The sequence below is a fragment of the Haloechinothrix sp. LS1_15 genome, from assembly GCF_033042135.1.
Classification (GTDB): domain Bacteria; phylum Actinomycetota; class Actinomycetes; order Mycobacteriales; family Pseudonocardiaceae; genus Haloechinothrix.
Genome location: NZ_WBXM01000004.1, coordinates 168,894 through 284,236, shown reverse-complemented (window position 1 = coordinate 284,236; position 115,343 = coordinate 168,894). Strand labels below are relative to the sequence as shown.

Sequence of the window (115,343 nt, the reverse complement as noted above, 5' to 3'; positions counted from 1 at the left end):
CTGAGCGAGCTCAACCGCATGCTTGGCTGGCACGGGGCAGGGATCGACGAAGGCCTCGGCGTCGACGTGCGGGAGCGCGGTCTCCTGGCAGCACACGGTGCCGCCGCCCCGGCCCTCGACCGGGCGCGTGAGGTGCTCCGCGCCGCCACCAAGATCGACGACCAGTACCTACCCATGATGCCGCTCACCAGCACAGCAGCCACCGCAGAACCGGGTACGTACCTCCTCCCCCGTGACGGGCACAGCGACCTGCCCCGGCTCCTCGACCTGATCGACTCCCTGCCGCTCGATGCGGCGTCGCGGCTGGCCCTCATGCTCGGCCTGGCCCCTGCAAGCCGCGACACCTTGCCGATGCTCGTCGATCGCCTCCGGCGCTTCGTCGGGGACCATGGCCTGCCCAGCTCCTTGCTCGATACGGCGGCGGCCCAGCTGGTCGAAGCGATACTCGCCGCCATCGGCCGCAATGGCACCGTCACGCGCGGGGAGGCAACGATCGTCGACACGGTCGCCGACGCCTTCCACGTACCTTTCGACAGGTCCCGGCTGGTCACGGATGCCGCGCAGATCACGCCCACCCCCGGCATGCGGGTCTGCTTCACCGGCTCGCCACCATCCGGCGCGGAACACGCACACCTGTCGAAGGAGCACCTCCGACGAGCCGCGGAAGCCGCCGGCCTGCGCGAGACCGCGAACGTCAGCAAGACCAAGTGCGATCTGGTCGTCGCCAACGACCCGTCGTCGATGTCCGGCAAGGCGCGGAAGGCACGCGAGCTCGGCAAGCCGATACTCGCCGCAGCGGAGTTCCTCAGCATGCTCGAAGAACCGGGCGAACCTACCCAGCTAAGCGACGGCCCCGTGGCGCAACACCATCAAGCCGGCTGAACGGGCCCCAAGCGGCGGGTAGTGGCCTGACCGGCGGGGCATCCCGTTGGTCGGCACCAAGTGCATTCGAACCGGACACCTCCGCGGTGATCATTGGTGGATCGACCTCGCCCCGTCGACGACGGTTCTCGATGCCGATCAACGTACGTCTCCGGCGGGCTACTCGTCCGTAACCACCGCATCCAGCAGGCTCTCCTGCCATTGGCCGTACGTCATCCTGCTGTCGGCCACCTTCCATTCCGACCGCCCATTGGCTGGCCGGCCAAGGACGCAGGCCGCAGCGGCACTAGGGCTGGCGAACGCCTGATCACGAGTGAACTCCATTCCCGTGCCCTCAGGCAGCGGCCGAAGGGTTCCGTCCTGTTCCAGCTGGAATCGCAGCTTCTCGTAACTGTGACGATCGTCAGCGGACCACACGCTGCGCACCAGGGAACCCTCCCGAACGACGAACTCGCCGTCCACCTCCTGTGCAGTCGCGTCGACCCCGGTTTTCTTGCTGGCCAAGATGAACATCGGCGAGGCTGCCCCTGCCGCTACGTCGTCCTGGTCCGTCACCGAGGCGGGTTTGGTGAGGCGGAGGAGGTTGACGCCGAGAACAGGCAAGACGATCCTGGCCTGATCGATAAAGTACTCCATGTCCGACCGATCAGCCTCCGGTAACGGAGCGAGCCGAGGCGCTTTCCCGTTCAACAACCGGGCTCGTCCCGCCTCGGTTGCGAGAGCGAAAAACCGGGACTCCAGATACCGAGCATGCGCTTTGGTCAGGTTCGTGTCCTTGCTGACCAGAACCACAGCCCGGTCCCAGAAGTCCCCGAGGCGACTGTTATCCGACCGTGCATGAGCCCGCAAGCGCTCGTAGACGCTGCCACCCTCGCCGATGTAGGCCAGCGTGCTACCAGGACTGTCGGGATCATCGCCAAGCAACACGTAGATGCCGGTCTTATCGACCTCACGTCGCTGCAGCAGGGTAGCCAGTTCGGAACGGGGCACCGCGATGACATGCCCCGTCCAATTCATGATCTCGGCCGTGATCAGACCACCGGGTGTCCCATCCACAAGGAAGAGACGGACCGACTTTCCCCTCGCCATCGACTCACCTGCCCGCGCACCCGACAATGATCCGCCAACGTCACCGTGAAAGCCAACGCTCAGGGAGCTATCGAACCCCACCGTTCGGTGCCCCGCAAGACAGCGGCATCGCCCTCCGTCAACTGCGACGCTGAAGCTACACGCCGTCCATCCCCGCAGCATCGCGGACAGCGGAGGCGAGGGGAGGGGGTCGGAACGATTTCAGCCAGCCCGGCTGCCGAAAGCGGCGCCGATTCGGCTCAACCGGACATGAGACCACCGAAACGAAGATCCCTCCGACCGGAGGACCGATCGGAGGGATTTTCGCAGGTCGGGAGGGTGGCCAGGGACGGATTCGAACCGTCGACCTTCCGCTTTTCAGGCGGACGCTCGTACCAACTGAGCTACCTGGCCGGGCCTACGCCCGAGCACGGTACTCCGCCGCGCATTTCGCAGTAAACATGGCGACCCTGACGGGACTCGAACCCGCGACCTCCGCCGTGACAGGGCGGCGCGCTAACCAACTGCGCCACAGGGCCAGATATTCTGTTGCGTGCTCCCAACGGGATTCGAACCCGCGTTGCCGCCTTGAAAGGGCGGAGTCCTAGGCCGCTGGACGATGGGAGCCCGGTTCGTCCGGCTAACCGGCTAACCGTGTTCCCAGAGCCGCCGGTCCTCGTCCCTGGGAGCCGTTAGACAGCATACGACACCTCGCACAGGCCACCACAAGCGGGTACCCCTACTGGCAGCTTACCCGCCATGACCTGCACACTTCCACTGTAGACGTGACCTCACCGCTGCACCGGAGGAACGCCGTCCTCGCCCTCGATCAGACCGAGCATCTCGAGCAGCTGCGCGCAGTCCTCGGCGTCGGACGCCCCGCTGGCCACCGCGCGGCGAGCCCGACGAACTTGATCATCCGAGACCCGCAGCCCGTCAGCGCCGGATGTCCGCTGCGAGGGCACACCAGTACCGGAACCCATCGATCGCGCCTCGTCATAGTGCATGAGGAACTGGCGGACTTCCAATGAACCACTCATGGTTCCTCCTCCCGTTCGGGCGAGGCGTTCCTGGCAGTTAGCCGCGAGGCTAGCGACTGTGGCGCTACCGTCACAGCCCCCCGCAGGGTGAACCATCAGGCACGCTCGGTTGTTCCGCGACAGGCGGGCGGGGCGCTCACGCCCCCTCGGCGGCCCCGGCGGGTGACCGAACTGCCCGCCTTACCCGAGATTTTTCCACTGTTCTCTCGCGGTAAACTCGAAATTCATGTAACAATCGGGGTGCTGACACACCCCCGGTCAGCGCCTGTGGAGATCCCCTCCAGCCCCCGCGTTCCTCCCCCTGGCGCGGGGGCTCTTCACTGCCCCGGCGGCAGGCGCAGCGGACTTGCCCGCGCGTACCGCCTCCGTCGGGAGACCGAGTCGTTATCCTGCAGCGGTGCCTTTTCCGTCATTGGGCCGCTCTCGCGGCCGCAAGCGAAACAGTCCCGAATCCGACACCACCGCATCCGGTGAACGGGTATCCGATCATGAGCTGGACAGCTACCTGAAGGCACTGTCCAGCGACGATGGCGGGAAGCCGCTGGTCCCTGCCGTCGAGAACACCGCAGAAGCCGAGACCGATCCCGGCCTCACCCCCCGGCGCGACGCGCTCGAGCTGCGACTGCAGCTCAACCCCGTGGCCGGGGCGCAGCTCCACGCGCTGGCCGCCCGGCACGGCATGCCGGTGGAGTCCCTGGCGCAGGCATGGCTACTGGAACGGCTGACCCAGGAGGGTTATTCATAAGCCTGTCGGCGGGGGCCGCGCTGTCGCGTGGCTCGCGCCGACAGACTGCGGGCGGGGGTACCGCCCGTATGGTGACCCAACGAGTCAGCTCCCGGCGGGAACGTCCCGCCGGGAGCTGTGAGCTCATGCGTGCTGGTCTCTCAGATCGCGCGCACCTTCTGGGCCTGCGGGCCCTTCTGGGTCTGGCCTACTTCGAACTCAACCCGCTGATTCTCTTCCAGGGTGCGAAACCCCCGACCCTCGATCTCCGAATAGTGAACGAAGACGTCACCATCCGCGCCGTCCTGCGCGATAAAGCCGAAGCCCTTCTCGGCGTTGAACCACTTCACAGTGCCTTGCGCCACCGCTGTACTCCTCGTCATACATCCGCTTCAGGCACCCGGGGACGGGCGCCTGGGCCGTCCCGGACGGTTCCAACGAGTCGAGCAAGTGCACGGTGCGCACACAGCCCGCGTCAGAAGTTCCGCGAGTGTGAAGCCACGAACACGCAAAACGACGGCCCGCCGCCAGCCTACCCCGAAACCAACGCGGGGAAACCCCGAGCCGCCGAATCACCCCAACTCAGCTAACTGTGATCTATGTCACTAGTGTGAAACATCTGGTGGTGCCGCAAGCCACCTCTGGTGCCTCTCCCGACTCACCCGCGATTAGCGTGGACACCGTGCGTAACACGGTAGACCAGTGGCCGCCCGTGGCCACCGAACCACCCCCGATCCATCCCGATGCCCCTGACGAGGGCAGCCAGCTGCACTCCCACTTCAGCGAGTGTTTCGGCTGCGGTGAGGACCAGCCGGGAGGGCTGCACATGTCCTCGGCGGTCGATACCGGGCACGTGATCCGTTCGTCGTTCACCGTCTCGGCCGAGCATCAGGGCGCGCCCGGACTCGCCCACGGTGGCCTCCTGGCGTGTGCCTTCGACGAGGCACTCGGCACCGCCGTCGGGCAGCTACTCCGCAAGCCCGCGGTCACCGGCAAGCTGGAGACGGACTTCCGCAGGCCCGTTCCGGTCGGCTCCACCCTGCACATCACGGCCTGGCTGGAAGGGGTATCCGGACGCAAGGTCTACGCCACCGCACGGGGCCACCTCGACGCCCCGGACGGCACAGTCGCGCTCGATGCCAGGGCGTTGTTCGTCATGGTGAACATGGAGCACTTCACCGAGCACGGGGATCCGGGCGCACTGGCCAAGCTGCGGGACGGCTGGCGGGAGCAACATCCGGACGAACGTTGGGGGATCAATCCCTGAAGCCGATGTCCCACATCATGTCAGAGTGCGCGGTCGGACGGCGTTCGCGCGATCTACGAGGGTGATGCGTTCGTCGGCGGTGCCTGCCAGGCGAGCGAGGGTGCGATAGCAGCGTTCCAACCCGAAACGGACGTCCCGCTCGGTGAGGGGACAGCCGAGCACCGTTCCCGGTCGCGCACCCATTCGGGACACCACGGCGGGATTGCGTTGCCACTCGTCGAGCCACGCGTGCGCCACCTCGAGCAACTCGGCGGACTCCCTGGCGCGGCGTTCGGCGTCAAGCGGCAACCGTTCCAGCCGCGCGCCAGCCTCCACCAGGTCGCGTTCGGTGACCACGACGGCACCGCGGTCGGGTGGTGGCACGGTCGCCTTGATGCGAGCGGCGTTGACCTGAGCGTCGGTGTGGTGGGTCGAGGAGCGCGGCACCGCATCCAGTGTCTCGATGGCACTGTCCCTACCGCCCTGCGCCAGGTACGTCCTGGCCAGGCCGAAGGCGGCGCTGACGTAGCTGCGGTCGGTCCGCCACACCTGCTCGTAGAAGCGGGCGGCCGAGAAGTAGTCTCCGAGCAGCTCCGCACTCGCGGCCACGCCGAGCTTCGGCGCGATCTCACCGGGTAGGTCGTCATAGGCAGCGTTGAACGCCGCCCAGGCGAGCCTGTTTCTGCCCGCCGCCAGCTCGATCAGCGCGCGGTACCACTCGATGCGCCAGTCGTGCGGGACCCCGTCCTTCACGGCGAGGTACTGCGCAGCCTGCAACTGCCTCCGGGCCTCGACCAGCTCGTTCAGCTCGATACGAGCGCGAACCACCCGCAGTCGTACCTCGATTGAGTCCCGTGGGGCCTTGGCCAAGGCCTCGATCACGTCCCGGGCCTCCCAGCCGGTCATCGATGCCAGCAGGCTCGCCGCCACGTCGTCGGTGTGCACCAGCGGCAACGGCAGCCCGGCGATCACGTCCCAGACATCCGGAGCGGGCACCCGTACGCCCTGGCTGCCTGCGGCGGCCGCCCCGGAGATCACCGAATGCACACCGAACGTCCTGCTCTCGGCGCTGAATACGGTGGACGGCCCGGGATGCGGCTCCCCCGTGCCGAGCGCCATCACCTCCCGAAGCACGCCGGTAAGCTGGTCGGCCATCTCCGCGGCCGACGAGAACCGGCGGTCCGGATCCGCGTGCGTGGCGCGGCACAGGAAGCGGTAGTACGAGTCGAACAGTTGGAAGAGCGGGACCTCGTCCTTGGGTGGCAACGTCGTCTTGTACCGGCTCGTGTAGCCGCTGAACTCGAAAGACAGCACGGCCAGCGTGCGGCCGACCGTGAACAGGTCGGACTGCACCGAGGCGCCCCGAGTGGGCAGCTCGGGGGCGCTGTATCCGGACGTGAAGAACAACGGGCTGGAGTAATCGTCCATCCGCCGGACCGCACCGAGGTCGATCAGCTTGAGGTGCTCATCCGTCTGGATCACGTTATCGGGCTTCAGGTCACAGAACAACAACCCTCTACTATGGAGATACCCGAGCGCCGGGAGAATCTCGAGCCCGTAAGCGATCACCTGGCCGACCGGGAGGCTCTCCGGCCTACCCGCCGCGCGATGGCGTTCCAGCGCGAGCTGACGAAGCGATTGCCCACCGACATACTCCATCACAATGTAACCGACGGAGTGCCCGGTACGCGGGTCCTCGTGCTCCACGAAATTGTAGATCTTGACGATGTTGGGGTGTTCCACCTCAGCGAGGAACCGCGTCTCATTGACCGCAGCCGCCGTGGCCGTAGGATCGCCGGTATCGATCAGTCCTTTCAGGACTACCCACCGGTCGTTGACGTTGCGGTCCTGCGCCAGGTAGATCCAGCCGAGACCACCGTAGGCCAGCGCACCGAGCACCTCGTACTGTCCCCCCACGACCTCGCCCGGTTGCAGCCGCGGGGAGAACGAGTACGGCGTACCGCAGTTCTCGCACGTCCCTTCGGCTGCACCTGGTGCTCCCCCGGTACCGCGACCGACCTTGGCGTCGCAGTTCGTGCAGTACCGCTTGTGCTCGGCGACCACCGGCTTGTCCAGCACGGCCTCGCGGGGATCCCGGTACGGCACCGGTGGAACTTCGACGAGGCCAGCTCCCAGACCTCCCCTTCCAGTGCTTCCAGTGTCCCGCGAGGACGTACGGCGGGAACGACGCGGGAACGCCTCGGATCCGGTGCCTTCGCTCCCCCGCGAGTCCGAACGTGACCCTGAACCGGAGGACGGGCGGGAGTCCGAGTCGGACCTGGAGCCGGATCCGGGTTCCGGCTCAGGGCCGGAGTCCTGGCCACCTTCCCCCTCCTGGTCTGCGAGCACCCCGTCCGGCTCGGGCTCGGGGAGGTCCTGCGACCGGGCTCGCTCGCCCGAGGGCCGCACCACGCGTGTTTCCGGGACCTCGGTGAACAGCGCGCTGGTCAGTTCGTTCTCGTCCGGCGTACTCATCGGTACTCCCGCAACCGTTCTCCGACCCCGACCGTGATACCGAGGGCGGCGATCACGCCGAGTCCCGCGAGTCCCTGAGGCAGCCCGTGCAGCGCGTTCGCCCCATTGGTGGTGCTGCTCGCGAACTGCCTGCTCGCCTCCTCCGTGGCAAGCCGCAAGCTGTCGTCGAACGTGCGGAACGCAGGCCCGGCACCGCCATCGCCATCCACATCGATCGCATGCCGCACGGCGGCCTCGTGCTCGCCCCTGTCCACCAACACTCTCACCTCGGCACTGGCGCGCAACCAGTCCTCGACCTGCTCGCTCGCCGCCTGGACATGCGCGGCGACCGGCCCATCCGGCGCGTTGTCGGCGACCTCGGCCAGCATCCCACCCCCACCATCGGTGCCAGCCAGCTCAACCGCCAGCTGCATGAACTCCTCGCCGTGTCCCTCGCCGTCGCCGCTCTCGACGAGGTTCAACGTCTCCTCAGCTCTGCCATGCAGTGCCACGATCCTGGCTTCGGACAGCGCCTGCACCTGTTCCGTCCCGTCACGCTGCCCGGCGTGCACGTGGACGCTCTGCACCACCAGCGCGACGGTGGTCCACACCATACCGATCAGGACAGCGACCGTGGCCGCGACGAGCCCTCGGTTGAGCACCCGGTTTGTCTTGCGGCGCAGGTACACCTGCGTCCCCAACAGGGCGCCGAGCAGAACCACCGCGAGTACGGTACTCACCACCGGGAACGAGCTCGCCTCCCGTTGCTCGGCGAGCAACCGCTCACCTTCGAGCTCCTGCAGCTCACGTGCCGCGGGCAGCAGCGTGCCGCGCATCAGATCGGACGCTTCCCGCAGCGCGGCAGCCCCGTCCTCGGGATCCTGTGTCGTACTGGCGCGCGCGGTCTCCACCAGACCGGTGTAGGTGGGTAGCTCACTGCTGATGAGGTAAACCGGCTCGGCGGCCGCGGGCAGCTCCCGCATGTCGGCGGCCACTGCGGCCAGCGCCCGGCCCGCTTGCTCGACGCTGCCCTCGTAGCGTTCCGGCGTGCCGTCCAACTCCGTCGCCGTGGCGAGGTAGGCGCTCGTCGCCTCCGCATCAGCGGCCGAGAGCTCGCGGTAGAGCTGCTGCGCCGCCGCGGCCACCGGCTCCCGATGCTCAAGCAGGCCATCCACGGTGTCCTTCTTGCCCTGCGCCATCGCGGTACCGACCGCGCAGGCGAGCAGGCTCAGCGCCACGAGCCCAGTAGCGATCATCGACAACCTGCCCGGCGTGCGCCTCGCGGCGGCCGCGGTTCGCCTGAGGACCTGCTGGACCAGGTCGACGAGACCGCCGAGCCACGCGCGGTACGCCCCCTCCGACGTGCTCGACTGGCGGTCGTCACCGCCGCTCGCGCTGTCCTCAGCGGATGTCATCGGCCCCTTACCTTCGTGCCTTCCCTCAGTATGCGCGGCACAGCCAGGCACGCGTGCCCGCCACGCCTGTCGAACCTACCAGCGGTTGGTCCGCCCGCCTTCCGGCAGACGGGGCCTGATAAGGGGTCGCGGCTGCCGGGACACCACCCCGGCGGGCGGACCAGAGCACCCAGAAGACACAGCGGTTGGTCCGCCCGCAGGTTGGTCCGCCCGCACCCACACAATGCGGGACTTCGCGCCCGCAGCCGATACAGCCGGTGCGCCGCGTCGTTCGCTAAGACCGGACGAGGCGGGCGATGGCGTCGCTGGCCTCCTTCACCTTCTCGTCGGCGGTGTCACCGCCGTCCGCGACGGCCTGCGTCACACAGTGCCTGAGATGCTCGTCGAGCAGTTCGAGCGAGACGGACTGCAACGCCTTCGTCGCCGCGGACACTTGAGTGAGGACGTCGATGCAGTACTCGTCATTCTCGATCATGCGAGCCAGGCCGCGTACCTGCCCCTCTATCCGACGCAGCCGCTTGATGTGTCGATCCTTGTCCTGCGCGTATCCCTGCATCAGCGCCCTCCCGCAAGCTACCGGTTGTGCACGGGCCATCTTTGCCAGGATACCGGGGAGGGGTATTGCTGTACAGTGCGTCGCCGAGCACACCCTGCCAGCACCCGCCGGCAGCGCGTCATCGCAGGACTGCCACTCCCGTCGGGCTACTGACCGCGGCTCTCGGCGACGACCCAGGACAGGTACTCGGCGCTGCCACCCGTGATCGGGGTCGCGACGATCTCGGGCACGTCATAGCTGTGCCGCTCGCTCAGGTGCTCGGCTAACGCGCTCACCCTGTCTGCTGCCGTCTTGATGTCCACGCGCCACTCGGTGTCGTGACACACCTTCCCTTCCCAGCGGTACACGCTGGTGATCGGGCCGACAACCTGAGCGCAGGCGCCGAGCTTGGCGTCGATGGCGTCAGCTGCCAACCGCTTGGCCTCACCCTCCGAGTCGGTCGTCGACGACACGATGACATGTTCGGCGTGCTGCGCGGCGTGCTGTTCCGACGTCATGCCCCCACTCTAAACAGGACCGGCGACTATGCGCCGCGCGAGCCGTCGGTCTCGCGGTCGGCCGCGGGTGCGCTGCCCGCGATCCGCTGCTCGTAAGCCGCTCGTTCCCGCGCCCCCGCCGCCTCGGCCATCAACCGGTCCACCCCGATGGTGCGAACCAGCCAGTCGCCGAACCGGCGCGGCATCAGCGCTGAGAGCCTGCTCGTCGGCCCGATGGAGCGGGGCACGAACACGTCGAACCGGGGGCGCTGCAACGCGTCGACGATGGCCGCCGCGACATCCTCCGGCTGCACCGGCTTGAACCCCGCGGTGTCCCGCAACCCCGAAGCCAGCTCGGTGCGCACGATGCCGGGCATTACGCAGGAGATGTCGATCCCGCTACCGGCCAGCTCCAGTCGGAGCGACTCCGAGAAGCCGACCACCCCGAACTTGGTCGCCGAGTAGGTCGCCGCGCTCGGCACCGGCGTCTTTCCCGCAGCCGAGGCGATGTTGACGATGTGTCCGGCACCGCGCCGAGTCATGCGGCGCACGGCCTCCTTGCTGCCGTGGATCACGGCGTGCAGGTTGATCGCGAGCTGGTGGGATGTGGTCTGATCGGTTTCCTCGGTGATCGGGCCGATCGGCATGATGCCCGCATTGTTGATCAGCACGTCGATGGGGCCCAGCTCGGATTCCACCCGGTCGAGGAACGCGGTGAAAGCCTGCCGGTCGGTAACGTCCAGCTCCAGCCCAAGCGCAGGTTGCCGCAGTTGCCCTGCGACCTCGGCGGCGAGATCCACGTCGAGGTCCCCGATGGCCACTCTGGCACCCTGCCGGTCAAGCGCCACCGCGGTTGCCGCGCCGATCCCCCTGGCGCCGCCGGTGATCGCGACCGTTCGTCCCACGAGGGATCGGGGCTGACGTGCCATGGCCATCTCTCCTGTCCACGAACTACTAGAACTCGTTCTAGAGTAAGGGCTGGGGAGGCCCGGCACAACCAGGGCGCTACGACACGGCCCGCTATACCGGGGTGTGCCCCAGAGCGTCGGTGACCAGCGGGAGAGCGCGTTCCCGATCGCCCGTCGACAGCCCGATACGGGTACGCCGGTCCAGCAAGTCTCCCTCGTCCAACGCCCCTTCGTGGTGCAGCCCGAACAGCAGTTCCGCGTGCGAAGTCGGGACCCCGTCGGCGATCGGCCCGAGCAGCGCCCGGTCCCCGCCCGCCTCGGCAAGCACCGCACTCGCCTCGTTGCCGTAACGCCGGACGAGCCGGTCGGGCGGACGTGGCACGTCCTCTGCCACGGCCCCACCGAGCTCGGCCGGGTGCCCGGCACCGACCAGCGGCAGCCGCTTCGTCCGGCACCGGCCCGCGGTCACTCCACCCGCGGCCAATGCCGCGTCGAGCGCGTCCTGCGCCATACGCCGGTAGGTGGTCAGCTTGCCGCCGACCACGGTGACCAGCCCATCCGGTGCCGTGATCACCGCGTGCTTGCGGGAGACATCGGCGGTGCGGCCGTCCGCGGTGTCCAGCAGCGGGCGCAGGCCCGAGAACGTGCCGAGCACATCCTCTCGCGTCAGCGGGGTGTGCAGCACCCTGCTGATGTTCTCCAGCAGGAACTCGACCTCTTCCGACGAGGCTCGCGGGATGTCGGCCACCTCCCCGTTGGTGTCCTCATCGGTCAAGCCGACGTAGACCCGATGGTCCGGTGCGGGCAGCGCGAAGACGAAGCGATTGCGTTCACCGGGCACGGGTGTCATCAACCCGGCGGCGAGGTCTCCGAACGGCTCGCGCGGCAGCACCAGGTGTGTCCCTCTGCTTGGCCGCATCGCCACATCCGGCGCCAACTGCCCCGCCCAGACCCCCGTAGCGTTGATCACCATCCGCGCCTCCACCGGCGTCACCTCCCCGCTCAGCGTGTCCCGCAGGACAGCGCCGCTGCCGGTGACCCGCTCGGCCTCGCACCGGGTCAGCACCCGCGCGCCGTGAGCTGCCGCGGTACGAGCCAGCCCCACGACGAGCCGGACGTCGTCGGTCAGCTGGCCATCCCATCCCAGGATGCCGCCGCGCAACCCGGCCGAGCGCACGGTCGGAGCCAGCCGCCGTACCTCGGCGCGGGTCACCCTGCGCGAGCGCGGCAGGGTCTGGTGCGAGGTCCAGGCGGTAGCCCGCAACACGTCGCCCGCGAGGAACCCGGCTCGCACCAGCGCGGCCTGCCGCCTGCTCACCGTCGGCAGCAGCGGGACCAGCTGCGGCAACGGCCGCACCAGGTGCGGGGCAGTCCGGTCGATGAGGATGCCGCGTTCCACAGCACTCTCGTGGGCAATCCCCACCGCACCCGATGCCAGGTAACGTAATCCCCCGTGCACCAGCTTCGAGCTCCACCGGCTGGTGCCGAATGCCAGGTCGTGCTTCTCGGCGAGCACCACGGACAACCCGCGGGTCGCGGCGTCCAGCGCAACCCCTGCTCCGGTGACGCCGCCACCGATCACCAGCACGTCAACCGGCTGGTTCCGCGGTAGCTCGCTCAGCTCCCGCGCGCGACGGGTAGCGTTCAGCGAGGAGTCGTTCGTCTTCATCATGGTTTCAAGTACCTCGCCAGTAGTTCCCGCAATTCACCGTCGAGCTCGTCGAGCCGCTCGCTCTCGCTGGTCGGCGCGTTGTCCACGAAGGCAGGGCCGGTCAGCGCGAATGACCACGCGGTAAGCAGCAGCGACTTCGCCTGCATGGCCACATCGGTGTGGCGGATCGAGCCGTCCGCGATCCCGGCACGCAACCCCTGCTCGATGAGGTCCAGCTGCTGCTCGGCCGTCCTACCCCTGCGCTGCAGCAGGTAAGGCAGCAGGAAGTCGGGGTCGAGCTCCACGATCTTGCGCATCACCGGGTGCGTCCGTGTGGCGCGCACGATCCGGACGATGCCCTCGACGAGCCGGTCCCGGCCGGTGGCGGCCTGCTCCTGGAACACCTGCGAGACCAGCGTGCTCCACTCGCGCGTCATCAGCGCGGCGACGACCTCCCGCACGCTCTTCCACCGCCGGTACAGCGTCGCGCGCGACACCCCGGCGGCGCGCGCGATCTCGGCCATCGTCATGCGCCGCATCCCGATGGCCAGCAGTAGCTCGTAGGTCGCATCCAGGATGTGTTCCTCGTCGATGGCGTTCGCCGGTCTGAGCCCGTTCTCCTGCGTCGAGGGCGTCGACCCCACCGCGATTTCACCTGACGACGCGTCACCTCGGGTGCTGCTATGCTGAGACATCACATGTAAAAGTGTATCAGCGACACCATGCCCCCGACACCCGTGAGGCAGCCATGACCGAGCCGGCGACCGAATCCGACCTGCCCGTCGTCGACATGCATCCCTACCGCTGGGGGAACCCCCAGCGGCACACCGAGCTCCCGGAAGCGGCGCTGACCGCACTGGGCCAACTCGGCGTGAGCGCACCGCAGGCGGGTCCCGCGGAGCTCGACGACATCACCCTGCCGCCAGCAGGCCTGCCCGACAGGGTCATGCAGGAGCTGGCTGACGTGGTCGGTGCCGAACACCTACGCACCGACCGCGACACCCGGTTGCGACACACCCGTGGCTGGTCCACCCCCGATCTGTTGAAGTTGCGATCCGGCGACGCCGCCGACGCACCGGACGCTGTCGCCTTCCCCGCCGATCACGAACAGGTGCTGTTCCTGCTCCGGGTGTGCACCACCCACCGGATCGCGATAGTGCCGTTCAGCGGGGGCACCTCGGTCGTCGGCGGGCTCGCCCCGGAGGGCGGCCGGTTCAACGGGACGATCACGCTCGATCTGAGCCGGCTGGACGAGCTGGTCACCATCGACCCCGTCTCCCGCACCGCGACGCTGCAAGCCGGTGTGCGCGGGCCCCGCGCCGAGCAGCTCCTCCGCGCACACGGCTTCACCCTCGGCCACTTCCCGCAGTCCTACGAAGGCGCCAGCATCGGCGGCTACGCTGCCACCCGTTCGGCGGGACAGGCCTCCGCCGGGTACGGGCGGTTCGACGAGATGGTCACCGGCATCACCATGGCCACCCCGTCCGGCACCGTCGAACTCGGCAGCGCACCGTCCTCGGCAGCGGGCCCCGACCTGCGCCAGCTCGTCCTCGGTTCGGAAGGCACCCTCGGCGTGATCACCTCGGTCACGGTCCGGGTACGGCCTGCGCCTGCCGAGCGGCACTACGAGGGGTGGCGCTTCGCCTCGTTCGCCGAGGGTGCCGACGCGCTGCGCAGGCTCGCCCAGGACGGGCCGCTGCCCACCGTGCTGCGGCTGTCGGACGAGGTCGAGACCAGCATCAACCTCGCCGACCCCGCCAGTGGCCTCGGCAACGGCTCCGGCGGGTGCCTGGCCATCACAGGCTACGAAGGCACAGCCGGGGACGTGGCAGAACGCCGCGCCGCGGCCAGTGCCGTGCTCCGCGAGGCAGGTGGCACCGAGCTCGGCTCCGAACCGGGCGAGGCATGGCGGCGCGGCCGGTACCACGCCCCTTACCTGCGTGACCCGCTACTCGGTGCGGGCGCCCTGGTGGAAACCCTGGAGACAGCCACGTTCTGGTCCAACCTCCACCCCCTGCGGCAGGCGGTGACCGGCGCGCTGCAGCGATCACTGGAGGCCGCGGGGACGCCCCCGCTGGTGCTGTGCCACATCTCGCACGTCTACGAAACCGGCGCCTCGCTGTACTTCACCGTGGTATGCGCGCAGGCCACCGACCCCGTCGAGCAGTGGTCCGGGGCCAAGGACACCGCCAACGAGGCCATCCGCGCCGCAGGCGGCACCATCACCCATCATCACGGCGTGGGAATCGACCACAGGGAAGGCTATGTCGACGAGGTCGGCGAGCTCGCCGCGGAAGCGCTGCGCGCGGTGAAGCGCACCGTGGATCCCGCCGGGATCCTCAACCCAGGCGTGCTGATCGCGCCGTAGAGTGTCCCCCCGGCCGGCGTGCCCATCAGGATGCGGCGCGCAGCGCCTCCGGCACCGGCATCAGGAGCAACCCGAGGAGCAGGAACCGTCATGCGCAGGTACACGGCGCTGGTCAACCCGATCGCGGGCGACGGCGACGCCGAGAGGCGGCTGCGGTCGGTCGCCGAGCTGCTGGAACAGGACGGCGCGCGGGTGACCGTGGAGGAAACCCGCAGCCGGGAGCACGCCATCGGCCTCGCCGAGAACGCCGCGTCCCGTGGCGACGTCGTGATCGCCGTGGGCGGTGACGGATTGATCCGTGACGTGGCAGGCGGTGTGGTCACCACGGGGGGCACGCTGGGCATCGTGCCCGCTGGCCGGGGCAACGACCTTGCGCGCGTGTTGGAGCTGCCGCACGAGCCTGCCGAGCTGGCCCGGCTGCTCCGCGAGGCACCGGCGCGGTCGATCGACGTGCTCGAGGCGGGCGGCGTCATCGTGCCCGGCAACGTGTACGCGGGTATCGACGCCGTAGCGACCTCGATCATCAACCGCAGCCGGTGGATGCCGGCCGCCCTGCTGTACCGGCTTGCCCCCGTCCGGGCGATCGTGACCTGGCGTGCCCGCCGGTACACCGTCACAGCCGACGGCGACACGCGCACGGTGACGGCACACACCGTGGTGATCGGCAACTCCGGTGCCTACGGCCACGGCCTCGCCATCGTGCCGCAAGCCCGGCTCGACGACGGTGTCGGTAACCTGCTCATCGTCGGCGACGGACCCCGCAGGCAGATCGTTTCGTTCCTCCGCCAGGCAGCCACCGGAGCGCACGTGCATCGCGACGATGTCACTCACGAGACGGTCAGGGAAGTCCTGCTCGACGCCGAGCGCCCGGTCCCGCTGTGCGCCGACGGCGACGAGATCGGCAGCCTGCCCGTCCGGGTGCGACTGCTGCCGGGCGCCCTCGACGTCATCGCCCCGGCACCGGGTCGGTCCGGGACCTGAACACGACAGCGCGCGCCGCGCCGGGACCGGCGACCCCGTGTCACGTTCAGCCCGCGAAACGCGACACCGGGACCGCGTTTAGCCCGCTAAACGTGGTCCGCCTGGCACGTTTCGCGGGCTGAACGTCGGTGGTGACCACGCCCGGCGCGGGCTGGGCGTGGTCAGTACGGTGAGTGTTGATGAGCACGGCAAGCAGCAGCGCGCGTAGCACGAGCGGACGTACGCAGGGGTCGATCGCAGATCTGGCGGGGCGCCTGAGCAGGCTGGACGGCAAGGGTTACGGGCAGTACCGCTCCCTGGAAGGGGCGTGGCAGGCCGACGGCTACACCGTGAAGCTGCTCAAGGCCCAGACCGACCCGTTCGCACCGCCGAGCCGGGTCGAGGTCCGCGTGCCCGCAGACACCGCAGGGTTCCCCGAGCGGTTGTGGAGCAACCGGGTGCGCGCGCGGGCGCTAGCCGACTACATCCTGCGCACCGTGGGCCGCCTGCTGCGCGATACCGGATTGAGCATCGATGTCGGCGGGCAGGAAGTGCTCGACCGCAGCGCGCTGCGGGTACGCGACGGTGAGGTGGTCGTGCGGTTGGGCCTGAACCTACCCGGGCCGCGCAGGCGTATCGACGGTGCAGGGGCGCGCAAGGCGTTGTGCGAGCAGTTGCCGCGAGCCATCGAGCGAGGCACCCGCTTCCAGGCGCTGGATGCCGCCGACGTCGAAGCGTTCGTGGATTCGGTGGAGGACACCGATGCGCTGCGCCGGATGCTTCCGTCGCTCGGGCTCGTCGCGTTCGTCGCCGACGGCGCGATGCTGGCTCGGCGCAGCGGAACCGACGACCGCCCGCTGTCCGAAGGTGTGCCGTTCCACTCGCCAGAGTCGCTGCGCGTGCCCGTGGAGCTACCCAACCGGGGCCAGGTAACCGGCATGGGTATCGGCGAGGGCATCACGCTGATCGTCGGTGGTGGCTTCCACGGCAAGTCCACCCTGCTGCGGGCGCTGGAGCGCGGCGTCTATGATCACGTCCCCGGCGACGGCCGCGAGCTGGTGGTCAGCAGGGACAGCACCGTCAAGATCCGTGCCGAGGACGGCCGCAGCGTGCAGCGGGTGGATGTCAGCGCCTTCGTGGGTACGCTGCCCAACGGGGCCGACACCAGCGACTTCTCCACATCCAACGCCTCGGGGTCCACATCCCAGGCAGCCACCACCGTGGAGGCAATCGAGGCGGGCTCGCGGGTGCTGCTGATCGACGAGGACACCACGGCGACCAACATGATGATCCGCGACGCGCGGATGCAGGCGCTGGTCGCCAAGGGCAACGAGCCCCTCACCCCGTTCATCGACCTGGCCCGACCGCTGTCGGCCGAGCACGGCGTGTCCACGGTGCTCGCGATGGGAGGCTCCGGGGATTACCTGGACGTGGCCGACCGGGTGATCATGATGACGGCCTACGAGCCACACGACGTCACCGCCGAGGCGATGCGGCTGCGTTCCGGCGAGGCCGAGCGACACACCGAGGCCGACGGCTTCCCCGGCGTGCGCCACCGGGTGTGCATCCCGGACGCGCTGGCCCGTGACAGCAAGGGCAAGCGGCGCATCAAGCAGCGCGGAACCGACATCTTGGTGCTCGGCAACGACGAGATCGACCTGCGTGCGGTAGAGCAGATCGTCGACCGCAGCCAGGTCATGGGGATCGGGTTGGCGTTGCAGTACGGCGTGGAGAAGGGCCTCCTCGACGGCAAACGCACCATCGCAGATTTCCTCGACCTGCTGGATCGGGAACTCGCCGAGCGCGGCGCCGACGCCATCCAGCACGGCTTCCTCGGCGACTTCGCGGTCCCGCGCCGGTACGAGGTCGCGGCCGCGCTGTCCCGGCTGCGGTCGCTACGAGTGGCCGACATCACCGACGGCCGGTGACGTACCCGAGGGTGGCAGACGGGTGGTGCGCGCTGCGCCACAACACTCGTTAGCAACCGGCCAACTGCTGCTACCGTGCTGCCATGAGCACGCTGGATCCCAGAACACCGGTGCTGGTCGGGGCGGGACAGACCGCCGTGGACGGTGCGGACGCCTCCGCCGGGCCCGTGTCGATGCCGGGATTGATGGCGGAGGCGGCTCGCGCCGCGATCGCCGACACCGGGATCGGTGCCGACCAGTTCCGCGAGCCGATCGGCCTGGTCGGGGTAGCAGACTGCCTCACGTGGCGCCCCAGTGATCCCGGCAGAGCGCTGGGCGCGATGCTCGGCGTCGACCCCGCCGAGACGGTGGCCACCTACACCAGCGGCACGAGCCCGCTCGACCTGCTCGCCGATGCCTGCCAGCGCATCCAGCACGGCGCGGTGGACACCGCGCTTCTCGCGGGTGGCGAGGCGGTGCGGGCTCTACAGCGCGGGACCCTCGACAACGGCGACCTCGACGAGGATGGCCCGGCACCCACCCGGATGCTCGGCACCGACCGGCACCCGCACCACCCGGCCGAGGAAGCCGCCGACATCCGCGCTCCGATCCAGTTCTACCCGCTGTTCGAGAACGCCCTGCGCGCGTCATCCAGCAGGAACATCGACGATCACCTGGCCTGGATCGCACGGTTGTGGGCGCGGTTCGCCGAGGTCGCCAAAACCAACCCGCACGCGTGGAACACCGCCGCCCCCTCGGCCGAGGTGATCGCGAGTGACGCGGGCGGCAACCGGATGGTCGCCTTCCCGTACCGGAAACTCACCACCGCCAACATCTCGGTGAACCAAGCCGCCGCGGTGCTGCTGTGCTCGGCGGGCGCCGCAGAGCGAGCGGGGATCCCGCGCGAGAACTGGGTGTTCGTGCACGGCACCGCCGCGGGTAACGACCACTGGTTCGTTGGCCAACGTCACGAGCTGCACCGCTCCCCGGCGATCAACGCCATCGGGCGAGCACTGCTGGGGCACGCGGGGATCGGCGTCGCGGAGATCGCCTACCGCGACCTGTACTCGTGCTTCCCCTCGGCGGTGCAGATCACGGCAGCCGAGCTCGGCATCGACCTGGATGATCCGCACCGGCCGCCGACGGTGACCGGCGGACTGACCTTCGCGGGCGGTCCCGGCAGCAACTACGTGATGCACTCGCTGGCCACGCTGCTGCACCGGCTCCGCGAGGACCCGGCCGCCACCGGTCTCGCGACAGCGACCGGCTGGTACCTGACCAAGCACGCCGCCACACTGCTGTCGGCCACCGCGCCGTCGAACGGCTACCGGCACCAGGACGTGCAGGACACGGTGGATGCGCTGCCCGCGCGGGAGATCGCCGAGGACTACGAGGGCACCGGAACCGTCGAGTCGTACACCGTCACCTACGACCGTTCCGGCGAACCGGCCACCGGGCACCTGTCCTGCCTGCTCGACGACGGCAGGCGTGCCCTCGGCAAGACCGAGGATCCTGCCACGATCGCGCAGCTACTCGAAAGGGACCCGGTCGGGGCCACCGTCGAGCTACCGTCGTGTACGTTCGCCGCATCGACGGTTTCTGGCTCGAGGAGCTGATGATGAGAACCGTGCTCTGGACACTACAGATCGCGCTAGCGGTCCTGTTCACTGGCGCCGGTGTGATGAAGCTGGTGCAGTCCCACGCCGAGTACGCCGCGGACGTAGCGTGGGCGGAGCACTTCACGCCGGTGACGCTGAACCTCCTCGGAGCCGCCGAGGTGCTCGGGGCGATCGGGCTGATCGTGCCCGCCGCCACGCGCATCCTGCCCATACTGACCCCGATCGCCGCGTCAGCACTCGCGGCGATCATGGCTGGTGCCGTCATCATCCACATCGGGCTCGGCACGTTGGCCGAGATCCCCGCCTCCGCTGTGGTGCTGCTGGGCTGCGCGTTCGTCGCCTTGACACGTTTCGGCCCCTACGCGGTACCGGCTCGTGCTCCGTCACCGGGCCGAGGGGCACCGGAGGTTACCTCGGCCGACTAGGGAATCAGCGTCGCGCTGGTTCCCAGCGCGGGTAGCAACGGCGCGTCCTCGGTGCGGCCTATGGCTCCGGACTGAACATTCGGCTGTCGATCCCACTGCTCTTCGAGGTAGGCGCGGAACAACACCAGCAGCCCGGACGTGCCGCCGGAGACGTCGAAGGTGGCGTACCCGTAGGCCATCTCGCTGCCACGGTAGGCTGGCGTGTCGATGGTGACATCGGTGAACCAGTCGACGAAGTGTTGCCACGCGCGGCGTTCACCCGGCTCGACCGACGGCGAGAGGATGTCCACAGCATCCGGACGGTTACGCATCATCCACCGGTAGAGCTCGGAGAAATAGTAGAAGCGCTGCTCGGCGCGGCTGGGTTCCACACCGTGCACGTCCACGGCGAGGTACGCGCCATGCTCGGTAGCGGCCTGCTCAGCCACGCTCCACGCCTCGTCATGAGCCGCTCTGCCTGCCAGATCACCCGCCGCGAGTGCCCTGAGGTACTCGGCCCACAGTGGCGATCCGGGGTTCCCGAAGTCGTCGTTGCCCTTACCGGAGGCGATGGCGATTCCTCGCTGGATGCCCTCCAGGATCCCCGCATCCACATAGGATATCCACGACCCCGGCTTGCCGAGCTCATTGTCGTGGAAGAAAGTGATGACGCCTTCGATGTTGCGCCAGCGCGGCTGGTATCCGGGGAGGATCTCCTCGGCGGGCCCGGCTGACATGGCACGGAGGAAGTCCAGGCGGTCCGTCATGGACATCTGGTTAATCTCCTCTGCCGTGCAGCTCAAGCTGGCCGCGCATCCTACTGGGTCGCGAGAATGCTCCCCGGCGAGCGCGGCAGGCGCCGACAGCGCCAGCAGCAGCGTGGACGCCAGCACGGCGCCGAGTATCCGTCTCGACATAGCCTGCTCCGGTGACCTCTCGGCGGAACCCGCCTCGGCGACGGAGAGCACAGGCTAGCGTATTGGCACTATGCCAGCAACTGCCGCAGCTACTTCTTTGCCGCCGCCTTCTGCGCCCGTTTGAACTCCCGCACCTCATGCAGGGTGTCGGTGTCCACGACGTCGGCCACCGAACGGCGGGCACCCTCCTCGCCGTAGGCGCCCGCGGCCTCGCGCCACCCCTCGGGTCGCACCCCAAGCTGCTTGCCGAGCAGGGCAAGGAAGATCCGTGCCTTCTGATCCCCGAACCCGGGGAGATCCTTGAGCCTGCGCAGCACTTCCTTACCACCTGGCTCGCCACGCAGCCAGACCTGGGTGACGTCGCCGTCGTAGTGCTCCACCAGGTACTGGCACAACGTCTGGATACGCTTGGCCATCGAGCCGGGGAAGCGATGCACCGCGGGCTTCTGGGCGCACGCGGCCGCGAACTCCTCCGGGTCGGCGCCCGCGATCGATTCCGCGTCGAAACGGCCGATCCGGTCGGCGATCTTCTTCGGCCCCGCGAACGCCACCTCCATGGCGACTTGCTGGTCGAGCAGCATGCCGGTGAGCACGGCCAGCGGGTTCGCAGCGAGCAGCGCGTCGGCTTCCGGGTCCTGCGCAAGGCACAACGTGGTGGTCATGCCGGCCATTGTCACACGGGCTGCGGCAACCCGCCCCCGGGTAATTCGCTCGCCGCTGGCGCCGCCCGGTACGTAGCCTGTGACGCATGACGATCACCCGGTCCGGACTGCGCATCCGTGTCATCGACGCCTTCACCGACCAGCCGTTCACCGGCAATCCCGCCGGGGTGTGCCTGCTGGAGGCCGGCGACTGGCCGGACGAGCGCTGGATGCAACGTGTCGCCGCGGAGATGCGGCACTCCGAGACAGCGTTCGCCCGCCCGCTACCCACCGATGCCGAGGCGGACTGGGACCTCCGGTGGTTCACCCCGGCCGTCGAAGTGGACCTGTGTGGGCACGCCACGCTGGCCACCGCGCACGCGCTGCACGCAGACTCCGGCCGTGTCGGCACGATCCGGTTTCGCAGCCGAAGCGGCATCCTTCCCACTCACACCGCCGCCGATGGCGCCATCACCCTCGACTTCCCTGCCGCGCAGCTGACCGAGATCGCCGACGAGGAGGAGCTGGTGGCCGCGCTCGGCACGCGGGCCGAGGCGGCCTTCTGCACCGGTTCCCTCACCGATGCGCTTGTGGTCCTGCCCGACGAGGCTACGGTGCGGGCGTTACGGCCGGATCTGTCCGCGCTGTCCCGGTGGAGCTGCGAGCGTGGGGTACGCGGGGTGATCGTCACGGCTGCCCGTGCCGACAGCCGGACCGGTCACGAAACCGGCTACGACTACGTGTCGCGGTTCTTCGCACCGGCGTTCGATGTACCGGAGGATCCGTTCACCGGCAGCGCCCACACCGCACTCGCGCCGTACTGGTCGGGCAGGCTCGGCCGTGCGGAGCTGACCGCGCTACAGGTCTCGGAGCGCACCGGGATGGCACGCACCACCGTGGCAGGCGAACGGGTGCACATCGCTGGCCGTGCCGTCACCGTCCTGGACGGCACCCTGACCGCAGCCTGAACCCGACCTCACGCCGGGCTCGCGGCTACTTGCCGGAGCCCCTTCGCCGGCAGCGTGCGGTGGCGGTCGGTGGCGGCGATCAGCGCGATGCCGCCAACGGCCGACCACGCCAACAGCGCACCCACGCCAGTGAGCGCCGCCGAGCTGCCCGTGGTGATCGTCGTCAGGGTCTGCGTCGCGCCATAGGTAGGTAGCCATGCGCCCAGTCCGGCGAACGCGTCCGGCACCGTGGCCGTCAGTGCGATCGCCGGGGTGAGCAGCAGCACCGCCAGCGACACCACGCGCCCCGGCTGGCCGAGCAACGCCACCAGGGCCTGGTTGACCACCATGAATGTGCCCGCCGCCAGTGCCGTGGCCGCGAACAGCGCGGCGACCTGACCACCGGACAGCCCGAGCAGCGGCCACAGCCCCAGGCTGACCGCCACCGCGAGCACGCCGGACACGGCGGCCGCGGGGAGAGCCGCACGCGCCACCAACCGCCAGGTGGGCTCGCGCGAGGTGAGCGTGTCGCGCGGCACCGCGGGGACGATCAGGTAGGTCGCCAGTGCGGCCGCCCACAATGCCAGCACCACAAACAGCGCAACCGCCGCTCGTGAGAGATCGGGGGAGCCGAACACGTCAGCGCCGAGCGGGCTGGCCGCCACCTGTGACAGGTGGTCACGCTCCTCGTCGTCGTGGTGGGGTACCTGGTCACGCCCGTCCTCCAGCTGCGACGCCAGCTCCTCGGTACCGCCGTGCAGCTGGCGGGCACCGCCTACCAGCTCGCCGGTACCGTCGGCGAGTTCTGCCACGCCGACCGACAGCTGGCCGGAGCCGTCAGCCAGTTCCGCCGCGCCTGCATCGAGCTCGCGGACACCCGTGTCGAGCTCCTGCGCACCGCTTGCTGCCTCGCCGATCCCCGCAACCAGCGGCGGCATCGCCTCAGCGAGCTGCTCGGCGCCGTCGGCGACCTGCTGGGATCCCTCGGCCTGCCCGGTCACCGCGGCCTTGGCCTGCTCGGCGGCGTCGCGCACCCGCTCGACAGCCGCATCGATCAGCTCAGCGTGTTGGCCGATACTGCCCGCCACGTCGGCTAGTTGCTCGCAGAACACCGGCGCTGCCAGCTCGTCCTCGCACTGCCGTGCCAGCTCCCGTACCCGGTCAGCCGTGTCCGAAGCGGCAGGCAGCTCGTCCACCGCGGCGATCAGCCGGTCCGCCAGCGGCGCAACCGTCTCCGCCATCAGCGCGTTACCCTCGGCGACGCGCCGGGCTCCGTCGGCGAGCTGACGGGTCATCCCGGGAAGGTCGGCTGTCTGCTCATGCAGGTCCGCCAGCCCACCCGCGAGCTCGCCCGAACCACCCGCCAGCTGCCCCGTGCCTGCTGCCAGTTCCTCGGCCCCCGCCGCTAGCTGGCGCGCCGCGTCATCGAGCTCGCGGGCGCCGCCCGCGAGCTCCCCGGCACCGCCTGTCAGTTCGTCTGCGCCACCCGCCAGCTCACCGGCACCACCGGCCGCGTCGTCGAGGCCGCCGTGCAGCTCCGCGAACGCCTCGTAGAGTTGGTCGATATGCATCTGCACGACTTCCCGACCCAGCTCGTACACCTGATCCTCGGCGGCCTGCATGCTGGCACGCGGGTCAAGCAGCCCGGCGCTTGGTGAGATCTCCACCCGCAGCAGCGCCCGCGTGGCCGCCATCGGGTCGTCGGCCACGGTCGAGGTCGCGCGCGCGGAGAACTCCTCCGGGATGACCGCGCTTGCCGCGTACCTGCCATCGGCCACACCGGACCGCGCGTCCGCGGCATCGGTGAGTTCCCAGTCGTACGGCGAGTCCTCGCTCTGCGTGAGCTTGGCGGCCAGTTCCCTTCCGAGTGGGGTGAGCTGCCCGTTCACCTCGACGGGTTCGTCCTGATTCACCACGGCCGCCGGTGCGCCTGCGCTCGCCGGTGACCAGAACGCCCAGGTGAGCAGGCTCAGCACCACGACGGGCACGAGGATCACCGCGGCCAAACCCCGCCAGGACAGCGATCGTTGCCCTGGTACCTGTTGGCCGCGTGCCGTACGGAGGATCGATTCGAACATCAGCTGACCTCTTCGAGCTGTCGGGAGAGGGCGACGGTGGATGCGGATCCTTCCGGCAGGATGTCGCCAAGCAACGTCTGGTCGTGACAGGTGAAAACCACGCTGGCGGGTGTCCCGTCTGCTGTGGTCGGATGTGCCAGGATCTTGCGCAGCGAGGCTCGCTGCTCGATGTCGACGACGACGTCGAGGTCGTCGAACAGCAGTAACGTGATCCCGTCCGCGAGCGCTGCCCGCGCTTCCTCTGCCGGGGCGCGGGACTGGCCGCAGGGAATCATCGCGACACGCCGCCGTATCGCCCTGGCGTGCTGCGGTAGTGCCCTCCCGAGAACCTTCAGATCGCCCTCGAATCCGGGCACGCGGCCGCCGATCGCGTACAGTATGGCGCTCTTTCCGGCGCCCGCGCCACCGCACAGCCCGAGCGACCTTGACGGTTCGAGATGCATGTCAACCGTGGCTGTGACAGGGCGTCCCGTGTCATCGGTGACCCGCAACTGGTGCGCGCTCACCAGCTCCGGGGAATCCGGCGCAGGCCAGTCGGCCAGCCGGACCTCGCGCAGCAGCGCTGCCCCTTCGGCGTCGAAGGCAGGGAGCCTGCGGTCGAGCCAGCGCGGTAGCCACCAGGCGCGCTCACCGAGCAGCGAAAGCACCGCGGGCACCAGCGTCATCCGCACCAGGAACGCGTCCACGAACACCCCGACGGCCAGGCTGAACGCGATCGGCTGGATCTCCGGTGAGCCGTCGGGCACGAACGCCGCGAACACCGCCAGCATGATCGTCGCGGCCGCGACCACTACGCGGGAGGCCGCGACGAAGCCGCTCTCGATGGCACGATGCGGATCCTCGCCGTGCACGTAGGCCTCCCGGATGCGGGAGACCAGGAAGACCTGGTAATCCATGGCCAGTCCGAACAGGATGCCCATGAGGATGATCGGCAGGAAGCTGATCACGCTGCCGGTTTCCGGGACGTTGAGCGCATCCGCGAAGTAGCCGTGCTGGAAGACCAGCGAGGTCGCCCCGAACGCGGCGCCGACCGACAGCAAATAGCCCGCACTCGCTTTGATCGGAACCCAGATCGAGCGGAACACCATGGCCATCAAGACGAGGCAGAGCCCGACGACAATGATCGCGAACGGCACCATCGCGCTGCCGAGCTGGTCGGACACGTCGATGGCCACGGCCGTCAAGCCGGTGACGGCGGTGTCGACGCCGTACGACTCGACGAAGTGGTCCTCGTAACCGCGTAGCCGCTCGACGAGTTCCTCGGTCTGCGCGGAGTCCGGGGCGCTTGTCGGGATCACCTGGATGACCCCGGTGTCGGCACCGGGGTTCGGGGTGGCAAGCGGCACCGTCTCGACCCCGTCGAGGCCTTCGATGTCCTCGGCGATGGCCTCGACGACACCAACCGGGTCGTGCGAGCCGATGATGTCGGCGGTCACCATCAGCGGTCCGTTGTAGCCCGGGCCGAAGTGCTCGGCGAGCGCGTCGTAGGCGTCGCGTGCCTCGCTGCCGACCTCCTGGCTGCCGCCGTCCGGTAAGGCAAGCTGCAAGTCGGTCGCGGGCAGGGTGAGGGCACCGAGGCCTCCGGTGAGCAGCAAGATGGTCACCATCGGCGCCCTGGTCACCAACCGCACCCAGCGCCGAGCCAGCCCGATCCGCTCTGGGCGCGTGCGGGTCGTCCGCCGCCGTGCGGTGCGTTGCCGGGGCCGCAGCCGCTCCCCCGCGAACGCCATCAGGGCGGGCAGCAGCGTGATCGCCACCAGCACCGCCACCGTGATCGCTCCTGCCGCGGCGATCCCCATGGTGGTCAGAAACGGGATCCCTGCGACAACCAGGGCGAGCAACGCGACCATCACGGTGACCCCTGCGAAGATCACCGCCGACCCCGCTGTCGCCGCTGCTCGGGCGATCGATTCGGTGACCTCGAAACCTTCGGCGAGCTGATCGCGGTGCCGGGACAGGATGAACAGCGCGTAATCGATGCCCACCGCCAGGCCGAGCATCACCGCCAGCATCGGGGCCGTCGAGGAGATCGGCGCGAGCGCTGTACCGGCGAAGATCAACCCGACGGAGATCCCCACCCCGACGAGCGCAGTGACGATCGGCATGCCCGCCGCGAGGAACGACTTGAACAGCACCAGCAGCACGCCGAGCGCGACGACCACGCCGACGACCTCGACGAGGCTGAACTCCGGCACCAGGTCTTCGAAGGCCTCGCCGCCGAGGTGCACCTCCGCACCGTCGCCTGCCGCCGCGCGCAGCTCGTCGGCCACCGCCGCGATCTCGGTCGTGGTGTGCTCCGAGATGTGGCCCAGCTCCGCGTCGAACGGCACCTCGATCATCGCAGCGCGCCGGTCGTCGGAGATCGCGTGGGCGGCATCCTCGGCGAAGGGGTCGACCACGGTAGCGACCTGTTCGAGCCGTTCGATCTCGGCGGAGGCGGAGGCGACAGCCTCCTGGTTAGCAGGGTCGTCCACCCGGTGCCCGTCCGGCACAACGAGCACGATGCGCCCCTGGGCGCCGCTGAGCTCGCCGAAGACGTTCCCCAGGTAGTTCAGCGCCTCCTGCGACTCGGAGCCGGGGATGTCGAAGGAGTCGTCGGGCCCCTCGCTGAACATCGCGGCCGCGCCACCGGCGATCGCGAGCACGGCGAGCCACGCGACGAGCACCGCGACGCGGGCGCGTGCGGCCGCGCGACCAACCCGGTACAGGAACGAGGACAACGGCGCACTCCTGTGTTGCTGATCACGGCCGGCCGTTCCCCGCACAGCCGACCGGTGAACTCACTCGCGAGGTTGTTCACCTCACTCAATACACCATGTATCGTCATACTCTAGGTACGGGAAGTGCCGGTTGTGTGCCGAATGCGGGACGGATCACAACCGGATCGCACGCTGCGGGAGGCGGCACCATGACCGCGACCGAAACGCCCGCCGGACCACCCACGCGTGGCACCCGGCGCCGCGCCGATACCCGGCGCAGGCTGATGGATGTGGCGTTCGACGTGCTTGCCGAGCACGGCATCCGCGACACCAGGATCGAGCTGATCTGCGAGCGCGCGGGGTTCACCCGCGGCGCGTTCTACTCGAACTTCGGCAGCAAGGAAGACCTGTTCCTCGCGATGTACGCCGAGCACCTCCACCGCTGGTGCGAGCGGCTCCAGGAGGCCATCGACGATGTGCTGACGACGAGCCCGCCCCCGGACACTCAGCCGTTGCGCGAGACCGTCTCACAGGTCGCCAGCGAGATCCCGACCGCCCTGGTCCCTGACCGGCAGTGGTACCTGTTGCTCAGCGAGTTCCGCGCGTACGCCCTCCGCGACCCGGAACTGCGCGCCCGGACCGAGCGGACCCAGCGGCACTACCTCGACCGGATCGGCGAGATCCTCGCGACGATGCTGGGCAGGCTGGGCATCACCCTGCGGGTCAGCCCGCAGAACGCGGTATCCGTGCTGTCGGGGATCTATGAGAAGGCACTGGAGCGCGCCCTATTCACCGAAAGCGAGGCCACAGCGGATAGCGAGCTCGTCACCGAGGTACTCCCCGAAATCGTGACGGCGCTGGTCGCCACCGGGCAGTAGCGGCGACGGCCTGCCCCGCTCCGGTGCCGCCGCGCAGCTCGTAGTCGGCCGGATCCGGTGGGCTGAGCAGTAATTTCCTGTGCTCGGCCGGGGTGAATGGCCACACCTCGGGCAACCCGTCCTGGCCGATGTACCAGCTGTCACAGCCCGATGCCCAGACGGTGGCTGGCATGGCGGTACGCAGCGTGGCGTGGAACCGTTCGAGCGCCTGCGGGGTCGGTGCGACCGAGTCGAACTCGCCCTGCTGCCACCGCCGGATCCACCGGAGGATGTGCTCAGCCTGGTTCTCGGCGATGGCGGTGAGCGCGTAGTTGGCGACCGGACTGTGGGGGCCCATGAGCATGAAAAAATTGGGAAAGCCCGGAACAGCGACGGTGTTGTGGGCGCGGGGACCGTCCTGCCAGGCCTCCTCCAGCGTCAGCCCGTCGCGGCCGATCAGCCGCACCGGCCGCACGTAGGCGTGCGCGTCGAACCCGGTCGCCAGCACGATGGCATCCAGCTCGTGCAGCTCGCCGTCGTCGGTGACGATGCCGCGCGGCTCTATGTGATCGATCCGGTCGGTGACCAGCTGCACGTTGTCCCGCTGTACGGCGCGGTAGAACTCCCCGGAGATCACCAGCCGTTTGCACATCGGCTGGTAGTCCGGGGTCAGCTTGCGTCGCAGCTCGGGATCGCGCACGGTGCGCAGGTTGGCTCGGCAGACCGCGGCGATGAACCTGCGCCGCAAGCCGGGCTTGGTGAAGGCCTTGGTGTAGGCCTCGAACAGTGCGCGGTAGGTCATGTAGGCCAGGCGACTCAGCCAGGGAATCGACCGGTGGGCACGCTTGCCCACCGTGGTGTAACGCGGGTTCGGGGCCGGGAAGATCCACTGCGCGGTGCGCTGGAACAGTTCCAGCCTGCCCGCGGTAACCGCGAGCCCGCACACGATCTGCACGCCGGTCGACCCGGTGCCCACCACGGCGATGCGCTTGCCGCGAGGATCGAGCGAGTGGTCCCAACGGGCGGAGTGGAACACCTTCCCGGAGAAACTCTCGAGCCCGGGAAAATCCGGGGAGCGCGGGTGGTGCAGCACCCCGGTCGCCGAGACAAGGAAGTCTACTGTGGATTCCTCGCCTGTGCTGGTACGGATGTGCCAACGGTCACCGGCGAACTCGGCGCTGACCACCTCGGTGCCGAACCGGATACGGCCACGCAGACCGTAGCGGTCGGCGACCCCGGAGAAGTAACGCTGGATCTCCTCTCCCGGCGAAAAGAACCGGCTCCAGTCCGGGTCTGGGGCGAAGGTGTACTGGTAGAAGCGGGACGGCACGTCGCAGTACAGGCCGGGATAGGTGTTGTCACGCCACGTGCCACCGACGTCGGAGCCCTTCTCGTAGATGACGAACCGGTTGATCCCGGCCTGCAGCAATCTGATCGCCATACACAGGCCGGACATCCCGGCCCCGATGATCGCCACCGACGGGTTCCGACTGCTCATCACCACCACACCTTCCTGTGCGGGACTGGACTACGAAACGCCGGACGCGCGTGGCAGCGCCCGTGGCCACGTCACCCGAAGCTACGGGCTCCACCCCTGCCGGTGAATGGGCGAACAAGACGTGGATTTGATAATTTCGGACACGTGCCCGTCCGCCCCAGTCGTAGCCGTCCCAGCTGGGACGTACCGCGAGCCGCGGGGGCCAGCAGGCACCTGCTGGAGACCGGTGCAGAGCACGGCGTCGATGCCCGGTCCTGCCTGGCGGGAACCGGGTTGGCGCCCGCCGATCTCGACGATCCCGACACCGAGGTGCAGGCCAGCCAGGAACTCGCCATCGCACGCAACCTCCTCGCGCGTGTGGGCGACGTCGACGGTCTCGGCATCGATGCCGGCCTGCGCTATACGATCACCAACGCGGGCATCCTCGGCTACGCCATGCTGGCCAGCCCCACAGTGCGCGACGCGGCGGCCATCGGCCTGCGCTACGCGGCGCTGAGCTCGATCTTCGTGACCTTCTCGCTGCACGAGACGGATACGACCGCGGTGGTCGACGTCGACGACAGCGAGGTTCCGGCCGATGTGCGGCACTTCCTGCTCGAGCGCGACCTCGCCGCGATCGCCCACGTCCTGCCGGTGCTGCTCGGGGACCGGCTGTACCACATCCCGGCGCACCTACGGCTGCGGCTGCCGGAGCCACCGGGGAACCCGCTCGCCCGGCTCGACCTCGCGGCCACCATCGAGTTCGATGCGGACCGCACCTCGGCCACGGTTCCCCGCGCGTTGCTCGACGAGCCGATGCCCGCGGCCGATCCGCACACCGCCCAGCTCTGTGTCCAACAGTGTGAACGGCTGCTCGACCGCAGGCACCGCCTGGCGGGCATCGCGGCACGGGTGCGGACCCGACTGTTGCGGGCGCGAACCCCGGCGATACCGATGGCCGACGTGGCCCGCGAGCTCGGCATGACCGAACGGACCCTGCACCGCCGCCTGGCCGCGGAGGGCACCGGCTACCGCGCGCTGGTCAGCGAGGTTCGCGAGGCACTGGCCATGGAACTGCTCGACAGCGGCCTCTCGGTGGAGCAGGTCGCCAGCAGGCTCGGCTACGCGGAGACCGGCTCGTTCACCCACGCCTACACCCGCTGGCGCGGTCACCCGCCCAGCGAGCAGGCACGCCGTGCCGCTTCCCGGCCGCGCGGGTGATCGGACTCGCCCACGCTGCCGGGAACCGCCGTCAGCCCTGCGGGTCAGCGAGGATGTCCGCCAGGACCTGATTGAGCTCGCTCGACGGGGAGATGCCGAGCTCGTCGACCATCTGCTCGTGGGTCCGGCGGAAGTACTGCGCTGCCTCGGCGCGGCGTCCCGTCTTACCGAGCGCGATGATGAGGCGCCCGTAGAGCCGCTCACGCATCGGGTACTCCGCGGCCAACCTCTTGAGGTCCCCGATGATCCGGCCGTGCCTGCCAAGGCGGAAGTTGAGATCGATGAGTTCCTCGATCGCCAGCATCCGGTTCTCCTCCGCCTGCACCGCAGCGGCGTGCAGGGTCGCGCTGTGGTCACGGATGTCGGCCAGCGCGGGACCCTGCCACAGGGCCAGTGCCGTGCGCAGCAGGTCGAGCGCCCCGCCCGGATCGCTCCCTGCCCGTTGCCGTGCTGCCCGGCGTAGGTGCTCGAAACGCTCCAGGTCCAGGTCCCCTGGCCGCAGCACGATGCGATAGCCGAAGCCACGGGTCTCGATGAGCTGCCGACCGTCCAATCGCTCCGCGAGATACCGCCGCAGGCGTGTGATCTGGGCTTGCAGCGCGTTGACGCTGCGGGGTGGCTCGCCCTCCGGCCACACCGCCTCGGCGAGACTGCCGAACGTGACGTCGTTACCGGCGTTCAGCAGGAGCATGGCCAGCAGCGCCCGGCGGCGGGTGCCTGCAACCGCAGCGCCGTCTCCCGAATCCCGGCACACCCCCACACTGCCGAGGAGTCGGAATCGGATCACCGTTCCTCCAGATCAACGTGGATTCAGTGGACACGTCGCGCGCTGCGCCTTGGAACATCTCGACCCAAGGGCGCGCGGGGAAGCTTTCCCTGAAGCGAGATACCCCCACGGAATCGTCATATCACAATGTCGTGATCACGCTACTCAGGGTATTTCTCCGGAACAATCGGCCGGACGTGTGGTGTCCCCACTCCGCATCATCGACCTGTCAGCGCGATGTCAGCGCCCTCGACGAGAACGGGAGCGTAACCCGCTGCCCGCTTCGCGTACTGGGAGGATCGATGACCACGGTCACACGCGCACCATCCGATGCCCGCGACCTCGTGAGGCGTCTCTCGGAACTACGGACCGACCGTCCCGCAGGGAACGCCTTGCTCGACAGGGTCCGCGAGGGAACGCTGTCCGATATCCATCTCAAACGGCTGGTGGCCATGGAGTACACCGCGCAACGCACTGAGCTGACGTGTTTCGGGGCGCTCATCGCTCGGTTCCCGTTCACTCCAGCGGCCGACTTCTACACCTGGTTGGCCCAGCTGGTCTCGGCCGCGCGGCCCGCACTGCTCACCGCCGCACGAGCGCTGGGATTGAGTGAGCCGGACATGCGCCGCTGGCCGGACGAGCCCGCCGCGTACGCGTTCGCGGACACGCTGTCCTGGATCTCGCTCAACGGCAGCCTCACCGCGAGCGCGCTCGCGGTGCACTCCGATGTGACGGTCTACTTCCCCGCCTGCGCCGATCTCACCGAAGCAGCCTCGGATGCCGGAGTCGCGTTGCCCGAGAGCCTCACCGGTTTGTACACCACGGCCCCTCCCGGCGATCTCACACAGCTCGCCGTCGCGGTGGCACAGCGCGGTCTCGACCGCGGCGACGATCCCGAGGAGGCCGTGTGCCACGCTTGGCGCCTCGAGGAGAGCCTGGAACGGTTCTGGCAGGCAGCTGCGGACGCCCCCGCGCGGTAGTGGCCGGTTGCCGGAGCGCGTGAGCCCACGGGCCCCGGCAACCGCGACCTACCGTCAGACGGCACCGTCCAACTCGGCGACCCGGTGCGCCGCAGGGAGGATGCGGCGGGCAGTGGCGAGCGCGGAGCGCACCGCGCTTTCCTGGCTGTCGATATCCGTGGTCCAGCTTCCTGCGAAATGCACACCGGCACCCCCCTGCAGCTCACCCAGAGCCAGCCGCGCGGCCACGTGCTCCACCGTGGGCACCGGGTGATCGTACACCCGCACGGCAAGGAGCTCGGACGGTTCCCGGTCCCTGTTGGTCAGCCAGCTCTTGAACACGTCGGCACCGGTGATCGGGCCGTACCACGTCGATTGCTCGGCCCACTGTGGCCCGCCGGGCTCGCCGGTGAGCGCGACGTTCGTGGTCGACCAGGTGTCGCGCCCGCCAGGCATGTACACGGGATCCCGGTGCACCCCCACCAGCGAGCGGACGAACTCGAAACGCCGCAGCAACCTCGGCAGCACCGGGTCGGGCCACCCATCCAGCACCGGCAGGAGATCCGGTGGTGCCGCGGCCAGCACGAGCTGATCGACCGAGTCCACCACTCCACCGCAGGCATGGATCTCGTAGTCGCGTACACCGGGCACGACACGGATCACCGGGCTCGCCGTTTCCACCCGGACCCGGTTGAGGTCACTCGCGAGGCTGTCGACGAGCCGGGCTAGCCCGCCGCGCAGGTTGTACCACGCTGGCGGCTGGTCACCGGAGCTCGAGGCGTTGCGTACCAGCCACGCAGCGGCCGCCCGGCAGGACAGCTCGGGGGCTTGCGCCACGGGGCAACCGACGAACGAGGCGAGCAGTGGGTAGAGGGCCTCCCGCCGGAACCACCCGGGAAGGCTCACCGACTCGACGACCCGCTCCAGCGGTATCGACCAGGCTCTCTGGTCATCTTCGACCCCGCAGGCGCGGTCGAGGAAACCCGCTAGGTAACGCAGGTTGTCGTCGCCCGCGGGCCCTGCGGGTTGCGGGCGCAGCCCGGGATGCGGTGTCACGACGACGGCCCCGCCGGATCCGCTCACCGTCACGCTCAGCGGGCAGTCGATCAGCTCGGTGGCGAGGCCGAATCGCCGAAGGAGCCTGGCATGGGTGGGAAAGATCGCCGGGGCCACGTGCTGTGCCCCGAGATCGGCTGCGCGTGCCCCGTTGTCGTCCAGCGGGACGGACTCGACCTTGCCACCGAGCCGCCGATCCTGCTCGAACAGCGTGACCCTCTCGATCGTTCCGCCCACGGATCGGTCCAGCAGCCATGCCACGGTGAGGCCGGCCAGACCCCCGCCGATGATGCCGACTCTCACCCCGTCACCCCCTGCCCAGTCTCCGCCCGCGCCTGGCTGGTGAGGAAGCCGGAGGCCTCGAAGTAGTCCAGGTAGGTGTCGAGCAGCTCGGCATCCACGGCCGGGAGCTCGACACCGGAGCCCGCCAAGGCGCTCTCGATGTTGTCCCTGGTGTATCGGGGGAACGTATCCGCGAAGTACAGCTCCTTGACGGTCATGTCGCCGCTGTTGGCGATACCCGCGAACACCGGCATGAACGGCGCGAGGGGGCAGGTCGGGTCCGTGGCGGCCAGCGCCGACATCTCGTCGACCCACCGCTGGTAGGAGACCTCGCGCACCAGGTAGCCGCGCGCCCGCAACCGCTCGACGAGCAGGTCGAGGCGCGCCTCCCTCGGGTTCGTCAGGTGATAGAGCCTGCCGCGCGGTGGTTCGTGGGTGAGCATGTGAACGAGCGCCTCGGCCGCGAGATCCACCAGGACGAAGTCGAGCGGCAGCGCCACGTCGGGCGCGAGACCGGTCTCGGCGATCGTGCGGAACAGCGCACACACCATCGTGTCGGTGTTCCACACACCCGTGTCGCTGGCCCCGGTGATCTCGTACGGCCGGTGGATGCTCACCGGCAAACCGCGCTCGGCCGCGTGCTGTAACAACCGTTCCGACACCCATTTCGTCTCCGGGTAGCCCATCGAGATGTACTCCGGGTGCGAGGGGGCGGGGTGCTCATCGAGGAAACGCACCCCGGAAGCACCACTTCCCGCGATGGTCCCGATCGTCGAGACGTAGTGCACCGGCTTGAGCCGCCCCGCGGCCGCGAACCGTATCACCTCGTGAGTGCCATCCACATTGGTCGTTCTGAGGCTCGCGTACGGGTAGACGAAGTTGACGCGCGAGCCATTGTGCAGCACGACATCCACTCGCTCGGCGAGCCGGTCGAAGGCTTCTCCCAGACCGAGTCCCGGCTCGTCGAGGCTGCCTACGACCGGGACGACCCTGCCTCGCACGCTGTCGAAGGACAGCCCGAAACGGAGCATGTTCGCTTCGATCCGCGTCATGGCGTGCTGCTCGTCGGCAGCGCGGACGAGGCATCGGATCGTCGCGTGCGTTCGCCGCACGAGCCGGTCGAGCAGGTAGGCACCGAAGAAGCCGGTAGCTCCGGTCAGCAGGATCTCGTCGGGCTCCCGCCAGTTCCCCACGGTCGGCGCGTCGAACCGGATCGCCGGATCCAGCCGCGATTCCGCCTCGAAGTCCACCGCTTCCTCGCCCGCCGGGTCGGCACCCGCCGCCACCTCGTCGACGAACGCCGAGAACTCTCGCAGGGTGGGTGCGGCCAGTAGCTTCCTGAGTACCGCGCGGCCGTGCTCGACAGGCACGCCGAACCTGTCCTCCAGCGCGGCGACGACCTGGGTCACCTGCAACGACTGGCCGCCGATCGCGAAGAAGTCATCCTCGCGGTCGACGGCGTCCATGTCGAGGAACGCGCACCAGATCGACGCTACGGCGTGTTCGGTCCCGGCCCGCGGCGGGTTCGCCACAGCTCGTCCGGTGTGGACATCCGGTAACCGGTCGCGGTCTACCTTCCCGCTGTGGTTGAGCGGTAGTTGGTCGACCACTCTGATCGCGCTCGGCACCATGAACCGCGGGAGTCGGTCCCGCACATAGGTCCGTAAGCGACGCTCCCAGGCGATGGCATCACGTTCGGCCCGCGACACGGGAACGACCCAGGCGACGATGCTGCGCTCACCCGAGCGCGACTCGTGGACATCCACCACGGCCTCCGCCACATCCGCGTGTGTGGCCAACATGTGTTCGAGCTCGCCGAGCTCGACCCGGAAGCCGCGGATCTTGACCTGGCGGTCGACCCTACCGAGGAACTCGAGCACGCCGTCCTCCCGCCTGCGGGCCCGATCGCCGGTCCGGTACATCCGCGCACCGGGTTCGGTCGAGAACGGGTCGGGGAGGAAGTGTTCGCGCGTGCGCTCCTGGTCCCCGTAGTACCCGTGCGCCACACCGTCACCGCCCAGGTAGAGCTCGCCCTCCTCGCCGGGAGCCGCGGGGCTGAGATCCTCACGAAGCACGTAGGCGCTCGAGTTGGCGATCGGCAACCCGATCGGCACCGTCACCTCGCCGTCACCGAGGCTGTCGATGGTGTGCGCGGTCGACAGCATCGAGTTCTCGGTGGGGCCGTAGCCGTTGACGAAGTGTGCCGGAGGACCGTGCTGGAGCACGGCCCGCACGACGTTGGGGTTGAGCGCGTCCCCACCGGCCACCAGATACTTCAGCGAGCCGAACATGTCGGGGCGGCGTGCCGCGACGGTGTGGAACACCCCAGCGCTGAGCCACATCGTGGTCACCTGCTCGGACTCGATGAGCGAAGCCAGGTCGTGCGGGGACAGCAGGGTCTCGGTGTCGACGCAGATGACCCGCGACCCGTTGAGTAGCGCCCCGAAGAGCTCGAGGCACGACATGTCGAAGCACAGGTTCGCGGTGGCCAGCATCGTGTCCCCTGGTTCGAAGCTGATGAAGTCGGCGCCGCGCACCAGCCGCACCACGCCTCTATGGGGCACGGCGACGGCCTTGGGTCGACCGGTGGATCCGGAGGTGAAGATCACGTAGGCGAAATCGGTGGCGAGCCGCCGCGAGCTCACCGGTGCCCCCGCCGACGTGGTGTCCAGCCGTGCGGGCACACCTACCCGCTCGGTGCCGAGCCGGTGATGCGTACCCCCGGTGGTGATCACCACGCGGATCCCGACCCGCTCGCACATCTCTCGCAGCCGGATATCGGGGTAATCCGGGTCGAGCGGCACGTAAGCGGCGCCCGCCTTGAGTACCGCGAGGATCGCGGCACTCGCGCGCACCGAAGTCTTCACCAGCACTCCCACCAGGTCGCCCTCGCCGACTCCGGCCGCGAGGAGGTCGCGCGCGAGCGCGTCGGCTGCCCGATCCAGCTCGCCGTAGGTCAGGCTCACCTCCGCGTCGCTGACGGCCTCGGCGTCGGGCCGTTCCCGTGCTTCCTCCTCGAATAGCCGGTGGATCACCTGGTCTCGCGGGTAGTCGGTGGTCACGCCATACCATCCGGCGGTCCGGTCGTGCCGTGCCGTCGATGCGGTGGTGGTCAACGTCAACTCCTTGATCGGGATGATCGGTTCGGATGCGGGGCCCACGCATCCCGCATGCTCCTCGCCGGGTTGACACGGTGCTGACATCCCGCTGACTGCTCACAACGGCGCCAGGATGCGCTCACCGCGCCGGGCCGGTGTACCGCAGTCGAGAACGTCGCTAAACTCTCCGATCAGATGACAACGGTTTTCATTAACAGCGAAGGAGATGCCGTGCTCGAAGTCGCTGGGCTGCGCGTGATGGTGGATGGCGGCACCGCGACCGGAACCCAGCTGGTGGCCGGTGTCGACTTCCGGCTCCGGCCCGGGGAACGGCTGGGACTGATCGGTCCATCGGGAGCGGGCAAATCGCTGACCGCGCTGGCGTTGAGCGGGCTGCTGCCACGCGGCTGCGCCGCCTCGGGCAGCGTGCGGCTCGATGGCACCGAGCTGCTCGGGTTGCCCGAGCGCGCGCTCCGGCGGGTGCGGGGGCGCGATCTCGCGCAGGTGTTCCAGGACACCACCACAGCGCTCAACCCGCTGACGCGGGTGGGCAGGCAGCTCGCCGAACCCTTCCGCCGCCACCGGGGCATGACCGCCCGGGCCGCAGCCAGGGCCGCGGTCGACATGCTCGACCTGGTTGGGCTACCGCAGCCCGCCGCCACCGCGCGGTCGGCGCCCGCGCAACTGTCTGGAGGGCAGCGGCAGCGGGTCTGCCTCGCCATGGCGCTGGCGTGCCTGCCCCGCTTCCTCGTGCTCGACGAACCCACCTCGGCGCTGGACGTGACCGTGCAGGCCGAGATCCTCGACCTGCTCGAGCGACTACTCGAGCAGGAGGGGAGCTTCCCGCCGGGAATGCTGTTCATCACCCATGACCTCACCGTGGTTTCCCGGATGTGCGAACGGGTACTGGTGATGGACGCCGGCCGGATCGTCGAGGACACCCCCGCCCGCATGCCTGCGCACTCCGCAGTCGCCGAGTCGTGAGGACCGCGCGTGTCACTACCTCTGCTCACCGCGCACGACCTCAGCCGCAGTCACCGTCGCAGGACCTCGCCGCTGGCACGGTCCCGCGTGGTCACCGCACTCGACGGCGTGAGCCTGTCCGTCGCACAGGGTGAACGTCTCGGCGTCGTAGGCGAATCGGGAGCCGGAAAGTCCACACTGGCCCGCATCTTGCTCGCGCTCGAACGTCCCGATTCCGGCGAGGTCACCGCCGGGCCTCATGAGCGCCCGGTGCCGTTCGGCAGCAGGCGGCGGACACGCTGGTTCCGTTCGATGGTCCAGATGATCCCGCAGGATCCGGGGCGGTCGTTGAATCCCCGCATCCGCGTGGGCGACAGCATCGCCGAGCCGCTGCACTGCCTCGGCTTCGCTGGGCCGCACCGGGACCGTGTCGCCGAGGTGCTGCACGCCGTCGGCCTCGACGAGAGCATGGCGTGGTGGTACCCGCACGAGTTCTCCGGCGGGCAGCGGCAGCGGCTGGCCATCGCCCGTGCCATCGCCGCGGGACCGGAGCTGTTGATCGCCGATGAACCGGTCAGCGCCCTCGATGCCACCTCCCGCGCCCGCATCACCGAGCTGCTGCGCGAGCTCAGCACCGGTCGCGGGCTCGGGCTGCTGCTCGTCTCACACGACCTCGGCGTCGTGCGCCGCCTCTGCCGCCGCGTAGTGATCATGCAGGGTGGGCGGATCGTGGAGCAGGGACGTGTCGACGAGCTCTTCTCCTCCCCGCAGCACCCCTACACGCGCCGCCTGCTGGATGCCGTGCCGGAGTGGACCTGACGCACGGATCGCCGCGGCACGGGGCCGGACAGCCGCGCGAGCCACCCCGGCAACATAAATGAAAATGATTATCACTAGCATGTCACCTGATCGTGTCTCCTCGGTAACGGAAGGACGTGCACTCATGAACGGAGCTCGCTCTCGCCACCTTCGAGCGCTGAGCGCGGCGCTCGCGTGCGGGATGCTGACCACAGCGTGTTTCGGCGACGGGGATGGTGACGGCTTCGAGCGGCTCGACGTGGCCATGGCTTTCCAGCCGGTCAAGCAGATGTCGCCGTTCAGCGACGATGCCTTCCTGCTCAGCAAGTTGGGCGTGGCCGAGCCGCTGACCCGGCTGAACGAGGACGGTGAGGTGGAACCGCTGCTCGCGACGAGCTGGGAGCAGGTCGACGAGACAGCCTGGGAACTGACGCTCCGCGAGGACGTCACCTTCCATGACGGCACGGAGCTGCGCGCCAAGGACGTGGCAGCGGCCATCAACTATGCCGCGGATGCCAGCCCGAAGCCCCGAGCGCTGGCGGGCGTCGACGTCGAGGCTGAGGCAAGCGACGGGCACGCGGTGACGATCTCCACCGGGGACGAGGATCCGATCATGCCGCAGCGGCTGTCGACCCCGGAGCTGGCGATCCTCGCGCCCGACGCCTACGCCGACGACCCGGGCACCCCCGACCCGGCTGGTGCCGCCACGGGACCGTTCGAGCTGGCCGAGCTCAGCGGCAGCGCGGCGAGGCTGGAGGCCTACCCGGACTACTGGGACGGCCGACCGCAGGCAGCCGGCGTGGACGTGAGCTTCGTCGAGGACGCAGCCAGCCGGGTGGGCGGGTTGCGCACCGGCGAGATCGACATCGCAGATGCGATTCCGATCGCACAGGCGGACACCCTCGACGACGGCCAGTTGCTCGAGATCCCGATACCGCGCACGGTCGGAATGCTGCTCAACAACACCAGCGACGTCTTCGACGACCCGGCGCTGCGCGCCACCGCGGCAGCGGCGGTCGACAGCGATCCCGTCGTCGCGGGGGTATACGAGGGGCGTGCCGATCCGATCGACGGCCTATTCGGGCCGGTGAGCGACTGGATCGAGGATCGGCCCACGGTCGAACCGGAATCCGAACCCGCTGACGTCGACGGTGAGTCGATCACGCTAGCCACCTACGACGACCGTCCCGAACTGCCCGAGGTGGCCTCCGTTGTAGCCGAGGACCTGCGCGCGGCCGGGTTCGACGTGGACGTCGTCGTCCGGAGCTTCGCCGCCATGGAATCCGACCTGATGGAAGGCGCGTTCGATGCCGTGATCGGGACGCGTTCCTACCTCATCGAGACCAACGACCCGGTCGGCTACCTCGCTTCGGACTGGAGTTGCGAGGGCAGCTACAACCTCGCGTTGTTCTGTGAAGACCGCATCGACGACGCGATCGCGAATGCCGCAGATCAGACCGATGTGGACGACAGGACACAGGCCGCTGTGGAGATCGAAGCCGAGATCCTGGCCACGAACTCGTTCGTCCCGCTCGCGGGCGAGCACGCCCGCATCGGTGTGGCCAACGATGTAACCGGCGTGGCAGAGGACCCAGTGGAACGTGTGATCGTGACCGCGGAGACGCACGTTCCGTGACGGTGAGACGAGCGCGGCGCGGCACGCCAGGTGCGATCCCGGTGCCTGCCGCGCTGCGCGGCCCGCTCGTCGCGCTGGCGGCGTGTGCCTGCGTCGTGTTCACCGTCGGCGCGTTGCCCTGGCTCAGCGGCCGCGATCCCGCGCTGACGGTACTGCGGGCGCGCGCCGCCGAGCGCGAGGCCGATCCAGAGGCACTGGAGTCCATTCGCGACGAGCTCGATCTGCCGGGTGACCCACTGAAAGGTTCGCTGCAGTGGCTGTCCGGTGCCGTGCGTGGCGATTTCGGCGTGTCGTGGGTGACCGGTGAGGCTGTCGCGCCCTCGCTCGCGGGGGCGACGGGCGTCTCGGCCACGCTTGCCGCGCTGGCGGCGCTCGTGGCCGTGGTGACCGCGCTGCTGGTGCTCACCCCGGCACTGGTCCGCGCGGTGCGGCACGGCCGCGGCGCGGGTCGCGGCGTCGATGTGACCGGGGCGCTGCTGGCGTCCGTGCCCGACTTCCTGCTGGCCTCGGTGCTGCTGGCCATCGTGGCTGTGCGGTGGGACCTGGCTCCGACCTCGGGTTGGTCCGGTCCGGGACACGCCATACTCCCGGCAGTCGCGCTCGGACTACCGGCAGGTGGCCTGCTCAGCCGGGTACTGGGTGGGGCGCTGGCGGCCACGGTCGCCGAAAGCTGGGTGCCTGCCTGGCGTGCGCTCGGGTTCGGCCCGGTGCTGATGGTCTCCGCGCTGGTGCGCCGCACCCTCGCGGTGGCAGTGCCGCAGATCGCGCTGCTGTTCGCCGGACTGGTCGGCACCTCGATCATCGTCGAGAGCGTGTTCGCCGTCCCCGGCCTTGGCCACATGGCGCTCGAGGCCGTGCTCGCGCAGGACCTGCCTCGGGTGCAGGGCGCGGTGACGATCCTGGTGCTGCTCGGCCTGGCCGTCGGCGGGGCTGGAATCGTGCTGCACCGGGTGATGCTCGGACCGGCGCTCGAAGCCTCGGGGCTCACTCCGACCGTAGCGGTGACCCCGCCGTCGCGACGGCTTCCCTTGATCCTCGGCGGCACGTTGGCTCTGGCGGTCGTACTTGGGTTGGCAGGCGACCCGAACGCGATCGATCTCGACGTCCGCATGGTCGGGCCGTCACTGTCGCACCCGTTCGGTACCGATGCACTGGGGCGCGATCTACTCGCCCGATTCGGTCACGGCGCACTGATCAGCGTGGGGCTCGGTTGCGCGGTCAGTCTCGCGGCGTTGGTCACCGGCACCGTGGTGGGGATCCGTGGCACGCGGGCGCGTGCCGGGGTGGCCGAGGTCCTCAACGCGCTGCCCCCGGTGCTACTCGGCGTGCTGGTAGCCGCCGTGATCGGACCGGGACTGACCGGGGCGACGGCCGCGGTCGCGATGGTGGCGTGGATCCCGATCGCGGTGCACGCTCGCACGCTGGCCACCGAAGTGCGGGCGGCTGGCTACTACCAGGCAGCGATCGCGTCGGGAGCGAGCGCGGTGTGGCTGTTCCGCAGGCACCTGCTACCCGCGGTGCTTCCCGTGGTCGCGCGGCACGCGTTGATGCGGATCCCGCACAACACGCTCTCGCTGGCCGGGCTGAGTTTCCTCGGGTTGGGTGCCGCACACGACTCACCGGAATGGGGCGCGATGCTCGCGGAGTCGGTCCGCTACATCGAGCGTGCACCATGGACGGTGGCGGTGCCGGCGATCGGCCTGGCCACGCTCGGCGTGGTCGCCAGCCTCGTCCGTACCGAACGGTCCTGAACCCTCGGTTGTGGGGAACACCATCGAATATAGATGATAACGATTATCATTTGCAATGATGCGGTGGATCGTGCGACCCCACCAGAGAGGACAACCGGCGTGCCCCGGACTCCCCGGCAACCGTCATTGCTCGAGCAACTACCCCCGCCGCTGCCCGCCTCCCAGATCATCGCATTGAACCAACCCAAGGAGGATCCGCGTTCCTGGCGCCGCTACACGTGGCATGGCTGGGATTTCGACGTTCCTCCCGGGGTGTTCCTCCCCGGCGGCACCAGCAGGATGTTCCACGACCGGCTGCTCGACGGCACGATCGAGGTGCGCGACCGCCGGTACGCGATCATGGGGGTCGGCCTCGGCGTCGAGGCCGTGGTCGCCGCGCGGCGCGGCGCGCGCACCGTGTACGCGATCGACGTCCACGCCGAGAGCGTGGCCGCGACCACCCGGCACGTTCAGCGGCTAGTTGGCGAGCAGGCGGCAGGCGTCGTGGTGCCGGTGATCTCCGACCTGTTCGACAGCTTCCCTGCCGGCCACCGCATCGACGTGCTCACGTTCAACCCACCAGCCGTCAGCCAGCGCGTCAGCGACGATCCGGACATCGTCCGCAATGTCTGCGCCGGTGCCCCGCTACTCGAGACGTTCTTCGCGCAGCTCGCCGAGCGTGACCTGCTTGCCCCCGGCGGCGAGGTCTACCTGCTCGCCTCCACCACCGCCGACCTGCGCGGCATCATCGGCTCCGCCATCGAGCACGGCTTCACCCCCGCCATCAACCACCAGCACGACTGGGGTGGCGGGGTCGTGACCTACCTGTTCCGGCTGTGGCGCGACCGCGATCGTGAATAGGTAGACCGGTATACCTATAATTTGCTACCCTGCCCGATGAGGTGATGACCATGGGCAGGGCGCGGCGCAGGCTTCTCGATGCGGCGGCGCGGCGGTTCTACGCCGACGGCATCGCCGCGACCGGCATCGACACCGTCACCGCCGAGGCGGGGGTGGCGAAGATGAGCTTGTACAACAACTTCTCCTCGAAGGAGGAGCTCGTGCTGGCCTACCTGCACGAACGGCACGCGGAGTGGCTCGAGTTGTGCGGGGTCAGGACCGAGGCGGCAAGCAACCCCGCCGAACGTGTGCTCGCCGTGTTCGACGCCTACCTGGACCACGCCGCCACCGCTTACGAAGCGGGCTTCCGCGGCTGCGGGCTGCTCAATGGTGCCGCCGAGCTCCCTGCGGGTCACCCGGGACGGGAAGCGGTCCGACAACACAAACAGGAAGTACGCACGATCCTGGCCGAACGGCTCGCCGAGGGCGGGGTCGGCGACCCGGAGGGGCTGGCCGAGCACCTCTACCTGCTGGTGGAAGGTGCGGTGGTCACCGCGGGATTGCAGGGCAGCCAGGAGGCCATCGAGCGCGCTCGCGAACTCGCGGCGACACTGCTCGCCACGGCGGGCTGCCCCGGTGCCGCGCCAGGTGCGCCGCCATCTCCGGCTGACCGTCCGTGACGGGCGCGCGGCGGGGACGACGAAAGGAATGCCGTGGAGCTGACCGATTTCGACGCATTGAGCTTCGATTGTTACGGCACGCTGATCGACTGGGAGGCCGGGTTCCTCTCGCTGCTACGCCCGTGGGCGGATGAGCACGACCTCGCCATCGACGACGAGAAGCTGCTGACCACCTACGCACGGCACGAGGCCGAGACCGCCAGGCAGTACCCCACCGCGCCCTACCCGGAGGTGCTGGCAGCAGCGTTCCGCGCCACCGGTGATGAGCTTGGCCGCCCAGTCAGCGAAGCGTGGCAGCGGGCATTCGGCTCGTCTGTTCCTGACTGGCCTGCCTTCGCGGACTCAGCCGGCGCACTGGCACGACTTGCCGAGCGGTACCGGCTGATTATCGTGTCCAATGTTGATCGTGCGGGATTCGCAGCAAGCAACAAGCGTCTTGGCGTGACCTTCGACGCGATCATCACAGCCGAGGATGTCGGTGCGTACAAACCGGCGATGCACCACTTCACCGAGCTCCGCACCCGCACGCGACAGCTCGGCATAGCCGAGGGCAAGCTGCTGCACGTCGCGCAGAGCCTGTTCCACGACCATGCTCCCGCCCGCGCCGCGGGCCTACCCTCGGCGTGGATCAACCGCCGTCACGAGGCCCCCGGATGGGGTGCCACACCTCAACCAAGCGACCCGTACCGGTACGACTGGGAGTTCCCCTCCATGCAGGCGTTCGCCGAAGCGGCGGCACTCTGAGCCAACCGCGCAGGGGCATCCGTGTCGGAGGCAGGTTGACGATCACCTCACGAGCACTAGTATCGAGATTCGATATCGGTTTTCGATACTCGAGAAGGTGTCCGTATCTATGGAGTACCAGGACCTGCTGAGCGGATTCGTCCGGCTGCACGTCCTGCACCATGCGGTGAAGGGGGAGATCTACGGGCAGTGGATGATCGACGAGCTGGCCCGGCACGGTTACCAGCTGAGCCCGGGGACGCTGTACCCGATGCTCCGGTCTATGGAGGCCAGGGGCTACCTCGTCGCCGAAGGACGCGCGGCCGGGCGCTCGACGCGTCGCATGTACCGCGCTACCGACACCGGCCGTGAGGCGCTCGCGGTCGCCACGCGCCAGCTGCGGGAGCTGTTCGGCGAGATCCTGGAGCAACGGTGACCGGGGTGGACACCGCGAAGGCGTGCCTGCGATGAGCGACGCCACCGGTATCAGCCCACAGCAGCGCGGCGGCACGGTCGGCGAGGTGTTCGCCGTGTTCCTGGGACTGGGGCTGACCTCGTTCGGCGGGCCCGTGGCACACCTCGGCTACTTCCGCGACACCTTCGTGCGGCGGCGGCAGTGGCTCGGCGAGCGCGCCTACGCCGACCTCGTGGCGCTGTGCCAGTTCCTGCCGGGCCCGGCATCCAGCCAGGTGGGTATGGCCATCGGCCTGCACCGGGCCGGGATCGGCGGCCTGCTCGCGGCGTGGACGGCGTTCACGCTGCCCTCGGCGATTGCTCTCGTCGCCTTCGCCTACGGCGCGACCGCGGTGGGCATGGACGGCGAGGCAGGATGGATCGACGGCCTCAAGGCATCAGCCGTCGCCGTCGTCGCGCACGCGGTCGCCGGTATGGCGCGGAACCTCACCCCCGACAAGGAACGCGCCACCATCGCGGTGGCGGGCATGATCGGCGCGATGCTGGCCCCCACCGCGATCGGCCAGGTGCTGGTGATCGCGGCGGCAGCGGTGGCGGGCCTGATCTGGCTGCGCCCGCCGGAACGGCAACACGACGGCCAGGAAGGGTTGCACGTACGTGTAGGCCGCAAGACCGCGGCGGGCTGCCTCGTCGCCTTCGGCACCTTGCTGGCGGCGCTGCCGGTACTGGCAGCCACGACCGGCGACGGGATCGTCCGGCTGATCGACGGCTTCTACCGCGCAGGATCGCTGGTCTTCGGTGGTGGCCACGTCGTGCTGCCACTGTTGCAGGCCGAGACCGTGCGGACCGGGCTGGTGGACACCGAGACGTTCTTGGCAGGCTACGGGGCCGCACAGGCCGTGCCAGGGCCGCTGTTCACCTTCGCCGCCTACCTGGGAACGTTCGCCGCCGCCCCACCCACCGGGGTGGCCGGGGCGGCGATCGCGCTGCTGGCGATCTTCCTGCCGTCGGCGCTGCTTGTCCTCGGCGTGCTGCCGTTCTGGGAACGGCTACGCGGCAGCCCCCTCGCCCAGCGTGCCCTGATGGGCGTCAACGCGGGCGTGGTCGGCCTGCTGGCCGCGGCCCTCTACACGCCGGTATTCACCTCCGGGGTGACCTCGACCGCGACCATGGCCATCGCCGCGGCCTCCTTCGTCGCCCTGGCGACCTGGCGCGTACCGGCGTGGGCGGTGGTGATCACCGCAGGAGCGGCCGGGGCGCTGGTGCTGTGACCACGGCGAGTCGATGCCCGTCCGCCGTGCCGTAGCGGTGAGCCGACGATACCGTACGCGGCAGCGACTACGGCGGCGCTCTACTCCTCGTGCACGCGACGACGGAGTTCCTTGCGGTCCAGCTTGGCCACGCTGGTCAGCGGGAGGGAATCGAGGACGTGGATCTCGCGCGGATACTTGCTGGCAGCCAGGCGGGACCGAGCGAACTCTGTCAGTTCCTCGGCCGAAACCGACTCCCCCTGGTGCAGCGAGACGAACGCGATAACTTCCTCTCCCACCCGATCGTCGGGCCGGCCGACAACGCCTGCCATCGCGACAGCGGGATGCTCGACCAGGACATCCTCGACATCGCGAGGGTAGACATTGAACCCGTTGCGGATGATGATGTCCTTCTTTCGATCCACAATGGTCAGATAGTTCTCGTCATCGAGCCTGCCGATGTCGCCGGTATACAACCAGCCATCGCGCAACGCCGTGGCCGTGGCATCCGGCGCGTTCCAGTAGCCACGCATCACACCTTCCGCACGGACCGCAATCTCACCTGCTTCACCCGCCGGGACCTGCTCACCTTGTTCGTCGACGATCCGGACCTCGTAGCCGGGAATCGGCATGCCAACGGTCCCGATCTTCCGCTTTCCCGGCGGGTTGGCCGTTATCACGCCGCCGCTTTCGGTGCAGCCGTATCCTTCGAGGACCTCCGCGTTCGGCAGGCGCCTTTCCAGCTCCTGCGCCGTCTCCCTCGCGAGCGGTGCCGCCCCGATCGTGAGGTAACGCAGGTTCGACAAATCGGCGCTCTCGAGCGGTTCCGCGAGCAGGAACTGCGCCATTGCCGGAACGAGCGCGCTGCGCTCGACCTGGTATTCCTCCACGAGCGCTACCCACCGTGCAGGGTCGAACCAGCGCATGAGGACAGCAAGGCTCGGGTCGGGTGCGTGCATCGACGTGACCGTCACGATCATCCCGAAGGCATGGGACATCGGCAGCGAGCTCAATCCCCTGGTCAGACCGGGAACATAGCTGGCTTCGTGCGCGCTCCGACCACAGAACCACAGGTTGCGGTGGCTGAGTTCGACACCCTTCGCCCTTCCGGTCGTGCCGCCGGTGTACATCAGCGCTGCGAGGTCGGCCTCGTCCCGGCTGACGATCCCGGGGTCATCGCCACGTTCCAACTGATCGAAATCCACGACGTCGACTCCGGCTCCCGCGGCTGGCTCGCCGGCAATGGTGCTCCCTGCTGCGGTGCCGGGCTCGGCGACGACGACGTGGCGCACGGTGGGCAGGCCGGTTGCCGCTTCGAGTACTTTGTCGAGCTGGTCGCCGGTGGTCACCACCGTGGTCGCGGACGAATCGGCAAGCACGTGCCGCAGTTCGGTGGCAGTGGCGAGGACGACGACGGGCGTGACCGCCGCGCCCGCGCGCCACACCGCGTTGTAGGTCACTGACACCTCGGTACAGTTCGCCATGACCACTGCGACCCTGTCACCGGCGCGCACACCGAGCTGGTGCAACCCTCCCGCGACACGGCAGGCTCGATCGTGCAGCTCGGCCGAACGCCAGGTGCGTTCCTCGAACACCAGTGAATCGTGATCACCCCTGTGCTCCAGCGATTCCTCGGCGAGCACCGCGAGATGTGCAGCCGTCGTAGCCGTCCCCATCGGACCTCCCTCGCACGGGGGTGAGCCATCGCCGATCGCGCGGTGAGGTGCAGCGCAGGAGGCCGAACCAAGCCCGCGCTCACACATGCCTTCTTCCCAGGTCACATGTTTATACTCATGAGTAGAAACTAGAATAGGAAGTCGCTCCACTCCCGTCAAGAGCCAGCGTGCACCCGCGGTGTCGCCACGCTCACGATGTTCCTCATGATGGCCAGACCGTTCGGCACTATCGCCGGTTCGGTCACGGCGTCGATCTCACCGGCCGGCCCAGCCACCTGCACCGGCAGGAGACCTGGAACATGGCGGAGTCGACGTCCACGTGACCGGAACCGGGACGCGTTCAGCCGCCGCCCTCCCGGGTGGCGCTGACATGATCGAACTCGGCTATCGCCTCGGCCGGAATATTCCCGAACCCGGCACCGATGAACCCCGCGGCGAGATCGATGACGGTCTCGGCATGCTCCGGCAGCAGATGCTGACTCGCCATCACCGCTCCGAATGCGCTGCTGATGGCCATGTTGGCCAGCACGTCCAGCGAGCCGCCGCCGGGACGGCCGTGCCGGGTCAGGAACTTCTCCATGCTGTCGACGAGCGCATCGGTCACGTGCGCCTGGATCTCGGTTCGCTGGCTGAGCCCCGTCTTGGGAGAAGGGGTGAGGAACAGCAAGGTGAAGGAATCCCGGTGCTCGCACGCCCACCGGACAAAAGCCCCGGTATCGGTGCGCACCTTTCCCCGCAGATCGAGATCGACCGTGGTGGTGTAGGTCTCGCGGAGCAGTTCGACCAGCGCGTTGCGTTCCCGATCGACCACTGCTTCGAACAGCTCCGCCTTGGAGGAGAAGTACTGGTAGATCGTTGGTTTCGTCATGCGGCACGAGCTGGCGATATCGTCCATCCCGGTGTCGGCGTACCCGCCGTGCGCGAACGCTGACAGGGCTGCGTCTATGATCGCGTCGGCTCGCTCCGTCGGCGGCGGCAACGGGTGCCGTGGCGGGCGCCCTGGGCGACGCGCGGAGGGGCGCTGGCGACGTGTCACGTCGTCGTTCACTGCGCCACTCCATCCGTTGACGAGGCTGACCCTTCGAAATGACACTACCGCAGCGCAGTCACCGCGGCAGGCGCACGATCGGCCCGGAGCCAGCGGCGAGTAGGGCCAGGCACGCAGCGAGCGGGCGCGCCGTGGGTGACCCGCTTGCCCCTCTCCGGTGACGGACTCACCGGCAGTGTCCACGATCAGGGTGACTCCGGCTGCGCGAGGTAGCGGGCAGCGAGTTCACTGCCGATGGTCGTGGCGTGATCGATGATGCGTTCAGCATCAACGGCGATGCTGCCTGCCAGCCAGGCGGACATGAGCTCGGTGAAGCCGCCGATACCGAGCAGGACACTCATGCGTAGATCGGTGGGATCAACGTCCGTGTTGAGGTACGGGGTGCCGACCTCGATGAGCAGGTCGGTGAATTGCTGCACCGTGTCGCGGCGGCGCTGTTCGAGCACGGCGCTGCCGGAGTGCTCACCGAAGCCGATGCGCGCCAGCCGCGGGTCCTCGGTGATGCTGTGGACGAATGTGGCAATGGCGGCGCGGAGCTGGGCGATGGGCTCGCTCGGAGCCTCGGCGATCGCGACCAGCAGGCGCTCGATGGTCTCGTCGCGCAGCTGGTCCCACACCGCCGCGAGGAGCGCGTCGCGGTCGGTGAAGTTCTCGTAGAAGTACCGGTCGATCAGACCGGCTCTGGCGCAGACGCCGCGCATGGTGACCGCGGCCCAGCCGTGCTCACCCCAGATCTCGATGGCGGCGTCGATCAGCTGGCGGCGGCGTGCGGCCTGGCGCTCCTCGGCGCTACGCCCGGCGTAGGTCCCGCGCTGTTTCCGCGTCGTTGTCACACCCCCATCTTGACAACAGCGGTCTCGGCGATCAATCTGATGGCATGCGACATCAGAGATGGCAGATGCCATCAGAAATTCGGGCTGGCTCACGCGGAAGGAGCTACGGCGCATCCGCGGTCGTGACCGGCGCGGGAAGCGGTATCGGCCGCGCGTTCGCCCGGGAACTGGCCCGCAGGCATGGCCGGGTGGTGTGCGCCGACGTGGACGAGGCAGGCGCGAAGGACACGGTGGCGCGCATCGAGGCGGACGGCGGCCGCGGTCTGGCCCTCGGCTGCGACGTCGCGGACAAGCGACAGGTGTGGGAACTGTCAGAAGCGGCCGAGCACTGGCTGGGCCACCCGCCCACGCTTGTGGTCAACAACGCGGGGATCGGCACCGGCGGGCACGTGCTCGGAGAAACCCCGCTGTCGGACTGGCACCGCACGCTCGGCGTGAACCTGTGGGGCGTCGTGCACGGATCGCATGTGTTCGTGCCATGGCTACGCGCTGCCGGCTCCGGCGGGATCATCAACGTCGCCTCGGCAGCCAGCTTCGCCGCTGCCCCGCGGATGGGCGCGTACAACGTCAGCAAAGCTGCCGTGCTGGCTCTGTCCGAAACCCTGGCTGCCGAACTGGACGGAACCGATGTCGTGGTCAGCGTCGTCTGCCCCACGTTCGTCAAGACCAGCATTGCTGACAACGAGCTCATCGACTCGGCCGCTGCCGAGCTAGCCGCCCGCCTCATGCGGATCACCGGGGTCTCCCCCGAGTTCATCGCTACGCGCGCACTCGACGCGCACGACCGGGGCAAGCTCTACATCCTGCCACAGCGTGACGCGCGACTGCTGTGGCGGTTCAAACGGTGGGCGCCCCGCAGTTACACCCGCCTGGCCGGTCTGCTCGGCCGGTCGCTGCCCTGACACGTGAGGAGGAGCCAGCATGGCATTCGATTACGCCGACATGCTGCAAACCATCAAGGACAAGCAGTGGTCGCTGGCCGATATCGACTGGGACGCGCCCGGCGCGGACGCGATCACCGACGAGCAGCGCCCCAAGCTCAAACAGTTCATGTCCGATCTGGTCTGGATCGAGAACGTCGGAGCCCGCGGGTTCGCCGCCCTGGCCCGGCAGGCGCCCGACGAGACGATCAAGCAGATTTACATCTACTTCCATGCCGAGGAGCAGAAGCACGCCAACGCCGAGCTGGCGCTGATGAAGCGCTGGGACATGCTCGCCGACGGCGAGGTGCCGGAACCGAACACCCAGGTGCGCATGGCGATCGCGATGCTCGATCGCTACGGCGATCGCATACCGCTGACCGGGCTGGCCACGCTGATCCCGATGCTGGAATGCGCCCTGGACGGGGCTCTGGTGAAGTTCCTGCTCGACGAAGTGCGGGACCCGCTGTGCCACGAGGTGTTCAGGCACATCAACTCCGACGAGTCCCGGCACATCGCCGTCGACTTCCAGGTGCTCGACCTGGTCGGTGCGGGACCGGCGCGCCGCCTGATGATCGAGTCCGCCTCGATCATCAAACCCAACCTGTTGCTCGGCCTGCTCGCGGTGTTCGTGCCGCTGTTGAACAAGATGCGCGACAACATCGTCGCGATGGGCCTGCCGGAGAGAAAGCTCTACAACGCGGTGAAACGGTTCGCCTCCAATGGGGATCGCAGCGTCAACACCAGGCGCATTCCCGCCTACCAGCTGTTCAAGCAGCAGGCACGCATGGTTGTCGATCGCTCCCACCCCTACCACCGCTACCTCGCCGATCCCCTGGTCAAACTCACCGACCGTGTTCCAGCGCGGCTGCTCGGCAAGCAACCCACCTGGTCGAAGGAACTGACCCACGAGCCGATCGATCAGTGACACCACTAACGGCAGGGAGCAAGCACCTGATGAGCACGACCACGCCCGGCACGGCGCTGATCATCGGCGCGGGGTTCGCCGGCCTCGGCACCGCTATCCGCCTGAAGCAGGCCGGTATCACCGACTTCGTCATCCTGGAACGTGACCACGATGTCGGTGGGACCTGGCGCGACAACACTTACCCCGGTGCCGCCTGTGACATCCCGTCGCTGATGTACTCGTTCTCGTTCGTGCCCAACCCAGACTGGTCCCGGACGTACTCCAGCAGCGCCGAGATCTTCGAGTACATCCGGCACATGGTCCAGCGATTCGACCTGCGACCGCATATCAGGTTCGGCGCCGAGGTCACCGCGCTCGACTACGACGAGGAGACCGCTACCTGGACGGCCACCATCGCCACAGGCGACACGGTGACCGCCCGAACAGCGATCATGGCCGCCGGTCCGCTGGCCAACGCCAGCTACCCCGACATCCCGGGCCTGGAAAGCTACACCGGGCATACGATGCTGTCCGCTCGCTGGGATCACGACTACGACCTGCGGGGCAAGCACGTCGCGGTGATCGGTACCGGCGCCAGCGCCGTACAGATCATCCCCGAACTGGTCACGCAGGCCGCGAGGGTGAAGGTGTTCCAGCGCACTCCCGGTTGGGTGCTGCCCAAGCCCAATCCCCGGCACCCCGAGTGGCTCAGATCCCTGTTCCGCCGCGTTCCCGCTGCGCAGTCCCGCGCACGCCACGCGCTGTACTGGCTCCACGAAGTCATGGCGCTCGGGATCGTGTGGAACTCGCCAGCGACCACGCTGCTGCAGTACCTCGCCCGCGGCTACCTGCGGCTGGCGGTCAACGACTCGTGGCTCCGTCGCCAGCTCACCCCGGACTACCGCATCGGCTGCAAGCGTGTCCTGATGACCAGCGACTACTACCCGGCGCTACAGGCGCCGAACTGCAAGCTGATCACCTGGCCGATCTACGCGATCTCGCCGAACGGCATCCGCACGGCCGAAGGTATCGAGCACGACGTCGACTGCATCGTCTTCGCCACCGGCTTCGACGTGTGCAAGGCTGGAACGCCGTTTCCCATCACCGGCAGCAGCGGCCGTGTCCTCGCCGACGAGTGGGCAGCCGGGGCGCAGGCGTACAAGAGTGTCAGTGTCTCCGGCTACCCCAACCTCTTCTTCACGTTCGGCCCCAACTCCGGGCCCGGCCACAACTCGGTGCTCGCGTACAACGAAGCGCAGATCGACTACATCGTGCGAGCGATCCGGTACCTGATCGACCACGACGTGCGCAGTCTCGACGTGCGCGAAGAGCGTCAGGACCGGTTCAACCGGGAGCTCCAGCGGCGGCTCACCCGGACCACGTGGAACTCCGGCTGCCGGAGCTGGTACCTCACCGAAGACGGCTACAACGCCACCATGTATCCCGGGTTCGCCACCCAGTACATCCGGCAACTGGCCACGCTGAACCTCGATGACTATCACGTCACCCCGTTACCGCAGGGCTCGCAGGCCGGACGGGGCGGCGCCGTTCAACTGGCAGCGCCCGGTTCACTAACAGCAGCCTCCGACGGTGGTGACCGGTCGACCCGCCGATAGCGGTTTCTCGTCAGCACTCGTCGAGACGGCGCGGCATGGCGGCGAAGCCGTCGGCGACGTGTGCGTGCACGACGTCATGAGTCGGGTGCGGCCGGCAGGGGTGACGCATCGAGTGTCTGCAGTGCGGCGTTGACGGCGGCGGCGCGTAGCTCGTCGTACGGGATGTCGGTGAACAAGGTGGCGACCCGGCTGAGGCCGTTGGCGATCATGACGACGCGGACTCGTTGGTCGTTGGTCGGATCTGGCCCGAGCAACAGCTGCTGGAACGTCTCCGCCAGGTGCGGGATCCAGTTATCCAGATCCACGTCGGCGAGGCCGGACGGATCAAGCGTCAGTGCGAGGAACACCGTGCGGTTGGCGTAGTTGATGTCGAAGAAGCGTTCCAGCAGCTCCCGTCTGGGTACGCCCTGTTCCCGGGCCTGGGCGAGGAAGTGGTTGACCTCATCCACGGCCGGCTGGACCACGCTGCGGACCAACGCCTGTTTCGTCGGGAAGTGATAGTACAGCGCCGCCTTGGTCAGGCCCAGTTCGTCGGCGATGTCCTGCATGGTGGTCTTGGCGAAGCCTCGGGAGATGAAGAGATCGAGCGCGACGGTGTGGATGCGCTCGCGGGTATCCCTGACGCGTCCGTCCCGGCGGCGCTGTGCGTGTTCGTCCTCCACGTCGCCCTCCGTGTCCCCACCTGCCGACTCCCCGTCTGCCGACGGGTCAGCTGACCCGCTCCACCTTACGACGAGGCCACTCAGGACCCCAGGGTACCCTACTGACCTGACGGTAGATTACTAACTAGAAGGTAAGCTACTATCGGGTCAGTACCCTACGCGGGCGGGCGGGTACTCCTAGGCCGTGACGTGATCGGAGGGCGGGCATGACCAACGCGATATCGGTAGCGGGGCTGGCCAAAGCGTTCGGAAGGACTCGGGCATTGGCGGGGGTAGACCTCGACGTCCCGTACGGCGAGGTTCACGGGTTTCTCGGCCCGAACGGGGCGGGCAAGTCGACGACTCTTCGTATCCTGCTTGGCCTGCTGCGCGCGGACCATGGGCTGGTGCGGCTGCTTGGTGCCGACCCGTGGCGGGACGCGGTGGAACTGCACCGCCGGCTCGCCTACGTGCCGGGCGACGTCGAGCTGTGGCCGAACCTCACCGGCGGCGAAGCCATCGACCTGCTGGCGCGGTTGCGGGGCGGGTTCGACCGGCGGCGACGCGATGAGCTGTGCGAACGCTTCGCCCTGGACCCCTCCAAGAAGGGACGCACCTACTCCAAGGGCAACCGGCAGAAGGTCGCCATCGTGGCCGCGCTGGCCAGCGACGTCGAGCTATTACTCCTTGACGAGCCAACGGCAGGCCTCGACCCGCTCATGGAGGCGGTCTTCCAGGATTGCCTTCGCGAAGCGAAAGCCGCTGGGCGCACCATCTTGCTATCCAGCCACATCCTCGCGCAGGTCGAGGCGCTGGCCGATCGCGTGTCCATCATCAGGCTCGGCTCCGTCGTTGAGTCGGGGACGCTGGCCGAGCTGAGGCACCTGACCCGCACGAGCGTTGACGCCGTGACAGTCCGCCCGGCCGACTCGGTGGCCGATCTCGACTGTGTGCACGATCTGCAGCTCAGCGGTAACGGTCGGGTCCGGTTCGATGTTGACACCGAGCATCTGGACACCATCATCGGTCACCTTCACGAACTGGGCATTCGCGGCCTCCACAGTCAGCCTCCCACACTCGAGCAGCTTTTCCTCCGGCATTACGGCGATGACCTGGTCGGCGCGACGAGCCAGGAGGAGGGTTCCCGATGAGTTCGCAGGCAGCAGCGGCCACCCACCGGAGCTCGGTGCCGCATCGCCCTCGGCCGCTGACCGGCACCGGGACCCTGATCCGGTTCATCCTGCGCCGCGACCGGGTGCGGATACCGGTGTGGATGGGTGCGATCACCATTGCCATGCTGGGTACTGTCCTGAGCTACGCGGACACGTTCGCAACCCAGGAGGATCGCGACCAGCGTGCGGAGCTGGCGGCGAGTCCGGTCTTCCAGGCGTTCAACGGCCCCGGTTACGGGCTTGACCACTACACGTTCGGAGCCCTGGTCGCCTACGAAGGGCTCTACCTCGCGGTCATCCTGGTTTCGCTGATGAGCATATTCCTCACCGTCCGGCACACCCGCGCGGAGGAGGAGGCTGGCCGTGCGGAGCTCGTCCGGGCGGCCGTCGTTGGCCGACACGCCAGCACCGCTGCGGTGCTGATCGTCGTCGCCGCGGTCAACATCGTGGTTGGCCTGCTGACCGCGGCCGGGTTGTCCACCATGGACGATCTCGATGGAACCGGGTCGTTGACGTTCGGAGCGTCGATGATCGCAGCCAGCCTGGTCTTCACCGCCGTGGCATTGGTGGCGGCGCAGCTCACGGAGTACGCCAGAGGAGCTGTCGGCATGAGTGTGGCGACACTGGGCGCGACCTATGTGCTTCGCGCTGCGGGCGACGTCAGCGAAACGGACTTGTCATGGCTCTCACCTTTCGCCTGGTCACTGGAGACCAGGACGTTCGTCGACGAACGGTGGTGGCCGCTGCTGCTGTCCCTCGCGCTCGCGGTCGGCCTGACCGTTGGCGCGATGGCCCTCAGCACGCGACGCGACGTCGGCGCGGGTCTCGTTCCTCCGCGCCCTGGCAAGCCGAACGCGTCGGATCGACTGATTCGGCCGTATGGCTTGGCGTTGCGGCTGCAAGCCGGAAGCCTCGTCGCATGGGCCACCGGACTGCTCCTGCTGGGTGCGAGCTTCGGGTCACTCCTGGGTGACATCGAAGCGTTCGCGGCCGAGAACGAACAGGCGCGGGAGATCATCGCCACCGCCGAAGGCGGCACCGTGCTGGAGTCTTTCCTCGGCACGCTGACGCTGATGCTGGCACTGATCGCGACGGCGTGCGCGATCCAGTCGATCGTACGATTGCGCCACGAGGAGGTCGCCGGACGCGCCGAGCCGTTGCTCGCCACGAGCCTGCCCCGCACCAGGTGGGTCGGTGGCTACCTCGGTGTCTCCCTGATCGGCAGCGCGTTCGTCATGCTCGCGGGTTCGGCTGGACTGGGCGTGACGGGTGCAATCAACCAAGCCGACGTGTCCTTGCTGTTCACACAGCTGGCTGCCGGTCTGGTCTATGTGCCAGCTATCTGGGTGGCCGTCGGGATCGCGTTGGTGCTCTACGGATGGGCGCCCCGGGCAGTGCCTGCGGTATGGCTGGTCCTGGCCTACGGTGTAGTCGTATTCCTGCTGGCCGACGCGATGGGTCTGCCGGAAGGGGCACGAAACCTCTCGCCGTTCCACCACATGCCAGAACTGCCCGGCGCCGACTTCACGGCCACACCTGTGCTCGCGTCTCTCGCACTGGTGGCCGCTTCGGTGGCGGTCGGCATCGCGAGGTTCCGGAGCCGTGACGTTCACACCTCGGCGTGACACGGGCACAATCCCGCCGATCAAGCTGCTGGTGACCGGCACGCGGGGCCTGCGACGTCACTACGAGCCGCAGCGCGACGTGTACCACCCATCCCGGCTCGTCCTTGCTCAGCATGTCCTGCGCACCAACCCGATGCTCGCCGCAACGCCCGGCCGAAACTCCTGAACCGGCTACTGACGTGTACCGCGATGAAGCGCACATCACCGCAGAGCGCGCCTGTCGCTGACGCACAACACATGGTGGGCGGGTGGCCTCGCTGCCCTCGCGGTCCTTGCGGTGCCCGAGTGCGGCTCGGGCGTGTCGTACACCTCGGACACGAGCAGGCGAGCCCTCTGGCAAACGCGCACCGGCCGTGCGCTCGGCATGATGGAGCCTTGTGGATAGCGATACGGGTATTGGGCCGTTCGAGGGTGATGCGTTCGGGCAGGCGCTGCGTACCTGCCATCTAGCGGGTGGAACGGCCGGGGCGGCTTACGAGATCGTCGAGCGTGACGATGGCTTGATTGGTGTCACCGATATGGCTGGCTACTTCGCCCCGCCTGATGGGTGGCCGGAGGTTGAGCGCCGACTGCTGGATGAGGTGACCGGACGGGTGCTGGATGTCGGCTGTGGGGGCGGTCGACACGCCACCGCGCTTCATAAAGCTGGGTTCGACGTGCTCGGTCTGGATCCCTCACCGGGTGCGGTGGAGGTCGCCAGGCGCCGGGGAGCGCCCGCGGTCCAGGGGTCGGTGACACAGGCAGCGAGCTCGCTGGGGCTGTTCGACACGGTGCTGCTCGGCGGGCACAACCTCGGGCTGCTGGGTGGGCGAGAGCAGGCACAGCGGGTGTTGGAATGGCTCGCCGGCATCACCACGGCAGGGTCGCGGATCGTGGCCACCGGACGTGACCCGTATGCCACCGATGACCCCGAGCATCTCACCTATCACCAGCGCAACCGGGCACACGGGCGCATGCCCGGGCAGCTGCGGCTACGCATCCGGCACGGCAGGCTGGCCACCGGATGGTTCGACTACCTGCTGTGCTCGCCGGAGGAACTGACCATACTGCTGGAACCCTCACCGTGGCGGGTTGCCACGGTCTGGCACACCGGCAGCGGCGACTACACAGCCGTGCTGGAACGGCGATAACCGACTCCCCCGCGCTGCCGCGACTGTCGGGGCCACGAGTGGTGTTGCGCGCGCCGTACGAGCACGACATCGAACAGCGTCGAGCGCTGGGCCAGCATCCCGAGGTGCAGCGCATGCTGACAGGCCGCGCAGAGCGGCCACGCGAGCTGACCCTGGCGGCAACCCGAGCGTGATATCGGCGCATCCGCGCCCCACGCAGTGCCTACACCTGGGTGGTCGAGTACCAGCATGGAATGGTGCTACCACCTCACCGCCAACACCTCCACCAACACCCTGCCCACCTACGCCCGCACCGGCGCAGCCTCTCTCCCCCGCACCCCACCCCGATCACCCCACTCGCAACTCCAGATACACTGCCTGAGCGGGCCGTTAGCTCAATTGGCAGAGCTGCGGACTTTTAATCCGTAGGTTCTGGGTTCGAGTCCCAGGCGGCCCACCATCTCCGCAGCGCGCAAGGTTACCGATCGTCATCGGTTGATTTTGGTGCCCTATTACTTTCCCCTTATCCCACCACCGAGCGTGTGCCGCACGTCGGGCTTGCCGAGGGTGCCAGCGGAGCTTGGGCATTGGTGGAGGCTCCCGTGTTTGATGTCGAGCCGGAATGTCTGTTGGCCTAGCGAGACGACATCGTCGCCGCTCCCGGAACAGCACCGTTGACGCCGAAGCCAGGAACGTCGTTCACTGCCGTACGGGGTGCTTGAGGACTTGGGTGAGTCGTTCGAGCGAGCGCGACGGGGCTAGCGGCGGACACACGGCTACGGCGACAACGAAAGCTCGAGCGCGGATGTAAGGCGAGGTTGGCGCACAGCGGTAGCCCGATGCCCAGGCTGAACGACAGCATTCAACGGGAGCGGGCACCTGTGCTCGACGGTGACAGAAACCGCGTACCCCGCAGGCTGGAACGCCTGACGATCATCAGCCGTCCGATAGAGCACGTGCGGTCAGCACACCGAACACGGCTGACCGGGCAACACGTCCGCGACCGTACCGACGACCGGCGCATTGACGGAGGGGATCACTGTTGCGTGCTTCTCGAACCTATGTGCGGCTGCTGGCCGCTGGGGCAGCGATCGTGATGCTGGCAGGCTGCACCTCGGAGCCGGATGACCAGCTTGGTCCGCCTTCTCCGGGCCTCCCGGATGCCGGCGAGGACTTCGACGGCCTCGACGTCCCACCGGTGGAGGAACCACTTGAGCTCGGCACCCTGGCCGACAACCCGTGCGAGGCCCTGCCCGATGAGTGGCTGGCCGAACACGGCTACACCGAGCCGCCCTCCGGGATCAGCTCGCCCGAGGAAGGTCTCTTCTGCCGCTGGGACTCGCCGGAGAGTCGCCGGGACAGCATCAGCATCACGATCGGCACGTTAGTCCCCGAAGAGGACGACGGCGGCCTGCAAAGGCTGTACCGGCGCCACGAGCTGGGGGTACTCCGGTACTTCGAGGAGACGACGATCAGCGGGTATCCGGCAGTTTTCAGCGATGTCAACGAACTCGGACAAGACTTCGGCAACGCCAGAATCACAGTCGGCATCCGGGATGACCTGACCTTCGAGATCAACATACGCGGGCCCCGCGCGGAGCTCGCCGTGGTCGAAGCGAAGGCGGCCGACGCGGCGAAGCAGGTGATCGACACGCTCAGATGAGTCTCACGGGATCACCATGCCGTGGCGTCGCCGGACAATGCCGCCTGCCATAGGCATACCGTTGGTAGCGGTACGCGGTCAGCACGCCCCCTGTTACGTCGGCCCAGCCGACACGGCCACACCCGGCGCGCGGGTACGTTGGTCCATGGCTTGGCTGCGATGCGGAAGGAGCTCGAATGCACCGGATCAGCCTCGACGGGGTCAGTCCACAGGTGGCCGACGGCGGCTGGATCGCGCCCGGCGTTTACCTCATCGGTGCCGTCGAGATCGCCGCCGAGGCGAGTGTCTGGTACGGGTGCGTGTTGCGCGCGGACAACGACCGCATATCCCTCGGCCCGGAGAGCAATCTGCAGGACGGGTGCATGGTGCACGCCGACCCGGGTCTGCCCGTCTCGATCGGCACCGGGGTCTCCGTCGGGCACGGCGCCGTGCTGCACGGCTGCACCATCGAAGACAACACGCTCATCGGCATGGGAGCGACCGTGCTCAACGGCGCCAGGATCGGCTCAGGCAGCATCGTCGCCGCGGGCGCCGTCGTACTGGAAAACACCGAGGTACCCGCGAACTCCCTGGTGGCGGGAGTCCCGGGCAAGGTGCGTCGCGAGACGAGCCAAGACGAGCGCGACCACATCCGCGTCAACGCCGAGAGCTACCTGCGGCACAAGAGCACACATTCGGCCGCGACCGGTTGACCGTATCGAGCCGGTCCCTGGACCTCAGCGTACGTAACGCTCACGCAACCGCAGCCACACCTCGCTGACTGCGAGGCTGCCTATCACGCCATCGCTCATACCGTCTCCAAGACGATCACCCACGAGCTGGCCGACATCGAACCTGAGGCCGTTCATCGCACCCGTAGGTCTCGCTGCCGAGTCCCAGGCGGCGCATCCCGCATCCAGCTGGATTGTCGGGGTCACATGAGAACGTGCGCATATGGGTATTCGCATCGGAAGCATTGTCATCAACTGCGCGGACATCGAGGCCATGACCGACTTCTGGACACAGGCCCTCGACCTGGTACCGGCGACGCGCGAATCCGGTGAGCACTTCCGCGTTCTCCGTGGCGAGCGGGTCAACCTCTCGCTCCAACACTCGGACACACCGGTCTCCGCTCGTGACCAGATGCATCTCGACCTGTACAGCGACGAGAAGGAGGAGCAGGTGCAGCGCATGCTCGACCTCGGCGCCACGAAGGTGCGCGAGAACAACGACCCCGAGGACACCTATGTCGTCATGCGCGACCCCGAGGGCAACGAGTTCTGCATCTGCGTGTAGCGACCACCCGACCGGTCCGCTTCGACCCGTCAGTGGAACAGGTCACACCCCGTTGACTTCAACCAAACTTGAAGTTGAAAGCTGAGAGACATGACTGAGACTCGCACATCCCACCCTCCCTCACTGTCCACACCCGTCCTCGAGCGATTCAGCTGGTGGCAGGCCATACTCGGCGGTGTCGCGATCGCCGTACTCGCCAATCTCGGCGTTCTTGCCATCGGCCTAGCCGCCGGTGCGTCCTTCGTCTACGTTGACGAAGGAACCACGAACACGGTGTCTGAAGTGGACGTCATCCTGTCGTCCGCGATCCCCTTGACGGCGGGAACACTACTGGCCGCACTGGTGGCTCGCTGGTGGCCTGTCGTGCTCCGCCTCGCACAGATCGTGGGTGCCGGCCTGGCACTGGCGACGATCGCTGGCGCGCTGGCCGCTGAGACCGACAGCGGCACCCGCATCGCGCTAGCGGCCATGCACGTGGTCATCGCCGTCGTGGTGGTACTCGTCCTCGAATCACTGCACCGATCGGCCCGGCATCGCCGGTATGCCGGGTGAGCTGGTGGGCCGGGCGAGCTAGGGGATCGCCCGGCCCACATCCGCCACGCGATACCCGACTATTGACCGGGTACCCACAGCTTCGACCGCGCGGGCGACGGCTCCTGTTGCTGCCCGGACCCTTGCGTAGGTGCGGTGGGAACCCGGTCGAGATCGTTGTCCTCGACCTGACCGTCCGTCGCGCTGCGCTCCGCGTTGACCTGCCCGAGCCGGAGCTGTCCCAATGCGCGATCGACCTGCGTGGCCAGGTCGGCCGACACATAGTCGCGAACGTGCTCCAGCATCACCGAACTCAGATCGATCAGCAGCCGGGCATCACGCCGACCGAGCTTGACCTCCGCCGCATGCAACACCGTACCCAGCATCTCGGTCACAACCTGCTCGGCCGGTGCCGCGCGAAGTCGCTCCTTGTACTCCTTGATCTGCTCCTCCGACATCCCGGCAGCGTCGCTGCCCTCGGTAGAAGCGCTCATACTCCACCCCACATCGCACGATAGAACGCCGACGATCACGTGCTCCGGCAGCAGACTGCTGCCACGCTTCCAGCATAAGACGCCCCTCCGCACAAGGGTTGCTCTCGATAACCTTTTGGGAACGCTCCCAGTCGCCGATTGACATCACTCGATCGAGGTGGTCGACTACTGGGAGCGCTCCCAAGTATGGGACAAGTCACAACTCGTAATCATCACTCGTCACCGAGGGAGGGATCCGACATGAGCATCTCCCAGCGACCCCGTGGCTGGATGAGAGCGGGCGCGATCGTGGCGGCAGGGACCCTGGGCACTGCCGCCGCGTGCACCGCCCCCGCCGATGAGGGCGACCCGGATGAACCCACCACGATCACCGTCGACGTGTTCGGCAACTTCGGCTACTCCGAGGCCGGGTTGTATGAGGAGTTCGAGGAGATGCACCCGGACATCGAGATCCGGGAACGCGGCACCGGCATGGAGCTCGGGGATTACGACGAGCGGCTGACGCAGTGGCTCGCTGCGGGCAGCGGCACGGGGGACATCATCGCGCTGGAGGAGGGCATCCTGACCCGGCTGAAGGAACAACCAGACCATTTCGTCGACCTGTACGAACACGGGGCCGGGGACATGGAGGAGGACTTCCTCGACTGGAAGTGGGAGCAGGGCCACGACGCGGACGGCGATCAGCTGCTCGGCCTCGGCACCGACGTCGGCGGGCTCGCCATGTGCTACCGGGTCGATCTGTTCGAGAAGGCAGGACTGCCCACCGACAGGGACGAGGTCAGCGAACTCTGGCCGACCTGGGACGACTACATCGACGTCGGTGAGCGGTTCCGCGAGGCAGGCCTGGATGCCGGGTTCCTCGACGCGGCGACCAATACCTTCAACGCGATCCTGATGCAGCGGGCAGGAGAGACCACGGGCTACACCTACTTCGACGAGGCCGGCGAGTTCGTCGTGGACGACAACCCGGCGGTCAAGGATGCGTGGGACACCACACTCGGCATGCTCGACGCCGGGTTGTCGGCGAATCTGATGTCGTTCTCCGACCAGTGGAACTCGGGATTCCGGGCCGGTACTTTCGCCACGATCGCCTGCCCGGCCTGGATGCTCGGCTACATCGAGGACCAGGCGGGTGACGCAGGTGAGGGCAAGTGGGACGTCGCCACGATCCCCGGTGAGGGTGGCAACTGGGGCGGTTCCTTCCTCGCCGTGTCCTCTCAGAGCGAGCACCAGGAGGAAGCGGCAGAGCTGGCACGGTTCCTGACGAGCCCCGAGAGCCATCTGAAGGTCTTCCAAGCACTGGGCAACCTGCCCTCCACCGTCACCGCGCTGGCCGAACCCGAGCTGCTGGAACACCGCAGCGAGTACTTCAACGATGCCCCCGTCGGCGAGATCTTCGGAACCGGCGCGCAGGAACTCGACCCGGTGTACCTCGGCGCGGACAACCAGCCGGTGCGTGACGAGATGGAAAACGCCCTCCGCGCCATCGAGGAGGGCACCTTGGATCCTGGCGAAGCCTGGGAAACCGCCGTCAACAACGCAGAGAGAGTCGGTCGCTGACCATTCCCCGCGATTTCCCGCCGGCGCGGCCGGTGCACGCGGTCACCCACCGCGTGCACCGGCATCCCGCCGGACATGGAGGACACCGTGACGAGAGTCCACACCCCTGCGCCCCAGCGCCCCGATAGCCGAGGATCTCCACCGTCCCCCGCGGCGGGCAAGCGGTGGACGGCGTGGCGAGCCCGGCTCGACGTCAAGTACTCACCCTACCTCTATATCGCCCCGTTCTTCCTGCTGTTCGCGGCATTCGGGTTGTTCCCCCTCGCCTACACGTTCTTCGTGTCACTGCATGACTGGCACATGGTGGGTGACCGCGAGTACACGGGGTTCGACAACTACGCCGAGCTACTCGGTGACGACCGGTTCTGGAACGCCACGTACAACACCCTCGGGATCTTCATCATTGCCACGATCCCCCAGCTGCTCGCAGCACTGGCCATCGCGCACGTACTCAACCGGAAGCTCCGGGCACTGACGTTCTTCCGGATGGCGATCGTGGTCCCGAGCATCACCTCGGTGGCTGCCATCGCGATCGTCTTCAACCAGCTCTATGCCCGCGATTTCGGCATGGTGAACTACCTGATCGGCCTGATCGGTTTCGAAGGCATCAACTGGCAAGCGCATCGCTGGTCGTCCTGGTTCGCCATTGCCACCATCGTCGACTGGCGTTGGATCGGCTACAACGCGGTGATCTACCTCGCCGCGATGCAGGCGATCCCCCGGCAGCTGTACGAGGCAGCCGCTATCGACGGCGCATCGCAATGGCGCCAGTTCTGGCACATCACGGTTCCCATGCTGCGCCCCACCATCATCTTCACCGTGATCATCTCGACCATCTTCGGCCTACAACTGTTCACCGAACCACTGCTGTTCGGCAGCGGCGCCGAGATCACCGGTGGTTCGCTGCGGCAGTTCCAGACGGTCACGATGTACATGTTCGAGAACGCGTTCGGGCTGTTCGACTACGGCTACGCCAGCACCGTGGCATGGATGCTCTTCCTGCTGATCCTCATCGGATCGTTGATCAACTTTTTCGTCGTGCGCCGGATCAGCTCGGCCGAGTAGGGACAGGTGAGGTTATGCGCACGGTAGAGACAGAATCCTCTCGGCAGTCCAGTGCAGCGCCGCGCAAACGCACCGGCGGACGACGCATTTCGCCTTACGGGGAGCAGGGACGCGGCGGACCGCTAGCGTACCTGACGCTGATCATGGTCGTCGCGATGTCGCTGTTCCCCATCTACTGGATGTTCGTGGTGGCGACCAGGACCAACGAGGTCGTCGGGCAGACCCCACCGCCGCTGCTGCCGGGCGGCCACCTGCTCGACAACCTGGGGAGGTTGCTCGCCAACGACAACGCCAACATCGCGCTCGGGTTGATGAACTCCATCATCGCGTCCGGCACGGTCACCATCTCGGTGGTCTTCTTCTCCACACTGGCGGGATTCGCGTTCGCCAAACTGCGATTCAAGGGACGCAACGTCCTGCTGCTCGTCATCATCGCGACGATGATGGTGCCAATCCAGCTGGGCATCATCCCGCTGTACATGCTCATGAACAGGTTGGGGTGGGTAGGCGAGCTTCAGGCGGTGATCGTGCCGTTCCTGGTGACCGCGTTCGGCGTGTTCCTCATGCGACAGTACGCGGCGCAGGCCGTGTCCGACGAGCTGATCGAGGCCGCGCGTGTGGACGGATGTTCTACATTCCGCATCTACTGGAACGTGGTGCTTCCCACCCTGCGTCCCGCGGCCGCAGTACTCGGGCTCCTGACCTTCATCCAGCACTGGAGCGAGTTTATCTGGCCACTGGCCATTCTCGACTCCGACAACCCCACCGTGCAGGTGTCTTTGAACATGCTGGCTACCGGCTACTACTCCGATTACTCCCAGGTGTTCACCGGAGCCGCGCTGGCAACACTGCCTCTGCTGGTCATCTTTTTCCTCTTCGGACGACAGATTGTCGGCGGAATCATGGAAGGAGCCGTCAAAGCGTGACAGGATCGGACGAATTCCACAACCTGGAGGTCCCGAGGCTTTCGAGCACGGAAGCCCGGCCGTCCGGAGGAACCAAGCCAACATTCCCCAGCGATTTCCTCTGGGGTGCAGCGACATCCGCTTACCAGATCGAAGGCGCCGCCGGCGAAGGTGGCAGATCTAGATCCATATGGGACGTGTTCAGCCGGATACCTGGTAACGTACTCGACGGGACGAACGGAGATGTTGCCACCGATCATTACCGCCGATTCCGCGACGACGTGGCGCTGATGGCGAGGATGGGGCTCGGCGCCTACCGCTTCTCCGTTTCCTGGCCACGGGTGCAACCCGAAGGCCGTGGTCACGCCAACCCGGAGGGGCTCGACTTCTACCGCAGGCTGGTCGACACGCTGCTGGACCACGGCATCGAACCGTGGCCGACGCTGTATCACTGGGACCTGCCGCAGCAGCTGGAAGCAGCGGGCGGCTGGCCGGAAAGGGATACCGCGAAGCGCTTCGCCGACTACGTCATGCTGGTCCACGAGGCCATCGGCGATCGGGTTCGCTCGTGGACCACCGTCAACGAGCCGTGGTGTTCCGCTTTCCTCGGCTACGCCTCCGGCGATCACGCACCCGGCCGCACCGAGCCCGCCGCGTCGGTGCGCGCCGCCCACCATCTGCTGCTGGGACACGGCCTCGCGGTGCGCCGGCTCCGTGACGCGGGTGCCGGCAGGGTTGGCATCATCCTCAACCTCTACCCTGTCAGCGCGGCGAGCACATCGGCAGCCGACACGGACGCGGCACGGCGCGTCGACGGTCTGCACAACCGCCTGTTCCTCGACCCGGTACTGCGTGGGCGTTACCCGCCGGATGTGGTGACCGACCTGGCACCGGTGAGCACCTTCGACCACGTGCGTGGCGAAGATCTGCCGGTCATCGCCACACCACAGGACATGCTCGGCATCAATTACTACACCCGGCACACGGTGGCGGCTCCCAACGGGGAAGGTTCCGCGAGACACGGCACGCGCGAGGATCGTCCACCGCCGTACCCAGGCAGTGAAGGCGTGCGGCTGGTCCGAGGTAGCGGGTCGTGCACCGCGATGGGCTGGGAGATCGACGCATCGGGACTGGTCGACGTGCTGCGCCGGTTGCACAGCGATTACCCGCCGGTGCCGCTGTACGTCACGGAGAACGGCGCGGCCTTCCACGACACCGAGCCGCACAACGGACTAGTGCGCGACCCGGAACGCATCGACTACCTCGATGCTCACCTGCGCGCATGCCACGCGGCGATCACCGAAGGAGTGCGATTGCGCGGCTACTTCGTCTGGTCGTTGCTCGACAACTTCGAGTGGTCGTGGGGTTACACCCGCCGGTTCGGGATGGTGTACGTGGACTACCCGACGCAACGACGGATCCCTAAGCAAAGTGCCCACTGGTACGCGGGTGTGATCCGCCACAACGGTTTACCGGCAACCGAGGCTCACTGACACCTCCGCGGCAACGACGGCGCGACAATGGGTGGGTACCGGGTAATGAAAGGGCAGGGGATGACGACCGACAAGGCGCAACCAAGAACGCGACCCACACTGGAGATGGTAGCCGCCCGTGCCGGTGTCGGCAGGGGAACCGTCTCCCGTGTCATCAACGGCTCACCGCAGGTGAGCGAGTGGGCAAGGGACGCGGTGATGCGCGCGGCCGAGGAGCTTGGCTACGAGCCGAACCGGGCAGCGCGCTCCCTGGTCACCCAACGAACGGACTCCATCGCGCTTGTCGTGTCCGAGCCCGAGGACCGGGTGTTCGCCGAGCCCTACTTCGCCGGGGTCGTTCGCGGCATCAGCAGCGAGCTCACCGAGACCGGTATGCAGCTGTGGCTGGCGATGGCGACCTCGGCCGAGGAACGTAGCGGGATCGAACGTCAGCTCACGCCGGTGCGCGTGGACGGCGTGATCCTGCTGTCGCTGCACGGCGACGACACCCTGCCCGAGACCCTGGAACGCAGGGGCGTTCCCACCGTCCTCGGTGGTCGCCTCATCGGTTCGGCGGATCACCATTACGTCGATGTCGACAACGTGGCGGGTGCCCGGCTCGCTGTGGACCACCTGCTGGCCCGCGGTAGGCAGCGCATCGCGACGATCACCGGTCCCCCCGACATGGAAGCAGGCGTCGCCCGGTTGACCGGTTACCGCGAAGCCCTGACGGCCAGCGGCGTCGGGGTGTCCGATGAGCTGATCGCCGCCGGCGACTTCAGCGAACGCAGCGGCACCGCCGGCATGCGTGAGCTGCTCGACCGCCGGCCTGACCTGGACGCCGTGTTCGCCGCGTCCGATCCCATGGCCATCGGCGCGCTGCGAGTGCTCAAGGACAGCCGCCACCGCGTGCCCGACGACGTCGCGCTGGTCGGGTTCGACGGCTCGCCAATGGCAGCGCACACCGATCCGCCACTGACCACGGTACGCCAGCCGGTCGAGGAGATGGGCCGCAACATGGCCAGGCTGCTGCTGGCCGAGATTCGCGGCGAGGATCCGGTGCCGTCGAGCATCGTTCTCGCCCCCGAACTCATCGCGGGCCGCTCCAGCTGAATACACCGGCTCCCCTCGCGCGAAAGGAACAGTCGATTCGATGTCCGCCACCCGGTTCGATCACGCTTCGCTTACCTACCCCGGGGCGGAAGCCCCCGCTGTCAACGCGCTCGACCTGGAGATCTCCGACGGCGAGTTCCTCGTCCTCGTCGGCCCTTCCGGATGCGGGAAGTCCACCAGCCTGCGCATGCTCGCCGGGCTCGAGCAGGTGGACACCGGAGCCATCTGGATCGGCGACGACAATGTCACGCACCTCCCGCCGAAGGCACGGGACATCGCGATGGTGTTCCAGAACTACGCCCTCTACCCGCACATGTCGGTGGCCCAGAACATGGGGTTCGCGTTGCGGATCGCAGGCGTCGCCAAGCAGGAGATCGAGCGCCGGGTCCTGCAGGCAGCGCGCTTGCTCGATCTGGACGAGTACCTGGAACGCAAACCGCGCGCCCTTTCCGGCGGCCAGCGCCAGCGCGTCGCGATGGGACGCGCGATCGTGCGCGAACCCCGCGTGTTCCTGATGGACGAACCGCTGTCCAATCTCGATGCCAAGCTTCGGGTTCAGACCCGGTCCCAGATGGCGGCGTTGCAGAAGCGGCTCGGGACCACGACGGTATACGTCACCCATGACCAGGTCGAGGCCATGACCATGGGGGAAAGGGTGGCGGTGATGTTGGACGGCGAACTGCAGCAGGTCGGTACGCCGAGGCAGCTCTACGACGAGCCCGTCAACGCGTTCGTCGCAGGCTTCATCGGCTCGCCTGCTATGAACATCACCACCGTGCCGCTCACGGAGCAGGGCGGCGTTTTCGGGCCGGTGACGATACCGCTCACCCGGTCACAGGTGGTCAGGGCCGGCCGCGGCGATCCGCCACAGAGTACGGTCCGGATCGGATTCCGCCCCGAGGATTGCGAGCTGGTCGGCGACGGCCAGGACGGTATCCCGGTCCGGGTGACCCTTGTGGAGGAGCTGGGCTCCGATGCCTACGTGCACGGTCACCCTGAGTACACCGAAGGAGAGGAAAGTATCGTGGTTCGCACCAGCGGTCGTACACCACCGAGCGTGGGCGGGACCGTGCGTATCCGGCCACGGCCGGACCATTGTCACGCTTTCCACGCGGTGACCGGTGCCCGGCTCGGCTAGGACCAGTCGTAGAAACCCTGCCCCGCCTTGCGGCCGAGCTCGCCCCTTGCGACCTTGTCGCGCAGCAGGCGGGGCGGGGTGAACCGCTCACCGAGCTTGTCTGCGAGGTACTCGGCCACGGCGAGCCGCACGTCGAGGCCAACCAGGTCGGTGGACCGCAGCGGCCCCATCGGGTGCCGGTAACCGCGTTCCATCGCGGTGTCGATGTCGGCCGCCTCGGCGACACCTTCCTCGAGCATCCGGATCGCCTCCAGCCCAAGCGCCACGCCAAGCCTGCTGGTGGCGAACCCCGGCGAATCGTGGACGGTCACATCGGTCTTGCCGAGCGCGCGCACCCACTCGCGGGCCCTATCGGTGACCGAGCTCGTGGTATCCGGCGCGATCACCAGTTCGACCAGTTCCGAAACCGGTACCGGATTGAAGAAGTGCATGCCGAGCAGCCTGCTTGGATCACGTAGCGCGCTGCCGAGTTCGGTGATGGACAGCGAGCTGGTGTTGCTCGCCAGCACCGCGTCCTCGCCTACGGCCTGCTCGGCTGAGGAGAGCACGCGGAGTTTGAGCTCCACCTGTTCCGGCACGGCTTCGACAACGAGCTCGGCCGAGGCGGGCAACCCGGCGCTGTCGGTGACCACGGCGACGCGTTCCAGCACCTCGCCAGGGGCGCCGTCCAGGCTGCCGCGTTCGGCGGCTCGCTCCAGCCCGGTGGCCACCCGTTCGCGGGCGGCGCCACCCGCCTCTTCCCCGCTCTCCACGATCGTGACCTGCGAGCCGAGCGCGGCGAATACCTGGGCGATGCCCGCGCCCATACGCCCGCCACCGATCACCCCGACGGCGGTGGGTACCTGCGCCATGCTTCCCTCCTGTTCCTGCGCGCCCGTAACGCTCCGTTCCGGAGACTACCTCCGGTCTCAGGATTTCGGTGTGGCCCGCAGCGACCGTCCGACAACTACCGGATGCCCGCTGCGACACCGGCATTATCCTGACCGTCCGTTCAGTCAGTTCGCGAGGGGTCTCGCGAGACGCGTGTACGGCCAGGGCGCGTTCCCGTTTCTCCAAGACACGCAACGGTCCGGCGAGCAGGCTGGTCACTATGCCAACTGTCGACAGCATCCAGCCACGCCTCGTCGTCAACGACGCCGATGGCGCGATCAGCTTCTACTCATCGGCACTCGGGGCCAGGGAGCTGGCACGGTTCACCGACGACGAAGGGCGGATCGTACACGCCGAGCTCGACATCGACGGCATGGTCATCACGCTCAAGGACGCCGCGGACGGCGATCCCGCCCCGCCGCAGCTGGGCGGTACACCTGTCATCTTCACGCTGCGCGTCGATGACCCCGACACGCTCGCCGAGCGCATGGTCCGGGCGGGCGCGTCCGTCATCTACCCCGTTGCGGACCGGCCCTACGGCAACCGGGACGGGCGCCTTGCCGATCCATACGGCCACGTCTGGATGGTCTCCCGGCAGGTGGAAGCGCTGGACGCCAGCGAGGTGCAGCAGCGCGTCGACGAGATGCACCAGCATTAGGCGCCGGAGCGCCTCGCACCCGGTGGGGCGGTGAGCATGACGGTCAGCGCGGGTTGCCGCGCGGAGTGAGGCGGACGTTGGGCAGCGGGGGTGCGGGCAGTCGCGACAGCGCGCCCTCGTATCCCGCCACATGGCCGAACCGGTCGGATTCCTCCTGCCATTCCTGCCGGAACTGGGCGATCTCGTCGTGGCTCCGGCCGACGAAGTTCCACCACATGACGATGTCCTCACCGAACGGCTCGCCACCGAGCAGCAACAGCCGCGCCTGCTCTGCGCTCCGGTTCTTCAACGTCACGGTAGCGATCCCGGTGCCGAGGTAGCCGAGGTCGCCACGCTCGATCTCGGTGCCTTCCACGGTGACCGCACCCGAGTCCACGAGCACGCCGTGCTCGAATCCGGGGTCCACAGTCAACACCATGACGCCCATCGGATCCAGCGTGATCTCGGCCCCCAGCAGCGGCGTGAACGTCGGTACCGGTGACGTCACCCCGGCGAGGCTGCCGAGAAAGACTCGCGCTTGCGCACCGTCCAGCTCGATCAGTTCCGGCACGTGATGCTGGAAGCCGCGCGGCGCATCCCGGTGCTCACCAGGAAGCGCCACCCACAGCTGCACGCCGTGCAGCACCGGGAGCGCCCGCGTGGACACTTCGGAGTGGCAGATCCCGTGGCCACCCGTCATCAGGTTCAGCTCGCCGGGACGTACCGCCGCGTAGGTGCCAAGGCTGTCCCGGTGCTCGATCTCGCCGGAGAACAACCAGCTCACGGTTTGCAGTCCGGTATGCGGGTGGGGTGGAACGTCCACACCGTCCGACATCTCGACATCGACCGGACCGAAATGGTCGATGAAGCACCACGCGCCGATCAGCGATCGCGCCCGCTGCGGCAGAGTTCGGCGCACCGTGATCGCTCGCGGACCACCGAGGGGAACATCGCGCGCCCGCACGATCTCCACCCGAGCATCGCTCGCGCCGGTACTGCACGTCAGCTCGGCCGGGCTCGTCTCGATATTGCTCATCCGATCAGCCGCCCTCCCGGCGCCGCACGCTCGCTCTCGCATCGATCGTAAGCGCTGAACGAGCTGGTGACGAGCGGGACCACCGGCGCTGGACGCTGCGACCGGTCGTGACCCGGCGCACCTCGGGTTGAACGTGACATAACGTCCTGCCCTAGCGTCGATCGCACCGGTGACACGTCACCCGGCGAACCAGTCCCTGGCCTCGCGGAGGGCGTCCATGGTGAGCTCGTGACCGCCCGGGTGCCGGTGGGTGCGCACCTCCGCCGAGCGGTCGCGTAGCAGCCCGACCAGACGGTCGGCCGAGTCGATCGGTGCCATCGGATCACGCTCGCCGTTGGCGAGAAACACCCGGGTTCCGGCCAGGTCGTGCTCGGGGGGTTCGGGATGCGGCAGCATCCCGGCGAACGCCGCCACCTCTTGCAGCGCGTCCGGCCGGAACATCGCAACGGCCGTGGCGATATTCGCCCCGTTGGAGAAGCCGACCGCCACGAACCGGCGGTCGGCGATGGGGTACTCCCGCCGCGCGGCCACGAGGAAGTCCGCGAGCTGGTGGGTACGCCGGAGAACGTCCTCGTGGTCGAAGATGCCCTCGGCGTGCCGCCGGAACCAGCGCGTCATGCCCCCTTCGGAGACCGGACCGACCGGGGCGAGCACCGCGGCTGACGGGGCGAGTTCGCTGGCCACGCCGAGCAGGTCGTCCGGTCCGCCCCCGGTGCCGTGCAGCAGCACCAGCACCGGCGCGTCGTCGTCGCCGTCGACGAATCGGTGCTCCAGCGACAGCTCGTCGGAGATGGCGCTCACTCGCTCGCTCCTTCCCGCTCTGCCACGTTGGCGGCCACGTCAGGGTTGTTCTCGTCAGGCAGGTGCAGTCTGGGCAGTACCGCCTCGATCTGCTCGCGTTGCGGCTCCAGCCACGGCGGTAGTTTCAGCTCCTTACCCAGTTCGAGCAACGGTTCGTCCGTCGTGAAACCACCGTCCTCTGTGGCGATTTCGAGTAGCGTTCCCGCAGGCTCGCGGAAGTAGATCGAGCGGAAGTACTGGCGATCGAGGATCGAGGTGACCTCCACTCCTTTGCCGACAAGCTCCTCGCGCCACGCTCGCTGCGTGGCGCCGTCGGGCACCCGCCAGGCGACGTGGTGCACCGTTCCGCCCGCGACGAGTCCTTGCGGCGAACCCGGGTTCACCTCGACATCCACAATGGTGCCGGGGCCGCCGTCACCGGCCTCGAAGCGCAGCCGATTCTCGCGCCTACCGGTGAATCGCAACCCGAGCCCATCGGTGAACATTCCGGCGGTGGCGTCCTCGCTGTGCACCGACAGGGTCACCGAGTACAGCCCCCTGATCGCGTGCTCGGCCGGAACCTGCGGGGTGTCCCACGGGTCGCGCGGGTCCCCTTGCGGGTGCGCCACCAGGGAGATGGCCAGGCCGTCTGGGTCTCGGAAGCTCAACGCCTCCTCGCCGTCCGAGGTACGCACACCGCTCGTCTCGACTCCCGCTTCCTCCAGGTGCTGCTTCCACCAGCCGATGGAGCCCTCCGGCACCGAGAACGCCGTGGTGGTCGCCTGGCCTGCGCCCCGGCGGCCACCGGGCACACCCCGCCACGGGAAGAAGGTCAGCAAGCTGCCCGGTCGACCGCACTCGTCACCGTAGTAGAGGTGGTAGGTCCCGGGGTCGTCGAAGTTGACCGTGGTCTTGACCAGTCGCAAGCCGAGCGTGCGTAGGTAGAAGTCCACGTTGCGTTGCGGGTCCCCACCGATCGCTGTCACGTGATGCAGCCCGCTGGTTGCCACCGGCATGGTCACACACCTCGATTCCTGGCTGGGTGGCGCTATCACCCGCAGTATAGTTGAAGCATCAACTTTTTCGCCATGCGAGGTGCGCTCAGGTGTGACGGGGTCGATAATGGCCCGGCACACGCCATGAGCCGATCCGCAGGCAAGGAGGCGCCATGTCCGATCACACCTACCGCGTCACCGAGATCGTCGGGAGCTCCAGCGAGGGGATCGACGACGCCATCCGCGGCGGCATCGCCCGCGCGGCGCAAACCCTGCGCGGGCTCGACTGGTTCGAGGTCACCGAGATCCGCGGCCACATCGCCGAGGGCGAGATCGCCCACTACCAGGTCGGAATGAAGATCGGTTTCCGCCTGGAGGACTGACCGGGGTGCGATAGAAGGCGGTGAAGGGCTGTTCGCAGGCTTGGTCGTCGCGGCGGCCCGCGCCCCTGCCGTCGACCGGTAGTGATGGCCCGGTCGGATAGACCTTACAGGCGGCCCCTGCCCGGTAACCCACGAATCTTGTAAGCGAGGCCCCGGCCCGCAACCCCTCCACCCGCAGCCACGTTCCGGCCGGCCCCTACGCCAAGGCGCCCGCCGCGCAGCAATGTCAAGGTTGGCCGGAAGCCACCCGGATGGCGACCTTGACACTGCCGCACGAGCGGGCACCACCATCACCAGGCCAACAGCCGGACGCGCCACAGGCAAGGCGGTTCCCCCATACCGTCTAGCGTGGGCCAACTCGGGGTAGGAACGGAGTTCGGAGGGAATCTGTTGAACGTTACTGTCGCGGTCGCTGTGATAACGTCGCTGTCCACGCTCTCCGGAGCGGCGTTGACCAGCTTCGCTGCCGTGCGCCAAACCAGCCGACGGATGCAGCACGAGCTCGCTATCACGCGCGAGGACCGTGCCGATTCCCAGCGTGAACGACGCAGACAACAACGCCGGGACAGCTACGAGAAGTTCTTGTCGCGAGCGGATGCGGCATACCGGGTACTGGACGAACGTTGGCGAACGTCGATCACGCACCACGGTTCGAGCGACGAAGCCGGATTCATAGCCAGGCGAGGCATGGATGAGGCCGTTATCCGGGTCCAATTGGAAGGACCACGCTCAGTCGCGGACAAGGCCGCGGCCGTCGTCCAGGCGATCAGCGCCGAGTTCCAGACCTGCGAGAACATCGCCAGCGAACACGCCAATTCCGAACAGTGCGCCGCCGAGCTCAACCCAGCAGCGCGTACTTCGGCGGTGAACGCGCGGTTCCACACCACCGCTGAGTTCCTGAACACCGCACGCCAGGCACTGGGCGCATGACTATGACCGAGCCGGAGGCCACCCTGGGTACCTCCTGGGTACCTATCGTGCACCCAAGGACCCCTTCGGCGCTCCCCGCAACCTCAGCCGGAGCGGGGCGAGGAACCACACGGCGGTGAAGAACGCCGCGACGAGCAGGGCGACCACGGTCATCGCCACCGCACCGAAGATCACCTTGACCATCAGCGCGATCGTGGCGGTGACGGCGAGCGCGATACACACCAGCCCCACGAGGACCAGGCGGTTGCCGTACCGCAGGATCTCGTAGCGGCGGCCGGAGCGGAACAACACGCGGTGCCACGCCGCAGGGGCGCTGAGCAGGGCCGTGGCCATGACGGCCAGCAGCACCGCCGCCAGGTGCAGCGCCTGCTCGAACCCGCTGGCCGCGCGGAACAGCGGGGTGAACACCACCGCGAGCAGGAAGCCGAACAGGATCTGCACCCCGGTCTGCGCCACGCGCAGCTCCCCAAGGAGCTCGTTGACGTTCCTGGCAAGCCGCTGGTGCTCGGTCTCGCCTTCATCGTGCTGGGACACGGCCTCACTCTAAGACCGTCCGAGGCATGCTGCTCAGGGCAGCGTCGGCAACGGCCACATCTCGCCGGTGGAGCTGTCGATCAGCGCGGCACGCTTCACCCGTGCGGTCAACGGCAGCACCTCGTACACCGCCAGCGCGACCGTGGCGAGGTACTCGGTCTGCGCTCTCGGGGCCAGCGCCGCGTGGGGCAGCCACCGGTCACGTTCGTAGTGCTTGTGTACCAGGGCGCCCGCCTGCCGCGTGGCCTCCACCACGGCCTGTTGCCGCCGCACCAGGTCGGCCGGTATCGAGGGAACCAGACAGGCCCTGCCGCGCCGGAAGCTCCCGAGCGCGTCGAAGGTGACCTCGAACGGGCCGTTGTCGGGCAACGTGTCGAGCGCAGCCCGTACCGCTTGCAGGTCCCACCGCAGCAGCACGACGTAGGACATGTGTGGGTAGTGCATGCCGTGGGTGTGCGAGCGCAGCGTCGGGATGCCGCGCTCCTCCAACCGATCCCACAGGCGCCGCAGGGCGCGCTCGGAAGCGCGGTCGAACAGCAGGCAGACACCGAGGGCCATGTCTGGAAACCGTAATGGCCGCGAGGCGAACGCGCGTGGGCCGCTCACGCCGCACCGGCACCGGGGAGGGAGAATGAGGCACATGGCCACACCGGCGACGACGGCACCGACGACGACTTCGCGGCTGCGTATCGGCCCTTACCCGGTCGATCCGCCGGTGGTGCTCGCGCCCATGGCAGGCATCACCAATGTCGCGTTCCGCAGGTTGTGCCGGGAGTACGGTGCCGGGCTCTACGTCTGCGAGATGATCACCAACCGGGCGTTGGTGGAGCGCCACCCGGGAACGATGCACCTGGTCACCTTCGACCCGGCGGAGCATCCCCGGTCGATGCAGCTGTACGGGGTCGACCCGGACACGATGTATCGCGCGGCGCGGATGGTGGTCGAGGAAGACCTGGCCGACCACATCGACATGAACTTCGGCTGCCCGGTTCCGAAAGTCACCCGGAAGGGCGGCGGTGCCGCGTTGCCGTTCAAGCGCAAGCTGTTCGGCGACATCGTCGCCGCAGCCGTACGCGCGGCCGAACCCGCGGGGATCCCGGTCACCGTCAAGTTCCGCATCGGCATCGACGACGAGCATCACACCTACCTCGATGCCGGCCGCATCGCCGAATCCGAGGGCGCCGCCGCCGTGGCCCTGCACGCCCGCACCGCGGCGCAGCGCTACTCCGGCCAGGCCGACTGGTCGGCGATCACGGCGCTGAAGCAGGCGGTGACCACGGTTCCGGTACTCGGCAACGGCGACATCTTCGCCGCCGACGACGCGCTGCGCATGATGGCCGAGACCGGCTGCGACGGCGTGGTGATCGGGCGCGGTTGCCTGGGGCGACCGTGGCTGTTCGGTGAGCTGGAAGCGGCATTCGCCGGCCGTCCGGTGCCGGACGGTCCCGCGCTCGGCGAGGTGGCCACTGTGTTGCGCCGCCACGCCGAGCTGCTGGTCGAGCACGACGGCGAGAGCAAGGGCATGCGTGACCTGCGCAAGCACATGGCCTGGTACTTCCGTGGCTTTCCCGTCGGTGGCGAGCTACGGCAGTCGCTGGCCAGGGTGTCCTCGCTCGCCGAGCTCGACGACCTGCTCGGCAAACTGGAGGTTGACGTGCCGTTCCCGACCGAGGCCGAAGGTCCTCGCGGGCGGCAGGGCTCCCCGGCACGGGTGGTACTGCCGCATGGCTGGCTCGACGATCCCGACGACGCGTGCGTCCCGACCGCCGCCGAGGTCATGCACTCGGGCGGGTGACATTCGCACACCACCAGCGATACGCCGCCGTCACCTCATCCCACAGCTTGCGGGGACCCAGCTGCCGGACCGTGGCATCCGCTCCTGACCTGACGTCGACTTCAACCCATGCCCAAGACCGAGTGCCGATGTCGTCAAGCTCCACGACATGGCACCCCTCGGCGTGCTTGTCGTACTCGACCATGAGGCGGCGGTCCGGAACGTGGAGCGCGATGGTGAACGCCGCACTCAGCCGTTCGCCCTGAACCGCCGTCCGCCGTTACCGCCCCACCGCAGACCCCCAAGCGCTCGCTTGGGAGAGGATGCTACCCTTCCCGTCATCGTGCGTACTGGACAGTAACCGGATCCGCCGACTCGGCGCCCCGGAGACACTGCCCAGCACGTGCAGATGAACGTGCACTCCCGGTAGTCAAGTTCACCTGACCTGCGAAAGGTTGCCCTCCGTTCGAGTGAGATTCGCCGACCAGGCGTCCCTGCGGCTCAAGAACGACCTCCTACCGGACGACAACTGTTGACGTGAGGGAGGCAGGAACCGTGCCACAGCAACTGAGCGCCCCCGGCGCCGGTGTCGACAGTGTCGGCCCCGACACCGCCACCGCGCCCCGCGAGACGCCCGCCCAGCACGGGTACCAAGCCCCGCGGGGTGCGGCGCAGCCCGGCGGCGACAGCACGTGTCCCCAGCTTCCGGCCTATCCTGTCGACCTCATCGAGCTCCACGAGTCCATCGCCACGCTGCTGGCCTCCCAGCGGAACTGGGAAGCGGCCTACGCCCACCTGCAGATCGCACTGCGGCTGGCCCGCGACCACGACTGCGCCGCGCTCCGCCTTCCGGAACAGCACCAGCGGGAAGTCGCCGAGCTCCGCCGCGCGCACGAGCAGGCCATCGACGCGAGCATGCGTGACGAGCTGACCGCCACCTACAACCGTCGCTACCTGCACAAGCAGCTCGTCTGCCTGCTCGCCGAGCAATCGGGGATCGGGTGTGGCGTGGCCATCGCGCTGGTCGATCTCGACCACTTCAAGGCCGTCAACGACACCTACGGGCACGCTCTCGGCGATACCGTGCTGCAACAGGTCGTCTCGCTGCTACAGGCCAACCTCCCGGAAGGCGCGTTCTGCGCGCGCTACGGCGGCGAGGAGTTCGTGCTCGTGCTGCCGGACGTCGGTGCGAGGCAGGCCGTCACCGTCGTCGAGCGCGCACGCGCACGCGTGGCCGGGCACTACTGGCCGTCGCTGGCCACCGGGCTGCACGTCACGATCAGCGCCGGTCTGGTTCACCACACCCCGTCCAACCGCGCGCCCGGCGCGCGGACCGAGGCCGACGCTGCCGAACGGCAGCTGCGCCGCGCCGACGACCTGCTGTACGCGGCCAAACGATACGGGCGCAACGCGGTCGCGTACCGCACCGACGGGGCCATCCGGATCGCCGGGCTCGACGACGACTGCGGCTAACGGCCGTCCCCGTTACGGCAAAACGACCACCCCGCACACCACGGTACGCGCTGGAAACACCCAATCGTGTCGCCACGATGGACTGATGACAGTACGATAACGACGCGACACGATAACGCGGTGCGACCACCGTGCCCCGGCCGGTACTGCGAAGGGAGGCTGCGTGCCAGACGAGCCCGACACGTCGGGTACTGGTCCCCGCCCCCGGAACGCGCGGCATCCGAGACAGCCTCACCGCCCCGCGCAGCAACCCGACCCCGGCGCACCACCACCCCCGCAACCACCGCGGCCGCAGCAGGGTGGCCGCCGCTCCGTCGAGAACCAGCAAGGCGTCAGCGCCACCGACCTCATTCACCGGCTCACCGGCTCGCGCCCCGACTTCCCGCCACCGGCGCCCCCGCCGCAACCACCGGCACCGCCACCGAAGCCCCAGCAGCGGCCTGCCCACCAGTGGCCACCGCAGCAGCAGCCGCCGCAGCAACCGCCGCAGCAGCCGAACCCGCCACCCCGGCAGCGTCCCGCTGCCCAGCACCCCCCGGCGTCCCCGCGCTCCGGGCACCCGCCACCGGTGAGGCGGGGTCCCGCACCTCCCGCGCAGCGGCCCCGCATGCGATACCCGGCACAGGGTGGCTCGCTGATGGGACCGCTGAGTATCACCCACGAGGACTCCCCTGCCGAGCTGTCCACATCGGCTCCGGACCCCAGCGTCACTCGCCACGTACTCGCACCTGGCGTGGTCAGTTCCCTGGTCGACACCAATCCCGGGATCACCCCGGTTGCGGCGGAGCCCGCCGACGCGGAAGTCACCGATGTGCTGCCCGCGGTGAACGGCTGGGGCGTCGCGCCGGACGGCGATGCCCGCCAGGACGAGGACTCCCCCACCGGGGACGGACACGGCGAAGCTGAGCACGTCGACGGGGACGGCTGGGACAGTGGGGACGCCGAGGCGAGTGAGGACAGGCCCGCTCGCACGCGGCTGCAGGAGAAGCGGCACCGCAGCCGCCTGCGCATGCGGACCGCGGCGCGTTCGGCTGTGTGCGCGGCCGCCGCCGTCGTACTCATCGCCACCGGCGTCGCCTTCGGGGCCAAGTACTGGTATGACGACCAGTTCACCGAGGTCGCCGCGTTGGACACCGGTTCGCAGGCGATCGTCGATGGTGCGCAGCAACAGGGGGACATGAACCTGCTGCTCGTCGGTTCGGACAGCCGGGAGCGGGTCGCGGCCGACCAGGGGGACGGCCCCGAGGAAGGCGCTGAGGGGGCGCGAGCGGACACGATCGTGCTCGCGCACCTGCCCGAGGGTTCCGACCGTCGGGTGTTCGTCTCGTTCCCGCACGATCTCGAGGTATCGCTGGACGGGTGCAGGCAATGGGATCCCGGTACCGGCCGGTATTCCGAGGAATCCGTGCAGAACGCCGAGAACGTCAGTCTCGCCGAGGCGTACGCCGCAGGCGGCCCCCGCTGCATGACCAGCGCCGTCCAGGACATATCCGGGATGCGGATCAACCACTTCCTCGGCATCGATTTCCTCGGTGTCAAGAACATGGTCGATGCCGCCGGCGGGGTACCGATCACCGTCGACGAGCCCGTCGTCGACGACGCGCTCGGTACGATCATCTCTGAACCCGGCACCCACATCGTCGACGGCGAGACCGGGCTCGACTTCGTGCGCGCCCGGCACGTGCACGGGGAAGCGACCTCCGACCACGGACGGATGCAGCGTCAGCAACAGTTCCTCTCCGCACTGCTGGACAGGAGCGTCTCCCGCGAGGTGCTGCTCGATCCGCGCGCGTTCAACCGGTTCACCACATCGTTCACCCGAACGACGTTCGCTGACAACGTCGGCATCGACGAGTTGCTCACCTTGGTCCGGTCAACGAAAAGTTCGGGCACCGAGTCACTCGATTTCGTGACCGTTCCCACCACTGGCTTCACCAACGCGCGGGGGAACGAGGTGCTGCTCGAGGCCGAAGCAGGCGAGCTTTTCCGCGCGCTCATCGAGAAGGAACCGCTGCCCGGAAAGGACACTTAAGCCACTCGGGCTACCGGATACGCGGCCACCGCGATATTCGAACGCCGTTTACCCGGCGGACCGCCATTCTTGTTGCGCGCACCGTAAAATGGTCAACATGCGCGAAGCGTTCCACGTCGAGCTCGACAGGCTCGCCGACAAGCTCGCCGGCATGTCCGGGACCGTCGCCACGGCGATGGAGCTTGCGACCAAGTCCCTGCTGGAGACCGACCTGCAGCTCGCCGAGCAGGTCATCAGTGACGACGAGTACGTCGACGACACGCGCGCGCAGTGCGAGGAGCAAGCCTACGCGCTGCTGGCGTTGCAGGCCCCGGTCGCCACCGAGCTGCGTACCGTGCTCGCCGTGATCCACGCGGCTGAGAGCCTGGAGCGGATGGGGGATCTCGCGCTGCACGTGGCACGCACCGCGCGCCGCCGCCACCCGGAACCGGTGCTACCGCCCGAGGTCACCCCCTACTTCGCGGAGATGAGCAAGGTAGCGGTGCGCCTCGCGAGGCAGACCGAGGACGTGATCAAGACCAAGGACGTGGACGCTGCCCGCGCACTGGAGTCCGCCGACGACGAGGTGGACGACATCCACCGCCACCTGTTCACGGTGATCATGGACAAGGACTGGCCCCACGGTGTCGCCGCCGCCGTGGACACCACCCTGCTCGGGCGCTTCTACGAACGCTTCGCCGACCACGCCGTGTCGGTCGCCAATCGGATGATATTCGTAGTCACCGGCAAGATGCCCGGGTACGGCAGCGACGAGGACATCTAGCGCTCGCCGGGTGGGCTGTCAGCCGAACCTGCCCGAGATGTAGTCCTCGGTGGCCTGCTGGTCGGGGTTGGAAAAGATCTTCTCCGTCTCGTTGATCTCCACCAGCCTGCCTGCCTCACCGACACCGGGGACGTTGAAGAACGCCGTCTGGTCGGAGACCCTGGCGGCCTGCTGCATGTTGTGCGTGACGATAACGATCGTGTAGTGCTGCTTCAGGTCGCTGATCAGGTCCTCGATGGCCAGCGTGGAGATCGGGTCGAGCGCCGAGCACGGCTCGTCCATCAGCAGCACGTCCGGCTGCACCGCGATCGCGCGCGCGATACACAACCGCTGCTGCTGCCCGCCGGAAAGCCCGCCGCCCGGCTTGTTCAGCCGATCGGCTACCTCGTTCCACAGGTTCGCTCCGCGCAGTGCCTGCTCGGCCACCTCGTCGAGCCGCTGCTTGCTCCTGACCCCGCTCAGCTTCAGCCCGGCGACCACGTTGTCCCTGATCGACATGGTGGGAAACGGGTTCGGGCTCTGGAACACCATCCCGATAGTCCGCCGCACCTGGACCGGATCCACCGCGGGGGCGTAGATGTTCTCCCCGTCCAGCAGCACCTTGCCGTCCACCCGCGCGCCGGGGATGACCTCGTGCATCCGGTTCAGCGTGCGCAGCACGGTGGACTTACCGCAGCCCGACGGCCCGATGAACGCCGTCACCTGCTTCGGCGGCACCGACAACGTCACATCCCGTACCGCGTGGAACTTGCCGTAGTAGATGTTGACGTCCTTCACGTCGATTCGCTTCGCCACTGCTCACCTCATTTGGTCTTGACGGCCGACAACCGGGAGATCACTGCCGCGGCCAGGTTGAAGAACATCACCACGAGGACCAGCGTCAGCGCCGCGCCCCACATCCGCGCCATGCCGGCGGGCTCGGGATTGAGCAGCTCGTTCATCACGGTCAGCGGGAGCGAGGCCATGTTGCCCTCGAAGACGTCGTAGTTGATCGACCGGCTGTAGCCCACGAGCACCAACACCGGCGCCGTCTCGCCGAGCACCCGCGCCATGGCCAGCATCATCCCGGTGATCATGCCGGAGAACGCCGTGGGGAGCACGATCCGCACGATCGTCTTCCACTTCGGCACCCCGAGCGCGTAGCTGGCCTCCCGCAGCTGATCCGGCACCAACCGCAGCATCTCCTCGGTAGAGCGGATCACGATGGGCAGCATCAGCAACACCAGCGCGAGAGAGACGGCGAAGGCACTCTTGGGGAAGCCGAGCACGGTGATCCACAGTGCGAAGATGAACAGCGCGGCGACGATCGACGGCACCCCGGAGAGGATGTCAACCATGAACGTCACCGTCCGCGCCAGCCACCCGCGCCCGTACTCGGCGAGGTAGATCGCGGTGAACACGCCGATCGGAATCGCGATCAGCGCACACATGACGCCCTGCACCAAGGTGCCGTAGAGCGCGTGGTAGATCCCGCCCGCGAACTGCTCGGGCATCACCCCGGCGAGCGAGTGAGTGAACCATCGGTCGGACAGCACCGCCTCGTAGCCACGCGAGATGACCGTGTACAGCAGCCAGCCAAGCGGTATCAGCGCGACCAGGAACGCGCCGGTGACCAGCGCGGTGGCGAGCGAGTTGCGCAGCCTGCGCCCCGCGCTGAGGTGCTGGAACGTGCTCGCGGACAGCGGCCGGTCGGTGAGTGTATCCGTCGTGGTCACGAACGTTGCACCTTCCCGCCTGCGATCGTGCGGGCGATCGCGTTGACGATGAACGTGAGGATGAACAGCACCAGGCCCGCGGCGATGTAGGCGCCCGTCGGCAACGGGTGGATGAACTCGTGTGCCGCCTCGGCGATCAGCGAGGCGAAGGTGAACCCGCCGTCGAAGAGGCTGAAGTTGGCGGTCTCGGCCGGGATGCGCAACACGACCAGCACCGCGACCGTCTCGCCGAGCGCGCGGCCGAGCCCCAGCATGGAAGCGCCGATGTAGCCACTGCGACCGAACGGCAACACGGTCAGCCGGATCATCTCCCACTTGGTGGCGCCGAGCGCAAGTGCCCCCTCCATGTGCTTGACCGGGGTTTGCCGGAACACCTCCCTGGTCACCGACGTGATGATCGGCAGGATCATCACCGCGAGCACGATCCCGGCCGTGAAGATCGTCCCGCCACCTGCGATGGAGACGTTGCCGTCGGCGAACAACGGGATCCAGCCGAGGTTCTCGTTGAGCCACAGGGCGACCGGGACGAGCACCGGACCCAGCACGAACAATCCCCACAACCCGTACACGATGGACGGCACAGCCGCGAGCGTGTCGATGATGTAGCCGAAGGGACGACGCAGGAACCCGGGCGCGTACTGCGTGAGGAACAGCGCGATCCCCAGCGCGAGGGGCATCGCGATGGCCAGCGCGAATGCCGAGGACAGCACGGTCACGATCAGCAGATCCCGCACGCCGAAGCGCAGGTCGTCCGGGTCCGTAGTGGAGAACTCGCTGCTGGTCAGGAAGTTGGCGTTGTTCGCCATCAGCGACGGCCAGGCCTGTACCAGCAGGAACAAACCGATCAGCCCAACGAAGCTGACCACCGCGACACCGGCGCCCGTGGCCAGCCAGCGGAACACCGCATCGGCGCGCCGGTAGCTTCCCGCGCCCGCTGTCACCAGCGAGCTCGCCCGCTCCGGCGCATCCGTCTGCGCGTGGCCGGGCGGCTCCGACCGATCGTCCGAATTCGTCATGGTGCGGTCACTCACTCCGCGGGGTCAGGAGATGGCTTCGATCGAGGACACCAAGCGTTCCTGGAAGGCCTCCGGCAACGGCGTGAAGCCCGCCTCGGCGAGTCCTTGCTGCCCGTAGGTGGCGGCCACGTGCAGGAACCGTTGAACGGAGTCACTGACGTCGCCATCCGGGTAGCGCGAGCACACTACCTCGTACGAGGCGAGCATCAGCGGGTAGGCGCCCGGCTGCTCGGTGCCGTAGATCGAATCGAGATCCAGCTCCAGGTCGTGGCCTTGGCCGGCGATCTCAGCGGCGTCGATGGCCCGAGCCGCGGTCTCGTCGGAGAGCGGCACCGGCTCACCACCTCCCGAGTTGATCACATCCGCGGTCTGCAGCCCGTGCTGCTTGGCGAAGGACCATTCGTTGTAGGTGATCGACCCAGGCGTCCGTGTCACAGCCGACGAGGTGTTCTCGTTCCCAGAAGCGCCTTCACCGACACCGCCCTGGAACACCTTGCCTACTCCCTGCTCCCAGTGATCCGGCGCGGCGGTTCGCAGGTAGCGCTGGAAGTTCTCGGTGGTGCCGGACTCGTCACTACGGAAGATCACCGTGATGTCCTCATCGGGCAGCTCGGTACCCTCGTTCAGCTCGGCGAGGTACTCGTCGTCCCATGAGGTGATGCTGCCGTTGAAGATCTGCGCGATCGCGGGCCCGTCCAACACCAGATCCTCGACCCCCTCGAGGTGGTAGGTAATAGCGATCGGGCCGAACACCAGCGGAAGGTTCCATGCCTCGTTCCCACCGCACCGTTCACGCGCGTCGGCGACCTCCCCATGCTGCTCCTGCAGTGGGATATCGGTGCCCGCGAAGTGGGTCTGAGCGCCGAGGAACTCGCTCACACCTGCCCCGGAACCGCTCGAGTTGTAGTTGACACTGAAGCCTGGACAGGCGGATTCGTAGATGTTGATGAACCGGGTCATCGCGTTCGCCTGCGCGGTCGAGCCGCTGGCGTTGATCGTCGATTTCCCCGTGCACTCGATCTCGGGGATGTCGATGCCGGTCTGGTCGATGTTGTCGTCGCTGCCACAGGCGGCGAGTGTCAGCGCCAGAGTCGCTGTCACCGCGCAGGCGACGGTGCCGCGGCGCACGCTGATCAACGCGGTACCTCCAGGAGGATGCCCCTGCCGCTAGGTCCGTAACTCTGGTCCGTACGCAAGGTGAATGTCACCGGATTGTTCGACGCCATACACTGCGGACGGTAACCAGCGGCGGTTGACAGACTCCGCCCACAAGGTGAACTACAGGTGAACAACTCCGGAGTGTGACCCGTCTAACCCTGCCCGGGCCACCCGAGCGTCACCCGCTGACCTGGGATTTCCCGGAAGTCCCCTGACGCGACGACCGCCAGGCTGCCCGGTTAACGACCGGCGACGTGGCTCTACCCCGCGATGCCGCGAGTTCAACTGTTGCGACCAGCGAGCTCGTACTGCACGTCGGTGGTCTCGGTTCGGAACCCGAGACCGGTGTAGACGGCGATGGCCGCGGGATTGTCCCCCTCCACATACAGGATCGCCTGGTCGAGTCCGCTCCCCGCCAGATAGTGCAGCCCGGCGAGCGTGAGGGCGGTACCGAGCCCGCGACCGTGCGCGCTCGGGTCTACCCCGACCACGTAAACCTCCCCCGCGGCCCGCGCGTGTGGCGAGCCCGCTTCAGCCTGCGGATCCGGCGGGTGGACCTTGGTCCAGTGGAAACCGAGCAGCGTGCCGTCCCCATCGACGGCAAGGAAGAACCCATCCGGGTCGAACCAGTCCTGCCGCTCGGTTTCGACGAGCTCCTGCTCACTGAGGCTGCCCTGCTCAGGATGCCAGGAAAAAGCGCGGCCATTGACCTCGATCACCGCGGCTTCGTCCTGTCCGGGGACGAAAGTGCGCAACCGCACCCCGTCGGGTAGCTCGGGCTCGCCGAGCCACTGCCCGTCCAACTCGGTGCGCATGCGCAGCAGCTCGCGTACGCGGCGGAGACCAGCGCGCCGCGCGATTCGGGCCGCGGCGGGGTGGTCCCCGTGTGACCAGAACCGCAGCGCGCGTTCCGCCCGCTCGGTGACGGCGGCGGCCAACGCGCCACCGTAGCCGCGGCCGCGATGATCCGGGTGGACGAACAGCTCGACTATCTCCCTACCGAAGGAATCGCCGCCGCGGTCCAGATGGGCGTATCCCACCAGCGCGTCACCGGAACGGGCCAGCACGTGCGACCCGTGAACCAGGTTCTCCGGCAGACCGCCGTCGGGCCCCGGTTCCGGCCTGCCGTCGCGGGCACGCACGGCGCGCAGCAGCTCGATCAGCTCCGCGCGATGGTCCGGGTTCAGCTCGGAATACCAGCGAATATCGGGCACCGTGCCAGCGTACCCACCGGAAGCGGGGCACGCCGTGCAGTCCGGGGATTAGCGTGGCTGATGCGCGCCAGGACGCCTGGAGGTGGCGGGCACGTCCGGCTCGTTCGCCTCGCCGGGCTCGTCGAGCCCGGCCTGCCCTGCGGCCGCTGCCTGCTGGGATTCCCGGCTCGGCTTCCTGAGCTGGCTCTCGAACTTGTAGCCAACGTTGCGGACGGTACCGATCATCTGCTCGTGCTCGGGGCCCAGCTTGGCCCGCAACCGTCGAACATGGACATCCACCGTACGGGTGCCGCCGAAGAAATCGTAGCCCCACACCTCCTGCAGCAGCTGGGAACGGGTGAACACCCGGCCCTCGTGCTGCGCGAGGTACTTCAGTAGCTCGAACTCCTTGTACGTCAGCTCAAGCGTGCGCTTGCGCAACCGTGCCGTGTAGGTGTTCTCGTCGATGACGAGGTCGCCCGTGCGCAGCTCCGAATCGGCCTGCGCCGGCCCTGGTTGCCGCGTGCTCGCCAGCCGCAACCTGGCGTCCAATTCGGCCGGACCAGCCGTGGGCAGCACCACGTCATCGATACGCCACTCACCGTTGACTGCGACCAGCCCGCCCTCATTGGTGACGGCGATCACCGGTGAGCATTCCTCGGCGCCCGTACCCTTGAGCAGCCGGCACAAGCTCTTCGCCCCTGCGAGATCGGAACGCGCATCGACGATGGTCACATCGCGGCGCCCGGCGTCGAGCAGCGCCGTCACCTCGGCAGCGCGCACCCGCGCTTCGTGCGGCAGCAGTTCGAGCGAGGGAAGGAGCTTCGTCGCATCCTTCTCAGAGGTCAGTACCAGCAAGTCCATTCCCATGGACGCACCGCCTTGCGTTCCGATGGCGTTCCCGGCGACGTTCGTAGAGCAGTTGTCAGGCCAGACTAACCGCAGCCACTGCCGGGCGCAGCGACGTTGCTGCCGATGTCACATCCCGATCAGTGCGCCCATGGCGGTTGAGCATCGTGCGGGCTGGCGGAACACACCCCCACACCAGCGTGGTTGAATGGCCTCACAGCACAGCAAGCGGGGACGGAACAGGTGACCGATCGAGCCGCAGGTACGTATGGGAGCGACGAGGTCGTGGCACGCACCAGGGGGCGGTTCATGAAGAGAACCCTCGTGATCGTCGCCATCCTGGGCGCGTTGGTCGTGGGAGCCGATTTCGCGTTCGCAGCCGTCGCCGAACACCGCATCTCGCAACAGGCGCGGGCACAGCTCGAGCTTGACGACGACCCGGCGGTGGAGATCCACGGCTTCCCCTTCACCACCCAGGCCCTCAGCGGGTCGTACCACCGGATCTCCATCTCCGCAGCCGGGGTGCCGGTCAGCGATATCCTGCGTGACCTGGAGTTGGAAGCGGAGCTGCGGGACATCGAAGCGCCGCTGAGCGACGTGCTCGACGGCAACACCGACGCGATCACCATCGGCGAGCTCGAAGGAACCGTCAAGGTCAGCCAGGCCGATCTCGGGCGTGCCATCAAGTTCCCCACACTTCGCATCACCGACGCCACCGAGGAGTACGTCCACTCCGGGGACGACGCCGACGACGTCACGAACGGCGACGAGGAGCCGGAGTACGGCTCCACGGCGGGTATCCGGCTCGAGGCGACCACCGACCTGGCAGGCGAGGAGGATGTGGAGATCGTCGTATACGGCGTGATCGAACTCGCCGGTGACCAGGTGCGGGTCGAACCGAAACGGGTCGAGCTCGACCGCGGCGGCGGGACCACCGTCATCCCCGAAGCGGTGCGGGAGAACCTGCTGCCCCAGTTCGCCACGACCATCGATCCTGGCACCCTGCCATTCGGTGTCATCCCCTCCGGAGTGGCCGTCGAACGCGGAGCGTTGATCGTGCAGGGTGAAGCCACCGACGTGCGGTTCGCGGACGGAGTGTGACCGGTGTGGTGGTACCGCCACCGGCTCGGCGGGCAGGATGGGTCAGAATGACTGGTAGCGCACGGGGCGACCTCGAAGCAGAAGGAAGGAATCGCGGCTCATGGGCGGGCTGACCGGACTGACGAGCTTGCTGATCACGGCGAGCATCCTCGTCATCGGGCTCGTCATCGGTGCCGCGCTACGTTCCCGCGACGGCACCATCACGGTCACCTCGCCGGACGGGGGTGCGGCCCCGGCGGGCAACGAGTTACCGGAAGCCGCGCGCCAGGCCATCGACCAGGAACGGCGGGTCACCCTGGTGCAGCTGTCCAGCCCCGGCTGCGCGCCGTGCCAGCAGGCACGGACCCGGCTGGCCGCCGTCGCGGAACACTCGCCGGACGTCGCGCACACCGTGATCGACATCAGCGAGCACCCCGAGGTCGCCTCGGCCCTCAGCGTGCTGCGCACCCCCACGACCGTGGCCTACGACACATCCGGCACGGAGATCCTCCGGATAGCTGGCGTGCCGGACGCCGACAAGCTCCTCGGCAAGCTCCGCCCGCATCTCACCCCCGCCACCGAGCTCTAGGACGCCACGCCCCGGGGGGGCTTTGTCACCGTCGGGTGTCCACTAGGTGGACACCGCTCCCACTGTCCGGGTCGGAATCGGTACGCTCACGGGCGTGACCATGTACCCACCTCGCCCCCAGCAGGGTCCGCTGCTGACCCAGCGGCGCGCCGTCGACTTCTGTCGAGTGCGCAGCAGCCTGTGTCGCGTGTTCGCGTAACGCCGCGCAACACACCGTCCGTTCACTGCCGGGAGTAGGGTCATGTCACTCACGCATGTCATCGATCCGCGTGGTCCGAGATTCGCAGCGGGGATCACCACCGTGGTGCTGGCGATCGTGCTGATCACCGGCTGGTGGCCACTGCTCGCGGCGCAGGCGGTGGTGTTCGGCATCGGAGCCTTCGCCGGGCTCCGGTACTCGCCGTACTCGGTTGCCTACCGCGTGCTGGTCGCGCCGAGACTCGGTCCGCCTGCCGAGCACGAGGACCCGGCGCCACCACGGTTCGCGCAGGGGGTCGGGTTCGTGTTCGCGGTCATCGGCACGATCGGGTACGCCACCGGGCTCGTCCCGCTCGGCATAGTCGCCACCGGGCTCGCCCTGCTTGCCGCCTTCCTCAACGCCGCGTTCAACTTCTGTCTCGGTTGCGAGGCCTACCCACTGGTTCGCCGCCTGCTCCCTCGCGCAGGTGGGAAGGCTGCGTAGCGAGAAGCTGCCCGACCAGTAGCCCGACGATTAGTACGTCACGAGAGAAGAAAGAGAGTAGACGCTGACATGAGCCGTGAGAACGTCCTGGTCACCACGCAGTGGGCCGAGGAGAACCTCAACACACCGGGCGTCGTCTTCGTCGAGGTCGACGAGGACACCACCGCCTACGACGGTGGCCACATCCCCGGTGCGGTACGCATCGACTGGAAGAACGAGCTGCAGGACCCGGTCCGGCGTGACTTCGTCGACAAGGCGGGCTTCGAGAAGTTGCTGTCGGAGAAGGGCATCAGCAACGACGACCTGGTCATCCTGTACGGCGGCAACAACAACTGGTTCGCGGCCTACGCGTACTGGTACTTCACGCTGTACGGGCACAAAAACGTCCGGCTGCTCGACGGCGGCCGCAAGAAGTGGGAGCTCGACGGCCGGGAGCTGACCACCGAGGTGCCCCAGCGCCCGCAGACCAGCTACGTCGCCCAGGAGCAGGACACCACCTACCGCGCCTTCCGCGACGAGGTCATCGACGCGATCAACTCCAAGAACCTGGTGGATGTGCGCTCGCCCGACGAGTTCACCGGCAAGCTCAACGCTCCCGCGCACCTGCCACAGGAGTCCTCGCAGCGCAGCGGGCACATCCCCTCGGCGATCAACGTGCCGTGGGCCAAGGCTGCCAACGAGGACGGCACCTTCAAGTCCGCGGAGGAGCTCAAGGAGCTGTATGAGGAAGCAGGCCTCGACACCTCCAAGGACACCATCGCCTACTGCCGTATCGGCGAGCGCTCCAGCCACACCTGGTTCGCGTTGCGCGAGCTGATCGGCCTGGAGAACGTGAAGAACTACGACGGATCGTGGACGGAGTACGGCTCGCTGGTCGGCGTGCCGATCGAGACGGGAGAGCAGTGAAGATGAGTGACGGTTGCGGCGCACCCGAGCAGACAGCGACCCCCAGCAGCACCGACACCCAGGGTCAGGTGGTCGTCGCGGGCAAGGTGAGTACGGCCGACGGGCCGCTCGGCGGTGCCTACGTGCGCCTGCTCAACAGTGACGGCGAGTTCGTCGGCGAGGTGCAGGCCTCCCCGGAGGGCGACTTCCGGTTCTATGCGGCATCCGGCGAGTGGACGGTGCGCGCGCTGCACGCCAGCGGCAGCGGCGAGGCTTCGGTACGCACCGACGGTGCCGGGCTGTACGAGGTACCGGTCACCGTGGGATGACACTTCCCCGTACCGGCGCTAGCCGGTGCCCACCGGTGGGCACCGCCGAACGGTTGGCCGGGATACGAGCACGTGAGGGTGGTCTTCGTGACAGCGGAGACCACCCTCACTGCTTGCGGAATGGGCGAGCGATACCCTGATCGACGTGGATATCAAGCTCATCTTCACCCTGTTGATGGTCCTGGTGATGGTCATGACGACGTGGTTCGCGATCTACGTCGTCTACCGCCTGTACTCGGACAAGCGCTGAATCATGGCAGCAGGCAGCACGCAGCCCACCCCCGGTAGCGGCGACGAGGCCGTCCAGGAGGCCGCAGCGCGCGCCGAGCACACCAGGGGCAGGAACATCCCCCAGTTCGACGAGCTGCCCATCCCGGGCGACACCGCGAATCTCCGGGAGGGCGAAAGCCTCAACGACGCGTGCCTCGCGCTGCTACCGCTCGTGGGCGTGTGGCGCGGCGAGGGCGAGGTGGACTACCCCACCATCGAGGGACCGACGCGTTTCGCCCAGCAGATCACCATCGCCCACGACGGGCGCCCTTTCCTGTTCCACGAAGCCCGCGCCTGGCTGCTGGACGCCGACGGCGAGGTCATCCGACCCGCCGCCCGCGAGGTCGGCTGGTGGCGACCGCAGCCGGATGACTCGATCGAGCTGCTGCTGGCGCATATGACCGGCGTCGTGGAGGTGTTCTACGGTGCGCCCCGCAACCAGACTTCCTGGGAACTGGACACCGACGCCGTGGTGCGCACCGTGACCGCCAAGGAGGTCTCGGCCGCGAAGCGACTCTACGGCATCGTCGCAGGCGGCGACCTCGCCTACGTCGAGGAGCGCGCGATGTCCGGCCAGGAGATGCAACCCCACGTCTCGGCACGCCTGCAACGCGTCGCGGGCTGAGCCGCGGGGTGAGCCGAAGGGGTCCTCGGGTGCACATCGTGTACCCAAGGAGCCCTTCGGCTCGCACCCCGGCGGCCGCTAGCCCGGGTACTCGGACTCGTAGGCGGCGGCGAGCTCAGCGTGCAGCGCGCGGGAGTCCGGCAGCGGCTCGCCGTCGAGGGTGTGCACCCTTGTCACCTTGCGGATCGACGAGGTGAGGAACACCCCATCGGCGGCGCGCAGGTCAGCGAGCCGTAGCGGTTCGATCTTGGTGCTCCAGCCGGCTCTCTCCGCCGCCCGGAACAGCGCAGCCTGCGTCGTGCCCGGCAGGATCCCGATGCTCGGTGGCGGGGTGTACAGCGTGCTGCCTCGCGCGATCACCACGTTCGCGATCGGCCCTTCCAACACCGAACCGTCGCTGGCGAGAAAGATCACGTCCTCGGCGCCGCGCCGGTCGGCTTCCCGCATCGCCGCCATATTGATCCCGTAGGACAGCGACTTCGCCCCGAGCAGCAGCCACGGGGCGCGCTCGGCCAGCCCGGGATCGATCCCGCGCTCAAGGCCGACCACCCCGATGCCCTCGCTGCGTGCGCGCCCTACTCCCGGTGACACCTCCATGCCCAGCGCGAAAGCCGTCGGCTCAGCCTCCTCATCGCCGTCGATACCCCTGGTGTAGACGAGCTTGAGCGCCATCTCCTCATTACTCGGCCACTCCCGGATCGCGGTGGTGACCGCACGCTGCCAGCCCGCCCGGTCCGGCGGCGGCATGTCGAGCATGGCTGCCGACCGCTCCAACCGGTCCAGGTGCTTGTCGAGCTCGCGAGCGTGCCCCCCGGCGACCAGGATGGTCTCGAACACCCCGTCACCTCGCATGAGACCCAGGTCATCCACACGGAGCTGCGGCGTGTCCGGTTCGGCCAGGGACCCGTCGAGGTATACGAGCACGCGCATAATGGAGAGGGTAGTCCACCTGCGCCACGCGCAGGCGCTTCACTGACAACTGACCGACACGCCCCCGGCATACAAGGAGGGACCCTGGTTGTTCTCCCCCATCCTCGACCAGCATCGGGCGGTTCCGGCCCCGGAAGGGCACCCCGACGAGGGCGTTCCCTGGCACTTCGGGGACCCGTTCGCCGAGCAGCGCGCCGCGGCGAGCTCGGTCGCCGTCGTAGACCGCTCCCACCGGGCGGTGTACACCGTGACCGGGAGCGAGCGGCTATCCTGGCTGCACCTGGTGATCTCGCAACACGTCAGCGAGCTGGCCGACGGTGAGGGTACCGAGGCGCTCGTGCTGGACAGCCATGGCCGCGTGGAGGCTCATCTGCTGCTGGCGCACGCAGGCGAGACCGTGTGGCTGGACACCGAGCAGGGCAATCACGCCACGAGCGCTTTGCCTGCCGGTGGCACGGTCCCGCTGCTGGACTACCTCGACGCGATGCGTTTCTGGTCCGACGTCGCGGTCACCGACGCCACCGGAGACCGCGCGGTGCTGACGCTGCTCGGGCCGGATTCCGGAACGGTGCTCGACGAGCTGGGCCTTGCCCTACCCGACGCGCCGTACGCGGTGGCACAGAGCGGTGATGTGATCGCGCGCCGGGTGCCGTGGCCCACCTCCGGCAGGGTGGACCTGCTGGTGCCTCGGGCCGAGCTGGTCACCTGGTGGCAGCGCTGCACCGAGGCGGGCGCCCGCGCGGCGGGCTCGTGGGCCTTCGAAGCCCTGCGGGTCGAAGCGGTGCAACCACGGCACGGCGTGGACACCGACGAGCGCACGATCCCGCACGAGGTGCACTGGATCGGTTCGGCCGCCCACGTCGCCAAGGGCTGCTACCGGGGTCAGGAAACCGTGGCGAAGGTGTTCAACGTGGGAAGGCCACCGCGCCACCTGCTGCTGCTGCACATCGACGGCTCCCCCGAGATCACCCCGGAAACCGGCGACGGGATCCGTCACGGTGAGCGCACGGTGGGCAGGGTGGGCACCGTGGTACAACACCACGAGCTCGGACCGGTCGCCCTCGGCCTGCTGAAACGCTCCACGCCGTTGGACGCCGAGCTGGTCGTGGGCGACGAAGACAGGGCCGTGCAAGCCAGCATCGACCCCGATTCCGTCCCGGAGGAAGGACCCGCCCCGGGGCGGGAGGCGATCTCCCGTCTGAAAGGGTGAAACGGATGCCCCGGAACGTGGCACGCTTCACTCTGTGCGGGCCATCAACACCGCCATCCGCGTGATACCGACGGAAGTCGGTTGCCAGGCAACGGTTACCGGGAGCAGGCTAGGTTCGTGATCGAAGTGCGTCCCGGCGGTCGTCGTCGTATCGACCGCGTGTTGGGTGAGGAGTACCTGCGGGATCTGGAGAAACTGCCGCTGGGCACCCTCCGTGAGCGGCGGGACGAAGCCTCCCAGGAAGAGACCGACCTGTCCTTCCTGCGGCGCATGCTGCACGCCCGCATCGACATCGTGCGCGCCGAGCAGGAGCGCAGGTCCAGCGGGGGGCAGGCCAGCGTCGTCGACCAGCTCGCCGCGATCCTCGCCAAGAACGCGGTGCACACCCCGGCACGGCCCGGCAGGCACCAGCCGTTCGAACCCACCAGGACCGGCGAGCGCAGGCGCCAGGTGGAAGCGCTCATCGCCGATGCGGGCCTCTCCGATGTCGAGGCGCTGTCCGACGAGGAGCTGACGGAAAGCCTGCGCGCCTACACCGACGAGGAGCGTTCGGTCTCCGAGCGCAGGCAGCAGGTCCAGGCCGTGGTGGACGCCCTCAACGCCGAGATCACCGCACGGTACGCGGCGGGCACCGCCTCGGTCGACGAGCTCCTGGCCACCGAACGCGGCGAGCCCGGCTAGCGAGCCGAAGACCTCCTCCGGTGCACATCGTGTACCCGAGGAGTCCTTGGGCTCGCACCCGTCCCCGATCGCGCTAGTTGTAGCGCTCGCGTGCGGCCAGCTCACCCCAGTACTCGCGGAGGTTCTGGAAGGTCTCGGCGAGCCGCTCCACATCGCCGGAGCGCAGCGCCGCGACGATGGTGTGGACATCCTCGGCCGAGGTGTCCGAGGTGAGCTCCGTGTCGTCCAGCAGCTGCACCAGCCCGCCGTAGTCCAGCTCCACCGCCGAGTTCGGGTGGAACGCCGTCAGCCACCGCTCAGTGTCGATCAGGATCTTGGTCGGCCCGTCGTCCCCGAGTGATTGTTCAGCCAGCTCGCGCGCCTCGGCGACCCGGCGCCGGGCATCGGGCATGGCCACCCGCCAGGACAGCTCGCGCTGCGGGTCGTGCGGTCCCTCGCCGAGCACGAGCGTGCGCTGCTCCGGATCGACCAGCGTGAACCAGGGCAGTGGGATGGACCAGTTCACCGACAGCACATGCACCGCGGACTGGGAACGTTCGGACAGCACCGAGTTCGCCCGCGCCCGCACCGAATCCTCCGTGGCCTGGGCGTGGCCGGTCACCGCCGAACGCAGCGCGGGGTGCGCCTCGCCGAGGAAGCTGACCAGCGCCGCGGCCGATCGCGCCCGCAGTTCCAGCGGGCACACCAGCGGCCCAGGGCCGACACCGGCGCCCGCACCGCCGGGCACCTCCTCGGCGTCGCGTACGAGCACGTCGGTGACGGCTGCCGGTGACGGGCTACCATCGGGGAGCTCGGCTGGCAGCAGGCGCCCGGATGAAGAGACCTGGGAACGCAGCCACATCGCCTGCTCGTAGCGGCCAGCCTCGCCCACGGTCAGCGCGGCCTCGGCGATCGTGGCGGCGTCGAGCTGTCCGTCGAACACTGACAGTGGCTCGTAGACGCGCAGGTACGCGGCGAACGGTCGGAGCACCCCACAATCGTGGCACGCGGCCGCCGAACCGCGTGGCCTGGCGTGCGCATCACCACCGTGTCCAGCGTCACAGAGAACGGCCGTGGCCGGTCAGATCCTTGCTGCATAGCGCCGTTTCTCGTTTCCTGTCCGAGCCGCGTCGCGTCCGCCGACGGAGACACGGTACGGTAGGAGCCAGGAAAAAGTTGTCGAGACGAGTAGCGGGGCCGCCGTGCCATGCGGCCGCCCCGCCCCTGTGTGAGGGGGTCGAGCCATGGGGCGCGGCCGAGCTAAGGCCAAGCAGGCGAAAGTGGCCCGGGAGCTCAAATACCGCACTCCCCCCACAGACTTAAACGCCTTGCAACGCGAGCTGGCGGGTAAGTCGCCTGGCCAAGGCCACGACGAAGACGAGTACCACGATCCATACGACCCGTACGACCCGTATGCGTACGACCCGTACGCATACGACGACGGGGACGAGGACGAGCAGCGTAGCTGAGTGACCTACGAGCGCGGGAGCCTGCCGCGAGAATGGGCTCCCGCGCTCGTAGTGTGCTCGACAGTCGGCCACAGCGAGCGGGTCACCGGCGGGGCACACCATCACCACACGCGCGGCAGGCCACGAGTGAATGGAGTGAGGCAGTGTCCGAGATCCAGCAGGTGGGCGTCGTCGGAGCGGGGCTCATGGGTTCCGGGATCGCGGAGGTCAACGCCAAGGCGGGCAGGCAGGTCACCGTCGCCGAGGCCGACGACGCCGCGCTGGAGGCGGGTAAGGCGCGGATCGAGAAGTCCCTACAGCGTGCCGTCTCCGGCGGCAAGCTCGCCGAGGCCGACGCCGATGCCGCCAGGCAACGCCTGACCTACACCACCGACCTGGAGGCACTCGCCGATTCGGACCTGGTGATCGAGGCCATCGTGGAGAACGAGGCCGCCAAGATCGAGCTGTTCGCGGCACTGGACCGGATCGTCACCGAGCCTGACGCCATCCTCGCCTCCAACACCTCCTCCATCCCGATCATCAAGCTCGGGATGGCGACCAACCGCCCCGAGCAGGTGCTCGGCATGCACTTCTTCAACCCGGTACCGGTGTTGCCGCTGGTGGAGGTGGTGCCGTCGCTGCGCACCGACGAGAAGGTCGTCGAGCGCATCCGCGCCTACGCGACGAACGAGCTGAGCAAGACCGTGATCCGCGCGGGCGATCGCGCGGGCTTCATCGTCAACGCGCTGCTGGTGCCGTACCTGCTGTCGGCGATCCGGATGTACGAGTCGGGCTTCGCCTCGGCCGAGGACATCGACCGGGGCATGGAGCTGGGAACCGCGCACCCGATGGGTCCGCTGCGGCTGGCCGATCTCGTCGGTCTCGACACCATCAAGTCGATCACCGAGACGCTGTACGAGGAGTTCCGGGACCCGCAGTACGCGGCGCCACCACTGCTGCTGCGGATGGTCGATGCGGGCAGGCTCGGCAAGAAGTCCGGTCGCGGGTTCTACGACTACGGCTGATCCGGCCAGCGCTGGTGCCCGGATGGTGACGTACCGGCGCTGGTCCCCTCAGCGCTTGCCCCCTCGGCGCTGGCTCGTCAACCGAGCGGCAGGATGAGCGTCATGGCAACGCCGCTTCGCGTCGGCCTGGTCGGCGCAGGCCCCTGGGCATCCGCAGTGCACGCGCCGGGCCTCGCCGCGCACGAGACGGTCGCCCTGGCCGGTGTCTTCGCGCGCCGGGAAGCGGCCGCGCGGGAACTCACCGCCGCGCACGGCGGCAGTCCGTGCACCTCACTGACCGAGCTGCTCGAGCGCTGCGACGCGGTCGCGTTCGCGGTCCCGCCCGCGGTGCAGGCCGACCTCGCGGTGCGCGCGGCCGAAGCCGGCAAGCACCTCATCCTAGAGAAGCCGATCGCCGCCGACCTCGCAGCCGCCCAGCGGCTGCGCGATGCGGTCGACGCCGCCGGGGTCGCCTCGATCATGATGCTGATCCTGCGCTATGCCGAGCCGACCGCGAGCTGGCTGGCCGCGGCCACCGCGGGCGGCTGGGCCGGAGGCGATCTCCGATGGCTCTCCGGCGCGCTGCTCGGCGAGACCGCCAGCCGCTCCCCGTGGCGCGCCGCGGGTGGCGCGCTGGACGACATCGGCCCGCACGCACTCGACCTGCTCGACGCCACCCTCGGTGAGATCAGCGATGTGCTGGCCGCGCACCGGGCGCCAGGCGACCTCTGGCGACTGCTGTTCCGTCACGAGGGGGGTGCGACGAGCACCGCCGCGCTGTCCCTCGGCTTGCCGATGCGGCCGACGGTGCTGGAGTGCGCGATCTACGGCGAGGGTGGGTACCACACGATCTCCGGCAAGCCCGCCAGCCCGGCGGATGCCTACGCCGCAGTGCTCGACGAGTTCGCCGAGCTGGTCGCTACCGGCGCCACGCAGCACCCCTGCGACGTCCGGCGAGGATTGCACTTGCAGCGCATCCTGGCACGAGCACGCGAGCGGGCGCTGCGATAACGGACGTCCGGGCGGCGCCGGACGTGGTTGCGAGGTGGCCAACGGCGTGATCAGGAGGTTGTGGTGTGACCGGCGACGAGATGTTCATGCGACTGGCGGCAGCTGGCAATGCGCGTTGCGGCCGCTCGGGTTCGGCAGTGCCCACAGTCCCGCGCCGTCCAACCCACCCGGTTGCATGCCCACTCGCGCCTTCGGCTGGGCGGAGGCCGTCCGATACGCGATGATCCCGACCGCGGCATTACCGTCTACGTCGACGGTTCCCGCACGGCCCAGCCGAAAACGCTGTAAGGAGAAGGATGTCCCACCCGGAGTACGTGTTCGACACCGAACACGACCGGTACCCACTCGCAGCGCATGTCTTCCTGGTCGCCCCGGAGGGCCGGGTGCTGCTCATGCGCCGGGCCGGTAGCGGGTACGCCGACGGCATGCTCGGACTGCCCGCCGGGCACGTCGACCTCGGGGAGACACCGACCGCCTGCGTCGTCCGCGAAGTCCGCGAGGAACTCGGAGTCGAGCTCGCCCCGCAGGCCCTGTCACCGGCCTGCACGATGTTTCGCTGCTCGCAAGAACCCCGGGTGGACATCTTCTTCACTACCTCAACCTGGACCGGCACGCCCGTGATCCGCGAACCACACAAGTGCACCGAGATCGTGTGGGCCACACCAGACGACCTTCCCGACGACGCGCTGGACTTCATCGGACCGGCCTAGCACGACGCCCAGTCCGGGAGGACGTTCCGGGAGCACGGCTTCGAAACAGCCATGGCTCACGCCGATTGAGCGTTGTCCCGCGACAACGTCAGCGACCAGCGACTGTCGCTGTCCGGCGTGTCGATCCACACAGTGTGGGTGCCGTCCGGCTGCACGGTCAGCCCATACCGGTCGGGAGTGGGCTGACCCGCATCGAGCCACCAGGCGTAGGCGGCGTCCACCTCATCCCACAACCGGCGCGCGCCGAGCTGGCAAACCGTCCACGGGTCTTGTCCGCGAACGAGGCTGACCCTCGCCCACGACTGCGAACGAACGTCATGCAGTTCGATCCTGCGGTGATCATCATCAAGATCCTCCACGGTGACGTAGCAGTTCGGTACGCGCAGCCCGATCGTGAACGCCGCTCGGGAAAACGTCACCATCTCGAACAGCTCCCGCCCGCTGCGCGGGGTGACTGTCTTGTCGGCCGCGCTGATCTGCTCGGCGGTGGGATCAAGGTAGTCCCGGCGCTGGTGCCGGACGCGCATGAACGCCAGGTTCATTCCGCACCTGCCCGACGCCGAGCCGTCCTCGTGCACTTCCAGGCGCGTGAGCGCGTCGTCTCCGTAGTCGGTGCCCCACGGAGTCACGAGCACCCCACTGGGCCGTGTCTGGTCGATCCAAGTTCGGGGAATCTGCCGGACGGACGCAGTACAGATCACCCGGTCGTACGGGGCATCGGGCGGGTATCCTTCGGTGCCGTCCGCCGTCACGACCAGTGGTGCGTATCCGGCGCGTGCCAGGGAACCACGGGCGTTGTCGGCAACGTCGGTGTCGACTTCGATCGACACCACGTGTCCAGTTTCGCCTACTCGCTCGGCCAACAGCGCCGCGTTCCAGCCGGTGCCGGTGCCGACCTCCAACACCCGGTGACCCTCACGCACGTCGAGTGCGTCGAGCATCGCAGCGACCAACGACGGCTGGCTACAGGAGCTGGACGGCCGTAGTCCGGTGCCGCCTGGTGACGTTCGTCCGTCGTCTACCTGGGTAATGATCGGTTCGTCTGCATCGACCAGGGCACGCCACCGAGGCTCGTCGTCGTCCCGGGACACGGCGGCGAATCCGTCCGTAGCGGGATCATCGACCCACACCACGGACGGGATGAAGTCATCTCGCGGCACGGCGAGTTGTTCGCGCCAGTCAGTCACGATGTCGAGCCACCCTGCCATGAGACCAACTAGGGCGCGAATGCTACGCCCGTGGTCCGGGCGTTGCTTGTCGAACGGGTGGCATGGGCCAGTGCCCGCGCTCGTGACCTGGACGGAACCCGGCGGGCGCTGGATCAGGTGGACGACGTGTACGAGCGACGTTCGGCCAGCGTTGCGGAGCCCGAGTGGGTCTACTGGCTGGACCGTCAGGAAATCGACGTCATGGCGGGCCGCTGCCTGATCGAACTTGGCGACCCGATCGCGGCTGAGCCGTTACTGTCCGGCGCCATCGCGACCTACACACCCGAGTACGCTCGGGAAGTCGCTTTGTACCGGACGTGGCTCGCCGAGTCCTACGCCCGGTTGGGTGTCGTCGACGCGGCTCGCGACACACTCAATCGCGCGCGCGAGGCAGCTCGGGGTGTGAACTCCAGCCGGTTGGACGCACGAATCGCCGACGTCGAGCGGCTGGTACCGAGCGATTCTTCACGAGTGCCGTGGCCCGAGGTCACCTGCCTGGATCGCCGCGCACAGGGCCCGCCACGTCCGTCCGGTGGTCTGCAGCACGCCCCCGTCGGGGTCCTTGGAGTCACGGATGCCCACGGCGGCGGAGGCGCGGTAGGAGATCTCGACGCAGGCCGTTTCGCTTCCGCTGTAGCTGGACTTGCGCCAGTCGGGGAACGCCACTTCGACGCATTCGGTCTGGTCCGTGCTGCAACTGGACTTGCGCCACACCGCGTCGCGGAGATCCATCGCCTGTCTCACTTCCTGTCGTACTCGGCCGCCACGGCGGCCAGGAACTCGCTGGTGGCGGCGGGGTCGAGCGCCGCAGCCTTCAGCGTATCGGTCAACGGTTGAAACGGTGCGGTGTCCTCCGGCTGGTCCAGAAACCCGGAGGCCTGCTTGTGCTCCAGGTGCACGATGTCCGGCGCCTTGGCGAACTGCAACAGCGCATATGGCCCGTAGATCGGGTAGCCGCCGCGATCGAACGGGATCACCTGCACGGTGAGGTTGGGCAGCGCGGCCAGCTCGATGATCCGGTTCAGCTGTTCGGCCATCACCGCGCGGCCACCGAACGGGCGGCGCAGCGCGGCCTCGTCGATGATCGCCAGGTAGCGCGGCGGGCGCTTGCGGGTGAGCACGGTCTGCCTGCCCGCCCGGGCCGCGACTCGCGCGTCCGCGTCGGCATCAGGCACACCGGAGGCTTCCATCACTGCACGCATGTAGCCGTGGGTCTGCAACAGCCCCGGCACCACCAGCGGCTGGAACTCGGTGATCCCCGTGGCCTGGGACTCGAAGGTGATCAGCGTGGGCAGCTGCTTGGGTAGCGCGCTGCCGCCGGTCTCCCACCAGCCCGAGGGGTTTGCCGAGCGGGCCAGTTGCAGCGCCTGCTCGCGGGCCAGGCCGGTCACGCCGTAGACGGCGAGCAGCGCGGAGACCTCCTCCGGGCTCGGCATCCGGGTGCCCAGCTCGGAGCGGTTCAGGCTCGCCGACGAGACGCCGATACGCTCGGCGGCGTCGCGTGTGCTCAGCTTGGCTTGCCTGCGCAGGTCGCGCAGCTCGGCGGCCAGCGCCCGGGCGCGCGACGCACTGGGTTTGTCCGACATGCCGGTATCCCATCACGGCGGATGCCGCGACAACACTACACGTTCGGATGTATGTCTCACCCTCGGAGACACGTATCGACCCGTGTCAGCCTCCGGACATGACCACAACCAACGATTCGCTGCCGCACGAGACGCAGGACGACACCGACGCCACGCTCCCGCTCACCGCCGAGAAATGCCTGGCCATCCTCACCGAGTGGGCAGCACGCTACCCCAGTGCCCGCTTCGTCGTGATCACCATCGCGCCGGACGGCTCCGACGCCGCGGTACTCGGCTGGGGGCTCGCGCTCCCCGAGTACGTCTTCGTGAACCTACCGGAGATGCGGATGACCGGCCGGTTCCGCACCGCCGACGAGCTGCGGCGGCTACTGCGCCACTCGGACGACGACATCCGGCTGATCTGGGTCGATCCCGAGCCCGAGCCCTGGCCGGATGAGGAGACGTGATCACCGGTGGAGAGCACGGCCTTGGTCGTGACGCAATCGAACGCATTGACAAGGTTGCCCAGAACATCGAGCTTGCCGGAGCGCGCGAAGTGGACGAGTGGGCTGGTGTCGAAGACGAGGACGCACTTGCTGGCGATTGCTCAGCCGATGGATTGGAATTCAGTAGAGAGCGCCTCGACCGGTGTCTCGTGTGGGCGCGGAAGGTCCTCACGGGCGACCGTCTCGCGGAGGAGTTCGACCGCCCGGTCGGAACTGATCAGCCCGCGGCGATAAGCGCGCACGGCAGCCTGAGAGTAGCTGGGGGCCAGCGCGGTCGGCTGGAGTTCTTCGGTCAACTGCACGCCAAGTTCGAAGTAGTCCGCGCGAGTCGGGCGTCGGGACTGTAGTGCGGCGAACTCGGTCTGATCGATCAAGCCGAGGGTCGTCGCATGCGATATGGCCGCTGACCAGCTCACACGGTACTCCGCGGCCAGCACGATCAGCCGTGTGCGGACATCCTCGTATTCCTCAGACAGCTCAGACCAACGCTTGCGGACCGAGGCCCCGGGCATCAGAAAGTGTACGGCGAACGCGTTGATCAACGCCTCCCGTTCGTCGCGCGTCGCGCTGATCCCGAGATCCGGGGTGTACTCGTCTGCCAAGACGTGGTGCCCAAGCTCGTGTGCGAGGTTGAACCGTCGGCGCCCGGCGTCGACCGCTCCGTTGACTAGGGCAACGCCGACGTCGCCGACGCGCACGTAGCCACCGTCGATCACACTGGGACCCAGGTCGAGCGAGAACGCAAGAAGCCCGAGACCTTCGACGGCCTTCTGCAGATCCGGGAGGGGGCCGTCGCCCACGTTGAGGGCGGCGCGGGCATGCAGTGCTTCGGACTCGGCCTCGTCCAGCGTGGTGACGCCTGCCTGGACGGTCGTCGACACTAGAGACAAGGCGTGTACGTCGGTCAGCAACTCGACGCCACGGCCCACGCGTTCAAGCTCGTCGTCGAGCACACGCACGTTTTGATCAGGGGACAACCCGTCCCTGCGGCTCGCGATGGCTGCGGGTGGTTCGGTGAGGAACCACTCCACTGAACGCCCGAACGTTTCTGCCAGTCGCGCCAGCTCGAGCGCGTCGAGCTGGCGCTGGCCAAGTTCGATGCGCGCCACCGTCGTGCGGTGCGTGCCGATCCGTTCGCCCAGTTCACGCTGGGTGAAACCCGCACGCTTGCGAGCCAGAGCGACGCGTGACCCTACCTCTGACCACAATCTGAGTCGCACAAGTGTCACCTCATGGCCAGCACTTGATGTGCTAAATCAGCACTTCAAGAAGGTAACACTTGCGCAAGTGTGTGCGTGGCCGTCTCGCGTAGCAGACGTCGACTCCGATGGTCGGCAGTGACACGTTGGGCACGAGGAGGTACGCAAGGTGAGAACTACACTTGTGCGCTCAGTACTGCGCCGGATCACGACGCACATCATCCGGTTCGATAGTGAGGGGGCTCTGTGCGACCACAGCCGACGACGCTTTACCACTTCACGCATGTCGACCACCTCGCCGAGATCGCACGCCGCGGCTTGCTCGCTGACTCGGCCATCCAGGGAAGCGGCCTCCTCCGTGCTGAAGTCGGTCACATGAACATCAAGGATCGTCGCAGGTCAACAGCGGTACGGATTCCCCGGGAGGTGTCGTCGCCGATTACGTTCCCTTCTACTACGCGCCGCGTAGCCCGATGATGTTCGTGATTCATCGCGACGGTGTGCCGACCTACGACGGCGGCTGCGGCCAGCTTGTCTACCTCACCACGACCATCGAGCGGCTGGTAGAGCTCGGCATACGACCGATCTTCACCGACCGGAATGCGACGATCGCCTATGCCGAGGTCACCAACGAACTGACCCGCCTGGATGACCTCGTCGATTGGGAGTTGATGGCGGCCACATGGTGGAACAACACGGACGCCGAACCAGACCGCAAGGAGCGCCGAATGGCTGAGTGCCTGGTCCATCGGCGAGTACCCTGGCACGCGTTCCAGGAAGTCAGCGCACAAAGCCCGGCATGCGCACGCCGAGCTCAGGAGATACTCTCATCGGTCGGGGTCGAAGCAACGGTGGCTGTCAGACCCGCGTGGTATTACTAACCTTGTGGGGCGACTACTCATGATCACGGAAGCGCAAGGAAACCTGCTACAAGCGGACGCCGACGCGCTGGTGAACACGGTCAACACCGTCGGCGTGATGGGCAAGGGCATCGCCTTGCAGTTCCGCCGTGCGTTCCCAGAGATGTTCGAGGACTACAAGCGCGCGGTGCAGGCGGGCGAGATCGACCTCGGCCGTGTGCATGTGTGGCGGTCGCAAGCACTCACGGGACCTCGCTTCGTGATCAACTTCCCTACGAAACGGCATTGGCGCGCGAAGTCCCGTCTCGGTGACATCGAGCAAGGACTCAACGACCTTGTCAGGGTCATTCGAGAGCTCGACATCACGTCGATTGCGATTCCGCCTCTCGGGTGCGGGCAGGGCGGTCTCCGATGGTCGGAAGTTGAGCCACGCATACGCAAGGCCATGACGCGGGTATCGGAGGTTGATGTGCTGCTTTACCCGCCCGAGAAAACCCCCAGCGCAACCGCGATGCCAACGGCTACCGACCGGCCCAAGATGACTCCTGGGCGCGCCGCGCTGATCAGAATCCTCAGTCTTTATAGTATGCGGGCAACCGGCGTGTCACTGATCGAAGTTCAGAAGCTCATGTACTTCCTGCAATTGGCTGGGGAGCCACTGCGGCTGAACTTCACCAAACATATCTATGGTCCGTATGCCGACAACCTGCGACATGTCCTGAATAAGATCGAGGGTCATTATCTCGTCGGCTTCGGTGATGGCAGTCAGCTGGTGCAGGAGTCTGAACCACTCCGGGTTCTTCCCGGCGCAGACGACGAGGCAGCCGGCGCCCTGGCTGAACACCCGGAGACCGAGCGCCGTATCGAACGGGTGTTGGAACTGACCGGTGGCTTCGAGTCCGCCTACGGCATGGAGCTGCTTTCCAGCGTGCACTGGGTGTGCACCCACGAGCATGCGGATCGAACGGCGGCCATCGAGCACATACGCCGGTGGACGCATCGAAAGAGCGCATTGTTCGAGCCCGCCCATATCGAGGCGGCATGGCGACAGCTGGAAGACCATGGCTGGCTCAATCAAGAGCTTGCCCATGCTGACTCGAGATAACCTACTCGCGAGATAGTGCGTCGACCGGTCCGCGCTGGCTCAGTGCGTGGGCACGGTTCGGGCAGCCTGCGGTGATCGTCCAACCAACGAGGGGCGGCGATGTCCAGCAAGTATCCCGAGTTCCAGCTCCGCCTGCCCCATGGTGGCCCGGTCGCCAGAGGTCAGCTGCTGGAGGAGATGGGCGCCAACGGCAGTCAGAAGTTCCGTGACAGTGAACGGCTTCCTGTTCAACCTCGCGACGGTCTTCGAGGACTTCGTCACCGTCGCGCTCCGCGACGCGCTGGCCAGCCACTGCGTCATGCAGGCTACCCACCACCTCGACGAGCGCGACGCGGTACGCGTGGTCCCCGACTTGGTTCAGTACGCCGCAGATGGGACGCCGCTGGCCGTAGCCGACGCCAAGTACAAGGCAGAGCGACCCGAAGGGTTTCCCGACGCGGACTTGTACCAGATGCTCGCCTACTGCACGGCGTTGAACCTGCAGGAGGGGCATCTCGTGTATGCCAAGGGCACTGCGCCGCACGGCTCGCACCGCGTGAAGCACGCGGGTATCGACATCCACCAGCACGCACTCGATCTTGACCAGGCACCGTCCGCGCTGCTTGCCGATGTCCACGTCATAGCCGAACGCCTCACCCCCGACCGGCTCACACCGCGGCGCCGACCCGCAGGGCCAGCGCGAGCGCGCCCATGAGCTCCGCGCGATCACCCAGCTCGCCGGTGGCCACCCGCAACGCGGCGGCCGCGTCCGGCTGAGCGTAGCGGTCGACCGAGTCGCGGATACCGCGGACGAGCGCTGCTGAAGACCCCACTTCGCCGCCGACGACCACGGCCGCGGGGTTGAGGCTGTTGCACAGGTCCGCGAGCACCCGGCCGATGGTGCGGCCCGCGTCATCCAGGACCCGGTTTGCCCCGGCATCACCGTCGCGCCCCAGTTCCAGCACACGGGGTACCGTCAACGTTTCCTCGTGCGCGGGCTGCAGCAACTCGATCAGCTTCGGCGCGGAGACCTGCGTCTCCAGGCAACCGCGGCTACCGCAACGGCACACCGGACCATCCGGGTGCACCCGAACGTGCCCGATCTCCCCCGCGATCCCCGAGGTTCCTCTGTGCAGCTTGCCGCCGAGCACCAGCCCGGCACCCACCCCGCCCGCGACCTTCACGTAGATCACGTCATCCACTCCGCGCGCCGCACCGTGGGTGAGTTCGCCGAGCGCTCCCGCGTAGGCGTCGTTGTCCACCGATACGGGGTGTCCGATACGGCGTTCCAGCTCGGCGCCAGGGGACAGGCCGCGCCAGCCAGGCAGCACCGCGGACGTGATCGTGCCGGATCGCCAGTCGACGGGACCGGGAACCCCCAAACCGACGCCGACGAGATCATCGATCGTCTGCCCCGCTTCAGCCAGAGCGTCCCGAGCCAGCCGTGCGGCGGTGTCGAGCGCTCCCCGGGCGTCGTGATCCACGTCGAAGTCCGCGAAACGCTCAGCACGCACGTGCGACGTGCGTTCTGCCACCGCGACCCTGATGTGGCGGTGACCCAGGTCCACGCCCAGCACCACCCCGGGGGTGCGCGCCAGCCGGAGCAAGACCGGCGGCCTGCCGCTGCCTCCCTTGTGCGGTGTGCCGCGCTCCGGCTCGGCGACCACGACACCGTCCCGGATCATGTCGTGCACCAGGCTCGACACGGTCGCCCGGGACACGCCGGTCATCCTGGCGAGATCCGCCCGGCTGAGCGCGCCCGACGTGGCCAGCGTGTCGATGATGCTGGCCCGGTTGGCGCGCCGCAGGTCCTCGAGCGAGCTGCCGTGACGCATGTCCCACACCATAGCCATTAATTCGATCTACGTACAAATTATGCGAGATCAACTGACTTATTAAGCATTGACACGATCAAATCCCCCTTCTAGGTTAACGCCTCGGACATGCTCCGGCATTCTCCGACAGCTGACCCGACACCGGATCAACGGGAGGCAACGCGTGCAGAGATCGGCAGCAACGATCGAGGTGAGGCCGCAATGGTGACGATGGGACCAGGCCAGAACCCCGCAACCGGCCCAGCAGGCGGGAACGGGGGCCCCAACGGAAGTACCGGCAACACCGTGTACTCCGCGCTGATCGCCGGGGTCGCCGCCCTCGGCGGTTTCCTCTTCGGTTTTGACACCGCCGTCATTAATGGCGCGGTCGGTGCGATCGACGCGACCTACGAGCCCGGATCGCTGCTGCTCGGTTTCTCGGTGGCCTCGGCACTCCTCGGTTGCGCTGTCGGTGCGTGGTTCGCTGGGCCGCTGGCCAACCGGCACGGCCGGGTCCGGGTCATGCTGCTAGCCAGTGTGCTGTTCAGCGCCAGCGCGATCGGATCGTTCCTGGCCTTCGACGTGTGGAGCCTGACGTTCTGGCGCGTGATCGGCGGGTTGGCGGTCGGTGCGGCGTCGGTCATCGCACCCGCCTACATCGCCGAGATCGCCCCGGCGCGACTGCGTGGCAGGCTCGGCTCGCTGCAACAGCTGGCCATCGTGATCGGGATCTTCGTCGCGCTGCTGAGCAACTTCCTCATCGCCACCACATCCGGCGGCGCGACCGAACCACTGTGGTTCGGGGCCGATGCCTGGCGGTGGATGTTCCTCGCCGAGCTGGTGCCCGCCATCGCCTACGGAGCGCTGGCCATGCGCATCCCCGAATCCCCGCGGTACCTGGTCTCGCAGTCACGTGTGGCCGAAGCGACCGCGGTGCTGCGCCGCTGCATCGGCGAGGCAGCCGAGGAACGCATCGCCGAGATCCGGGCCACGCTGCGCACCGACCGCCCGCCACGGGTGTCCGACCTGCTCGGCCCGCGGCTCGGGCTGCTCCCGATCGTCTGGGTGGGCATCGGGCTCTCGTTGTTCCAGCAGCTGGTCGGCATCAACGTGATCTTCTACTACTCGACGGTGCTGTGGCAGTCGGTCGGCTTCACCGAGGCCGACTCGTTCCAGATCAGCGCGATCACCGGCATCACCAACATCGTGGTCACCTTCATCGCCATCGCCACGGTGGACAGGATCGGCCGCAAACCGCTGCTGCTGGTCGGCTCGGCGGGGATGTTCGTCTCGCTGACGACGATGGCCCTGCTGTTCGGCAACGCCCCGGTCGTGGACGGCGAGCCCAGCCTCGGCCCCGTGGCCGGGCCTGCGGCGCTGATCGCCGCGAACGCCTTCGTGGTGTTCTTCGGCGCCAGCTGGGGCCCGGTGGTGTGGATCCTGCTCGGCGAGATGTTCAACAACCGGATCCGCGCCGCCGCGATCGCGGTCGCGGCCGCCGCGCAGTGGCTGGCGAACTTCGCGGTCTCGACCACGTTCCCGGTGCTGAGCGATCTCGGTCTCGGGTTCGCCTACGGCTTCTACGCCACCTGTGCCGGGCTGAGCTTCCTGTTCGTCGCCCGCATGATCGCCGAGACCAAGGGCAAGGAACTGGAGGACATGCCGGAGGCAAGCACAGCGGAAGCCGATCGCGTCCGCACGTGACGCGCGCCGCCACGACAGGGCGGCCAGCGTACCGGGCTCCTGTCACGATGGGAGCCCGGTACGCTCGGGGTGGGCCGGCGCAAGATACACGGAGGTCGCGGGTGGGTTCGGAACGGGTCGTGCTGCTGGATCAGCACGGTAACGCGACGGGCACCGCGAGCAAGCGCACTGTCCACAATGCTCGAACTCCGCTGCACCTCGCGTTCTCCTGCTACGTCTTCGACGATCGCGGCCGGTTCCTGCTCACCAGGCGAGCGCACGACAAGCGCACCTGGCCAGGCGTCTGGACCAACAGCTGCTGCGGGCATCCGGCTCCCGGCGAATCGCTGACCACCGGGGTCACCCGCAGGCTGCGCCAGGAGCTCGGCCTCGAGGTCGACGCCATCGACCTCGTCCTACCCCGGTTCCGCTACCGCGCAACGATGGCGGACGGGACGGTCGAGAACGAGATGTGTCCGGTGTTCCGGGCGGTCACCGGCGGCGTTCCCGATCCCGATCCCGACGAGGTGGCCGAGGCCGCCTGGGTCGACTGGGCCACGCTGGTCGACGACGTCCTCGCGGGCACCCGCGAGGTATCGCCGTGGTGCCGTTGGCAGGTCGTAGAACTGGTGCGCCTGGGACGGGATCCGGCGCGGTGGCCACTCGCCGACGCGACGGACCTTCCGGCTGCCGCATCGATGTAGCGGAGAGGTCGCCTGATCGGCCGAACTCCCGATATCGAGGTGTCACATAGTAGTCCTGGACATACGCAGTGTTAATAGATACTGTGGACATTATCCATTGACCCATGGAATAGTGCATCGTTGCGAGCGCGGCGATCCGGTGGCGGGATCGGTGCTTCCCCGCACTACCAGGCGGGAGACGGCCGGCCCGGGAACGGCCCAGCAGGCCGACCCGCAGCCATCTGAGGGGGTGCTTCGATGGCCCTGTTACTCGGAGCCGTCGCTGCCGGACCAAACGTGGTCACCGTCTGGTCCGGTCTCCGCGCCTGGGCCGCCAAGCGAGGCATCGCGCTGGACTTCGTGCTCTACTCGCACTACGAGCATCAGGCCGAGGAGCTCGCGAGCGGTCGCATCCACGCGGCGTGGAACTCCCCGCTCGCTTGGATCCGCTCCGCCCGGCTCGCCGACACGCACGGGCTGACGGTGTGGCCGCTGGTCATGCGCGATTCCGATCAGGATGTCACCTCGGTCATCCTGGTACGGCACGACTCCCCGTTCACCACGCTCGCCGAGCTCGCCGAGCACACCATCGGCCTCGGCGCTCCCGACTCACCCCAGGCAAACCTCGTACCACGGCACGTCCTGCGGTCCGCCGGCCTCGTGGCGGACGAGAACGTCGCGATCCGGCAGTTCGACGAGGCCGTCGGGCTGCACGGCGACGACCCGGCGGGCGAGCGGGAAGCGGCACGCGCGCTGCTGGCGGGACAGGTCGACGCGGCGGTCATGGTCGACCTGAACTACTTGCTGCTCACCAGGGAAGGAACCCTACCGCCGAGCAGCACGCGAGTTTTGAGCCGCACCCCGCCGTACGACCATGCCAACCTCACCGTCAGCGACGCGGCACCACCCAGGCTGGTGCACCGGTTCGGCGAGATGCTGCTGTCCATGTCGTACACCGATCCAGAGTGCACGCCGCTGTTCGACCTCCTCGGCCTGTTCATGTGGTGCCGGGGCCGCACGTGCGGCTACCGGCTCCTGGAGGCCGCTGTGGATACCGAGGGCTTCTACAGCCCCGACGGATCCATCACCTGGATGAGCGATTAACCGCGCCCGGAGGGGTATCCATCACCCAGGAACGAACCGTATTCCACTACTCCATGAGACGGTGGACGCATGGTCGAGCCCTCGGCTGCACCGGAGGCGATCTACCACCAGCTCGCCCAGGTCGGCAAGGCACTGTCCAGCGCGAAACGCCTCGAACTGATCGAGGTCCTCGCCCAAGGTGAGCGCACCGTCGAATCCCTGGCGCAGGCGACGTCGTTGAAGACCACCACCGCATCGGCGCACCTGCAGAGCATGTATCGCGGCGGGCTGGTCACCAACCGCAAGTCCGGGACTCACGTCTACTACAGCATCTCGGGCCACGAGGTGCTCGCCGCGTTCGTGGCGCTGCGCGAGCTCGCGCTGACCCGGCTGGCCGCGGCCGAGCGGGCACGACTGCAACTCTGCGCCGAGGACGAGATGGCCCCCCTACCCCGCGCGGACCTGCTCACCGAACTTCGCGGGGGGCGTTGCATCGTGCTCGACGTGCGACCTGCGGTCGAGTTCGACGCCGGGCACATCGTGGGCGCGCGCTCCCTACCGTGGGAACGGCTGCCGCAGGACATCGACACCGTCCCCGACACGGTGGACATCGTGGCCTATGGCCGGAGCGCGTACTGTCCGCTGCCCTTCGAGGCTGTCCGGCTGTTGCGCAGCAAGGGCACGGCCGCACGTCGCCTCGACTGCGGGTTCCTGGAATGGCGCTTCGAGTACCGGCCGTCCGCGACGGGCGCGGGATAGCGCGCACCATCACGTTCCGCCCGCGAAACGCGGCACGCCTTGGCCGCCTGTTTCCTGCCGGGCGTCGCTGGCCAGCCGGGGGTCGCCCGCGGCAAGGAACAGCTCCACGCAGTGGTCGACGAGCCCGTCCTGGTCCACCGCGAGCGAGCCGTCGAGCCAGGAGGTCAACGTCTGGGCGAGGCCACCGACGAGGAACTCCGCGACCAGGTCGAGCCCAGCGCTGTCGTGGATGCCGTAGTGCCGCTGCGCCTGGCCGACAAGCAGCCTGGCGAACATGCGGGTGGAGGCGACGCGGCGCTGCGCCATGCCGACGGTGCTCAGCGCCGGGGAAAACAGCAGCCTGCCGCGCCGCGGATCGTCGGCGATGGTGCGCACGATGGTGCCCAATCCGGCCCGCAGCTTCGAGCGGGTATCCGGCGGGGCAGACTCCACGGCCCGCAGCGTCTCGTCGGCGAAACCGGAGACCACGTGCTCGAACACGGCCGCGGCAAGCTCCTCCCGCCCGTCGAAGTTCTCGTAGAAGTAGCGCGCCGTCAGCCCGGCCTGCCGGCACACCCCGCGCACGGTCAGCCCCGGTTCACCGTCGGCGGTGCCGAGCAACTCCAGCCCAGCCTCGATGAGCTGCGCCCTGCGCCCTGCCTGCCGGTCGTGCCCGGCCACTCCGCCGTAGACCCGTGGTGACGTGCCAGCCATGACCTCCATCTTGACAGATCGGGCCCGTAGGGCGTTCCATATCTGATAACATACGTATTCAGATTGCAGACCTGGAGGCGCCATGGCACTCACCCGGCGTCGGCGAGCGGCGACCATGGACGACATCATCGTGGGAGCGAGCCTGCTCGCAGGCACGGCTAACGTGATCATGCAGCTCGGCAGGCCGGGGGTGGGCTACGGCGTCGTCGAGAGCACGGTGGAGAGCGGGCAGGTCTTCCGGCACCCGATCAAACGCACCCGCACCACGCTGACCTACCTCGCCGTCGCCGCGCTCGGCGCCGAGGAGGAACGGCGGCACTACCGCCGCGCGGTCAACGGCGCGCACGCGCAGGTCCGCTCCGGCGAATCCAGCCCGGTGTCCTACAACGCCTTCGACCCGGACCTCCAGTTGTGGGTAGCAGCCTGCCTGTACAAGGGCGTGGAGGACACCTGCGCTGCCTTCCTCGGCGAGCTCGACGAACACAGCTTGGACGAGATCTACCGGGAGTCCGCGCGGCTCGGTACGACACTGCAGGTACCGGCGCAGCTCTGGCCAGCCGACCGGGCGGCCTTCGCCAAGTACTGGGACGACGCGCTCGACGCCGTGCACATCGACGACACCGTGCGCGCCTACCTGCACGACCTGGTCGAGCTGCGCTTCCTGCCGCGGACGGTGGCTGCCCCGCTCGCGCCGTTCCACAGATTCGTCACCACCGGCTTCCTTCCACCCCGGTTCCGCGAGGAGATGCGGCTGCCGTGGACGTCACGTCAGCAACGGCGATTCGACCGGCTCACCGGCGTGGTCGCCGCGGTGGTGAACCGGTTACCACGGCCGCTACGGCAGTTCCCCTACAACCTGTGCCTGGCCGACCTGCGGTGGCGCATACGGACGGGACGCAACCTGGTGTGAACCGCCTATTCCGCGATACTTGCGCGGTAACCACACCGATCCTCGCATCCACGACAACGGGAACTCGGAATTCTTCACGGCGGTAGAACAAACAGATAGTTAACGGCCGTGAGATCGCCGCTAACGGCACTGACAAAGCGACGGTGATATCGATCATAGATCACTCTGGATCAGCCACGAACCAGCGCAGATTGATCTTCGTAATGTCTATCCATATGGGACTTTTATCAACCGTCAGTACAGCTCAATCAAGGGATTATCGCACCCACTAGCGATCACAACAGACAGATCAGGAACCCGTGATGAACTGCCTCAGGCTGAACACGCGAAGCGGTGTTCCCGGGAAAAGTACTGGACGAGCGCGAACCTTCCATGGCTAGCATGGTGACGGTCTCTGTTCCGTCCGGAGACCGGGCCCGCAGGAATTGCCGGATGGGCAGAATCCGGCAAGGCTTCACAACCCGGCAGGGCGGTCTGGGAGGGACTGCCTGTGCGCGTTCCCGTCAACCACCGCAGCGCGCTGTGGTTGGTGTTCTTCCTCAACGGGAGCGTCCTGTCGAGCTGGGCGCCACGCATCCCCTCGGTCAAGGACGAGCTCGCGCTCTCCAATGCCGAGCTGGGCGTGGCGCTGCTCGGCATCGCTCTCGGATCGGTGCCCGCCCTGCTGGTCACCGGCAGGTTGCTGCGCCGCGTCCCGGCACGGACGTTGTGCCGGGCGTCCGGGTTCGCGTTCGCCGCCGCCCTCCCACTGATCGCCGCGGCCACCGACCTCGCCACACTCGCCCTCGCGCTGCTGACGCTCGGCGCGGCGAGCGGGGTGCTCGATGTGGCCATGAACGCCGCGGCCGTACAGCTGGAGCGTGCCAGGGGAAGCTCGCTCCTGCCCGGCCTGCACGGCGCCTACAGCCTCGGTGTGCTCTGCGGCTCCGGCGCGGGAGCGCTGGCCGCGGGGCAGCTGCCGGTGGCCACGCACTTCGCCACGGTCACCGCCGTCTTACTCGGGGCACTCGCGCTGGTCTGGCGGGCCATCCCCGGCGGCTGTGCGGGGCACGAGACAGCAGATCACGGCGGTAAGCGCCGCGGCCGCGTCGCGCCGGGCCTGGTGATCTTCGCGGTGTGCGCGCTGCTGATCGAGGGCATCGTCACCGACTGGTCGGCGGTGCTGGTGCGGGAGGAGCTCGGCGGAACGGCCACGCTGGCCGGTCTCGCGGTCACCGTCTTCAGCGCGGCCATGGCGACCTCTCGCACCCTGGGCGACCGGCTGGTCAACGCCACCGCACCAGCCACGGTGGCGCGCCTGGGAGCCGCGCTGACCATGGTCGCCCTGCTGGCGAGCCTCGCCCAGCCCCACCCGCTGGTGTTCATCGCCCTGCTCGTGCTGGTCGGCCTCGGCACAGGGCCGCTGTTCCCGCTGGCCATCAGCGTCGCCGCGACACGAGCCACCATCCCGCTCGGCAGCGTCACCGCCACCCTTACCGCCTGGGCCTACCTGGCTTACCTCACCGGCCCGCCCGCGGTCGGCACCCTCGCCGAAACCACCGGCCTACGCGGCTCGCTCGCCACCATCGGCGGCATCGCCGCGCTCGCCATGCTCATCCTCAGCTTCCTGGCCGTACGCAGGCCAGGATCACCCCAGCCGAGAACCACCCCAGCCGGTGTCGAAGCACCGGATCAGGAAGGAGGAATCATGGCCGATATCCACGAGGTTCCCGCGACCGGCCACCAAGCACGGGAGTTGTACAGCACCATCGAACCGGCACGTGCCGCCACGCTGCGTGAGGCGATCACCAGCGCAGGCAACGATCGAACGATCTGGCACATCAACTCCACCGCCCACGGTGGCGGCGTCGCCGAGATGCTGCGCTCCGCGATCAGTTATGCCCGCGGCTGGCAGATCACCCAGCGCTGGCTGGTGATCACGCCACCGCGCGAGTTCTTCGCGGTGACCAAACGGCTCGACAACGGCATCTCCGGGATCGCCGACTCGCTGCCGCTCGACCGCCACGACCAGGCGATCTACGCGGAGACCAGCAGGCGGCTCGCCGCCAGCCTCGAACGCTACATCGCCCCAGGTGACGTGGTGATCCTGCACGACCCGCAGACCGCGGGGCTGGCGCAGCGTGCCCGAGCGCTGGGGGCCCTGGTGCTGTGGCGCTTCCACAACGGCAACGACCACCCCAACCCGTACTCCACCCACGCCTGGGAGTTCCTGGCCGGGTACCTGAACGAATCGCACGGCATCATCGCCACGCTGCCGCAGTTCGTTCCGCCACTGGCGTTCCGCCGCCCGATCGCGGTGATCCCCCCGTTCATCGACCCCGCCAGCCCGAAGAACGAACCGCTCGATCGCGAGCAAGTGCGCGCGATCCTGGCCGAAGCCGGGCTGATCACAGGCCAGGCGTCCCCGGGCGCGCAACACGCGGTCACGCTGCGCGCCGACATCACGCGCGACGGCCCACCCCCACACCAGGACACGCCGATGATCCTGCAAGTCGGGCGCTGGGATCCGGTCAAGGACATGCTCGGGGTGCTGCGCGCCTTCCACGAGCACCTGGCCCCGGACACCGAGGCGACGCTGACCCTGGCTGGGCCAGCTGTGGACGGCGTAGCCGACGATCCCGACGCCGGCCGCGAGTTCCGCCGGTGCGTCGAGTACTGGCGCTCCCTCGACCCCGAGGTGCGGTCCAGGATTCAGCTGGCGTGCCTGCCGATGGACGACCCGATCGCCAACGCGACCGTGGTCAACGCGCTCCAACGGCACGCGACCGTGGTCGTGCAGAAGAGCCTGTCGGAAGGGTTCGGTCTGACGTTGACCGAGGCCATGTGGAAGGCGAAGCCCGTCGTGGCCAGCGGTGTCGGGGGCTTGCGTTACCAGCTCGGCTACCAGCCCGAGTGCCTCGTCGACGATCCCGACGACCTGGCGACGTTCGCGCACACGGTGCGGCGGTTCCTTGCTGAGCCCGACAGCCGGGCGGAAGCGGGCCAGCGCGGCTGGCAGCGCGTCTACCGCGACTTCCTGCCGGACAGCCACCTATGCAAAGAGCTGGAGTTCACCACCGGACTCCGGAACGAGGTGCTGCAATGAACATCCTGGCAGTGGGAGCTCACCCGGACGACATGGAGATCCTCGCGGCGGGCACGCTCGCCGCCTACGCCAAGCAGGGCCACACGGTGACGATCTGCGTGATGACCAACGGTGAGCTCGGCTCGGAAACCCTGCCGAAGCAGGAGATCAGCGAGCTGCGCAGGGCC

110 protein-coding genes, 4 tRNA genes and 1 pseudogene (2 of these 115 cut by a window edge) are annotated in these 115,343 nt (G+C 68.1%); 69 read left to right on the top strand and 46 right to left on the bottom strand.

Going from position 1 to position 115,343, the window contains the following annotated elements:
* Positions 1-882 carry the 3' portion of an AAA family ATPase gene (locus tag F8178_RS08725; protein ID WP_317494190.1) on the top strand. 1,545 nt of this gene lie to the left of the window's left edge, so 882 of the gene's 2,427 nt are visible here — the last part of the coding sequence; the start codon falls outside the window, past its left edge; the stop codon is at positions 880-882.
* 159 nt (positions 883-1,041) lie between these two features.
* Here F8178_RS08725 and F8178_RS08720 read toward each other — a convergent pair whose 3' ends face one another.
* The 5 genes from F8178_RS08720 to F8178_RS08700 form a co-directional block, all read right to left on the bottom strand.
* Positions 1,042-1,971, bottom strand: a complete 930-nt coding sequence (locus tag F8178_RS08720; protein WP_317494188.1) for a GIY-YIG nuclease family protein — start codon at positions 1,969-1,971, stop codon at positions 1,042-1,044.
* Positions 1,972-2,290: 319 nt separating this feature from the next.
* Positions 2,291-2,364: transfer RNA gene (locus F8178_RS08715), tRNA-Phe, on the bottom strand.
* Between the two features lie 48 nt (positions 2,365-2,412).
* Positions 2,413-2,489: transfer RNA gene (locus tag F8178_RS08710), tRNA-Asp, on the bottom strand.
* 15 nt (positions 2,490-2,504) lie between these two features.
* Positions 2,505-2,577, bottom strand: a tRNA-Glu gene (locus F8178_RS08705).
* Between the two features lie 164 nt (positions 2,578-2,741).
* The gene (locus F8178_RS08700; RefSeq protein WP_317494187.1) at positions 2,742-2,990 is read right to left on the bottom strand and encodes a hypothetical protein; all 249 of its coding nucleotides are present in this window, start codon (positions 2,988-2,990) and stop codon (positions 2,742-2,744) included.
* Positions 2,991-3,387: 397 nt separating this feature from the next.
* Between F8178_RS08700 and F8178_RS08695 the strand changes: the two genes are divergently transcribed.
* Positions 3,388-3,735, top strand: coding sequence for a hypothetical protein (locus F8178_RS08695; protein ID WP_317494185.1), 348 nt, complete (start codon positions 3,388-3,390; stop codon positions 3,733-3,735).
* A gap of 140 nt (positions 3,736-3,875) precedes the next feature.
* Here the strand turns inward: F8178_RS08695 and F8178_RS08690 are convergent, their stop codons facing one another.
* Entirely contained in the window at positions 3,876-4,079 is a 204-nt protein-coding gene (locus F8178_RS08690; protein ID WP_317494184.1) for a cold-shock protein, read from the bottom strand.
* 317 nt (positions 4,080-4,396) lie between these two features.
* Between F8178_RS08690 and F8178_RS08685 the strand changes: the two genes are divergently transcribed.
* Positions 4,397-4,981, top strand: a complete 585-nt coding sequence (locus tag F8178_RS08685; protein WP_317494183.1) for a PaaI family thioesterase — start codon at positions 4,397-4,399, stop codon at positions 4,979-4,981.
* A gap of 15 nt (positions 4,982-4,996) precedes the next feature.
* On the opposite strand, the gene F8178_RS08680 is transcribed toward F8178_RS08685, so the two are convergent.
* The 7 genes from F8178_RS08680 to F8178_RS08650 form a co-directional block, all read right to left on the bottom strand.
* Complete coding sequence (locus F8178_RS08680) at positions 4,997-7,435, bottom strand: tetratricopeptide repeat protein (RefSeq protein WP_317494182.1); 2,439 nt, start codon at positions 7,433-7,435, stop codon at positions 4,997-4,999.
* On the bottom strand, positions 7,432-8,829 hold the full coding sequence (locus tag F8178_RS08675) for a hypothetical protein (RefSeq protein ID WP_317494181.1): 1,398 nt from the start codon (positions 8,827-8,829) through the stop codon (positions 7,432-7,434). Before F8178_RS08675 ends, F8178_RS08680 begins: the two co-directional genes overlap by 4 nt.
* A gap of 274 nt (positions 8,830-9,103) precedes the next feature.
* Complete coding sequence (locus F8178_RS08670) at positions 9,104-9,385, bottom strand: metal-sensitive transcriptional regulator (protein ID WP_317494302.1); 282 nt, start codon at positions 9,383-9,385, stop codon at positions 9,104-9,106.
* Between the two features lie 146 nt (positions 9,386-9,531).
* Positions 9,532-9,882, bottom strand: a complete 351-nt coding sequence (gene cutA / locus F8178_RS08665) for a divalent-cation tolerance protein CutA (protein ID WP_317494180.1) — start codon at positions 9,880-9,882, stop codon at positions 9,532-9,534.
* 26 nt (positions 9,883-9,908) lie between these two features.
* Positions 9,909-10,790 (bottom strand): SDR family oxidoreductase, encoded by an 882-nt coding sequence (locus F8178_RS08660; RefSeq protein WP_317494179.1) that lies wholly within the window; start codon positions 10,788-10,790, stop codon positions 9,909-9,911.
* 91 nt (positions 10,791-10,881) lie between these two features.
* A complete protein-coding gene (locus F8178_RS08655; RefSeq protein ID WP_317494178.1) occupies positions 10,882-12,441 on the bottom strand; it encodes a glycerol-3-phosphate dehydrogenase/oxidase in 1,560 nt (519 codons plus the stop codon).
* Positions 12,438-13,064: a helix-turn-helix domain-containing protein gene (locus F8178_RS08650; protein WP_317494177.1), complete on the bottom strand. Its 627-nt coding sequence runs from the start codon at positions 13,062-13,064 to the stop codon at positions 12,438-12,440. The genes F8178_RS08655 and F8178_RS08650 overlap by 4 nt, the downstream gene beginning before the upstream one ends.
* Positions 13,065-13,168: 104 nt before the next feature.
* Between F8178_RS08650 and F8178_RS08645 the strand changes: the two genes are divergently transcribed.
* From F8178_RS08645 to F8178_RS08625, 5 genes are all read left to right on the top strand, one after another.
* Complete coding sequence (locus F8178_RS08645; protein ID WP_317494176.1) at positions 13,169-14,788, top strand: FAD-binding oxidoreductase; 1,620 nt, start codon at positions 13,169-13,171, stop codon at positions 14,786-14,788.
* Positions 14,789-14,878: 90 nt separating this feature from the next.
* Positions 14,879-15,769, top strand: coding sequence for a diacylglycerol kinase family lipid kinase (locus tag F8178_RS08640; RefSeq protein ID WP_317494175.1), 891 nt, complete (start codon positions 14,879-14,881; stop codon positions 15,767-15,769).
* A 179-nt stretch (positions 15,770-15,948) separates the two neighbouring features.
* On the top strand, positions 15,949-17,676 hold the full coding sequence (locus F8178_RS08635; RefSeq protein ID WP_317494174.1) for an ABC-ATPase domain-containing protein: 1,728 nt from the start codon (positions 15,949-15,951) through the stop codon (positions 17,674-17,676).
* A gap of 83 nt (positions 17,677-17,759) precedes the next feature.
* The gene (locus F8178_RS08630; RefSeq protein WP_317494173.1) at positions 17,760-19,271 is read left to right on the top strand and encodes a hypothetical protein; all 1,512 of its coding nucleotides are present in this window, start codon (positions 17,760-17,762) and stop codon (positions 19,269-19,271) included.
* Positions 19,271-19,699, top strand: coding sequence for a DoxX family protein (locus F8178_RS08625; protein ID WP_317494171.1), 429 nt, complete (start codon positions 19,271-19,273; stop codon positions 19,697-19,699). The genes F8178_RS08630 and F8178_RS08625 overlap by 1 nt, the downstream gene beginning before the upstream one ends.
* Here the strand turns inward: F8178_RS08625 and F8178_RS08620 are convergent.
* Positions 19,696-20,595, bottom strand: a complete 900-nt coding sequence (locus tag F8178_RS08620) for a hypothetical protein (RefSeq protein WP_317494170.1) — start codon at positions 20,593-20,595, stop codon at positions 19,696-19,698. The genes F8178_RS08625 and F8178_RS08620 overlap by 4 nt on opposite strands.
* An 89-nt stretch (positions 20,596-20,684) precedes the next feature.
* Positions 20,685-21,257, bottom strand: a complete 573-nt coding sequence (locus tag F8178_RS08615) for an HhH-GPD-type base excision DNA repair protein (protein WP_317494168.1) — start codon at positions 21,255-21,257, stop codon at positions 20,685-20,687.
* An 86-nt stretch (positions 21,258-21,343) separates the two neighbouring features.
* Here F8178_RS08615 and F8178_RS08610 point away from each other — a divergent pair, with 86 nt between their 5' ends.
* Positions 21,344-22,204: a PhzF family phenazine biosynthesis protein gene (locus F8178_RS08610; RefSeq protein WP_317494167.1), complete on the top strand. Its 861-nt coding sequence runs from the start codon at positions 21,344-21,346 to the stop codon at positions 22,202-22,204.
* A gap of 8 nt (positions 22,205-22,212) precedes the next feature.
* Here the strand turns inward: F8178_RS08610 and F8178_RS08605 are convergent, their stop codons facing one another.
* Positions 22,213-24,261 (bottom strand): YhgE/Pip domain-containing protein, encoded by a 2,049-nt coding sequence (locus tag F8178_RS08605; RefSeq protein WP_317494166.1) that lies wholly within the window; start codon positions 24,259-24,261, stop codon positions 22,213-22,215.
* A complete protein-coding gene (locus F8178_RS08600; RefSeq protein ID WP_317494165.1) occupies positions 24,261-26,981 on the bottom strand; it encodes an MMPL family transporter in 2,721 nt (906 codons plus the stop codon). Before F8178_RS08600 ends, F8178_RS08605 begins: the two co-directional genes overlap by 1 nt.
* A gap of 188 nt (positions 26,982-27,169) precedes the next feature.
* Here F8178_RS08600 and F8178_RS08595 point away from each other — a divergent pair, with 188 nt between their 5' ends.
* Positions 27,170-27,838, top strand: coding sequence for a TetR/AcrR family transcriptional regulator (locus F8178_RS08595; protein WP_317494164.1), 669 nt, complete (start codon positions 27,170-27,172; stop codon positions 27,836-27,838).
* Here the strand turns inward: F8178_RS08595 and F8178_RS08590 are convergent.
* Complete coding sequence (locus F8178_RS08590; RefSeq protein WP_317494163.1) at positions 27,786-29,315, bottom strand: NAD(P)/FAD-dependent oxidoreductase; 1,530 nt, start codon at positions 29,313-29,315, stop codon at positions 27,786-27,788. The two genes, F8178_RS08595 and F8178_RS08590, sit on opposite strands and share 53 nt — an antisense overlap.
* Positions 29,316-29,459: 144 nt before the next feature.
* Between F8178_RS08590 and F8178_RS08585 the strand changes: the two genes are divergently transcribed.
* Positions 29,460-30,515, top strand: coding sequence for an AraC family transcriptional regulator (locus F8178_RS08585; protein WP_317494162.1), 1,056 nt, complete (start codon positions 29,460-29,462; stop codon positions 30,513-30,515).
* Between the two features lie 31 nt (positions 30,516-30,546).
* On the opposite strand, the gene F8178_RS08580 is transcribed toward F8178_RS08585, so the two are convergent.
* Positions 30,547-31,302 (bottom strand): BTAD domain-containing putative transcriptional regulator, encoded by a 756-nt coding sequence (locus F8178_RS08580; RefSeq protein ID WP_317494161.1) that lies wholly within the window; start codon positions 31,300-31,302, stop codon positions 30,547-30,549.
* A gap of 281 nt (positions 31,303-31,583) precedes the next feature.
* Here F8178_RS08580 and F8178_RS08575 point away from each other — a divergent pair, with 281 nt between their 5' ends.
* Positions 31,584-32,261, top strand: coding sequence for a hypothetical protein (locus F8178_RS08575; protein WP_317494160.1), 678 nt, complete (start codon positions 31,584-31,586; stop codon positions 32,259-32,261).
* A 54-nt stretch (positions 32,262-32,315) separates the two neighbouring features.
* Here the strand turns inward: F8178_RS08575 and F8178_RS08570 are convergent, their stop codons facing one another.
* Together F8178_RS08570 and F8178_RS08565 are read right to left on the bottom strand one after the other, a co-directional pair.
* Positions 32,316-33,599 carry an FAD-dependent oxidoreductase gene (locus F8178_RS08570; protein ID WP_317494159.1) on the bottom strand — a complete coding sequence of 428 codons (1,284 nt, stop codon included), beginning with the start codon at positions 33,597-33,599 and terminating at the stop codon, positions 32,316-32,318.
* The gene (locus tag F8178_RS08565) at positions 33,596-36,739 is read right to left on the bottom strand and encodes an amino acid adenylation domain-containing protein (protein ID WP_317494158.1); all 3,144 of its coding nucleotides are present in this window, start codon (positions 36,737-36,739) and stop codon (positions 33,596-33,598) included. The genes F8178_RS08570 and F8178_RS08565 overlap by 4 nt, the downstream gene beginning before the upstream one ends.
* Positions 36,740-36,907: 168 nt before the next feature.
* On the opposite strand from F8178_RS08565, the gene F8178_RS08560 reads away from it, so the two are divergent.
* From F8178_RS08560 to chrA, 9 genes are all read left to right on the top strand, one after another.
* Entirely contained in the window at positions 36,908-37,660 is a 753-nt protein-coding gene (locus tag F8178_RS08560; RefSeq protein ID WP_317494157.1) for an ABC transporter ATP-binding protein, read from the top strand.
* Positions 37,661-37,669: 9 nt separating this feature from the next.
* Positions 37,670-38,458: an ATP-binding cassette domain-containing protein gene (locus F8178_RS08555; protein WP_317494156.1), complete on the top strand. Its 789-nt coding sequence runs from the start codon at positions 37,670-37,672 to the stop codon at positions 38,456-38,458.
* A gap of 124 nt (positions 38,459-38,582) precedes the next feature.
* Positions 38,583-40,073 (top strand): ABC transporter substrate-binding protein, encoded by a 1,491-nt coding sequence (locus F8178_RS08550; RefSeq protein ID WP_317494155.1) that lies wholly within the window; start codon positions 38,583-38,585, stop codon positions 40,071-40,073.
* Positions 40,070-41,824: an ABC transporter permease subunit gene (locus tag F8178_RS08545; protein ID WP_317494154.1), complete on the top strand. Its 1,755-nt coding sequence runs from the start codon at positions 40,070-40,072 to the stop codon at positions 41,822-41,824. Before F8178_RS08550 ends, F8178_RS08545 begins: the two co-directional genes overlap by 4 nt.
* A gap of 99 nt (positions 41,825-41,923) precedes the next feature.
* Entirely contained in the window at positions 41,924-42,664 is a 741-nt protein-coding gene (locus F8178_RS08540) for a methyltransferase (protein ID WP_317494153.1), read from the top strand.
* Positions 42,665-42,708: 44 nt separating this feature from the next.
* Positions 42,709-43,323, top strand: coding sequence for a TetR/AcrR family transcriptional regulator (locus tag F8178_RS08535; RefSeq protein ID WP_317494152.1), 615 nt, complete (start codon positions 42,709-42,711; stop codon positions 43,321-43,323).
* Between the two features lie 33 nt (positions 43,324-43,356).
* Entirely contained in the window at positions 43,357-44,067 is a 711-nt protein-coding gene (locus tag F8178_RS08530) for an HAD-IA family hydrolase (protein ID WP_317494151.1), read from the top strand.
* Positions 44,068-44,176: 109 nt separating this feature from the next.
* Positions 44,177-44,482 (top strand): PadR family transcriptional regulator, encoded by a 306-nt coding sequence (locus F8178_RS08525; protein WP_317494150.1) that lies wholly within the window; start codon positions 44,177-44,179, stop codon positions 44,480-44,482.
* A gap of 31 nt (positions 44,483-44,513) precedes the next feature.
* On the top strand, positions 44,514-45,731 hold the full coding sequence (gene chrA / locus F8178_RS08520; protein WP_317494149.1) for a chromate efflux transporter: 1,218 nt from the start codon (positions 44,514-44,516) through the stop codon (positions 45,729-45,731).
* An 80-nt stretch (positions 45,732-45,811) separates the two neighbouring features.
* On the opposite strand, the gene F8178_RS08515 is transcribed toward chrA, so the two are convergent.
* From F8178_RS08515 to F8178_RS08505, 3 genes are all read right to left on the bottom strand, one after another.
* Positions 45,812-47,386, bottom strand: a complete 1,575-nt coding sequence (locus tag F8178_RS08515) for an AMP-binding protein (protein ID WP_317494148.1) — start codon at positions 47,384-47,386, stop codon at positions 45,812-45,814.
* A gap of 340 nt (positions 47,387-47,726) precedes the next feature.
* Positions 47,727-48,422: a TetR/AcrR family transcriptional regulator gene (locus tag F8178_RS08510; RefSeq protein WP_317494301.1), complete on the bottom strand. Its 696-nt coding sequence runs from the start codon at positions 48,420-48,422 to the stop codon at positions 47,727-47,729.
* A gap of 197 nt (positions 48,423-48,619) precedes the next feature.
* A complete protein-coding gene (locus F8178_RS08505; protein WP_317494147.1) occupies positions 48,620-49,267 on the bottom strand; it encodes a TetR/AcrR family transcriptional regulator in 648 nt (215 codons plus the stop codon).
* 122 nt (positions 49,268-49,389) lie between these two features.
* Here F8178_RS08505 and F8178_RS08500 point away from each other — a divergent pair, with 122 nt between their 5' ends.
* From F8178_RS08500 to F8178_RS08490, 3 genes are read left to right on the top strand one after another with little or no spacing between them, the layout of a single operon-like run.
* Positions 49,390-50,169, top strand: coding sequence for an SDR family NAD(P)-dependent oxidoreductase (locus F8178_RS08500; RefSeq protein ID WP_317494146.1), 780 nt, complete (start codon positions 49,390-49,392; stop codon positions 50,167-50,169).
* Positions 50,170-50,188: 19 nt separating this feature from the next.
* Positions 50,189-51,115, top strand: a complete 927-nt coding sequence (locus tag F8178_RS08495; RefSeq protein ID WP_317494145.1) for a ferritin-like domain-containing protein — start codon at positions 50,189-50,191, stop codon at positions 51,113-51,115.
* A gap of 29 nt (positions 51,116-51,144) precedes the next feature.
* Entirely contained in the window at positions 51,145-52,710 is a 1,566-nt protein-coding gene (locus F8178_RS08490; RefSeq protein WP_317494144.1) for an NAD(P)/FAD-dependent oxidoreductase, read from the top strand.
* Positions 52,711-52,784: 74 nt separating this feature from the next.
* On the opposite strand, the gene F8178_RS08485 is transcribed toward F8178_RS08490, so the two are convergent.
* Positions 52,785-53,372 carry a TetR/AcrR family transcriptional regulator gene (locus tag F8178_RS08485; RefSeq protein ID WP_317494143.1) on the bottom strand — a complete coding sequence of 196 codons (588 nt, stop codon included), beginning with the start codon at positions 53,370-53,372 and terminating at the stop codon, positions 52,785-52,787.
* A gap of 206 nt (positions 53,373-53,578) precedes the next feature.
* Here F8178_RS08485 and F8178_RS08480 point away from each other — a divergent pair, with 206 nt between their 5' ends.
* The 9 genes from F8178_RS08480 to F8178_RS08440 all read left to right on the top strand — a co-directional run bounded on the left by F8178_RS08480 (position 53,579) and on the right by F8178_RS08440 (position 60,747).
* The gene (locus F8178_RS08480; protein ID WP_317494142.1) at positions 53,579-54,502 is read left to right on the top strand and encodes an ABC transporter ATP-binding protein; all 924 of its coding nucleotides are present in this window, start codon (positions 53,579-53,581) and stop codon (positions 54,500-54,502) included.
* Positions 54,499-56,148, top strand: a complete 1,650-nt coding sequence (locus F8178_RS08475; protein WP_317494141.1) for an ABC transporter permease — start codon at positions 54,499-54,501, stop codon at positions 56,146-56,148. Before F8178_RS08480 ends, F8178_RS08475 begins: the two co-directional genes overlap by 4 nt.
* Positions 56,126-56,314, top strand: coding sequence for a hypothetical protein (locus F8178_RS08470; protein ID WP_317494140.1), 189 nt, complete (start codon positions 56,126-56,128; stop codon positions 56,312-56,314). Before F8178_RS08475 ends, F8178_RS08470 begins: the two co-directional genes overlap by 23 nt.
* 211 nt (positions 56,315-56,525) lie before the next feature.
* On the top strand, positions 56,526-57,278 hold the full coding sequence (locus tag F8178_RS08465; RefSeq protein WP_317494139.1) for a class I SAM-dependent methyltransferase: 753 nt from the start codon (positions 56,526-56,528) through the stop codon (positions 57,276-57,278).
* Positions 57,279-57,641: 363 nt separating this feature from the next.
* Positions 57,642-57,717 (top strand) — tRNA-Lys (locus tag F8178_RS08460).
* Between the two features lie 582 nt (positions 57,718-58,299).
* Positions 58,300-58,920, top strand: coding sequence for a DUF3558 domain-containing protein (locus F8178_RS08455; protein WP_317494138.1), 621 nt, complete (start codon positions 58,300-58,302; stop codon positions 58,918-58,920).
* Positions 58,921-59,096: 176 nt separating this feature from the next.
* Positions 59,097-59,612, top strand: coding sequence for a gamma carbonic anhydrase family protein (locus tag F8178_RS08450; RefSeq protein ID WP_317494137.1), 516 nt, complete (start codon positions 59,097-59,099; stop codon positions 59,610-59,612).
* A 241-nt stretch (positions 59,613-59,853) separates the two neighbouring features.
* Positions 59,854-60,195 (top strand): VOC family protein, encoded by a 342-nt coding sequence (locus F8178_RS08445; protein WP_317494136.1) that lies wholly within the window; start codon positions 59,854-59,856, stop codon positions 60,193-60,195.
* A gap of 90 nt (positions 60,196-60,285) precedes the next feature.
* Positions 60,286-60,747, top strand: coding sequence for a DUF6069 family protein (locus F8178_RS08440; RefSeq protein WP_317494135.1), 462 nt, complete (start codon positions 60,286-60,288; stop codon positions 60,745-60,747).
* A gap of 59 nt (positions 60,748-60,806) precedes the next feature.
* On the opposite strand, the gene F8178_RS08435 is transcribed toward F8178_RS08440, so the two are convergent.
* Positions 60,807-61,220 carry a hypothetical protein gene (locus F8178_RS08435; RefSeq protein WP_317494134.1) on the bottom strand — a complete coding sequence of 138 codons (414 nt, stop codon included), beginning with the start codon at positions 61,218-61,220 and terminating at the stop codon, positions 60,807-60,809.
* 240 nt (positions 61,221-61,460) lie between these two features.
* Here F8178_RS08435 and F8178_RS08430 point away from each other — a divergent pair, with 240 nt between their 5' ends.
* The 6 genes from F8178_RS08430 (at position 61,461) to F8178_RS08405 (ending at position 68,473) form a co-directional block, all read left to right on the top strand.
* A complete protein-coding gene (locus tag F8178_RS08430) occupies positions 61,461-62,780 on the top strand; it encodes an extracellular solute-binding protein (protein WP_317494133.1) in 1,320 nt (439 codons plus the stop codon).
* A gap of 87 nt (positions 62,781-62,867) precedes the next feature.
* Entirely contained in the window at positions 62,868-63,845 is a 978-nt protein-coding gene (locus F8178_RS08425) for a sugar ABC transporter permease (RefSeq protein WP_317494132.1), read from the top strand.
* Positions 63,846-64,000: 155 nt separating this feature from the next.
* Positions 64,001-64,771, top strand: coding sequence for a carbohydrate ABC transporter permease (locus F8178_RS08420; protein WP_317494131.1), 771 nt, complete (start codon positions 64,001-64,003; stop codon positions 64,769-64,771).
* Entirely contained in the window at positions 64,768-66,243 is a 1,476-nt protein-coding gene (locus F8178_RS08415) for a GH1 family beta-glucosidase (RefSeq protein ID WP_396345142.1), read from the top strand. The genes F8178_RS08420 and F8178_RS08415 overlap by 4 nt, the downstream gene beginning before the upstream one ends.
* 60 nt (positions 66,244-66,303) lie before the next feature.
* On the top strand, positions 66,304-67,335 hold the full coding sequence (locus F8178_RS08410) for a LacI family DNA-binding transcriptional regulator (RefSeq protein ID WP_317494130.1): 1,032 nt from the start codon (positions 66,304-66,306) through the stop codon (positions 67,333-67,335).
* 40 nt (positions 67,336-67,375) lie between these two features.
* Positions 67,376-68,473 (top strand): sn-glycerol-3-phosphate ABC transporter ATP-binding protein UgpC, encoded by a 1,098-nt coding sequence (locus tag F8178_RS08405; RefSeq protein WP_317494129.1) that lies wholly within the window; start codon positions 67,376-67,378, stop codon positions 68,471-68,473.
* Here the strand turns inward: F8178_RS08405 and F8178_RS08400 are convergent.
* The gene (locus tag F8178_RS08400; protein ID WP_317494128.1) at positions 68,470-69,324 is read right to left on the bottom strand and encodes a 3-hydroxyacyl-CoA dehydrogenase family protein; all 855 of its coding nucleotides are present in this window, start codon (positions 69,322-69,324) and stop codon (positions 68,470-68,472) included. The two genes, F8178_RS08405 and F8178_RS08400, sit on opposite strands and share 4 nt — an antisense overlap.
* Positions 69,325-69,563: 239 nt before the next feature.
* On the opposite strand from F8178_RS08400, the gene F8178_RS08395 reads away from it, so the two are divergent.
* Positions 69,564-70,001 (top strand): VOC family protein, encoded by a 438-nt coding sequence (locus F8178_RS08395; RefSeq protein ID WP_317494127.1) that lies wholly within the window; start codon positions 69,564-69,566, stop codon positions 69,999-70,001.
* Between the two features lie 43 nt (positions 70,002-70,044).
* Here F8178_RS08395 and F8178_RS08390 read toward each other — a convergent pair whose 3' ends face one another.
* From F8178_RS08390 to F8178_RS08380, 3 genes are all read right to left on the bottom strand, one after another.
* Positions 70,045-71,016, bottom strand: coding sequence for a pirin family protein (locus tag F8178_RS08390; RefSeq protein ID WP_317494126.1), 972 nt, complete (start codon positions 71,014-71,016; stop codon positions 70,045-70,047).
* A 177-nt stretch (positions 71,017-71,193) separates the two neighbouring features.
* Complete coding sequence (locus F8178_RS08385; RefSeq protein WP_317494125.1) at positions 71,194-71,817, bottom strand: alpha/beta hydrolase; 624 nt, start codon at positions 71,815-71,817, stop codon at positions 71,194-71,196.
* Entirely contained in the window at positions 71,814-72,812 is a 999-nt protein-coding gene (locus F8178_RS08380) for a ring-cleaving dioxygenase (RefSeq protein WP_317494124.1), read from the bottom strand. The genes F8178_RS08385 and F8178_RS08380 overlap by 4 nt, the downstream gene beginning before the upstream one ends.
* A 152-nt stretch (positions 72,813-72,964) precedes the next feature.
* Here F8178_RS08380 and F8178_RS08375 point away from each other — a divergent pair, with 152 nt between their 5' ends.
* Together F8178_RS08375 and F8178_RS08370 are read left to right on the top strand one after the other, a co-directional pair.
* A complete protein-coding gene (locus F8178_RS08375; protein ID WP_317494123.1) occupies positions 72,965-73,174 on the top strand; it encodes a dodecin in 210 nt (69 codons plus the stop codon).
* 390 nt (positions 73,175-73,564) lie between these two features.
* On the top strand, positions 73,565-74,104 hold the full coding sequence (locus F8178_RS08370) for a hypothetical protein (RefSeq protein ID WP_317494122.1): 540 nt from the start codon (positions 73,565-73,567) through the stop codon (positions 74,102-74,104).
* Between the two features lie 42 nt (positions 74,105-74,146).
* Here the strand turns inward: F8178_RS08370 and F8178_RS08365 are convergent, their stop codons facing one another.
* On the bottom strand, positions 74,147-74,638 hold the full coding sequence (locus F8178_RS08365) for a DUF6328 family protein (protein WP_317494121.1): 492 nt from the start codon (positions 74,636-74,638) through the stop codon (positions 74,147-74,149).
* A gap of 33 nt (positions 74,639-74,671) precedes the next feature.
* Positions 74,672-75,196, bottom strand: a complete 525-nt coding sequence (locus F8178_RS08360; protein WP_317494120.1) for a 2'-5' RNA ligase family protein — start codon at positions 75,194-75,196, stop codon at positions 74,672-74,674.
* A 73-nt stretch (positions 75,197-75,269) separates the two neighbouring features.
* On the opposite strand from F8178_RS08360, the gene dusB reads away from it, so the two are divergent.
* The 4 genes from dusB (at position 75,270) to phoU (ending at position 80,680) form a co-directional block, all read left to right on the top strand.
* The gene (dusB, locus tag F8178_RS08355) at positions 75,270-76,433 is read left to right on the top strand and encodes a tRNA dihydrouridine synthase DusB (RefSeq protein WP_396345138.1); all 1,164 of its coding nucleotides are present in this window, start codon (positions 75,270-75,272) and stop codon (positions 76,431-76,433) included.
* Between the two features lie 534 nt (positions 76,434-76,967).
* The gene (locus F8178_RS08350; RefSeq protein ID WP_317494118.1) at positions 76,968-77,885 is read left to right on the top strand and encodes a GGDEF domain-containing protein; all 918 of its coding nucleotides are present in this window, start codon (positions 76,968-76,970) and stop codon (positions 77,883-77,885) included.
* A 637-nt stretch (positions 77,886-78,522) separates the two neighbouring features.
* Positions 78,523-79,917: an LCP family protein gene (locus F8178_RS08345; RefSeq protein ID WP_317494117.1), complete on the top strand. Its 1,395-nt coding sequence runs from the start codon at positions 78,523-78,525 to the stop codon at positions 79,915-79,917.
* A gap of 97 nt (positions 79,918-80,014) precedes the next feature.
* A complete protein-coding gene (gene phoU, locus F8178_RS08340) occupies positions 80,015-80,680 on the top strand; it encodes a phosphate signaling complex protein PhoU (RefSeq protein WP_317494116.1) in 666 nt (221 codons plus the stop codon).
* Between the two features lie 18 nt (positions 80,681-80,698).
* Here the strand turns inward: phoU and pstB are convergent, their stop codons facing one another.
* From pstB to F8178_RS08310, 6 genes are all read right to left on the bottom strand, one after another.
* On the bottom strand, positions 80,699-81,475 hold the full coding sequence (gene pstB / locus F8178_RS08335; protein WP_317494115.1) for a phosphate ABC transporter ATP-binding protein PstB: 777 nt from the start codon (positions 81,473-81,475) through the stop codon (positions 80,699-80,701).
* Positions 81,476-81,483: 8 nt separating this feature from the next.
* Positions 81,484-82,395, bottom strand: a complete 912-nt coding sequence (gene pstA / locus F8178_RS08330) for a phosphate ABC transporter permease PstA (RefSeq protein ID WP_317494114.1) — start codon at positions 82,393-82,395, stop codon at positions 81,484-81,486.
* On the bottom strand, positions 82,392-83,411 hold the full coding sequence (gene pstC / locus F8178_RS08325; RefSeq protein WP_317494113.1) for a phosphate ABC transporter permease subunit PstC: 1,020 nt from the start codon (positions 83,409-83,411) through the stop codon (positions 82,392-82,394). The genes pstA and pstC overlap by 4 nt, the downstream gene beginning before the upstream one ends.
* 24 nt (positions 83,412-83,435) lie before the next feature.
* Complete coding sequence (gene pstS, locus F8178_RS08320; protein WP_317494299.1) at positions 83,436-84,539, bottom strand: phosphate ABC transporter substrate-binding protein PstS; 1,104 nt, start codon at positions 84,537-84,539, stop codon at positions 83,436-83,438.
* A 311-nt stretch (positions 84,540-84,850) separates the two neighbouring features.
* Complete coding sequence (gene mshD, locus F8178_RS08315) at positions 84,851-85,783, bottom strand: mycothiol synthase (RefSeq protein ID WP_317494111.1); 933 nt, start codon at positions 85,781-85,783, stop codon at positions 84,851-84,853.
* A 48-nt stretch (positions 85,784-85,831) separates the two neighbouring features.
* On the bottom strand, positions 85,832-86,632 hold the full coding sequence (locus F8178_RS08310; protein WP_317494110.1) for a response regulator transcription factor: 801 nt from the start codon (positions 86,630-86,632) through the stop codon (positions 85,832-85,834).
* A gap of 288 nt (positions 86,633-86,920) precedes the next feature.
* On the opposite strand from F8178_RS08310, the gene F8178_RS08305 reads away from it, so the two are divergent.
* The 6 genes from F8178_RS08305 (at position 86,921) to F8178_RS08280 (ending at position 91,071) form a co-directional block, all read left to right on the top strand.
* Positions 86,921-87,712, top strand: coding sequence for a DUF2993 domain-containing protein (locus tag F8178_RS08305; RefSeq protein WP_317494109.1), 792 nt, complete (start codon positions 86,921-86,923; stop codon positions 87,710-87,712).
* Between the two features lie 100 nt (positions 87,713-87,812).
* On the top strand, positions 87,813-88,280 hold the full coding sequence (locus F8178_RS08300) for a thioredoxin family protein (RefSeq protein WP_317494108.1): 468 nt from the start codon (positions 87,813-87,815) through the stop codon (positions 88,278-88,280).
* Positions 88,281-88,521: 241 nt separating this feature from the next.
* Entirely contained in the window at positions 88,522-88,962 is a 441-nt protein-coding gene (locus F8178_RS08295) for a DUF4395 domain-containing protein (RefSeq protein ID WP_317494107.1), read from the top strand.
* Between the two features lie 69 nt (positions 88,963-89,031).
* Positions 89,032-89,868 carry a sulfurtransferase gene (locus tag F8178_RS08290; RefSeq protein ID WP_317494106.1) on the top strand — a complete coding sequence of 279 codons (837 nt, stop codon included), beginning with the start codon at positions 89,032-89,034 and terminating at the stop codon, positions 89,866-89,868.
* A gap of 2 nt (positions 89,869-89,870) precedes the next feature.
* A complete protein-coding gene (locus F8178_RS08285) occupies positions 89,871-90,176 on the top strand; it encodes a DUF1416 domain-containing protein (protein WP_317494105.1) in 306 nt (101 codons plus the stop codon).
* 253 nt (positions 90,177-90,429) lie between these two features.
* Positions 90,430-91,071, top strand: a complete 642-nt coding sequence (locus F8178_RS08280; protein WP_317494103.1) for an FABP family protein — start codon at positions 90,430-90,432, stop codon at positions 91,069-91,071.
* 78 nt (positions 91,072-91,149) lie between these two features.
* Here the strand turns inward: F8178_RS08280 and F8178_RS08275 are convergent, their stop codons facing one another.
* The gene (locus F8178_RS08275) at positions 91,150-92,001 is read right to left on the bottom strand and encodes an aminodeoxychorismate lyase (protein ID WP_317494102.1); all 852 of its coding nucleotides are present in this window, start codon (positions 91,999-92,001) and stop codon (positions 91,150-91,152) included.
* An 88-nt stretch (positions 92,002-92,089) separates the two neighbouring features.
* On the opposite strand from F8178_RS08275, the gene F8178_RS08270 reads away from it, so the two are divergent.
* The gene (locus F8178_RS08270) at positions 92,090-93,211 is read left to right on the top strand and encodes a folate-binding protein (protein WP_317494101.1); all 1,122 of its coding nucleotides are present in this window, start codon (positions 92,090-92,092) and stop codon (positions 93,209-93,211) included.
* Positions 93,212-93,328: 117 nt separating this feature from the next.
* A complete protein-coding gene (locus F8178_RS08265; protein ID WP_317494100.1) occupies positions 93,329-93,892 on the top strand; it encodes an aerial mycelium formation protein in 564 nt (187 codons plus the stop codon).
* A gap of 73 nt (positions 93,893-93,965) precedes the next feature.
* Here F8178_RS08265 and F8178_RS08260 read toward each other — a convergent pair whose 3' ends face one another.
* Positions 93,966-94,862: a hypothetical protein gene (locus F8178_RS08260; RefSeq protein WP_317494099.1), complete on the bottom strand. Its 897-nt coding sequence runs from the start codon at positions 94,860-94,862 to the stop codon at positions 93,966-93,968.
* Positions 94,863-95,115: 253 nt separating this feature from the next.
* Here F8178_RS08260 and F8178_RS08255 point away from each other — a divergent pair, with 253 nt between their 5' ends.
* From F8178_RS08255 to F8178_RS08240, 4 genes are all read left to right on the top strand, one after another.
* Positions 95,116-95,340: a DUF3073 domain-containing protein gene (locus F8178_RS08255; protein WP_317494098.1), complete on the top strand. Its 225-nt coding sequence runs from the start codon at positions 95,116-95,118 to the stop codon at positions 95,338-95,340.
* Between the two features lie 143 nt (positions 95,341-95,483).
* A complete protein-coding gene (locus F8178_RS08250; RefSeq protein ID WP_317494097.1) occupies positions 95,484-96,344 on the top strand; it encodes a 3-hydroxybutyryl-CoA dehydrogenase in 861 nt (286 codons plus the stop codon).
* Positions 96,345-96,446: 102 nt separating this feature from the next.
* Positions 96,447-97,334: a Gfo/Idh/MocA family oxidoreductase gene (locus tag F8178_RS08245; protein ID WP_317494096.1), complete on the top strand. Its 888-nt coding sequence runs from the start codon at positions 96,447-96,449 to the stop codon at positions 97,332-97,334.
* Between the two features lie 296 nt (positions 97,335-97,630).
* Positions 97,631-98,044 (top strand): NUDIX domain-containing protein, encoded by a 414-nt coding sequence (locus F8178_RS08240; RefSeq protein WP_317494095.1) that lies wholly within the window; start codon positions 97,631-97,633, stop codon positions 98,042-98,044.
* Between the two features lie 56 nt (positions 98,045-98,100).
* Here F8178_RS08240 and F8178_RS08235 read toward each other — a convergent pair whose 3' ends face one another.
* The 3 genes from F8178_RS08235 to F8178_RS08225 all read right to left on the bottom strand — a co-directional run bounded on the left by F8178_RS08235 (position 98,101) and on the right by F8178_RS08225 (position 100,838).
* Entirely contained in the window at positions 98,101-99,231 is a 1,131-nt protein-coding gene (locus F8178_RS08235) for a methyltransferase domain-containing protein (protein ID WP_317494094.1), read from the bottom strand.
* A gap of 486 nt (positions 99,232-99,717) precedes the next feature.
* Positions 99,718-99,984 carry a DUF397 domain-containing protein gene (locus F8178_RS08230; protein ID WP_317494093.1) on the bottom strand — a complete coding sequence of 89 codons (267 nt, stop codon included), beginning with the start codon at positions 99,982-99,984 and terminating at the stop codon, positions 99,718-99,720.
* Positions 99,985-99,992: 8 nt separating this feature from the next.
* Positions 99,993-100,838: a helix-turn-helix transcriptional regulator gene (locus tag F8178_RS08225; protein WP_317494092.1), complete on the bottom strand. Its 846-nt coding sequence runs from the start codon at positions 100,836-100,838 to the stop codon at positions 99,993-99,995.
* A gap of 98 nt (positions 100,839-100,936) precedes the next feature.
* On the opposite strand from F8178_RS08225, the gene F8178_RS08220 reads away from it, so the two are divergent.
* On the top strand, positions 100,937-101,284 hold the full coding sequence (locus F8178_RS08220) for a hypothetical protein (protein ID WP_317494091.1): 348 nt from the start codon (positions 100,937-100,939) through the stop codon (positions 101,282-101,284).
* 140 nt (positions 101,285-101,424) lie between these two features.
* Here the strand turns inward: F8178_RS08220 and F8178_RS08215 are convergent, their stop codons facing one another.
* Positions 101,425-102,543 carry an XRE family transcriptional regulator gene (locus F8178_RS08215; protein ID WP_317494090.1) on the bottom strand — a complete coding sequence of 373 codons (1,119 nt, stop codon included), beginning with the start codon at positions 102,541-102,543 and terminating at the stop codon, positions 101,425-101,427.
* A gap of 225 nt (positions 102,544-102,768) precedes the next feature.
* On the opposite strand from F8178_RS08215, the pseudogene F8178_RS08210 reads away from it, so the two are divergent.
* From F8178_RS08210 to F8178_RS08200, 3 genes and pseudogenes are all read left to right on the top strand, one after another.
* Positions 102,769-103,403: pseudogene (locus F8178_RS08210) on the top strand (DUF4433 domain-containing protein).
* Between the two features lie 19 nt (positions 103,404-103,422).
* Complete coding sequence (locus tag F8178_RS08205) at positions 103,423-104,487, top strand: macro domain-containing protein (protein ID WP_317494089.1); 1,065 nt, start codon at positions 103,423-103,425, stop codon at positions 104,485-104,487.
* A 205-nt stretch (positions 104,488-104,692) separates the two neighbouring features.
* Positions 104,693-105,181, top strand: coding sequence for a 5-methylcytosine restriction system specificity protein McrC (locus F8178_RS08200; protein ID WP_317494088.1), 489 nt, complete (start codon positions 104,693-104,695; stop codon positions 105,179-105,181).
* Here the strand turns inward: F8178_RS08200 and F8178_RS08195 are convergent.
* Positions 105,135-106,301 (bottom strand): ROK family transcriptional regulator, encoded by a 1,167-nt coding sequence (locus tag F8178_RS08195; protein ID WP_317494087.1) that lies wholly within the window; start codon positions 106,299-106,301, stop codon positions 105,135-105,137. The genes F8178_RS08200 and F8178_RS08195 overlap by 47 nt on opposite strands.
* A gap of 201 nt (positions 106,302-106,502) precedes the next feature.
* On the opposite strand from F8178_RS08195, the gene F8178_RS08190 reads away from it, so the two are divergent.
* The 4 genes from F8178_RS08190 to F8178_RS08175 all read left to right on the top strand — a co-directional run bounded on the left by F8178_RS08190 (position 106,503) and on the right by F8178_RS08175 (position 110,488).
* A complete protein-coding gene (locus F8178_RS08190) occupies positions 106,503-107,984 on the top strand; it encodes a sugar porter family MFS transporter (RefSeq protein ID WP_317494086.1) in 1,482 nt (493 codons plus the stop codon).
* Positions 107,985-108,085: 101 nt separating this feature from the next.
* Entirely contained in the window at positions 108,086-108,667 is a 582-nt protein-coding gene (idi, locus tag F8178_RS08185) for an isopentenyl-diphosphate Delta-isomerase (protein ID WP_317494085.1), read from the top strand.
* 237 nt (positions 108,668-108,904) lie between these two features.
* A complete protein-coding gene (locus F8178_RS08180) occupies positions 108,905-109,750 on the top strand; it encodes a PhnD/SsuA/transferrin family substrate-binding protein (protein WP_317494084.1) in 846 nt (281 codons plus the stop codon).
* Positions 109,751-109,819: 69 nt separating this feature from the next.
* A complete protein-coding gene (locus F8178_RS08175) occupies positions 109,820-110,488 on the top strand; it encodes a metalloregulator ArsR/SmtB family transcription factor (protein WP_317494083.1) in 669 nt (222 codons plus the stop codon).
* A gap of 9 nt (positions 110,489-110,497) precedes the next feature.
* On the opposite strand, the gene F8178_RS08170 is transcribed toward F8178_RS08175, so the two are convergent.
* Entirely contained in the window at positions 110,498-111,181 is a 684-nt protein-coding gene (locus F8178_RS08170; RefSeq protein ID WP_317494082.1) for a TetR/AcrR family transcriptional regulator, read from the bottom strand.
* 82 nt (positions 111,182-111,263) lie between these two features.
* On the opposite strand from F8178_RS08170, the gene F8178_RS08165 reads away from it, so the two are divergent.
* The 3 genes from F8178_RS08165 to F8178_RS08155 form a co-directional block, all read left to right on the top strand.
* Positions 111,264-112,091, top strand: coding sequence for an oxygenase MpaB family protein (locus F8178_RS08165; protein WP_317494081.1), 828 nt, complete (start codon positions 111,264-111,266; stop codon positions 112,089-112,091).
* Positions 112,092-112,581: 490 nt separating this feature from the next.
* Complete coding sequence (locus F8178_RS08160; RefSeq protein ID WP_317494080.1) at positions 112,582-115,176, top strand: MFS transporter; 2,595 nt, start codon at positions 112,582-112,584, stop codon at positions 115,174-115,176.
* Positions 115,173-115,343, top strand: the beginning of a protein-coding gene (locus tag F8178_RS08155; RefSeq protein WP_317494079.1) for a PIG-L family deacetylase. The gene runs 540 nt beyond the window's last position; only the first 171 of its 711 coding nucleotides appear in the window; its start codon is at positions 115,173-115,175; its stop codon lies off the right edge, out of view. The genes F8178_RS08160 and F8178_RS08155 overlap by 4 nt, the downstream gene beginning before the upstream one ends.

What these genes read in the sequence shown, in the direction of transcription:
- F8178_RS08720 (WP_317494188.1), bottom strand. Translation starts at nt 1,971, where the DNA reads ATGGCGAGGGGAAAGTCGGTCCGTCTCTTCCTTGTGGATGGGACACCC.
- F8178_RS08700 (WP_317494187.1), bottom strand. Translation starts at nt 2,990, where the DNA reads ATGAGTGGTTCATTGGAAGTCCGCCAGTTCCTCATGCACTATGACGAG.
- F8178_RS08680 (WP_317494182.1), bottom strand. Translation starts at nt 7,435, where the DNA reads ATGAGTACGCCGGACGAGAACGAACTGACCAGCGCGCTGTTCACCGAG.
- F8178_RS08675 (WP_317494181.1), bottom strand. Translation starts at nt 8,829, where the DNA reads ATGACATCCGCTGAGGACAGCGCGAGCGGCGGTGACGACCGCCAGTCG.
- F8178_RS08670 (WP_317494302.1), bottom strand. Translation starts at nt 9,385, where the DNA reads ATGCAGGGATACGCGCAGGACAAGGATCGACACATCAAGCGGCTGCGT.
- cutA (WP_317494180.1), bottom strand. Translation starts at nt 9,882, where the DNA reads ATGACGTCGGAACAGCACGCCGCGCAGCACGCCGAACATGTCATCGTG.
- F8178_RS08660 (WP_317494179.1), bottom strand. Translation starts at nt 10,790, where the DNA reads ATGGCACGTCAGCCCCGATCCCTCGTGGGACGAACGGTCGCGATCACC.
- F8178_RS08655 (WP_317494178.1), bottom strand. Translation starts at nt 12,441, where the DNA reads ATGATGAAGACGAACGACTCCTCGCTGAACGCTACCCGTCGCGCGCGG.
- F8178_RS08645 (WP_317494176.1), top strand. Translation starts at nt 13,169, where the DNA reads ATGACCGAGCCGGCGACCGAATCCGACCTGCCCGTCGTCGACATGCAT.
- F8178_RS08640 (WP_317494175.1), top strand. Translation starts at nt 14,879, where the DNA reads ATGCGCAGGTACACGGCGCTGGTCAACCCGATCGCGGGCGACGGCGAC.
- F8178_RS08635 (WP_317494174.1), top strand. Translation starts at nt 15,949, where the DNA reads ATGAGCACGGCAAGCAGCAGCGCGCGTAGCACGAGCGGACGTACGCAG.
- F8178_RS08630 (WP_317494173.1), top strand. Translation starts at nt 17,760, where the DNA reads ATGAGCACGCTGGATCCCAGAACACCGGTGCTGGTCGGGGCGGGACAG.
- F8178_RS08625 (WP_317494171.1), top strand. Translation starts at nt 19,271, where the DNA reads ATGATGAGAACCGTGCTCTGGACACTACAGATCGCGCTAGCGGTCCTG.
- F8178_RS08620 (WP_317494170.1), bottom strand. Translation starts at nt 20,595, where the DNA reads ATGTCGAGACGGATACTCGGCGCCGTGCTGGCGTCCACGCTGCTGCTG.
- F8178_RS08615 (WP_317494168.1), bottom strand. Translation starts at nt 21,257, where the DNA reads ATGACCACCACGTTGTGCCTTGCGCAGGACCCGGAAGCCGACGCGCTG.
- F8178_RS08610 (WP_317494167.1), top strand. Translation starts at nt 21,344, where the DNA reads ATGACGATCACCCGGTCCGGACTGCGCATCCGTGTCATCGACGCCTTC.
- F8178_RS08605 (WP_317494166.1), bottom strand. Translation starts at nt 24,261, where the DNA reads ATGTTCGAATCGATCCTCCGTACGGCACGCGGCCAACAGGTACCAGGG.
- F8178_RS08595 (WP_317494164.1), top strand. Translation starts at nt 27,170, where the DNA reads ATGACCGCGACCGAAACGCCCGCCGGACCACCCACGCGTGGCACCCGG.
- F8178_RS08590 (WP_317494163.1), bottom strand. Translation starts at nt 29,315, where the DNA reads ATGAGCAGTCGGAACCCGTCGGTGGCGATCATCGGGGCCGGGATGTCC.
- F8178_RS08575 (WP_317494160.1), top strand. Translation starts at nt 31,584, where the DNA reads ATGACCACGGTCACACGCGCACCATCCGATGCCCGCGACCTCGTGAGG.
- F8178_RS08550 (WP_317494155.1), top strand. Translation starts at nt 38,583, where the DNA reads ATGAACGGAGCTCGCTCTCGCCACCTTCGAGCGCTGAGCGCGGCGCTC.
- F8178_RS08535 (WP_317494152.1), top strand. Translation starts at nt 42,709, where the DNA reads ATGACCATGGGCAGGGCGCGGCGCAGGCTTCTCGATGCGGCGGCGCGG.
- F8178_RS08525 (WP_317494150.1), top strand. Translation starts at nt 44,177, where the DNA reads ATGGAGTACCAGGACCTGCTGAGCGGATTCGTCCGGCTGCACGTCCTG.
- chrA (WP_317494149.1), top strand. Translation starts at nt 44,514, where the DNA reads ATGAGCGACGCCACCGGTATCAGCCCACAGCAGCGCGGCGGCACGGTC.
- F8178_RS08515 (WP_317494148.1), bottom strand. Translation starts at nt 47,386, where the DNA reads ATGGGGACGGCTACGACGGCTGCACATCTCGCGGTGCTCGCCGAGGAA.
- F8178_RS08495 (WP_317494145.1), top strand. Translation starts at nt 50,189, where the DNA reads ATGGCATTCGATTACGCCGACATGCTGCAAACCATCAAGGACAAGCAG.
- F8178_RS08490 (WP_317494144.1), top strand. Translation starts at nt 51,145, where the DNA reads ATGAGCACGACCACGCCCGGCACGGCGCTGATCATCGGCGCGGGGTTC.
- F8178_RS08480 (WP_317494142.1), top strand. Translation starts at nt 53,579, where the DNA reads ATGACCAACGCGATATCGGTAGCGGGGCTGGCCAAAGCGTTCGGAAGG.
- F8178_RS08475 (WP_317494141.1), top strand. Translation starts at nt 54,499, where the DNA reads ATGAGTTCGCAGGCAGCAGCGGCCACCCACCGGAGCTCGGTGCCGCAT.
- F8178_RS08450 (WP_317494137.1), top strand. Translation starts at nt 59,097, where the DNA reads ATGCACCGGATCAGCCTCGACGGGGTCAGTCCACAGGTGGCCGACGGC.
- F8178_RS08445 (WP_317494136.1), top strand. Translation starts at nt 59,854, where the DNA reads ATGGGTATTCGCATCGGAAGCATTGTCATCAACTGCGCGGACATCGAG.
- F8178_RS08440 (WP_317494135.1), top strand. Translation starts at nt 60,286, where the DNA reads ATGACTGAGACTCGCACATCCCACCCTCCCTCACTGTCCACACCCGTC.
- F8178_RS08435 (WP_317494134.1), bottom strand. Translation starts at nt 61,220, where the DNA reads ATGAGCGCTTCTACCGAGGGCAGCGACGCTGCCGGGATGTCGGAGGAG.
- F8178_RS08430 (WP_317494133.1), top strand. Translation starts at nt 61,461, where the DNA reads ATGAGCATCTCCCAGCGACCCCGTGGCTGGATGAGAGCGGGCGCGATC.
- F8178_RS08420 (WP_317494131.1), top strand. Translation starts at nt 64,001, where the DNA reads ATGTCGCTGTTCCCCATCTACTGGATGTTCGTGGTGGCGACCAGGACC.
- F8178_RS08410 (WP_317494130.1), top strand. Translation starts at nt 66,304, where the DNA reads ATGACGACCGACAAGGCGCAACCAAGAACGCGACCCACACTGGAGATG.
- F8178_RS08405 (WP_317494129.1), top strand. Translation starts at nt 67,376, where the DNA reads ATGTCCGCCACCCGGTTCGATCACGCTTCGCTTACCTACCCCGGGGCG.
- F8178_RS08400 (WP_317494128.1), bottom strand. Translation starts at nt 69,324, where the DNA reads ATGGCGCAGGTACCCACCGCCGTCGGGGTGATCGGTGGCGGGCGTATG.
- F8178_RS08395 (WP_317494127.1), top strand. Translation starts at nt 69,564, where the DNA reads ATGCCAACTGTCGACAGCATCCAGCCACGCCTCGTCGTCAACGACGCC.
- F8178_RS08390 (WP_317494126.1), bottom strand. Translation starts at nt 71,016, where the DNA reads ATGAGCAATATCGAGACGAGCCCGGCCGAGCTGACGTGCAGTACCGGC.
- F8178_RS08380 (WP_317494124.1), bottom strand. Translation starts at nt 72,812, where the DNA reads ATGCCGGTGGCAACCAGCGGGCTGCATCACGTGACAGCGATCGGTGGG.
- F8178_RS08375 (WP_317494123.1), top strand. Translation starts at nt 72,965, where the DNA reads ATGTCCGATCACACCTACCGCGTCACCGAGATCGTCGGGAGCTCCAGC.
- F8178_RS08360 (WP_317494120.1), bottom strand. Translation starts at nt 75,196, where the DNA reads ATGGCCCTCGGTGTCTGCCTGCTGTTCGACCGCGCTTCCGAGCGCGCC.
- dusB (WP_396345138.1), top strand. Translation starts at nt 75,270, where the DNA reads ATGAGGCACATGGCCACACCGGCGACGACGGCACCGACGACGACTTCG.
- F8178_RS08345 (WP_317494117.1), top strand. Translation starts at nt 78,523, where the DNA reads ATGGGACCGCTGAGTATCACCCACGAGGACTCCCCTGCCGAGCTGTCC.
- phoU (WP_317494116.1), top strand. Translation starts at nt 80,015, where the DNA reads ATGCGCGAAGCGTTCCACGTCGAGCTCGACAGGCTCGCCGACAAGCTC.
- pstC (WP_317494113.1), bottom strand. Translation starts at nt 83,411, where the DNA reads ATGACGAATTCGGACGATCGGTCGGAGCCGCCCGGCCACGCGCAGACG.
- F8178_RS08310 (WP_317494110.1), bottom strand. Translation starts at nt 86,632, where the DNA reads ATGGGAATGGACTTGCTGGTACTGACCTCTGAGAAGGATGCGACGAAG.
- F8178_RS08305 (WP_317494109.1), top strand. Translation starts at nt 86,921, where the DNA reads ATGAAGAGAACCCTCGTGATCGTCGCCATCCTGGGCGCGTTGGTCGTG.
- F8178_RS08300 (WP_317494108.1), top strand. Translation starts at nt 87,813, where the DNA reads ATGGGCGGGCTGACCGGACTGACGAGCTTGCTGATCACGGCGAGCATC.
- F8178_RS08295 (WP_317494107.1), top strand. Translation starts at nt 88,522, where the DNA reads ATGTCACTCACGCATGTCATCGATCCGCGTGGTCCGAGATTCGCAGCG.
- F8178_RS08290 (WP_317494106.1), top strand. Translation starts at nt 89,032, where the DNA reads ATGAGCCGTGAGAACGTCCTGGTCACCACGCAGTGGGCCGAGGAGAAC.
- F8178_RS08285 (WP_317494105.1), top strand. Translation starts at nt 89,871, where the DNA reads ATGAGTGACGGTTGCGGCGCACCCGAGCAGACAGCGACCCCCAGCAGC.
- F8178_RS08280 (WP_317494103.1), top strand. Translation starts at nt 90,430, where the DNA reads ATGGCAGCAGGCAGCACGCAGCCCACCCCCGGTAGCGGCGACGAGGCC.
- F8178_RS08275 (WP_317494102.1), bottom strand. Translation starts at nt 92,001, where the DNA reads ATGCGCGTGCTCGTATACCTCGACGGGTCCCTGGCCGAACCGGACACG.
- F8178_RS08255 (WP_317494098.1), top strand. Translation starts at nt 95,116, where the DNA reads ATGGGGCGCGGCCGAGCTAAGGCCAAGCAGGCGAAAGTGGCCCGGGAG.
- F8178_RS08245 (WP_317494096.1), top strand. Translation starts at nt 96,447, where the DNA reads ATGGCAACGCCGCTTCGCGTCGGCCTGGTCGGCGCAGGCCCCTGGGCA.
- F8178_RS08240 (WP_317494095.1), top strand. Translation starts at nt 97,631, where the DNA reads ATGTCCCACCCGGAGTACGTGTTCGACACCGAACACGACCGGTACCCA.
- F8178_RS08230 (WP_317494093.1), bottom strand. Translation starts at nt 99,984, where the DNA reads ATGGATCTCCGCGACGCGGTGTGGCGCAAGTCCAGTTGCAGCACGGAC.
- F8178_RS08225 (WP_317494092.1), bottom strand. Translation starts at nt 100,838, where the DNA reads ATGTCGGACAAACCCAGTGCGTCGCGCGCCCGGGCGCTGGCCGCCGAG.
- F8178_RS08220 (WP_317494091.1), top strand. Translation starts at nt 100,937, where the DNA reads ATGACCACAACCAACGATTCGCTGCCGCACGAGACGCAGGACGACACC.
- F8178_RS08205 (WP_317494089.1), top strand. Translation starts at nt 103,423, where the DNA reads ATGATCACGGAAGCGCAAGGAAACCTGCTACAAGCGGACGCCGACGCG.
- F8178_RS08195 (WP_317494087.1), bottom strand. Translation starts at nt 106,301, where the DNA reads ATGCGTCACGGCAGCTCGCTCGAGGACCTGCGGCGCGCCAACCGGGCC.
- F8178_RS08190 (WP_317494086.1), top strand. Translation starts at nt 106,503, where the DNA reads ATGGTGACGATGGGACCAGGCCAGAACCCCGCAACCGGCCCAGCAGGC.
- F8178_RS08180 (WP_317494084.1), top strand. Translation starts at nt 108,905, where the DNA reads ATGGCCCTGTTACTCGGAGCCGTCGCTGCCGGACCAAACGTGGTCACC.
- F8178_RS08175 (WP_317494083.1), top strand. Translation starts at nt 109,820, where the DNA reads ATGGTCGAGCCCTCGGCTGCACCGGAGGCGATCTACCACCAGCTCGCC.
- F8178_RS08170 (WP_317494082.1), bottom strand. Translation starts at nt 111,181, where the DNA reads ATGGCTGGCACGTCACCACGGGTCTACGGCGGAGTGGCCGGGCACGAC.
- F8178_RS08165 (WP_317494081.1), top strand. Translation starts at nt 111,264, where the DNA reads ATGGCACTCACCCGGCGTCGGCGAGCGGCGACCATGGACGACATCATC.